The sequence below is a fragment of the Nocardia sp. NPDC059691 genome, assembly GCF_042733915.1.
Taxonomy (GTDB): Bacteria; Actinomycetota; Actinomycetes; order Mycobacteriales; family Mycobacteriaceae; genus Nocardia; species Nocardia sichangensis.
Genome location: NZ_JBHWFB010000013.1, coordinates 164,382 through 253,937 on the forward strand (window position 1 = coordinate 164,382; position 89,556 = coordinate 253,937).

Below are 89,556 nucleotides of genomic sequence, written 5' to 3' on the forward strand. Positions count from 1 at the left end.
CGGCACGGCGGCCATGGCCACGCTGGAGGCCACCACCGCGCCGGAGGTCAAGCAACTGCTCGTGGACACTCCCGGCACGCCCGACTGGGTCGGTGCGGGCACCGCGTCCGGCGGCATGGCCTCGGGCCGCAGCCAGCTGGGCGCCGACATCCACGAGATCGACAACGCCGCTTCGCGCACCGGCCGACTGCTGGACGAGGTCGCGGGCGACGCGGAGGCGGTCGCGGCGCGTCGCGACGAGATCATCGCGGCGCTGAACGCCACCGCCAAGCCGTACTTCGGCGACCTGGCCACCATGACCTACCAGGACTGGCTGGAGCGCTACGTCGAGCTCGCGGTCGGGTTGGACCGGCGCAAGGACTTCGACTGCGGCAGCGACCTGGGCGACGCGATCGCCGAGGCGACGCGTTCGGTGTGGCTGGACATCACCTGGCGGGACCGGTTCGCGGAGATGGTGCGCCGCACCGAATCCCGGCTGCACCCGGCCGACCGCGGCGAGATCCCCACGCTGTTCGCGAGTGACGACGACTTCGAGAACCCGGTCGCGGCGCTGTGCGCCTTGAAGGACGCCTACCCCGCCACGGCGCAGACGCTGCTGCACCCGGCCGACGTCCCGTTCTTCATCGCGTTGTGCAAGACCCCGGGCAAGCCGGTGAACTTCGTGCCCGTCGTGGACGGCGACGTGCGTCGCTGGTGGCGCTCGGATTCGCTGTGGCAGGCGCACGATCCGCGCTACTCGGCCGATCAGGTGTGCGTCATCCCCGGCACGGTCGCGGTCGCGGGCATCACCCGGGTCGACGAGCCGGTCGGCGAACTGCTCGACCGCTTCGAACAGGACACGGCGTACTCCCTGGTGCGCGCGGGCGTGGCGCCAACCCCGGTGGACGCGCGTCGCACGGCGGGCGTCACGAGCGGCCCGATCGACGCCGTGCTGGCCGCCCCGGACGTGCAGTGGGCCGGACGCACCGCGATCAGCCCGGTGCACCGGCTCGGTGACCTGTCCGAGTGGGTCGTCGACGGCAAGGGTGCGGTGCATCCGCCCACCGGCGCGACGCTGGTCGAGACCCCAGGCGCAGAGCCGGAGCACGCCTACGTGGAGCTGACCGTCCCGCTGCTGGCGGGCAACGCGGTGCGCATCCGGATCACCGTGCCGACCTCGGTCTACAACGGCGGCGCCCCGGTCGTCACCGAGGCCGACGCCGACGAGGCCATGGCCGCGCTGCTCGCGGTCGCTGCGGGCCAGGATCTGCCCGAGGTCAAGGGCAAGGTCGCCCACGTGAATCTGGCCTGGACGCCGGATCTCATCGCCGATCACGCCGGGGTCACCGGCTCCGGCCTGCCCGCCACGCTGAGCACGCTCGGCCGTACCGTGCCGGACGTGCTGGTCGGCGCGTGCTGGCCCGCCGTGTTCGCGGTGCTCGGCGCGACCCGCACCGCGAAGGGCGAGAGCGTCATCGAGGGCATGCTCGACCTGGTGCACCTGGACCACCAAGTGCACCTCGCCGGTGCGCTGCCCGCCGAGACCAGTGTGCTGGCGGTGCGCGCGGAGGCCGGTGAGACCGTCGACACCGACCTGGGCCGGGTCGTCGAGGTGCACGTGCGGATCACCGCCATGCTGGACAAGCCCGAGACCGGGATGTCGATGCCGGTGCTGGCCACCCTCACCGAGCGGTTCGCGATCCGCGGGCGCAACGGCGCGGGCGAACTGGCCGATCCGCCGCGCGCGGCTGGCACGGTGTCCGACGCGGCCACCGACACCCCGCGCAGGCGTCGCCGCGACGTCACGATCGTGGCTCCGCGCACCATGCACGCCTTCGCCGCCGTCTCCGGCGACCACAACCCGATCCACACCAGCGATGCCGCGGCGAAGCTCGCCGGGCTCGGCAGCCCGATCGTGCACGGCATGTGGCTGTCGGCGGCCGCGCAGCACGTCGTGTCGGCGGTCGATCCCACGAGTTCGGTACCCGCGCGGACGGTGACCGCGTGGACCACCCGGTTCCTCGGCATGGTCCGTCCCGGGGCGCAGATCGATGTGCGCGTCGAGCGGGTAGCGCTCGACGCGGGCAGCGAGGTCGTCGAGGTCTCCTGCCGCACCGAAGGCGAGCTGGTGATGACCGCGACCGGTCGCACCGTGGCACCGAAGACCGTCTACGCCTTCCCCGGACAGGGCATCCAGCGCAAGGGGATGGGGCTGGACGCCCGCTCGCGGTCGAAGGCGGCCAAGGAGATCTGGGACCGCGCGGACAAGCACACCCGTGCGGCGCTCGGCTTCTCGATTCTCGCCGTGGTGCGCGACAATCCGACCTACCTGAAGGCGCGCGGCGTCGAACACCGCCACCCGGACGGCGTGCTGCACCTGACCCAGTTCACCCAGGTCGCCATGGCGACCCTCGGCGTCGCCCAGGTGGCGGAACTGCGCGAGTCCGGTGCGTTCGTCGAGGGCGCGCTGCTCGCGGGCCACTCGGTGGGCGAGTACAACGCGCTCGCAGCCGTCGCCGGAGTGCTGCCGCTGGAGGCGGTGCTCGAGGTCGTGTTCCAGCGCGGTTCCGCGATGCACGAGCTGGTGCCGCGGGATGCGCAGGGACGCAGCGACTATCGGATGGCTGCGATCCGGCCCTCACAGATCGGATTGCCCGACGCGGAGGTCGTCGGCTTCGTCAAGGAAGTCGGCGATCGGGTCGGGGAATTCCTCGAGGTGGTCAACCTGAACCTGCGCGGTTCGCAGTACGCGATCGCGGGCACGGTCGCCGGGCTGGACGCGCTGGAGCAGGAGATCGACCGTCGTCGCGCCGAATTCGGCGGCAAGCGGGCGTTCATCCTGGTCCCCGGCATCGACGTGCCGTTCCACTCGACGGTGCTGCGCAAGGGCGTTCCGGAGTTCCGGCAGAAGCTCGAGCAGCTGCTGCCGGTGGATCTGCGCCCGGAGACCTTGATCGGCCGCTACATCCCGAACCTGGTGCCGAGGCTGTTCACACTCGAGCGGGCGTTCGTGCAGGAGATCGCGGACCTGGTGCCGTCCGAACCGCTCGCGGAGGTGCTGGCCGACTTCGACAGCTGGGCCGCCCGGCCGACCGAGTTGTGCCGCGTGGTGCTGATCGAGTTGCTCGCGTGGCAGTTCGCCAGCCCGGTGCGCTGGATCGAGACCCAGGACCTGCTGTTCACCGACCCCGCACAGGGCGGCCTCGGTATCGAGCGGTTCATCGAGATCGGTCTCGGCGCGACGCCGACGGTGGCCAACCTGGCCAGCCAGACGTTGAAGCTGCCCGCGTTCGGCGGAGCCAAGGTGGAAGTGCTCAACATCGAGCGCGAGGCGGCGATCGTCTACGCGACCGACACCGATCCCGCCCCGGTCGACGAGCCGGTGGAGGAGTCTGCCGCCGCAGCGGCTCCGGCAGCGGCCGTCGCCGCCGCCCCCGTGGCCGCGCCCGCCCCGAGTTCGGGCGGCCCGCGTCCGGACGACATCGCGTTCACCGCCGCCGACGCCACGCGCGTGCTGATCGCGCTGTGGACCAAGTTGCGGCTGGACCAGATCGGCCCGGTGGACACCATCGAGGGCCTGTGCGACGGCGTTTCCTCCCGGCGTAACCAGCTGCTGGTCGACCTCGGCTCCGAGCTCTCACTCGGCGCGATCGACGGCGCGGCCGACGCCGACATGGGTGCGCTGTCCGCGACGGTGGAGCGGCTCGCCCGTACCTACCGTCCGTTCGGCACGGTGCTCACCGACGCCATCGGCGACCATCTGCGCAAGGTGTTCGGGCCGTCCGGCAAGCGTCCGGCCGCCATCGCGGACCGGGTCAAGAAGGTCTGGGAACTCGGTGACGGGTGGGCCAGCCACGTGACCGCCGAGGTGTCGCTCGGCACCAGGGAAGGCACCAGCGTGCGTGGTGGCGACCTGGGCGGCCTGGTCGCCGGCGCGCTGGGCGACGCCGCCTCGGTCGACGCGGCCATCGATGCCGCCGTGCAGGCCGTCGCGGCCCGTCGCGGTGTCGCGGTGTCGCTGCCCTCGGCGGGCGGCGGTGGCGGTGCGACCGTCGACGCCGCCGCGCTGGGCGAGTTCACCGAGCAGATCACCGGACGCGACGGCGTGCTCGCCACGGCTGCGCGCGTCGTGCTGGAACAGCTCGGACTGTCCGAGCGCGTCTCCGCGCCGGAAGCGACCGACAACTCCCTGGTCGATCTGGTGTCGGCCGAACTGGGTTCGGACTGGCCGCGTCTGGTGGCGCCCGCGTTCGACGCCCGCAAGGCGGTGCTGCTGGACGACCGGTGGGCCACGGCGCGCGAGGACTTGGCCCGGCTGTGGCTCGCCGACGACGCCGGCAGCGCGAACGGACCGGTCACCGGGTTCATCGGTGCGGGAGAAGCCGTTGCGGCGCAGGCGAACTGGTGGCGGCAGCGGGCGATGCACGAAGCGCGCTCGGTGCTGGCCGGCCTGTACGAGCGCATCGCCGAGGCGGCGCTGAGCACGGAGGAGCCCGGGCTGTGGTCCTCCGACATCGCGGTGATCACCGGCGCCAGCAAGGGATCCATCGCCGCGGCGACGACCGGCAGGCTGCTCAGCGGTGGCGCCACGGTCGTGGTCACCACCTCGTCGCTGAACGACGAACGCCTCGCCTTCTACCGGAAGCTCTACCGCGACAACGCCTGTCACGGCGCGGCTCTGTGGGTGGTGCCCGCCAACATGGCGTCCTACCAGGACGTCGACGCCCTGATCGACTGGATCGGCACCGAGCAGGTCGACAGCGCGGGCGGCGCGAAGATCAAGGTCAAGGACGCGATGACGCCCACGCTGCTGCTGCCGTTCGCGGCGCCGCGGGTAGCCGGTGACCTCGCGGACGCGGGCGCGCGCGCCGAAATGGAGATGCGCGTGCTGCTCTGGTCGGTCGAACGGCTGATCGGCGGGCTGTCCAAGCTGGGCGCCGATCACGACGTGGACGCGAAACTGCACGTGGTGCTGCCGGGTTCGCCCAACCGCGGCATGTTCGGCGGCGACGGCGCCTACGGCGAGTCGAAGGCGGCGCTGGACGCGGTGGTCGCCAAGTGGCGGGCCGAGAAGTCGTGGTCGACCCGGGTCACCCTGGTGCACGCGCTGATCGGCTGGGTGCGCGGCACCGGCCTGATGGGCCACAACGACCCGATGGTCGAGGCGGTCGAGAAGGCGGGTGTGCAGACCTGGTCCACCGCGGAGATGGCCGACGAGTTGCTCAAGTGGTGCACCTCGCGGGCCCGCCAGGTGACCGCGACCGGCCCGCAGCAGATCGACCTGACCGGTGGGTTGGCCAGGGCCAAGCTGGACCTGCCCGCGCTGGCCAAGCAGGCCGCGGAGCAGGCGGAGGCGGAGACCCAGGCGGACGCGGGTCGCACGATCGCCGCGCTGCCGGCGCCGCCGACCGTGACCTCCGCGCTGCCGGTGCCCGAGTGGGGCGAGGTGACGGTGGATCCGGCCGACATGGTCGTCATCGTCGGCGCGGGCGAGCTGGGCCCGTACGGCTCGGCGCGCACCCGCTTCGAGATGGAGGTCTCCGACGAGCTGTCGGCGGCGGGCGTGCTGGAACTGGCTTGGACCACCGGCATGGTCACCTGGGAGAACGACCCGAAGCCGGGCTGGTACGACGCCGCGTCCGGTGACTACGTCCCCGAGCACGAGCTGGCCGAGCGTTACCACGACGCCGTGGTCGCCCGTTGCGGTGTGCGCCGCTACGAGGACGACGGCGCCATGACCGACAACTCGGCCCCGCTGATGACCTCGGTCTTCCTCGACCAGGACCTGTCGTTCACGGTGGGCGGCGAGGCCGAGGCGCGTGCCTTCCACGCCGCCGATCCGGAGCACACGGTGATCACACCGGTCGCGGACTCCGGCGACTGGACGGTGACGCGCCGAGCGGGCACGGAGATCCGCGTGCCGCGCCGGGCCAAGCTCTCGCGCACCGTCGGCGGCCAGATCCCGACCGGCTGGGACCCGACCATCTGGGGCATCTCGCCCGATATGGCCGCTTCGGTGGACCGGGTCGCGCTGTGGAACATCGTCTGCACGGTCGACGCGTTCATCGGCTCCGGGTTCAGCCCCGCTGAGCTGATGAGCTGGGTGCACCCCTCGCTGGTCGCCAACACGCAGGGCACCGGCATGGGCGGCATGTCCTCGATGCGCTCGCTGTACATCGACAACCTGCTCGGTGAGTCGCGCCCGAACGACATCCTGCAGGAGGCGCTGCCGAACGTGGCGCTGGCGCACGTGGTGCAGTCCTACGTCGGCAGCTACGGCGCGATGGTGCACCCGGTGGCGGCCTGCGCTACCGCCGCGGTGTCGGTCGAGGAGGGCGTCGACAAGATCCGGCTCGGCAAGGCCGATCTGGTCGTGGCAGGCGGCTACGACGATCTCGGTATCGAGGGCATCGTCGGCTTCGGTGACATGTCGGCCACCGCGGATTCCGCGGCCATGAGCGCCAAGGGCATCAGCGACCGGTACTTCTCCCGCGCCAACGATCGCCGACGCGGCGGGTTCATCGAATCGCAGGGCGGCGGCACGGTCCTGCTGGCGCGCGGCAGCGTCGCGCTGGAGATGGGCCTGCCGGTGCTGGGCGTGGTGGCCTACGCGCAGTCCTTCGCCGACGGCGTGCACACGTCCATCCCGGCTCCGGGTCTGGGCGCGCTGGGCGCCGGTCGTGGCGGGACGGAATCCCGGCTGGCGACCGAACTGCGCAAGCTCGGCGTCACCCCGGACGAGATCGCGGTGGTGTCCAAGCACGACACCTCGACGGCCGCCAACGACCCGAACGAGTCGGAACTGCACGAGCGGCTCGCGACGGCCATCGGGCGCTCGGACGGCGCTCCGCTGTTCGTCGTCTCGCAGAAGACCCTCACCGGGCACGCGAAGGGCGGGGCGGCCGCATTCCAGCTCATCGGCCTGTGCCAGGTGCTGGAGCAGGGCGTCATCCCGCCGAACCGCAGCCTCGACTGCGTCGACGAGAAGATGCTGGCCTTCCCGCACCTGGTGTGGCTGCGCGAACCGCTGCGGCTGGGCGGGCGCCTTCCGCTGAAGGCGGGTCTGGTCACCTCGCTCGGCTTCGGCCACGTGAACGGTCTGCTGGCGATCGTGCACCCGGAGGCGTTCATCCAGGCCATCGAGCCGGGACGGCGCGAGGAGTACCAGCGCACGGCGCAGGAGCGTCAGCTGACCGGCCGCCAGCGGTTCGTGGAGGCGATGTGCGGCGGCGCGCCGCTGTACGAACGTCCCGCGGATCGCAGGCTCGGCGGGGAGGGCACCCCGTCCCAGCGGGCGCGTCAGCTGGAGGCCGACGTGCTGCTCTCGCCGGAGGCGCGCCTGGATCAGGACGGCGCCTACCGCGCGAAGGGCATCGGATGCGCGTAACCGGAAGCGCGGCGGGGCAACTCGCCGCGCCGGGTCCGTGCGCGGGCTCGCCGAGGACGTCGTAGGCTGGCCGCCTATGACGATCCTCGGTATCGGCTTGGACTTGGTGACCATCTCCGAGTTCGCCGAACAGCTCGAACGCGCCGGAACGACGATGCTCCGGGAAAGTTTCACCGCGGGTGAGCGACGCTACTGCCAGAGCAAAGGGACCGATCCGGCGCGCAGCTACGCGGCGCGGTGGGCGGCGAAAGAGGCGGTGCTCAAAGCATGGGCGTCGTCGCGGTTCGCCCGCCGCCCGCAGATCGGGGACAACCCCTATCCGCTGATCGAGGTGGTCAACGACGCGTGGGGCAGGCCGAGCATCAAGCTGCACGGCCTGGCCGCCGAATTCCTGCCCCGGGTAAGGGTTCACCTGTCGCTGACCCACGACGGCGACACCGCCGCCGCGATGGTGGTGCTGGAGGACCCGGGCGAGCTGGCCGACCTCATCGAAGGCCGCGACAGCGCCGGTTGAGTCGCGCGGTTGGTCCCGGTTCCGGCCGGGACCACCACTTATTTTTGGCCGCCGGTCCGCGATTCCTTTTCCGCGACCAGCAGGTAGGCGACCATCAGCCGCTTGAGTTCGGCGACCGCTTCGGCGCTGCTCTGCTCGTCCTGCACGGAGAAGTTGAGCATCGAATAGACCACGTGCACCAGCACTTCGGCCATCATGGTGCGCCGTGCCCGCGGGGTGCGCGGCGTGAGTGGCCGCAGCATCTGCGACACGACCTCGGCGAACTGCTTCTCGTGGATCGCCCCGGTGGCCCGGGTGGACGGCGTGGACTGCATAGCCAGCCACACCTCCCGCCGGGACGGGTCGGTCATCCAGAGGTTGGCCAGGTGGTCGACGAACTGATTCATGTGCCGCAACCAGTCCAGCGAGGGAATCTCGCCGTGGAAGTCGGCCAGCTCCTGGGAAACGGCAACCAGATCTTGGCGATTCAGCTCACAGACGATGACGTACTTGTTGGCGAAGAACTGGTACAGCGTGCCGATCGGCACCTCCGCCCTGGCCGCCACCTCCTCGCAGGTGAACGACTCGAACCCGACCTCGACGAGCAGCTCCCTGGACGCCTGGAGTAAGGCGTCGAACTTTCGTTTGCTGCGTTCCTGCGTCGGCCGGCGTCGCGGCATGAGCTCCTGTGGGTCGTCCTGCAGCTCCAACGCAGGGTCCAGACGGTGCTTCACCCTGGCCTCCGCGCGTACTTCCACGCATCCAGGCTAACGGTAGGGACAAGCGTGCGATACGCGCATCCGCCGTTCGCGTCCAGCTGACTTGATTTCGGCTACCCATCCGTAACCGATGCGGCATCGAACATATACCGAGCGCGCGTGCATCGCGACGTGTGTTCCGAGCAGGGGAATCCATGGGGCTCATGGCTTTCGGCAAGCCCGTGAGCTCGGTCAATGCACAGAGGGGAAGGCGTGATCAGTGGTAGCTGAATCTGTGGTGACTCTCGGCGTTTCGACCGAACGCGGTGCCGTGCACGCGGTAGCGCTCGCCGACGGCAGGAAGCTGGCCGATCGGGTGCTGCTGCGCCGGATCGAGCGAACGGACGGCGACAGCAAGGCGGACGTGGCCGAGGCGGTCGAGACCGCGCTGGACGCCCTGGCCGCCGGGCTGGGCTCGGAGCGGGAAGTCGGTGGCGTGGCCGTCGCCTATCGGGACGCCGCGGAGCGGCGCGCCATCGTGACCCGGCTGGCGGCAGGCCCGTGGCACAGCGCCTCGATGGTCTCGGTGAAATCGGCCCACCTGAGCGTGGCGAGCATGATGACGTGGCTCGACGCCTACGACAACTTGCTGGTGTGCGAGGTGGTGCCCGGGTACCACGCGTTCACCCTGGTCGACCGGGGCCGCCGCCGGGTGCTCGCCGCCGTGGGGCAGGCGGGCCGGGCGACGCCCCGGTCGCTGGGCATCGGCGTCACGGCGGCGTGGGATCAGCTGGACGCGGCCGGCGCGCGGCCGGACGCGGTGGCGCTGATCGGCTCGGCGGGCGCGGGCTCGGCGGTGCTGGCGGCGGTCGAGAAATTCGGGGCTCCGGTGATCCCCTGCACCGTAGGCGCTTTCGCGTCCGCCGCGGGCGCGGCGTTGAGCGCCCGGCTGGAGCAGGACAGCTACGTCGGGCCGGTGAGCGAGTCGAGTCGGGCGCGCGGCGGCGTCGCGGTGTTCGCCGCGGCTGGTGTGCTGGCCAGCGGAATGGTCGTCGGCGGGAGCTATCTGCTGAACGATTCCGCGCAGCCGACGCCGACCGTCGTGGCGGACGCCCGGATCGAGGGCGCAGGCGCGACGCATTCGGTAGAGCCGGTCCGTCCCGCGGACACCGAGGCGGACGAGTCGTTCGACGGGCCGCGGGGCGGCGACGCCACCACGACCGGAGTGTGGCTTCCGGACCAGCGCGGGGGGCTCGCCCCGCGGCATCGTCCGTTGCCGTTGGTCGCCGCAGACGCGACAACCGGGCCGGAGACGGAAACCCCGGAGCCGCTCCTGCCGGGGACCGGGGTCCCGACCGATCGCAAGGTGGGCGCACCCGACGCCGCGTTGCTGTTCCCCGGTGAGGCCCCACCACCCGCCGTGTTCACCCCGGAAGCCGCGGACTGGTGGGACGAGCACCTTCGCCTGATGGCGCAGTGGGCAGCCCAGCAGGTGTGGCAGGTCTGATCCGATCCACCCGACTTCGGCCCGGCGCCCCTGCGGCGCCGGGCTTTTCGTTGCCCGCGCTACACCGACAGATCGCGGCGCAACTTGGCGACGTGGCCGGTGGCGCGGACGTTGTACTGCGCGACGGCGATCTTGCCCGCTTCGTCCACCAGGAAGGTCGAGCGGATGACGCCGACGACCGTCTTGCCGTACATGGTCTTCTCTCCGTACGCGCCCCACGCGGTGAGCACGGCGCGATCGGGATCCGACAGCAGCGGGAAGGTCAGCCGTTCCGCGTCGCGGAATTTGGCCAGCTTGGCGGGCTTGTCCGGTGAGATGCCGACGACGTCGATGCCCGCGCCGTCCAGTTCGGCCAGGTTGTCACGGAAGTCGCAGGCTTGCTTGGTGCAGCCGGGCGTGCTCGCGGCGGGGTAGAAGTACACGATCACCTTGCGACCTCGGTAGTCCGACAGCGAGACGTCCTTGCCGTCGGCGTCGGGAAGCGTGAAGTCGGGGGCGGTGTCGCCCGGGGAGAGTCGTTGGTTGGTGGTCACCTTCTGCACGGTATCCGAAGGTTCCGACCGGAGATCCGCGCGCGGCCGGATAGCGGCGCGTGGCGGCGGATAGACTCGTCCGCGAGCCCCGGGTGCTCCGCGAACGTCCGAGCGTGCGGTGCGATTCGTGCACCGGGTGCGGCAATCGACAACAGGAGGGTGGAACGTGGCAAGGGATACCGAGCGGATCGAGCACGAAATCGAGGCCGCCCGCACTCGGCTGGCGAGCACGCTCGACGAACTCGCGGTACGCGCGGACCCGCATCGGATCGCGGACGACACCAAGCAGATCGTGGTCTCGAAGCTGAACGAGCCGAAGGTGAAATACAGCCTGATCGGCGCCGCCGCGGTCGTCGTCGGGCTGGTGCTGCTCAAGATCTTCCGCTGAGCTGGAAAAACGACGACACCCGGTGTGGCGATGCCCACCGGGTGTCGTCGTTTCGCGGTCGGTTCAGACCGTCGGGCAGGCGAAGCCGTCGCCGTCGGGATCCAGGTGCGGGCCGTAGCCCGGTTCGCCGCGGAACAGCGGCGCGTGTCCCGCGGCGCGGGCGTCGTCGCAGTTGGCGTAGGCGCCACCGGCCGAACCGGTCTGCGACAGACCGGCCGAGCCGGTCGCGGCGGAGCCGGTGTCGACGGCCGAGGAGCCCGTTCCGGCGGATCCGGACGGAGGGGCGGCTAGGGCGGCAGGAGCCGCGAGAAAGGTCAATCCCGCGATGGCCGCGCTGACGGAGAGCCGGCGAACGTTCATGTATTCCTCTATGTATGTGGTTGCTGCGGTGGATGGGCGTCCGACCGGACGCCGCATCCACTGTTGTGACGGGCCGCTCTCTTGTCAACCTCGCGGGGACGGAACTAGGGGATTAGGGGATCGCACCCAGTGCCGTGGCTCAGGAGGTCGTCCCGGTGCCGCGGATGTGTTCCGCTGGGATGTTTCCCATGCGTCCGGCCTGGTAGTCCTCCATCGCTTCGATGATCTCCGCGCGAGTGTTCATCACGAACGGCCCGTACTGCACCACCGGTTCGCGGATCGGCTGTCCGCCGAGCAGTAGGACTTCGAGCGCTCCGGTCCGATTGTCTTGGCGCGCATCGGCTGTCACGCTGATCGCGTCTCCGCGGCCGAAGACCGCGAGCTGCCCCTCGTGCAGCGGCCTGCGCTCCGCGCCCACCGTGCCGCTGCCGGACAGCACGTACGCCATCGCCGTGAACTCTTGCGGCCAAGGCGTTTCGAGGATCCCGCCGGGCGTGATCGACGCGTGGGCGTAGGCGATCGGGGTGTATGTCGAACCGGGGCCGGTGAATCCGCCGACCTCTCCGGCGATGAGCCGCACCAGCGCGCCGCCGTCGTGCGAACTCACCAGCGTCAGTTCGCGAGCGCGCAGGTCCTGGTAGCGCGGCGTGGCGAACTTGAGCGCGCGCGGCAGGTTCACCCACAGCTGGATGCCGTGGAACCAGCCGCCGGAGGCGACCATCTCCTCCGGCGGGACCTCGTCGTGCAGGATGCCGGAGCCCGCGGTCATCCACTGGGTGTCGCCTTCGCCGATGATGCCGCCGCCGCCCTGCGAGTCGTGGTGCACCATGGTGCCGTCGAGCATGTAGGTGACCGTCTCGAAGCCGCGGTGCGGATGCCACGGGGCACCCTTCGCCTCGTGCGGTTCGTAGGCGACCGGACCCATCTGGTCGAGCAGGATGAAGGGATCGGCCGTGCGCAGATCCATGCTGGGGAACGGCCTGCGCACCTCGAATCCCGCGCCTTCGCGCTGTTTGTGCGCGGTGACCACGCTCCGGACCGGCCGTTGGCGCAGGGTCGCGTCCAAGCGGGGGAGGCGTGGCAGGACCATGATGTCGGGAACGGTGACGGCGGGCATGGGGACCTCCTCGGGAGTTGGTGTCCATGTCAACCAACGGTGACTACACTTCATTCCCATGGTCCGGTGGTTGAGTGACGACGAGCAGGCGACGTGGCAGGCCTACGTGCGGCTGCGCCAGCGTTTGGACGGGGCGATTTCCGCCGGGCTGGCCGAGGACGGCCTGTCCCTGGCGGACTACGAACTGATGGTGGCGTTGTCGGCAGCCGCCAACGGGTGTCTGCGCGCCAAAGAGCTGGCTACCGAGGTGTGCTGGGAGAAGAGCCGGCTGTCCAAGCATCTGGCCAGGATGGACGCGCGCGGACTGGTCGAGCGGCGCCCCGCGGAGGAGGATGCCCGCGGCATCATCGTGCAGCTCACGCCGCAAGGGCGGGTGGCGCTGGAGCGGGCCGCGCCCAACCACGTCGATCTGGTCCGTCGCGTCTTCGTCGAGCTGATGACGCCGGGTGAGGCGCGTGCGCTGCGCGCGCTGGCGGACAAGGTGGTCACCGAGGTCGAGCAGGTGACCGAACTCGGCGCCTGATCGCCGTTCCCGCCGCTATCCGGCTTCGGTGTCGTGCCGCCGCCATCGACGCCACCACTGGCGGCGTGGACGCGGCGCGATGCGGCCTGTCTGCGCTCGGGTGGGGCCGGTGGCTTCGAGGCTGGGTTGCGCGCGTTTCGGCCTCGCGACCTCGCGTGCCCGCCTCCATTGCTCGACGATCTCGTCCGCGTTCACCGGAGCGATCGGCACGAACGGTCCTTCCGGCATCCGCAGCCACTCCACGATGCGTTTGTTGAGTTCACTCACGGCCGCTCGCACCTCCCGTTCGCCGGTCGCATCACGCACGGTCTCGGGGAAGTGCTCGATATCGCGTCGCAGCAACAGCGACGGGGGCAGCAGCGCGTCACCGCTGACTCCTTCGCGACGCAGATATGCGCGCAGCCACCAGTCCTCGTCGGGAGCCGTGCCCACTCCGGGAATCGGTTTGCCGGTACCGGGCAGGTTGTCGAATTCGCCGCGCTCGGCCGCCTCGCGGATCTGCTTGTCGATCCACGATTCGAAGGTCTGCTTCGGCGGCTTGCGCTCGGTCATCGTGACGGCTGAGTCGGCGGGTGCATGACGCTAGTCTACGGAAGTCTGTAGTAGAAACAGAAAACGTTGAAGCGCAAAGACTTTCGCGTAACTCAGGACCACGGCGTGATCGGCGGCTTCACCCAGAGCAGTTTCTCGTCGGTGTGTTCGCGCCGGGCAGCGGGATGCCGCGGATGTCGGGCGGCCCAGTCGTCCTTCTCCGTCAGCAGCCGTGCCACTGCGGTCCAGGTCTCGTCGGTGCTCGGCGGATTCGTTCCGGCGGCCCTGGCCAGTTTGCGCCGTACCGGCGCGGGCATCGCGAGCACCTCGGAGCCGGTGATGCCACGGGGCCAGAGGTAACTCGCCAGCCGGCGTGCTTTCTCGGCGCGGCTCTTGGCCGCCGCGTCGTTGTGTGCGTAGTCGGTCACGGCAAGGTCCAGGGGATCGCGGGTATGTGGACCATTATTGCCGGAGCCGCAGATCCGCCTGCCCGACCGCGCGGACACGGCCGGAAAGCGCGCAGCCTCCCCATCCGATGGATGGGGAGGCTGCGTGACGGTGTGGATCAGTACGCGCTGTTGACGTTGTCCATCGAGCCGTAGCGGTGCGCCGCGTAGTTGCAGGCGGCGGCGATGTTGGCGACCGGGTCCCAGATGTCGAAGGGCGTGCCTGCGACGTGGTAGGCGGCGAAGGTGGGGTCGATCACCTGGAGCAGGCCCTTGGACGGGATGCCCATGGCGGCGTTGGAGTCCCACAGGTTGATGGCCTGGGGGTTGCCCGTCGACTCGCGCATGATGTTGCGGTAGATGCCGTTGTAGGTGCCGGGGATGCCGTTCGCCGACATGATGTCGAGCGCCTGGCGGATCCAGCCGTCCAGGTTGTCCGCGTAGACCGGCGGGGCCGGGGCGGGCATCGGGGCCGGGACCGGGGCCGCCTCCGGAGCGGGCGCGGGGGCGGGGGCGGGCGCGGGTGCGGGCATCGGCGCGGGGATCGCCTCGGCCGCCGGTGCGGCGACCGGAGCGGCGGCGGCCTCGGGCTGCTGCTCGGCCACCATGGCGATGCGAGACGGGACGCTGTTGTCGGCAACGGACGCCGCGGAGCAGGCGGCCACGGCGACGACACCCGCGGCGGCGAAGGCGACGGTGACGGTTTCGCGGAGCGAGGGGCGGCGAAGGGTGGAAAGGCGTCTGTCAGGCATTGCGAATCGGTTCCTTGATCGGGGACTTACTCGATCCGGCCGCAGTTGGGCAGCACGGATCCTGCGGCGTACGCTCGTGTGCGTTCGCCGAAACGGCCATGTGCTTTTGTGTGGTTTTGTTGTGGGGGACGCTGATGTCCCCGGAACGCGACGCTTCTGCGTGCGGCACCGGATCGCCCTCGGTGGGCTCGGCCGCTTGTCGCGCGAGACTCCGCATCCTCGATGCGGTGAGACGGGCGGAAGTATGGGATTGCGGGTCCGTTGCCGGATTCCGCTCCGCCGATCACGTGGCGGGCAGGGTGCCTGCGGTGTGATCGTTACCGAATCGGTGTCTACAACTCCTCGGGCTGACCAAACTTCAGGTCGCTTTGTGACCTGATTGCAGAATGGTCACGCATGGTTAACAGACGGTGAACTGATCATGAACGGCAGGCGCTGGCGATCTTGGAAAGGCCAGGACGCGGTTGCCGAATCGTTATCCAAGCTGGGAGTTTGCCGTTAAACCTCTTGTGCCGCAGGTCACAGAAATTTTTGGGCGTACAGGTGGATTTCGCGGCGATCGCGGGCGTATAGCTGTCCGAATTGAGACCACTGGTGCAACTGGGAAAAAGTCCAGGTCACGGTGATGTCACGGAAATCGGGCCATCGTGAAGACGAAAAAAACCGTGCCCTTGCCAGCCGATGACTGGCAAGGGCACGGTTTGCGTGTTGTGCGCCATCAGGGACTCGAACCCCGAACCCGCTGATTAAGAGTCAGCTGCTCTGCCAATTGAGCTAATGGCGCTTGCTCCGTGTTCCGGTGCGGGACAAACCTTAACAGGCCGGGGCCGCAGAAGTGAAATCGTGTCCTGACCGGCGCGGATGTGATGCTCTCCGCCGCCGTAACGCGGGGGTTCGCCGCGGTGATCTAGTGGTGGTAACGCTGCAGTGACGGACTAGGTGTTCACATTGGCCAGGACGTGACGCACTGGCAGAATGTCCGATTGTGGTTTCGACCGCCCGCGTACACGGCGGGGTGAGCGGCGTGGCGGTCGGTATCCGAAGCCCTCGGTGTGTCCTGGAGCGCCGAGACTTTGAAACGGGGTTGAAATGAGTTTTGGTCGAGGTCGGCACGTGCGCAAGCCGACTACGAGGCGGTCGCTACGCACGTTCGCGGGACCGGTGATAGTTGTCGCGGTCGCCGCGCTGGCATTGACCGGATGTTCGGCATCCGACGCCAAGGACGCGGCTCAGGTGGCCATCGACCGCAACCCCATCACGGAACTGATCAAGCCGAAGCTGTTGTCGCCGGTGAAGGATGGCGAGGTAGGGGTTTCGCCGGGCGTCCCGCTGGCGTTCAAGGTGGAAGACGGCAAGTTCACCAACGTGAGTTTGGTCAGCCCGCAGGGCAAGCCGGTGGAGGGCAAGCTGGCCGGGGACGGGCGTTCGTGGGAGACCACCGAGGTGCTCGGCTACGGCAAGACCTACCGACTGAAGGCCGACGCGATCGGGCTCGGCGGGGCGAACTCCGCGACGCTGAGTTTCACCACGAGTTCGCCCGGTAATCAGACCAAGCCCTACCTGGTGCCCGGCGAGGCGGAGGTCGTCGGTATCGGACAGCCGGTGGCCGTCCAGTTCGACGAGAACATCCCCGACCGGAAGGCCGCGCAGGATGCGATCAAGATCACCACGGAGCCGCCGGTGGAGGGCGCGTTCTACTGGGTGAACAACCGCGAGGTGCGCTGGCGGCCGGAGCATTTCTGGGCGCCGGGATCGAAGATCACCGTCGATGTGAACGTCTACGGACGTAATCTCGGCAACGGCCTGTACGGGCAGGACAACATCCACTCTTTCTTCACCATCGGCGACGCGATGGTCTTCACCGCCGACGACAACACCAAGCAGGTCACCGTCGAGTTGAACGGCCAGGTGATCCGCACCATGCCGACCTCGATGGGCAAGGACAGCACCCCCACCGACAACGGGGTCTACATCGTGGCCGACCGCCACGAGAAGATCATCATGGACTCCTCGACCTACGGCGTGGCGGTCAACGCGCCCGACGGGTACAAGACGCCGGTCGACTTCGCGACGCGACTGTCCTACAGCGGCATCTTCTTCCACTCGGCGCCCTGGTCGGTCGGTGCGCAGGGGTACAGCAACACCAGTCACGGCTGCCTGAACCTCAGTCCGGCGAACGCGCAGTGGGTCTTCCAGAACGCCAAGCGCGGTGACATCACGATCGTGAAGAACACCGTGGGCGGCACCCTGTCCGGTGTGGACGGCTTGGGTGACTGGAACATCCCGTGGTCGGTCTGGAAAGCGGGCAACGCCGAAGACAATCGCTGAGCCGAAGCGGAACGCCGAACGGGCCACCGGAGCGAATCCGGTGGCCCGTTCGGCGTTCAGGGGGTCACGGCAGCATGTTGCAACCCAACTGGGCGTCGCCCAGGATCGCGATGGCGCTGCCGGTGGCGGCGCACAGCAGCTTGCTGCCCGCCGATCCGGTGCCGGAGGAGCCGGTGGTGGCCAGGCCGCCCGCCGATCCGCTCGACGCCGAGCCGGAGTCGGGCAGCGGAGGAAGTCCGATTCCCGCGACCGCGGTTCCGCTGGATCCGGTGAGGAGAGTAGCACCGACGAAGGCTGCGATAACCGCGGAACGCATCACGAGGTGTGTCTTTCTGGTCGAACCGGGAAGGCGCCCCAGCGACACCGTCCCACGTGCACCGCAGTCTACGGACGCGTGGCGGATTCTGGAGTGGTTTCGTTTCACATCGCGGCGAGCGCCGGCGGCAAAAGGTCTGGGGCGCAGCGAAAAAGCCCGTGGCTGAGTGTCAGCCGCGCCCGATCGGGCCGACTCAGCTCTTCTCGGTGGGGGACGTGGGCCGGTTTCCTCGATCGGCGGCGCGAAGCGATGCCCGCGACGAACGCGTCAGGACCCGGCCGGTGCGGCGAGGCGGGCGCTCGGCCTCTGCGGAAGATGATTTCCATAGGCGCCGAGACCTTCGGTGGTCGGCCGTGGCATGAGGGCGCGCTCAGGCATGAAACGGCACGCCGCATCGTGACGTATTTCGCATGTGGACCCATTCGAGTGCAGGCGCTTGCCGACGGCTTGGGGCCTTGGGAGATGATCGCCGCCTCGGAGAGATACGGACGGCTATTTCACGTCGCGTCGCCTATGCGGGGAATGAACAGAGTAGAGAAGGCGCCGGCCGTAGTGTGCGAACCGCCTCAGAGGACGGTTCGCACACCGCGACACCTGGGGTGAGCGACGGGACTCGAACCCGCGACAGCCAGGATCACAACCTGGTGCTCTACCAACTGAACTACGCTCACCATCGCCGGTGAAGAACCAGCGGGCTAGATATTAGCGTGTCTACCCGCCCACTCCCTAATCGTTATCTGGCGAGCCGTTGACCTGCGCCGATTCGGTCCGCTGTTCGGCGGTTTCGGAGATCTCGGCGGCGACGGCGGCGATTTCGGTGGTGGAGGGACCGGGCGGCGCGACGAACGCGGTCCGCCGGTAGTACTCCAGTTCCCGGATGGACTCCTGGATGTCGGCCAGTGCGCGATGGCTCAGGCCCTTCTCCGGCTGGCCGAAGTAGATGCGCGGGTACCAGCGGCGGCACAGCTCCTTGATCGAACTCACGTCGACCATCCGGTAGTGCAGGTGGGCATCCAGCAGCGGCATGTCCCTGGCGATGAAACCGCGGTCGGTGGCGATCGAGTTGCCGGCCAGCGGCACGGTGCGCGGGGTGGGGATGTACTGGCGGATGTAGTCGAGCACGCGCTGCTCGGCCTCTTCGAGGGTGACGGTGGAGCGGCGGACCTCGTCGGTCAGCCCGGAGCGCGCGTGCATCTCGGCGACCACGGCAGGCATCGCGGCCAGCGCGTCGTCGTCGGCGTGGATGACGATGTCCACGCCCTCGCCGAGGATGTTGAGATCGCTGTCGGTCACGAGTGCGGCCACCTCGATCAGCTTGTCGCTGTCCAAGCGCAAGCCGGTCATCTCGCAATCCATCCACACCATGTATTTGTCGGACACCCGTGCAACATTAGCCGGGCGAAGGTCCGGTGCCCGCGATACGGCTCGGCAACCCCGAAGCCGCCGATGCGGACAGGAATCCCACCGGTGGCGATACAGTTTCTTCCAGATCGTCACCCGGCGTTTTCGGTGCGGCAGCAAACATTGAGTGAAGCAGCCCGGTCGAGCCAGGACGGAGACGTGCGATGACCACCCCGCAGGAGAAGGCGGCCGCGGCGCGCAAAGCGGCCGACGAGGCGGCGCGGATCGCGGCGGAGGCGTCCGCCGCCGCGGAGGCCGCGGAACGTGAACTGGCCGAGCGGACGGCGGGTGGAGCCGGCGCTGCCGAAGGAAGAGACGAACCGTCCCCGGGCTCGACCGCCGCACAAGAGATCGCCGCGGGCTACGCGTTCGAGGGCGCTGCGCTGGACCTGGGCGCCGTGGTGGTCGACGGGAGGGTGGATTCCGGCGCGCGCGTCCGTATCCCGATGCGGATGATGAACCGGCACGGTCTGGTCGCGGGGGCGACCGGCACGGGGAAGACGAAGACCCTCCAAGGCATCGCGGAGCAACTGTCGAGCGCCGGGGTTCCGGTGGTGCTGGCCGATATCAAAGGCGATCTGTCGGGTTTGGCCGAGCCGGGCCGATCGAGCGAAAGACTCGCCACGCGGATCGCGGAGACCGGCGCCGCGGACTGGGCGGCGACCGGCTTCCCCACCGAGTTCGTGTCGCTGGGCACCACCGGGGCAGGGCTTCCGATCCGCGCCACGATCAGTTCGTTCGGCCCGGTTCTGCTGAGCAAGGTGCTCGGGCTGAACGAGACGCAGGAATCCACCCTCGGACTGATCTTCCACTGGGCCGACCGCAACGGCCTCGCGCTGCTGGACCTGAAGGACCTGCGCGCCGTGATCACTCATCTGACCAGCTCCGAGGGAAAGGATGACCTGAAAGGCATCGGCGGTGTCTCCGCGGCCACCGCGGGCGTGATCCTGCGCGCCTTGGCGAATCTGGAGGCCGACGGCGGCGACACATTCTTCGGCGAGCCGGAACTCGACCCGGCCGACCTGGTGCGGGTGGTGGACGGAAAAGGGGTGATCACACTCTTCGAGCTGGGTGCCGAGGCGGCGCGGCCGGTGATGTTCTCCACATTCCTGATGTGGGTGCTGGCCGACCTGTTCCAGACCCTGCCGGAGGTCGGCGACGTGGAGCGGCCCGAGCTGGTGTTCATCCTCGACGAGGCGCACCTCCTGTTCTCCGACGCCTCGAAGGCGTTCTCGGATCAGGTGGAGCAGACCGTCAAACTCATCAGGTCCAAGGGAGTGGGCGTGTTCTTCTGCACACAGCTGCCCACCGATATCCCGAATCCGGTGTTGTCCCAGCTCGGCGCGCGCATCCAGCACGCGCTGCGCGCGTTCACCCCGGACGACCAGAAGGCGTTGGCCAAGACCGTCCGCACCTACCCCAGGACCGGGGTATACGACCTGGAGCAGGCGCTGACCTCCCTCGGCACCGGCGAGGCGATCGTGACGGTGCTCTCCGAGCAGGGCGCGCCGACGCCGGTGGCCTGGACCAGGATGCGGCCGCCCCGGTCGCTGATGGACACCATCGGCGTGGACGCGATCCGGTCGCGGGCGCTGTCCAGCTCGCTGGCCTCGAAGTACGCCCGGACCATCGACCGGGAATCGGCCTACGAACTGCTGGCCGCCAAGGTGGCCGACGCGGCGCGGGAGCCGGAACCGGCACCCGTCCCCGGCCGTAACGTGAACCGCGTGGAAGAGGAGTCCGCCGCCGAGCGGATCATGCGGAATCCCGCGGTCCGCGGCTTCCTGCGCTCGGCCGCCACCGCGGCGGGACGCGAGATCACCCGCAGCCTGTTCGGCACCCGGCGCCGCTGAGCGCGCCGGTCATCCGACCTCGCGGGCGAGCAGGTCCGCCGTCGTCTCCCTGCGGATCAGTTCGCGGGCGCGGCCGTGTCGAACGGCGATGACCGGCGGCCGCCCGACAGTGTTGTAGGACGAGGCAAGGCTGTGATGGTAGGCGCCGGTGCACGGCATCGCGAGCACCTCGCCGGGGCGCAGGTCGGCAGGCAGCCGGACGTCGGCGGCGAGGATGTCGCCCGCCTCGCAGAAGCGACCGGCGACCGTCGCGGTCATCTGCGGACCGCACGGGTGGCGGCTGGCGACCACGACCTCGTAGCGCGCGCCGTAGAGCGCGACGCGCGGGTTGTCGCTCATCCCGCCGTCCACGGTGACGTAGGTGTGCCCGCCTTCGACGTGCTTGATCGAGAGCACTCGGTACAGCGTCACCCCGGCCCTGGCGACGACGGCGCGGCCGGGTTCCAGCGCGAGGACCGGGCGTGGGAAGTGGTGGCGGGCGCAGGCGGCGTCGAGGGCGTCTTCGAGGATGTCGGCGAGTTCGGCGAGATTCATTTCGGCGTCACCGGCGCGATAGGCCACCGCGTGACCGCCGCCGAGATCCAGTTGGGTCAGCACGACGCCGTGGTCTTGCCGCACCTGCGCCATCGCGGCGACCAAGCGCCGTACCGCCTCGCCGTAGTGATCCGGGTTGTAGATCTGCGAGCCCAGATGGCAGTGGAAGCCGACCAGGGTGAGGTTCGGTTGGCGCAGCACACGGTCGACCGCCTCGGCGGCCGAATCGCTGCCGAGGGGGAAGCCGAACTTCTGGTCGTGCACACCGGTGCGCACCGCGGGATGACCGTGGACATCGATGCCGGGGGACAGGCGCAGCAGCACCTGCTGTGGCTTCGTGGCCAGGGCGGACAGCAGCGTGATCTCGGTGTGCGAGTCGATCACGATCCGGCCGACCCCGCTGCGCACGGCGGTGGCCAGTTCGTCGAACGACTTTCCGTTGCCGTGCAGGACGATGCGCGCGGGGTCCACACCGGCCGCCAGCGCGACGGCCAGTTCGCCCGCCGAGCACACGTCGACCGAAAGGCCTTCTTGGGTGACCCAATCCAGCACCGACCGGCTCATCAGGGCCTTGCCCGCGTAGATGATCTCGGCCTCGGGAAAAGCTTTGCGATAGGCCCGGCAGCGGGACCGTACCTCCTGCTCGTCCAGGACGTAGGTGGGCGTCCCGTACTGATCGGCGACGTCGGCGAGGGCGACGCCGCCGAGGGTGATCCCGCCGTCGCCGTCGTAGTGCGTGTCCCGCGGCCAGACCGCGGCATCCAGGCGCGAAGGTGATCCCGACCGCAATGACGGGAGGATGTCGAGCAGCGTCACGATGTTCTCCTGGGTCGCCCCCGCTTTCTCGAATTGCGGGGCCGATGCCAGGACTACGCCGGGTGCGGGGCCGGTGGGCCGGTCATTTGCGGATCCTTGACCACCGGGCGTCGCTTCTTGACAGCTCGCTGACGCGGCTGGCTCAGCTGCCGAGTTTCTTGTAGAACGCGCCGGCGATGGGAGCGGTGACCGCGCGCGGGCCGTACTGTCCCGCCACACTCATTCCCTTGCTGATCAGGCCGGGGACCACGCGCATCTTGTTGCGGGCGAGCGCGTCGATGGACATCTTCGCGGTGGATTCCGAGGAGACCCACATGAAGTCGGGCACCATCCGGTCGACGATGGAGGCGTCGGCGGGATCCGGGGTCTCGGTGCGGACCGGGCCGGGCGCGAGCAGGGTGACGTGCACCCCGGAGCCTTTCAGCTCGCCGCGCAGCGATTCGGAGAAGGTGTTGGCGAACGCCTTGCTCGCGGCGTAGGTGGCGTTGTTCGGGATCGGCATGTTGCCCGCGGCCGAGCCGCTGATCAGGATGCCGCCGCTGCCGCGGGCGAGCATGCCGGGCAACACGGCCAGCGTCAGGTCGTGCACGGCGACGGCGTTGAGTTCCATCTGCGCGCGCTCGTAGGCCGGGTCGAGTTCGGCGATCGCGCCGAAGGTCGCGATGCCCGCGTTGTTGCACAAGACGGCGATCTCGCGGGTCGCCAGTTCTTTCACCAGTACAGCGCGCTGCTCGCGGTCGGCCAGGTCGACCGCGCGCACCTCGGCGGTGATGCCGTGGGCCAGGGTCAGTCGCTGCGCGAGCTCGGTGAGCAGCTCCTCGCGGCGGGCGACCAGGATCAGCGAGTAGCCGCGGGCGGCGAGTTCGGCGGCGAGCGCGGTGCCGATGCCGGAGGAGGCGCCGGTGACGACCGCGCGGTTCTCGGAAGTGGGGGAGGGCAGGCTCACCCGATGCAGCCTAGGCGACGTGACCCGGTGGTCCGCCGCACGATCCCCGGCGCGGTTCCGTGCCGCGGTCACGGCGGCCGGGCGTCCGGGCCCGGCCGCCGCCCGCTCACAGCCGTGCGGCCAGCCGGGTGCCCTGGTCGATGGCTCGTTTGGCGTCCAGCTCGGCGGCCAGTTCTGCGCCGCCGATGAGGTGCGGGCTCATCCCGGCGGCGCGCAGCGGGGCCTCCAGGTCGCGCACGGATTCCTGGCCCGCGCAGACGATGACGTTGTCGACCGGGATCAATTGGGGCCGTTGTCGCTTATCTCCGAAGCTGATGTGCAGGCCGTTGTCGTCGATGCGCTCATAGTTCACACCGCCGATCTGCTCGACGCCCTTGGCCTTCAGCGCGGCCCGATGCACCCACCCGGAGGTCTTGCCCAGGTCCTTCCCGAACGGAGTGGTCTTGCGTTGCAACAGAACGACTTCGCGCGCCGCCGGAGCCGGCCTGGGCGTGGCGAGCTGTCCGGGGACCTGCTCGTCGTCGGAGGTGACGCCCCACTCCTCCTTCCACTCCTCCAGCTTGAGAGCGGGATGCCCTTCCACGGTGAGGAATTCGCTGACGTCGTAGCCGATGCCGCCCGCGCCGATCACGGCGACGCGCTTGCCGACCGGCTTCTCCTCCCGCACCAGCTCGGCGTAGGACAGCACCATGGGGTGGTCGATACCGGGGATGTCCGGGATCCGCGGCTGTACACCGGTGGCGAGCACGACCTCGTCGTAGCCGCCCGCGATGAGTTCGGCGGCGCCGACCCGCTTGTTCAGGTGCACCGTGACGCCGGTGAGCTCGAGCATCCGGGTGTAGTACCGGATCGACTCACTGAATTCTTCCTTGCCCGGGATGCGGCGGGCGATGTCGAACTGGCCGCCGATCTTGTCGTCGGCCTCGAACAGGTCGACGCGATGGCCGCGTTCGGCGAGGCTCACCGCCGCCGAGAGCCCGGCCGGGCCCGCGCCGACCACGGCGACGCGCTTGCTGCGGCGGGTCGGCAGCAGCTTCAGCTCGGTCTCGTGCCCGGCGCGCGGATTGAGCAGGCAGGACACGGTCTTGTGCTGGAAGGCGTGATCGAGGCACGCCTGGTTGCACGCGATGCAGGTGTTGATCTCGTCGACGCGATCCTGGGCGGCCTTGTTCACCCACTCCGGATCGGTGAGGAAGGGACGGGCCAGCGAAATCAGCTGTGCGTCACCGCGGGTCAAGATCTCCTCGGCCACCTCGGGCATGTTGATCCGGTTCGACGCGCACACCGGGATGGTCACCCGCGCGGTGATCTTCGCGGTGAATTCGACGAAGGCGGCGCGGGGTACCGAGGTGACGATGGTGGGCACCCGCGCTTCGTGCCAGCCGATGTCGGTGTTGAGGACGTTCACCCCGGCGGCTTCGAGTTCCACGGCCAGCGCGACGATCTCGTCGAAGCTCTGTCCCTTCTCCACCAGCTCGGCCATGGACAGCCGGAACACGATGATGAAGTCCGGACCGACCGCGGCGCGGGTGCGGCGCACGATCTCCACCGCGATCCGGCGCCGGTTCTCCGGGGAGCCGCCCCACGCGTCCGTGCGCTTGTTGGTGCGCGGCGCGAGGAACTGGTTGATGAAATATCCTTCACCGCCCATGATCTCGCAGCCGTCGTAGCCCGCGAACTGGGCCAGCTTCGCGCAGCGGGCGTAGTCGTCGATGGTGCGCTCGATGCCTTTGGCCGACAGCGCGCGCGGTCGGAACGGGTTGATGGGCGCCTTGATGGACGACGCCGACACACTGCCCGGCATGTAGGAGTAGCGACCCGCGTGCAGGATCTGGATGGCGATCTTGCCGCCGTGCTCGTGCACCGCTTTGGTGATCGCGCGGTGCCGGTACGCTTCGGTTTTGTTGGTCAGCTTGGCGCCGAAAGGCAGCAGCCAGCCCGCGCGATTCGGCGCGTAGCCGCCGGTGATGATCAGGCCCGCGCCGCCGCGTGCTCGTTCGGCGAAGTAGGCGGCCAGTTTGTTGGTGTCCCAGGCGCGGTCCTCCAGCCCGGTGTGCATCGAACCCATCACCACGCGATTGCGCAGGGTGGTGAAGCCGAGATCGAGCGGCTCGAACAAATGGGGGAAGGAGCTCATGGGGCAGGTCGCCTTTCTCCGTCCGCGTGCGGGGCTGTCGCGCGCGGGTGTAGTGCTTGCAGAACTTCGTCGCACCATTCGACGAATCCGGCCTCCACGCGGATGCCCGCGCGCAGGACGAGGTACTGGTGCAGGGCTGTCCCGGCGAGCCGCTCGGGAGCGGGGAAGTCGTGTTTCTCGATGTGCCGGTACAGCTCGAGCCGCTGGGCGTGCTGGTCGCGGTGGCGGGCCACCCCGGTGCGCAACGCGGTGATGTCGCCGTACGCGGCGGCGCGGATCTTCACGGCGAGTTCGTTGCGCGGAGTGGCGGAATCGCTCGGTTCGGCGATCCAGCGCGCGAGTTCGGCGCGTCCGGTCTCGCTCACCGAGTAGACCTTCTTGTCCGGCCTGCCCTCCTGGATCACCGTCTCGCCGTCGACCCAGCCTGACTCCTCCATGCGCTTGAGGACGCGATAGATCTGCTGGTGGGTCGCGCTCCAGAAGTAGCCGATGGACTTGTCGAAGCGGCGCGCCAGCTCGTACCCCGAGCCGGCGCGCTCGGTCAGCGATACCAGCAACGCGTGCTCGAGTGCCATGCGGTGAGGATAGCCGTGACACTCGGTACTATGCAACTAGGTGCATAAGAATCCTTCGTGGTCGTCGCGGCCGGACCCGATTTCGGCCCGCCTCGTAACCGTCTCGCGCATTAAGCTGCGCGGCATGACCGAGGTGAACGCCCAGGCGACAGTCGGGCAGGCCGCCGGGCGCGGGCAAGTGGTGGCGTGGGGGCTGTGGGATTGGGGATCTTCGGCATTCAACGCCGTGATCCTCACCTTCGTCTTCTCGGTGTATCTCACCGACAAGGTCGGCGACGATCTGCCCGGCGGTGTCTCCGCCAGCGCGTGGCTGGGGTGGGCGCTTGGCATCGCGGGCCTGATCGTGGCGTTGACCGCGCCGGTCAGCGGACAGCGCTTCGACGCGTCCGCGAAACGCAAGGGCTCGCTCGGTGCGCTGACCGCGCTGACCGTCGCGGCGATGACGCTGATGTTCTTCGTGCACGACGACTACCACGACCTGTGGTTCGGCCTGGCGCTGCTGGCGTTCGCGTCGGCCTGCTTCGAACTGGCGGGCGTGCCGTACAACGCGATGCTGCGGCAGGTCTCCACGCCGCAGACCGTCGGCCGGGTCTCCGGATTCGGTTGGGCGATGGGTTATTTCGGCGGCATCTTGCTGCTGCTGATCTGCTATTTCGGCTTCATATCCGGCGAGGGAGACAACCGCGGGCTGCTCGGCGTGCCCACCGATCAGGGACTCAACATCCGGCTGGTCGCCGTGCTGGCCGCCGTCTGGTTCGCCGCCTTCGCGCTGCCGGTGCTGTTCGCGGTCCCCGAACTGCCACGGACGAACGCCGATCCCGGCGCCGCGAGCGCGGGGTTCCTCGGCTCGTACCGGGTGTTGTGGCGTGACCTGCGTGAGCTGTGGCGCGTCGACCGGCGCACGGTCGGCTTCCTGGTGGCCAGCGCCGTCTTCCGGGACGGCCTCGCCGGGGTGTTCACCTTCGGTGCTGTGCTCGCCGTGCGGGTCTACGGGATCGCCGACTCGGATGTGCTGCTGTTCGGCATCGCGGCCAATGTCGTTGCGGCGCTGGGTGCGATCGTCGCGGGGCGCTTCGACGACCGGGCCGGGCCGAAGATCGTCATCGTGGTGTCCCTGGCCGCGATGCTGGTGTGCGGGCTGGCGCTGCTGGTGGTGTCCGGCCCACTGATGTTCTGGATCTTCGGCTTGCTGCTCACCGTCTTCGTCGGCCCGGCACAGGCGGCGGCGCGCTCGTTCCTGACCCGCCTCGCGCCGCCGGGCCGGGAGGGTCAGCTCTTCGGCTTGTATACGACCACCGGGCGCGCGGTGTCCTTCCTCGCCCCGAGCCTGTTCGGCTTGTTCGTCTGGCTGTTCGGTTCGGACCGGGCGGGGATCGCGGGCCTGTTGGTCGTGCTCGCGGCCGGGCTCGCGGTGCTACTGCCGGTGCGATCACCGGATCCGGTCACGGCGCGCGGCGATGTCGAGGAGCCCCGGCCCGCCGAGTGAGTTCGGCGGATTCGGTCGCGGCGCGCGGCGGCGTCGAGGAGCCCCGGCCCGCCGAGTGAGTTCGGCGGATTCGGTCGCGGCGGGCGGCGGCGTCGAGGAGCCCCGGCCCGCCGAGTGAGTTCGGCGGCGGATCAGCGCCGCTTCGGTGGCCGCCAGCCGCCCATGCCGAGTGCGATCAAACGCATCTGCTGGACGGTGCGGTCGATGATCGCCTGCTCGTCGCGCGGCGCGGCCGACACGTAGGCGGCGATCCCGTCGGTCACCGTGCTGACCATCAGGTCGGCGGCGATCTCCAGGTCTCGTGGCGTCCAGGAGTCCAGGGCCCGGATGCGGGAGAGGTCGGCGACGAGCTCTCGGACGATCAGTTGGATCTCCCGGGCGATGGCCGTGCGCAAGGCGGCGGACCCGCCGTGGCGCTCCCTGGTGAGGAAGCCGAACAGCTCACGTTTGGGGCCCACTTGCGCGAACACGAAGCGCACCGTGTCCGACAGGCCCGCGTCGGCATTGCGGCGGACTTCGCGCAGCGCCAGCCGCAGCGCGGTGACGCCGTCGTCGACCAGCGTCGCGCCGAGGTCCTCCAGCGACGCGAAGTGCCGGTAGAACGCCGTCGGCACGATGCCGGCCGACCGGGCGATCTCCCGCAGGCTGAGCGCGGCGAATCCGCGTTCGGCGGCCAGCGCGAGCGTGCCGTCCAGGAGCGCCTGCCTGGTCCGCTCCTTGCGTTCGCCTCGGGTAGCCGCCTGCTCACTCATCTCGGTGAGCATACATCCGTTCACCATTCGACCTATCCCCAGATGTAGTTCGAGTCACATGTTTCGCCGGTTGACACCTAGCCCCGGTCATCGGTCACACTAGTTGAGTGTACAGACGTGCACTGAAATTCCAGCCGCACGTCGTCAGTCCGACAAGAGGTACGGAGAACAAATGGTGGATCTCATCAACTTGGTGCAGACCCTGACCTCGCCGCACCCGCTGGATCGGTACCTCGAGCTGGTCCGCCCCACCCTCACGGTGCGGGACATGCGGGCCGAGATCACTCACGTGCGCCGCTCGGCGCCCGGCTCGGTGACGCTCACGCTGCGCCCCACCCGGCACTGGCAGGGCCATGTTGCCGGACAGTACGTCCAGATCGGCGTGGTGATCGATGGCGTGCGGCACACGCGGTGCTACTCGCCGGTGAACCCGGAAGGCGGTCGGGATCGTCATATCGAGCTGACCGTGAAAGCGCATCCGGACGGTTTGGTGTCGCAGTACCTGTACCGTCACGCCGCCCCCGGTATGGTGGTCGACCTGGCGCCCGCCGACGGCGTGTTCCGGCTGCCCGAGTCGCGGCCGCGGCGCGTCCTGCTGATCAGCGGTGGCAGCGGCATCACGCCGGTGCTGTCCATGCTGCGCACGCTCGCCGCGGAGGACCATTCGGGCGAGGTCGTCTTCCTGCACTACGCCAAGTCGCCCGCTGTGCTGCCGCACCGAGCGGAACTGGACGCGATCGCTGCACGGCATCCGAACTTCCGCATCGAGCTGCGCTATCCGCATCGCATGCCGGATCTGGCGCCGCGGGCGGATTCCGGTGCGCCGTGGGTGGATCTCGCCCGGCCGAAGGGCAGCGGGTACTTCGACTACGACGAGCTGGAGCGCGTCGCGCCTTGGTTCGCCGACGCGCAGACCTTCGTCTGCGGTCCGCCGTCGCTGATGGACGCGGTGCGCACGATCTATCAGGCCGAGCAACTCGAGGACCGGCTGCACTCCGAGGAGTTCACGCTGTCGGTCGCGCCGGTGGACGCCGCCGACGCACACGGCACCGTCAGTTTCTCGGCCAGCGGCGTGAGCGCCGACAACACCGGCGCCACGTTGCTCGAGCAAGCCGAATCCGCCGGTCTCACGCCCGAGTACGGCTGCCGCATGGGGATCTGCTTCTCCTGCACAGCGGTGCGCCGCTCCGGCTGCACGCGCAATCTGCGCACCGGCGAGACCGACACCGACCCCGACCAGCCGATCCAGCTGTGCATCAGCGCGCCGGTCGGCGACGTCGACATCGACATCTGATTCACGAAGGGGAGACAACCATGACCATCCTGACCGAAACCGAGAACGGACCGCTGGTCCTGAGCCCGGACCAGATCGAGGAACTCGGCCGTGAACTCGACGAGCTGCGCGCGGCCATCGTCGCCGACCTCGGCGAGCGCGACCGGGAATACCTGTACTCGATCATCAAGGCGCAGCGGGGATTCGAGATCGCCGGGCGCGGCCTGATGTATCTCGGCTTCCTTCCGCCCTTCTGGCTGGCCGCCGTGGCGGCGCTGAGTGTGTCGAAGATCCTGGACAACATGGAGATCGGCCACAACGTCATGCACGGCCAGTACGACTGGATGCGCGAGCCCGGCCTGAATTCCCGCGTGTTCGAATGGGACACGGTCTGCCCGGCCGACCAGTGGAAGCACTCGCACAACTACCTGCACCACACCTACACCAACATTCACAACAAGGACCGCGACATCGGCTACTCCATCCTGCGCATGGACGAGGCGCAGGAGTGGAACGTGCTCCGGCTCGGCCAGCCGCTGTACGCCTTCGTGCTCATGATGCTGTTCGAGTGGGGTGTGATGGGCCACGACCTCGAGGTCGAGAACATCCTGGCGGGTAAGAAGAAGTGGCCGGAGGTCAAGAACCTGATCCTCGGTCAGTGGCGCAAGGCGGGCAAGCAGGTGCTCAAGGACTACCTGGTGTTCCCCGCGCTGACCGGACCGCTGTTCTTCCACACGCTGGCGGGTAACGCCACCGCCAACCTGGTGCGCAACGTGTGGGCCTTCGCCATCATCTTCTGCGGTCACTTCCCGGCCGGCGTACAGACGTTCACCGAGGAGGAGACCGCGGACGAGACCCGCGGCGAGTGGTACATCCGGCAGATGCTCGGCTCGGCCAACATCACCGGCAGCAAGCTGTTCCACATCATGTCCGGGAATTTGTCGCATCAGATCGAACACCATCTGTTTCCCGATCTGCCCGCGAGCCGTTATCCGGAGATGGCGCCTACGGTCCGCGCATTGTGTGAAAAGTACGGTTTGCCGTACAACACCGGCTCGCTCGGTAAGCAGATCGGCTCGGTGTGGAAGAAGATTTTCAAGCTGGCACTTCCGCCGCGCTGGGTCGAGAGCGAACCGTCCCCCGGTGTTATCGTGATGCGTCAGCGAAAGGCGAGCGAAGCGGGCGTGTGAATGATCGGGAAATTCGAGAGCAACAAGGATCTCATTCAGGAATTGACGTCTTCCGGTGCCAGGCACGTCGGCAATATCGCCAACATCATCACGGGGACGGTGGCCGAGGTCACCAGGGAGATCGGCGAGTGGATCACCGACGCCATCGAGATGAACGAGGCGGCGGCCGCGGCGCGCCGGGACGCGGAGGCACAGCGGGATCTCGATCGTGACCTCGACACCGAGACCGAGGTCACGGTCACGAAACCGCGGGCGGACGCGACGGAGGCGTTCCTCGACGCCGAGGTCGTCGAGCCGGGCGTCGACGAGCCGCGCTGATCACCAGACCGGCAGCCTGCGCCGATGCTCGATGACGTCGGTGATCAGATCCTGATAGCCGTCGACCAGCTCGGCCAGCCTGGACCACTGCAGGTGGGCCTCACCGCCCGCCTGCCCCGGGTGCGGCCCGGTCGTGATCTCGTCGTCCAAAGAGTGTCGGGCCGAAACCCATTTGGCCGCGATTCGGTCGATGACCGCGCCGAGTGTCTCGGTATGCAGCGAGGCGCCCTCTCGGTGCTGCACGTTCTCCGCCACCCATGCGTCGATCCGCCCGATCCATTCCGCGCGGCAGCCGTCGATGTCCTCCACTTGCTGGGTGCAGGCGGCGACGCGGGTGCTGGATGCCTCCGGGGCGTGTGATCGCTCGAGTGTCCGCTGCCGTCGCTCGTGGCAGTCGACGAGCTTCCGCGCGGCGTGCAGCACGCTGTGCCGGTGCTGGTTCTCGCCGGGTTCGCGAATCGCGCGAAGCAGTGCGGCGGGCGGCGGCAGCTCTTGGGCTCCGAAACTGCGCTGAGCGTATTCGGTGGGCATGACATACCTCTGCGACACGACGAATCCTGGATGCGCCAGGGCCGAGGGGGATTTCGGGGAGGGGCGCCCCTCGGCTCCGGCGCAGTCCCGCACCCGGATGCCATCCCGAGTTCCACCAGCACGGCAGAGAAACCGGGAAATCCGCGACGATGCGGGAGAAGACGGTCCGAGAAATCAGGACACTTTCAGGAAAGCGCGGTAACCGAAGCCGCGCAATACTCTGGTCCGTGAATCCGAAAGCTGCCGGGAAATCGTTATATTCCGTTACGGATCGGTCACCCGGACCGGCGCTCGGCGGTGCGTTCTCGAAATTGTCGAGCGTATGAGCAGCAACCGATTCGGTGCGTGCGCTGCGCGCCGCCGCCGCATGGGCTAGCCTCGGTATTCGTGCCCGCCTACGTGTCATCGCCGGAGCTGACATTCGGCTTCATGTTCGCGCTGGAAGACCCTGAGCGAATCGCGGAGGTCGTGCGTGATCTGATCGTCCGCAAGACCGTGTCGGTCTTCCGTCTCGCCCGGCTGTCCGACGACGACGGCCCGCCGGAGCGCTACGTGGTCAACTGGGCGGTCATCCCGCAGATCTCGATCACCACCGCCGCGCCGGACGAGGAGGAGCTGCGCACCACCCGCACCATGCTGGTCAACGCTTTTCTCAGTGAGGGTGGCGAGGTCAGCCTGTATTCGGCGCAGTCGAGCGGACCGGCCTGAGGCGGACCGTCCCGGAGGCGCACATCCAGGACGGTCCGATCGATCACCCAACCGGTAGCGGTGCGTCGAGCCGTCCGGAGCGGGCGAGCGCCAACAGCCCCGCCGCCGCGGCTGCTCCCACGGCGACGAGCGCGGCCCACGCCAGTGCGCTCATCCCGGCCTCGCGCGTGCGGTCCAGCAGCGTTCCGATGCCCAGATTCCCGAGCAGGATGCCGATACCGACGATGGTGTTGTAGAGGCCGTAGTGCGTCGCCACCAGGCGGTTGCCCGACAACGCGACCACGGTGTCCATTTCGAACGGAAAGACCGCTGCCGCACCGATTCCCAGCGCGACCGCGGTCAACAGCAGTGCGCCGATCGCGGGCCACACACCGAAGCCGGTGCCAGGGATCGCCACCAGCGGCACGAACGCCGACGCGAGTATCGCCATGCCGAATGCCAGGCTGTGCGCGCGGCCCCACCGCTGCCCGAACCAGCGGGTGATGCGCAGTTGCCCGGCGATAGCGATCAACCCGGACAGCACGAACACCGCCGTCATCAGCACGGTGGCCGAGTCACCCGCGATCCGTGCGGCGTGCACCGGCAACGCCAGGTAGACCTGGAAGGCCAGGACCGAGGAACTGATCATCGCCGCGGCGAACAGCAGGAACGGGCGGTTGGCCAGCGCCACACGCCAATCGTCCAGCACCGAAGTGGTTTTCGGCTCGGCGCGGTGCTGCGGCAGCGCGCGTAACTGGGCCAGCGTCAGCACGCCGAACACCACCGCGGCGCCCGTGGCGGTCGCGCGGAAGTCGACGGCCATCAGCGCGAGCCCGGCGATCGGGCCGAACAGTATGCCCGCCTGGTAGAAGACGTTGAACACGGCGAACGCCTCCACCCGGCGCTCGCCCGAGTCGACCGCCAGATACGCGCGGACCGCCGGGTTGAACAACGCGCCCGCGAAGCCGGTCGCGGCCGAGGCCACCAGCAGCGCGGGCAGCGTGTCCGCGACCGCGAGCAGCGCGAAACCGCCGGTGCGCAGCAGGCATCCGGTCACGATGAGCGGCTTGTAGCCGAGTCGATCGGCCAGCGTGCCGCCGACGAGGAACATGCCCTGCTGGGAGAAGTTGCGGATACCGAGGACGAGCCCGACCGCCCACGCGGCCAGCCCGAGCGGACCGGCCAGGTAACCGGCCAGGTAGGGCATCAGCATGTAGAAGCCGGTGTTGATGGCGAACTGATTGACCATCAGCATGCGGCTGGGGCGGTTGAAGCCGCGGAAGGTGGCGATCAGGTCGGTCATCGCGTCCGCTCCTTCCTGGCGTCACGGGGATCGACGACCGTCGTGCACCGGGTCCACGAGAGCGCGACGGCGTCGGCCGGATGCGCGATGCGCAGCGGTGCGGTGGGTGGTGCGATGTCGAGCAAGCCGTGCTCGCGGCAATAGTCGTCGTTGTACACCGTGTCGAAGTAGCGCAGCGGTCCGTCGGGAAAGACCGCGGCGATCCGCGTGGCCGGATCGCCGGTGCGGGCGAGCCAGCCCGCGACCAGGGCGACCGCGCCGACGCTCCAGCCGCCGCTGGCGTGATGTGTCGCGGCGAGTCGACGGCACGCCCAGACCGCCTCCGCGGGCGCGACCCAGTGCACCTCCTCGAACGCCGAATAGTCGACGTTGTCCGGATGGATACTCGAACCCAGCCCGCGCATCAGCCGTGGCCCCGCGGGCTGTCCGAAGATCGTGGACGCCACGGTGTCGACGCCGACCAGACGCAGGTGCGGAAAGTACCGGCGCAGCGTGCGCGTGATGCCCGCGGAATGGCCGCCGGTGCCGACCGAGCAGACCAGGACGTCGATCCTGCCCAGCTGGGCGACCAACTCGAGCGCCAGGGTCTCGTAGGCGTCCTGGTTGTCGGGGTTGCGGTACTGGTCCGGGCACCAAGCCCGCGGATCGCGCGCCAGCAGTTCGGCGACGCGGTCGCGCCGCGCCTGCTGCCAGCCGCCGGTGGGGTGCGGCTCGGTGACCAGTTCCACCCGCGCGCCGTAGGCCGCGAGCATGCGGCGCATGAGCGGTTCCAAGTCGGGGTCGGTGACCAGCGTGACCGGGTGGCGATACACCATTCCCGCCAGCGCCAGGCCCAGACCGAGCGTGCCGCTGGTGGATTCGATGATCGGAGCGCCAGGTGCGACCGCACCGCGCGCGATGGCGCGCTCGACCATGTGCAGCGCGGGCCGGTCCTTCATGCCGCCCGGATTGGCGCCCTCGAGTTTGGCCCAGAAGCCGCGGCCGTCCGGTTTCGTTGTGCCGTCGAGCGGTTCGGTGATCCAGAGCACGGGCGTGTTGCCCACCATGGTCGCCGGACGCGGACAGCGCTGGGCCGCCGTGAGCAGACTCGCCGGGCTCGCGAGGGCAGGCTCCGGTTCGCGGGGAGCCGGATCGGGCACAGCCGGGTTCTGCAGCGCAGAAGTCATGAGGAATCGTCGATTCTGTGCGGTCGCTGTGGCAGCGACGGTGTGAGTGCGGACTTCGCACGAACACCGGCCGGGCCCCGGCAGGCTCCGGCCTGACGCTGACCGATCAGTTCCGATCGATGCCGAATCGAGTGAGTCTGTCTCTGCCCGGATACACCGGCAGGGTCGCGACCGGGGGTGCGCGCACGCCGCCCGCGCGGGCGGACGCGGGCGCCGCAAGCAGCACCGACACGGACGCGAGCAGTAGCAACAGCAGCAGCGTGACTGCGCGCGGCAGGGCGGCGAGCACCCCGTCGGCGGGCACGTGCCGGTCCGGTTCGGCGGCGTGCTGATGCCGGTCGGCGAGGATCGCCGGGGAGACGATGGAGGCCACGACGGGGCCGGACGCCTCGATGTGGGCGTGTGCCGCGACGGCGTGGTCGAAGACGTGGCACTGGGGCACCGCCATGGCGACCACCCAGACGGTGTACGCGAGAGCCACGATCACCCGGATCACCGGTAACCGCTGCGCGCCGAACGTCACGCTTTCCGATGGTACAAGCCCGTTCGCACGACGATTCGCGGGTGGGAATCGGTATGGGTGCGCGCTCCGGGTGACTTCGGCTGCGGCGCAACGCTCCTCGTTCGCGGAATGCGACCGTGCACCCCGATTCGTTGGCGTGTCGGTATCGAATGGTGCCGTTCACGGGTGGCCGGATACGCGACAATCAGGACACCTACTGGTTGTGGCATGGATCACAGCAACCGTAAGGAGCGTTGCTCATGGAACTCGAGAAGCCGGCCGCGCCGCCCAGCCCGATTCGGGTACGAGGCGATCTGGACCCCGCACTGTCCCGGTGGCTGTGGCTGGTCAAGTGGCTACTGGCGATTCCGCACTACGTCGTGCTGTTCTTCCTACACATCGCGTACGCCGTGCTCACGGTGGTGGCCTTCTTCGCCATTTTGATCACCGGCAAGTACCCGCGAGGACTGTTCGACTTCAACGTCGGCGTCATGCGCTGGGGATGGCGGGTGACTTTCTACGCGCTCTCGGTACTGGGCACCGACAAGTACCCGCCGTTCAGCCTGCAACCGAACGCGGACTACCCGGCCGACCTGGAGATCGACTATCCGGAGACCTTGCACCGCGGCCTGGTGCTGGTGAAGTGGTGGCTGCTCGCCATTCCGCACTATCTGATCGTCGGCGCGGTGCTCAGTGGCGGCATCGCGATCGCGGGGAGCGACGGTGACGACTGGGGCGGCGGCTCGATCTCTTTGCTGAGCATCCTGCTGATCGTCGCGTTGATCGGGTTGCTGTTCACGGCGCGCTACCCGCAAGGCATCTACGACTTCGTGATGGGCGTCAATCGCTGGATCATCCGCGTGCAGGCCTATGCCGGTTTGATGCGGGACGAGTACCCGCCCTTCCGGCTCGACCAGGGCGCCCGCGAATCCGACTGAACCGGTACCGAATCCGCCCGCCTGTTCAGCGGGCGGATTCGTATATCCGCCGGACGACGTCCTCGATCTCGGGCTCCTCGATCGACAGGTCCCGCACTTCGGCGCGCTCCGATACCGCGGCGAGCAATTGCGCGGCCGTGATCTGCTCGGGATCGAAGGCCAGCCGCTGCCGCATACCGTCGCCTTCGGTGCCGAGCAGCTGGGCGCAGCGTAGATCGTCGAGGTCGGGCGTCGGTTCGGCCAAGTCGACCACCAGTACCCGGCGCGCGCCGACGGTGGCCGCCAATCCGGTGAGCGATCCGTCGTACACCAAGCGGCCGTGGTCGACGACGAGCACACGCTCGCAAAGCCTTTCGATGTCGCCCATGTCGTGGGTGGTGAGCAGCAGGGTCGTGCCGCGCTCGGCGCGCTCGGCTCGGAGGAACTCGCGCAGCCGCTGCTTGGACAGCACGTCGAGGCCGATGGTCGGCTCGTCCAGGATCACCAGTTCGGGCGAATGCAGCAGTGCCGCGGCTACTTCAGCGCGCATGCGCTGGCCCAGCGAGAGCTGGCGCACCGGTGTGTCGAGCGTGTCGGCCATTTCCAGCTGCTCGATCAGCTCGTGCGCGCGCTTGCGCGCGGCGCCCGGCTCCAACCGGTGGATCGCGGCGAGGATCGAGAACGACTCGCGCAGGGGCAGATCCCACCACAGTTGCGAGCGCTGGCCGAACACCACGCCGATCCGCCCGGCCAGTTCGCGCCGCTGCCGCACGGGATCCAGCCCGCAGGTGCGTACGGTGCCCGCGGTGGGGACCAGGATGCCGGTGAGCATTTTGATCGTGGTGGATTTGCCCGCGCCGTTGGCGCCGATATAGCCGACGGCGGCGCCCCGGTCGATCCGGACGGTCATCCCGTCGACGGCGGTGAGCGTCTCGCGGCGCCTGCGCCAGCGGCGGCCGTTTTTGCGATACAGGATGAACTGCCTGGTGAGGCTCTCCATGTCGATGATCGCCTCCGGGCTGCCCGTGCTCATCCGCCGCCTCCCTGGTAATGCCGAGTGCCCGATCGCCACAAACCCAGCGCCAGCAGCCAGACCCACAGCGCCGCCACCGGGGTGAGCCAGGCCAGCCAGGCGGGCAGCAGCGGAGGGCCGGGCAGGCCGAGCAGCGCGAGGGTGGGCAGATAGGCCGTGAACGAGACCGGAATCGCGAACCCGAACAGCAGCCGCATGGGGGTGGGGAACACCGACGCCGGTTGCGTCGCCGCGAACGAGCCGCCGTAAGTGAAACTGTTGGTGAGCTCGGAGCCGTCGATCAGATAGAACTGCAATCCGGCGGCGCAGACGAACACCCCGCCGAACAGCGCGATACCGCCGACCAGCGTGAGTGCGAGCAGCGCGGCCGTGGTCGAACTCCAGGCGATGTCGTTGCGTGCCGCACCGGTCACCAGCGCGACGATCGAGACCGAGGCGCGAGCGAACCGGCGCAGGGAGATGTCGCTGGTGATCAATTGCAGCAGCAGTGGTTGCGGCCGCAGGTGGTAGGCGTCGAGCTGGCCCATCCGGATCAGCACCGGCAGCGTGTCGAGGTGGCCGAAAAGCACCTGGGCCAGCGCGAAACTCGTGTTGCTCAACCCGAACAGAAGCAGAGCGCCGTCCAGGTCGAGGCCGCCGAGGACGCGTGCGGTGCGGAAGATGAGCCACACCTCGGCCAATTCGACCAGGCCCACCAGAAATGCGCTCAGAAGCTCACTGGCGAACGACAACCGGTAGCTGCGTTGCGCCCGGATCCTGGAGCGCAACACGGCCACGTAGGGCGTCGACCACGACTCGGTGCGCGGGGCAACGATGTCACCCACCCTGCACCTCCAGCCTGCGTCGGCCCGCGACGAGCAGCACGCGTCCGGCGATCGCGGTGACCACCACCCAGAACACTTGGATCCCGACGACCGAGAGTGCTTCCGCGCCGGTGATCCGTCCCGAGAGCACGTCGATCGGAGATTGCAGAATCGACGGGAAAGGCGTGGCCGCCGCGATGGCGCCCAGCCACGATGGGAACATGTGCACCGGCACGAACAGTCCGGCCAGGAACGTGCCCGCGGCGTAGTACAGCACCCGGATGCCGCGGGTTTCCACGACCCAGAATCCGATCAGCACCACGAGGAACCGGCACAGGAACGAGATGACCACCGCCAGCAGGACACTCACCGCTCCGAGCAGGTAGGGACCGGGCGTGACCGGCATCGCCAGCCCGAAGGTGAGCGTGCCCACCAGCACGCTCGGCACTCCGCGCGGCAGGAAAGTGCACGCCGCGCGCCCGAGATCGTCGGCGAGATAACCGCATTGGATGTCGACCGGGCGCAGGAAATCGATGGCGATATCGCCGTTCTTGACCCGATCGTCCAGCGGTCCCAGCGGTCCCATGAACTGCACCGCGCCGAGCAGCCCCTGGGAGAGCCACACGTAGGCGCCGACGCTGCCCCGGTCGTACCCGCCGAAGTCGCCCGCGGCGTCCACCGCCGCGGCGAGGACGGCCGCGCGGACGAACCCGAACACGCAGTTGGTGAACAGCCCCGCGAACATGGCCATTTTGTATTGCCACTGTCTGCGGAATCCGGCGCCCACGAGGGATGTGTAGAGGGCGACGGCGCTGCGAAATCGTTCCCTGACGGCACGCTGTCCGCCCCCCTCCGGTCTGCCGCGCACAAGGAGTTGACTCTACTGGCCGCGGCGTGGAGCGGGAAAGGCTTCGGCGCGTTTTGAAGAAAAGGCCACATCCGGGCTGCGTCGATGTTAGAAACACTCTCACTTCAGATTGTGGAGCGCTCGCGCACGACGAGTAAGGAACGCCGATGACCGTCGCCGAGATGACTGTTTTCGAGGCACTCGAATCGAACGTGCGCGGGTACTGTCGCTGCTGGCCCGCCGTCTTCGACACCGCCAGCGGAGCGTGGTTGCGCGACGAGAACGGCAAGGAGTACTTGGATTTCTTCGCGGGCGCGGGCTCGCTCAACTACGGCCACAACAACCCCGTACTCAAGCGGGCGCTGCTCGACTACATCGCCGGAGACGGCATCACCCACGGGCTGGACATGTCCACCGTCGCCAAGCGGCGGTTGCTGGAAGTGCTGCGCGACAACGTCCTCGCCCCGCGCGGGCTGGATTGGAAAGTCCAGTTCCCCGGGCCGACCGGAGCCAACGCGGTCGAGGCCGCGTTGAAGCTCGCGCGCAAGGTGACCGGGCGGCAGACCGTGCTGAGCTTCACCAACGCTTTCCACGGGATGTCGCTGGGCGCGCTGGCGGTGACCGGGAACGCCGCGAAGCGGTCGGGTGCAGGGGTGTCGCTCGGGCACGCGATGCCGATGCCATACGACGGGTATCTCGGTGTCGCCGACGATCTGCTGTGGATGCGTAAGGCGCTGGATGATCCGTCATCGGGGTTGGACAAGCCTGCGGCGGTGATCGTGGAGACGGTGCAGGGCGAAGGCGGCATCAATGTGGCCCGGGCGTCGTGGTTGCGTGGACTGGCCGAATTGTGTTCGGCCCGCGGCATTCTGTTGATCGTCGACGACGTGCAGATGGGTTGCGGCCGTACCGGGCCGTTCTTCTCTTTCGAGGTCGCCGGGATCACGCCCGATATCGTGACGTTGTCGAAGTCGATCGGCGGCTACGGTCTGCCGATGGCGTTGGTGTTGTTCCGGCCGGAGCTCGATCAGTGGGCGCCCGGTGAGCACAATGGCACCTTCCGGGGCAACAACGCGGCGTTCGTGACGGGGCGTGTCGCGCTCGAGCACTATTGGTCGGATTCCGCACTGGAACTCGCGACCGTCGCCAAGGGGGAGCGGATCGCCCGAGCCCTGAGCGAATTCGTCTCGACCTTCCCCGGAGTCTCGACGCGGGGGCGGGGTTTGGTGCACGGCGTCGTGTTCGAGGACACGTCTCTCGCGGAAAAGGTCGGCCGGGCCGCTTTCGATCGTGGCTTGCTCGTGGAGACGTCCGGTTCGATGGACGAGGTGATCAAATTGATGCCGCCCCTGACGATCGCCGACGACGAGATCGACCACGGCATCCGGCTATTGGCGGCAGCGATGGAAGCGGTGTGCGGATGAAGGCCTTCCGTACGTGTTGCAAAACTATCTCAGCGATGCCCGCGTGGCGGTGAGGAGCGAGTAATCGCGGCCCTCGGCGGTCCCATCCCGTACACCGGTGCTCCGATGAAGCAGGTGCACCAGGGCCGGGGTATCACCATGCATCACTTCGGCTTGGTGGCGGGGCATCTGGAGGCGTCGCTCACCGCGGCGGGCGTGCCCGCCGATCTGGTCGCCCAGATCCTGGGCGCCATCGCCCCGCTGGCCGACGACATCGCCTCGTCGACCGCGACGATCTAGCCGCCGGGTCCGGTGGCGTGCCCGCTGCCGGTGGCGGGCACGCGGGCTCGGCGACTGCGGTCCGCGCCGAACGCCGTGGTCGCCGCACTTTTCGGGTCATGGCGGCTGCGCACCGCGGTGTGATTCACGCGCGTTCGAAGGCGTCGACTATGTGGCCGACGAGGCCGGGGAACCGGGCCTCGATATCGTTGCGGCGCAGTGATGTCCAGCGCTTGGTGCCTTCGTCTCGCTGGTGGATCAGGCCGGCTTCGCGTAGGACGCGGAAGTGATGGCTGAGCGTCGAGGGCGCGACATCCACGGGAAAGGTGCCGCAAACCCGCTCCGGCCCGGTCCACAGTGTCCGCACGATCGTCATCCTGGTCCGGTCGGACAGCGCGTGCAGGATGTCGAGGAGGTCCAACTCGGCGACGTCGGGGTGCCGCGGTGGTGCCGTGTTCCGTTGCGATCGGGCCATGTGCGAACTCCTTCCCCCTTGGTGAAACCAGGCTACCGTGCTTATTCTATGTTCGACGAACATCGAACATAGAATAAGAGGTCCTCATGCGGGCAGTGCAGCTGACCGGTCCGGCGCCGGATGCCACCACGACGCGGGTCGTCACGACCGACGAGCCGCGCCCGGGTCCGGGCGAGCTGGCGATCGAGGTCGCCTACGCAGGCATCAACTTCATGGATGTCATGGCGCGACGCGGCGACGCGGGATATGCCTCCGGCTGGCCGTACACGCCCGGGCTGGAGGTGGCGGGCCGGGTGCGCGCGCTCGGCGCGGGGGTCGACCGTTTCGCCGTCGGAGACCGCGTCGCCGCGTTGACCCGCGCGGGCGGGCTGGCCGAGGTCGCACTCGCTTCCGCCGACGTGGTCACCGCGGTACCCGCCGCCGTACCGCTACCGGTCGCGGCCGCCGCGCCGCTGGTGCTGTCGACCGCCACGTTGTTGCTGCGCGACGCCGCCCGGCTGCGGCCCGGCGACTCGGTGCTCATGCACTCGGCCAGCGGGGGAGTCGGCCACGCGGTCGCGCGACTGGCGGCCGCCGAGGGCGCGGGCCCGCGGTTGGGCACGGTGGGCAGGCCGGACAAGATCGCGGACGGGCTCGCGGCGGGGTGGGATGTCGTCACCGCGCGCGGCGAGGATGTCGTCGCCGCGGTGCGGGCCGCGGCCCCGGGCGGGGTGGACGTCATCCTCGATCCGACCGGTACCGCGAATCTCGAGCTCGACCTGGAACTGGCCGCGCCCGGTGCGCGAATCGTGCTGTTCGGCAACGCGACCGGTGGCACGCCGACGCCGTTGCCGCCGTTGGCCCGGCTCATCGGCGGCAACGTCGCCCTGATCGGGTTCAGCATCAGCCGGCTGCGGGACACGGTGCCGCACAGAGTCGCCGCGGCCCTCGCCGACGGTCTGGACAAGGTCGGTGACGGCGGACTGGAACTGCCGGTGACGGTGGTCGACTCGCTGGACCGGGTCGCTGAAATACACGATCTGCTTGCCGCTGGACGAGGTTCCGGCAAGTACGTCGTCGCGATCGGCGGCGAGTGAGGCTTCGGTGGCCTCGGCTCGGGACACGGACCTAGACGAAGTGCTCGATGTGCGGGAACCCGGCCCAGCCGGGATCACCGGTGTGCACGAACGCAGCGCAGGCCTGCTGCACCTTCATGGTCAGTCGCCGCAGGTCGGCCGGGTCCGCGCCGGCCAGCATCGGCGCCGTGCGCCAGGCCTCGAGACGGCCGAACACGAAGGGTAGGTCGATGCAGTGGCAGGCTCGGAACAGGCTGCCCGGCGGAGACCAGTCGAACCGGAAGGCGAAGGCCGATCGGGTCGGCAGGCCGTCGAGGCCGAAGAACCGTTCGGTCAGCTCCGCAGGCCCGTCGGGGAAGAACGCGCGGGCTTCGTCGCGGGTCGTGCCGACCAGCATCGGCAGGTCATGGGGCAGTCCGCCCACCAGGTCGGCGGACACCCCACCCGCGGCGACCAGTTGGAACGGCGGTGTCACGTCCAGCGGTACGGCCCGCCGCCGGGCCAGCTCTCCCTGCGCGGACAGCAATCGGCCGATCGACACGGCCCGTAGCCGATCCGCCTTCTCGGGGTGCAGGCCGAGTACCTCTAGGAATTGCCGCCCGATCCCGGCGGCCGCGGCCGGGGCGTACGGCCGCGTTCCTGTCGGCGTGCTCTGCAGGATGACCTGCCGGAACAGTCCTACGCCGGCCGGGTGGCGGAGCAGTGCGAGCGCCGACAGCGCCCCGGCCGACTGACCTGCCAGCGTGACGCGTCTCGGGTCGCCGCCGAACGCCGCGATGTTCTCCCGCACCCAGCGCAACGCCGCGACCTGGTCCAGCAAGCCCACATTGGGCGGGCCGTATTCCGGCGCCAAGTACAGGTATCCCAATGCGCCGAGCCGGTAGTTGACCGTGACGACCACCATCCGCCCACGCTCGGCCAACAGGGAGCCGTCGTACCAGGCTTCGGCGCCCGAACCGCTGGAGAACCCGCCGCCGTGCAGCCAGACCAGCACCGGCAGCCCGGTGCCGCCCGGTGTCCAGACATTCAGCGACAGGCAGTCCTCGCTTCTGTCGAGAGCACTGCCCGGCCCCATCACCCGTTCCAGCCGCGAGCGTGGCTGCGGAGACGCCGGACCCGGCCGCCGAGCATCGCGTACCCCGGTCCAGGCGGCAGCGGGCCCCGGCGCGGCGAACCGCGCGGCCCGGCCGAACGGGATGCCGCGAAACGCGGTCACCGACCCGCTGGTGACACCGCGCAATGCCCCGGCGGGGGCGTGTACCAGTTCGTTCATCGCTCAGGCCGCCAGGAAGGCGACCGCCCCGCCACGGGCCTCGGCAGCCCCGACAAAGAATCCACCGGGCAGCTCGCGCACGGTGAAACCGTTGCCGACCACCAGTTTCCGCGCGGCGTCGAGATCGGCGACGGCGACGGCCTGGCCCGCGAGGTAGGGCAGTGCGGGCACCGGCTCCCCGGGCAGGACCGCCTCGAAGTCGGAGACCGCGACGATCTCCATCCGGCCCACTGTCAGCGGCAGGACCGTCAGCGGCGGCTCGGCCAGCGGCTGGACGTCGAGGATGCGGGCGTAGCGGTCGACGGTCGCCGCCCGTTCCGTGTCGTCCACGACGAGCAGCACGCTGTGCAAGTGGGTGGCGCCGTTGGCATGGTCCAAGTAGCGGGGCTGATGGATCAGTTCGGGCGTCAGATGCCGGGCGATGTGGATCAGTCCCTCGGGGGTCAGCGCGCGGTCGAGGTGCACCGCCTCGAACCGCGCGGTCGCCGGGCCGTCGGGGGTGTCAACGTCGCGTTGCAGCGGCAGCACCCCGGACGAGGACAGATCGGCCGCGCGCAGCCGGCGCTCGACCGCTTCGGCGTCCGCGCAGCCGAACGAGCAGCCGTGCAGACCCTCGTATTGTGCGATCAGGGGCCGGATCTGCCACGGATCGACCGAACCGTCCCCGAACAGCCCGAGCAGTTCCAGGTAGGTCGAGCCGAACAGCGCGCACCGGTTGCCCGCACCCATCGGTTTGCGCTCACCACCGGGCCGATCCGAGCCCATGTGCATGGACAGCGGCGTGAGGGTGAAGCCGAGCGCCTCGTATGTTCCGGCGGTGGCATCCATGTCGGTGGTGTAGAGGACGGAGTGGTCGATGCGATCGATGTCGGTCATGCTCAAAGGCTGAGCCGCCGTGGCGCACCGGTTCCAGTCACCGTCGGTCGATTGCGGGATTTCGACATATTGCCGTCAGTAATGGTGGAATCGCTCACCCGGCCACGCAACGGCTCCCGCCCAGACCGAGCACTGAATAGGGCGGAAGTATGTGTCGCGCTCAGCGGCGTGTTCGGGTCAGGGCTGCGCCGACTCGCTTGCTGTTACGGATGACCGGGGCGCTTTCCACTCCGCGGATCCCCGGCAGGTTGCCGATGCCCTGTTCGAGAAAGTCGTAGAGGGCGTCCACATCGCGGCAGGCGGCGAACAGGAGCAGGTTGGTGGGTCCGGTGGTGGCGGCGGCGAAGGCGACGTCGGGATGCGTGGCGATCGCCTCGGCGGCCTGCCGCACCCGTGCCGGGTCGACGGTCAGCCACAGGATCGCCAGCGTCTCGAATCCCAGCAGTACCGGATCAATATCCACGTCGAAGAACAACGCACCGCACTCGCGTAACTGGGCAAGGCGGCGTTTGGCGGTCATCTCGGACCACCCGGTCGCCCGGGCGATGTCGGAGTAACCGACGCGACCGTCCTGCGCGAGGATGGCGAACAATTCCTCGTCGCCCTCCGCAGGCACTGTCGACGCCTGTTGAGACGGGGCCAGGGCGGCGATCTGCTCGGCGGTGAGCGAGTCGGCCCGGCCGTGCCAGCCGGCCGGACCGCCCGCGAAGACGCGCAGCAGGCAGTGCGCGGTGACGCCGGTGACCCGCGGCGTCTTCGGCAACTGCCCGAGCAGCAGGGCATCGCTCTCCCGAGAACTGCGGGTGCGGGTGACGCAGACGATCTGCGTGCCGCCCGAGGTGAGGCAGACCCACGAGGTATCCGGCCGCCGGGCCAGCGCATCGGCGACAGCCACCGCCGCGTCGGGGGTCACCTGGACCCGGACGAACCACTCCACCCACCCCAGTCGCCGGGGGTTCGGCAGGCCGACCACCCGCAGTTGCCCGGTGGTGCGCAGCCTGCGGTACCGCCGTGCGACCGTCTGATCGGACACGCCGAGCACCGCTGCGATGCGGCTGAACGGTGCGCGCCCGTCGATGTGCAGCGCGTGCACGATCGCGCGATCGATGTGGTCCAGGACCGGAGAACTCACCGGCGACAGCGTACTGCGGCCCTCCGCGACCGAATCCTCATCATGGGCGTGCTCACCCACGGCGATCTTCCTGGCCACTTTCGGCGTGCTGCCGTACTTCCTGGCCGGCTGCTCCGAAACGGTGCCGCAACTCGGTCGCGAAGTCGTCGACGAACTCGGCCGGATCGTCGGAATCACGCCCCGGGGAGGGAAGCCGACCGGGCAATGTTCTTTGGTGTTTGAGCGTCGCGCTCGGTGGGTAATACCCCTGTGACCCGTTGTATGTACAGGTCACAGGGGCTGTTGCGCCCCCGGCAGGAATCGAACCTGCGACCTAGGGATTAGAAGGCCCTTGCTCTATCCAACTGAGCTACGGAGGCAGCGGGTTCTACGATGGCCGACATTGGCCGTGCTGTCCAGCGAGTCGATTATAGCGAGCGTCCAGGTGGCCGGATTCTTAGCGTTAGCAACGTTTCAGCCATCCCGAACAGTAGGTGACGCGCCGTGGTGATCGGGGCCAAGGATATCGGTACAAACCCGACCGGGCCACGGAATACTCGCCGAACTACGCTCAGTCGTATGTCCTCCGCCCCCACCTCGTCCGCCGCTCCCCGAGCCGAGGCCGCTCGGTCGGGGGCGGCGTTCGGCACGATCACCGCGCTGGCCGGCGCCATCGCGGCCGTCGTCGCGGCGCTGGTGGTGGGGTTGTCGGCGGCGCAGGCACTGAGCCTGCTCGGCATCCCCGACCCGGGCGCGGCGACCACCTACGGACTGCCCGCGGTCCGGGCGCTCGCCGACCTGTCGGCCGCGCTGACAGTCGGCTCGCTGTTGTTCGCGGCCTTCCTGGCGCCGCCGCAGTCGAACGGGCTGCTGGACGTCGGCGGGTATCGCGCGGTGCGCAGGGCGTCGAATTTCGCGGTGGTCTGGGCGTGTTGCGCGGCGCTGCTGGTGCCGCTGACGGTTTCGGACACCACCGGACGGCCGGTGGGGGATGTTCTGCGCCCGCAGGAACTGTGGCAGGCGATCGATCGGGTCGAGTTGGCCGGAGCTTGGCGGACGACCGTCGTTTTCGCCCTGATCGTCGCCGTGGGCTGCCGCCTCGCGTTGCGCTGGGGCTGGACTCCGGTCCTGCTCGGGGCCGCGATCGCCACCATGATGCCGCTGGCGTTGACCGGCCATTCCTCCTCGGGCGGGTCGCACGACGTGGCGACCAACAGCCTGATCCTGCATCTGATCTCGTCCGCCGTCTGGGTCGGCGGCCTGTTCGCCGTGCTCGCGCATGCCCTGCGCGGCGGTGCGTACACCGACGTCGCGGCCCGGCGTTTCTCGTCGACCGCCACGGTCGCCTTCGCCGTGATCGCGGTCAGCGGCGTGATCAACTCCTGGGTCCGCGTGCCGGTGGACGAACTGCTCTCCAGCACCTACGGCAGGCTGGTGCTGGCCAAGGCCGCCGCGCTGGCGGTGCTCGGTGTGTTCGGTTACGTGCAGCGCCGCGCCTCGTTGCCCGCCTTGGCGGCCGATCCCGGCGACCGGTCGGCCCTGGTGCGGTACGCGGGCGTCGAAGTATTGATCTTCGCCGCGACCATCGGCCTCGCGGTCGGGCTCGGCCGTACGCCGCCGCCACCGCCGGATTCCGTTCCGACGCCGGTCGAAGTGGAGCTGGGCTACAACCTGGCCGGGCCGCCCACATTCGCCCGCATGGTGTTCGACTGGCGGTTCGATCTGATCTTCGGAACGCTGTCCATCGTGCTCGCGGTGCTGTACCTGCTCGGCGTGCGGCGGCTGCGAGCGCGAGGTGACGCGTGGCCGGCCGGGCGGACGTTCGCCTGGCTGTCCGGTTGTGTGGTGCTGCTCGTCGCCACCTCTTCCGGCGTCGGCCGGTACTCCCCCGCGATGTTCAGCGTGCATATGGGAGCCCATATGGCGCTGTCCATGCTCGCGCCGATCCTGTTGGCGCTCGGTGGCGCGGTGACGCTGGCGCTGCGCGCGCTGCCCCCGGCCGGCCGCGGTGGCGTGCCGGGGCCGCGGGAATGGCTACTGGCCGCGGTACACAACCCGGTCTCGCGTTTCCTGACTCACCCGATCGTGGCGTCGGCGATCTTCGTCGGCGGCTTCTACGCGCTGTACCTGGGCGGCATCTTCGACGCCTACGCCGACTCACACGCGGCGCACCTGCTGATGAACGTGCACTTCCTGCTCAGCGGTTACCTGTTCTACTGGGTGGTGATCGGCATCGATCCCAAGCCGAGGCAGGTGGAGCCGTTGACCAAGCTCGCCATGGTGTTCGGCTCGCTGCCGTTCCACGCGTTCTTCGGCATCGCGCTGATGAGCATGACCACGGTGCTCGGCGGCTGGTTCTACCACGGCCTCGGTCTCGGCTGGAACGGCGATCTGCTCGGCGACCAGCGCACCGGCGGCAGCCTCGCGTGGGCGAGCGGTGAGGTCCCCCTGGTGGTGGTGATGCTGGCTTTGCTGATCCAATGGTCGCGCAGCGATCAGCGACTCGCGCAGCGCACCGATCGAGCCGCCGAACGCGACAACGACGCCGCACTCGCCGCACACAACGCGATGTTCGCCGAACTGGCCAAGCGAGATGGAGAAGTGCGTAAGTGAGTGAACGCGCCACCACGGTCTCCCCACACAGACCGGCCGGGCGGGTGGAACGGTCGGACGTGCGATCCGCACGCAAGCGGCTGGCGGGGCAGATCCGTAAGACGCCGGTCTTCCACACCTCCATCGCGAGCCCGTCCGGTCCCGTCCCGGTGACGATCAAGCTCGAGCACCTCCAGCACGGCGGGACGTTCAAAGTACGCGGCAGCCTCAACGCGCTGCTCGAGTCGGGCACCGGGGTCGATCAGGTGGTGATCGCCTCCGGCGGCAACGCGGGTATCGCGGCGGCGCTGGCCGCGGCGCGGCTCGGAAAATCCTGCACCGTCGTCGTCCCGGAGACCGCGCCGCACACCAAGGTCGCCGCGATGTGGTCGCACGGCGCGGAGGTGCTCTGGCACGGCACCTGCTACGCCGAGGCCTTGCAGCACGCGACCGAGCTGGCCACCGAACGGGGCGCGCTGCTGCTGCACGGCTACGACCTGCCCGCGGTGGTCGCGGGCATCGGTGTGGTGGGGCTGGAACTCGAGGAGCAGGTACGTGGTCGGCCGCCGGTGCTGGCCGCGGTGGGCGGTGGCGGACTGGTCGCGGGCATCGCGGCCGCGGTCGGGCGGCGTCAGCGGGTGATCGGGGTGGAACCCGACGGCGCCGCGATCCTGCGCGCGGCGTTGGCGGCCGAGCGTCCGGTGGACATTGTCGGGTCCGGGATCACCGTCGACTCGCTGGGGCCGACCCGTATCGGTGACATCGCACTCGACGTCGCCCGCCGCCACGGCGTGCGCTCGGTGCTGGTCAGCGACGACGCGATCAGCGCGGCGCGGGAATATCTGTGGCGCGAGTTCCGCATCCTGGTGGAAGTGTCCGGCGCCACGGCGCTGGCCGCCGTGCACAGCGGCGTCTACGTTCCCGCGCCGGACGAGCGACCGGTGGTGGTCCTCTGCGGCGCCAATACCGACGTGGCGGTGTTCTGACCACGCGGGCGTGAAAGCTCGGTCTTCACATTTCGGGAAGTTGTGCACATTCCTGGATCGGATCGCTCGGGTCCGCGAAATCGGCGCACGCTGGAAGTGCCTCCTGGAGGGGGAGGACATTCCGGGCGGTTCCGGATCCGAATGTGAAGGGGCGTAGCTATGTACGAGGCGAATGCGACCGTGATCGGAACGATCGCCACCCATCCGGTCAAGCGTGATCTGACCAATGGCGAGCAGGTGGTCACCTTCCGGTTGGCGAGCAATTCCCGCCGACTGGACCAGACGTCGGGGCAATGGGTGGACAACGGCACCCTCTATCTCACCGTCAGCTGCTGGCGCAGGCTGGTGGCAGGTGTCGACGCGTCACTGCGGCGCGGCGATCCGATCATCGCCTACGGCCAGCTGCGCTCCCACGAGTACCGGAGCAAGGACGGTGTGGAGCGACGGGATCTGGAGATGCGCGCCACCGCGGTCGGACCGGACCTGTCCCGCTGTGTCGCGCACCTGACGCGGCTGTCCGACCTGCCGCCACGGAATACTTCCGCGATCGCGAACGCTGAAGGTCAGGTGCCGGTGGGCGACGCGCCGGGGGAGAATATCGTTGCCGCCGATTCGGCACCGCCGCGCGGCAGCGCGCCCGAGCCGGTCGACGCTTGATCGCATGGCCGGTTTTCGTCCCGGCGGCAGGTAGCTCTGCTTCGTCCCCCCATCTCTCGCACCGATAGGCTTCACACTTATGGCTGAGTTCATCTACCAAATGAAGAAGGTTCGCAAGGCGCACGGCGACAAAGTCGTGCTCGACGATGTCACCTTGAACTTCCTTCCCGGCGCCAAGATCGGCGTCGTCGGCCCGAACGGCGCGGGTAAATCCAGCGTGCTGAAGATCATGGCCGGACTGGACCAGCCGAACAACGGTGACGCGTTCCTCGCCGCAGGCGCCACCGTCGGGATCCTCCAGCAGGAGCCGCCGCTCAACGAGGAGAAGACCGTCCGCGGCAACGTCGAGGAGGGCATGGGCGAGATCAAGGTGAAGCTGGATCGCTTCAACGAGATCGCCGAGCTGATGGCCACCGACTACTCCGACGAGCTCATGGAGGAGATGGGCAAGCTGCAGGAGGACCTGGATCACGCCGACGCGTGGGACCTGGACTCCCAGCTCGAGCAGGCGATGGACGCGCTGCGCTGCCCGCCGCCGGACGAGCCGGTCACCAACCTCTCCGGTGGTGAGCGCCGCCGCGTGGCGCTGTGCAAGTTGCTGCTGAGCAAGCCCGACCTGCTGCTGCTCGACGAGCCGACCAACCACCTGGACGCCGAGAGCGTGAACTGGCTCGAACAGCACCTGGCGCAGTACCAGGGCGCCGTGCTCGCGGTCACCCACGACCGGTACTTCCTGGACAACGTCGCCCAGTGGATTCTGGAGCTGGACCGCGGCCGCGCCTACCCGTACGAGGGCAACTACTCCACCTACCTCGAGAAGAAGGCCGAGCGACTCGAGGTGCAGGGCAAGAAGGACCAGAAGCTGCAGAAGCGGCTCAAGGAAGAACTCGCCTGGGTCCGTTCCGGCGCCAAGGCCAGGCAGGCCAAGAACAAGGCTCGCCTCGGCCGGTACGAGGAGATGGCGGCCGAGGCCGAGAAGATGCGGAAGCTGGACTTCGAGGAGATCCAGATTCCCGCGGGCCCGCGCCTGGGCAACGTGGTGGTCGAGGTCGAGCACTTGGACAAGGGCTTCGGCGACCGTCAGCTGATCAAGGACCTGTCGTTCACCCTGCCGCGTAACGGCATCGTCGGCGTGATCGGGCCCAACGGCGTCGGTAAGACCACGCTGTTCAAGACCATCGTCGGGCTCGAGTCGCCGGACAGCGGCGAGGTGAAGGTCGGCGAGACGGTCAAGCTGAGCTACGTCGACCAGAATCGCGCGGGCATCGACCCCAAGAAGACGGTTTGGCAGGTGGTCTCCGACGGCCTCGACTACATCGAGGTCGGCCAGCAGGAGATGCCGTCGCGCGCCTACGTGAGCGCGTTCGGCTTCAAGGGCCCCGACCAGCAGAAGCCCGCGGGCGTTCTGTCCGGCGGTGAACGCAACCGGCTGAACCTGGCGATGACGCTCAAACAGGGCGGCAACCTGATCCTGCTGGACGAGCCGACCAACGACCTCGACGTCGAGACCCTCGGCTCGCTGGAGAACGCGCTGGAGAAGTTCCCCGGCTGCGCCGTGGTCATCTCGCACGACCGCTGGTTCCTGGACCGCACCTGTACCCACATCCTCGCGTGGGAGGGCGACTCCGACAACGAGGCCAAGTGGTTCTGGTTCGAGGGCAACTTCGAAGCGTACGAAGCCAACAAGGTCGAGCGGCTCGGCCCGGAAGCGGCCCGCCCGCACCGGGTTACGCACCGCAAACTCACCCGCGGCTGAGTTTGTCGGCGTAGGCGGGTGCACGGTGCGGCCGCACCCGCCCTACGTGCCGCACTGCCTGGATGCTGTGGCCGGGCGAGGACGACACCGTCGCGAAAGCCCGGATTTCGGCGGACCCCACGGTTCGGCTTCGGGCGGCGTAGGACCTCGCCTGTGGAAGGCCCCGGTTGGCGGTGGTTGCTAGGAGCGCTGGGGGCCATAGGGGGCAAGACAGGGACATGGGACGCATATGTTCCCGGGGTGGGTCACTCGGACGCAGTTCGCACTGCGCTGCGTAAACCTTGTTCGGCCTGGCCGGTGAGCGGGGAAGGGCTCCGACTGTTCGATATACGTCCGGGGCACTTTCACCGCCGCTGGATCTGGTGTCGGCGAGGTTTCTCCTTGCCAGGGTGCTCGCCTGCCGGGTACGGGCGCGTGCGCGCTGCCTGGCGTTTGCTGGTGTGCCATGCGGGGGCGGTTGAGCCGGAGTTCGGGTCGAGAGCGGGGGGCGACGGCCGCGGTGGGGTGGCGCGAAAAGTCTTTCCGGGGAACGCGGAACAGGAGTGACACCTACCCGCGCGTAGCTCGCTAGGGTGGGAGTCGTGAATGCGCAGGCGCAGTTCGAGCAATCGGTGGCTTCGACCGCCGACGCGGTGGTCGAGCTGACCCGAGGTACCGGTGCGGCGTCGCTGCCGCCACGGATACGACCTGTCGCGCTCACCTGACGTTCGCGGGTCCGACTTCTGTGCTGTGCCCGAGATTGTCGCGTGTGATCTCGGCACACGAGCGGCGAACTCCGCCGTCGTGGTGAACCACCGGATGTGAAAAGGGAATTCACCCACGCGTCATCGGCGCACAGTTACTCTCGGACCGGCGTCACTTTGTTACGGAACCGATATCCGAGGGAGTTGGCGAAAAATGACCGTCTCGTCCGAATTGTCCAGCGCGGCGTGGGCCGCGGGTTTGCCGCAGTCACTGCGCGGCGAACTCGCGACGCTCGAGGAGGCGTACTTCCGCCACGTCGACGCGGGCGATGTGGACTGTGCGATCACCGGCATCACCCAGATCTTCCGAAGGCACTTGGAGTTGGCGGTGACGCGCCGCCCCGGTCGCGCACTGGTGCGGGTGTACCACCCGGACGACGGCTCCGGAATCGGTGCGGCGGTGCAGATCGTCACCGATGACATGGCGCTGCTGGTCGAGTCGATCAGCTCGTCGCTGAGCCGGATCGGCGTCAGTGTCAGCGAGATCATCCACCCGATCTTCGAGGTCGAGCGGGACGAGGAGGGGCGGCTGACGCACGCCGCCGCGCACGAGGTGGACGGCACCGGCGGGGCGGGACTGCGGGAGTCCTGGATGCACGTGCAATTGCACCCGTCGACCAGTGCGGCGCTGCTGGCCAAGGTCGAATCCGCGGTGCCGGACGTGGTGGACGACGTGCGTCAGGTGATCGGCGACACCGAGGCCATCGAAGACGTGCAGAGCAGACTGGCCGACGATCTCGAATCGGCCGCGCAATCCGGGTCCGCGCCGTTCCAGCCGACCGAACTGACCGACACCGCTCACTTGCTGCGCTGGCTGGCCGGGGGGAACTTCACCCTGCTCGGCTACGCGCGCTACCGACTGAGCACCGACCAGGGCCGCGAGATGTCCACCGTCGTGCCCGACACCTGCCTCGGCGTGCTGCGGCCCGACGTGGGCACCGACTTCCACGTGCCGGTCAACGGCGGTGACCGTCCGCTGCTCACGCTGACCCAGGGGCTGGTCCCCGCCACCGTGCATCGTGCGGTGTATCCCTATTTCGTCGGTGTCGCCGATTTCGACGCCGACGGAACCATCGTCGGTGAACACCTGTTCATCGGCGTCTTCACCGTCACCGCCGTGCACGAGAACGTTCTGGACATCCCGGTGATCGAACGCCGGGTCCGTTCGGCGATCGAGGAGAGCGGATTCGACCTGGACTCGTTCTCCGGTCAGGCCATGCTCGAAGTCATCCAGTCCTTCCCCCGCACCGAGCTGTTCTCCGCCGACAGCGAGACGCTGCGCCGCACCGCCACCGCCGTGCTGAGCGTCGGCCTGCGGCGCCAGGTGCGCCTGTTCCTGCGCGCGGACACCTACGGTCGCTATGTCGCCTGCCTGGTCTACCTGCCGCGGGACCGGTACACCACCAGCGCTCGGCTCGAGATGCAGGAGATCCTGGTCCGCGAACTGGGTGGCGTGTCCATCGACTACTCCGCGCGGGTGGGCGAAAGCGAGTTGGCGCGAGTGTATTTCACCGTGCGCATGCCGGAGGCCGAGCTCGGTGTCCCGCGTCGTACGCCGCCCGGCGCCGATACCTCCGAGCCCACCAGGCTGCGCTTGCAGAACATGCTCGCCGAGGCCACCCGCACCTGGGAGGACCGGCTGAACGACGAGGTGAGCACGTCGACGGTGCTCGATCCCGCGGTGGTGCAGCGATACGCGGAGGCCTTCCCCGAGGGTTACAAACAGGATTTCGCCGCGGCCCGCGCGCTGCGGGACATCGTGCGCCTGGAACATTTGCGAGACGGCGTCATCGATCAATATCTGTACCGGAAGCCGGATTCGGCGCCGGGCTCGTGGCGTTTCACGCTCTACGTCGGTGGTAGCGGCATCTCCTTGAGCCAAGTGCTTCCGCTGTTGCAGAGCCTCGGTGTGGAGGTGGTCGACGAGCGGCCGTACCAGATCGCGTTGGAGGCGGCGGCGGACGGCACCGGCGGTGAGCGGTGGATCTACGACTTCGGCCTGCTGGCCCGCCCCGAGCTGCTGCGCAGTTCGCTCGATCGCGATCTGGACGCCGAACTGCTCGAGTCCTCCAAACGCGCCGACGTGCTGGAGGCGGAGGTGCGCGGGCTGCGGGAACGGTTCGTGGAGGCCTTCGCGGCCATGTGGTACGGCCGCGCGGAGGCGGACGGGATGAACGAGCTCGTGCTGCGTGCCCGGTTGCCGTGGCGGGCCGTGTCGATCCTGCGCACCTACGCGAAGTACTTGCAGCAGGCCGGTTTTCCGTATAGTCAGGCCAACATCTGCCGTGTGCTGCTCACCTATCCGGATATCGCGCGCCTGTTCGTCGACCTGTTCGCCGCGCGCTTCGATCCCGACACCGTCTCCGCCGAGCACGCCGCGGAACTGGAGACCCAGGTGCGCGGGCGGATCGACGAGGTGGTCAGCCTGGACGCGGACCGCATCCTGCGCGCGATCCTCGGCCTGGTCAAAGCGACGCTGCGGACGAACTTCTACGTGACCGACGCGGAAGGCAAACCGCGCGACTTCGTGTCGGTGAAGGTCGAGCCACGGGAGATCGCCGAATTGCCCAAGCCGAAGCCGCAGTTCGAGATCTTCGTGTACTCGCCGCGGGTGGAAGGCGTGCACCTGCGCTTCGGGCCGGTGGCGCGTGGCGGTTTGCGGTGGTCGGACCGTTTGGAGGACTTCCGCACCGAAATCTTGGGCCTGGTGAAGGCGCAGGCGGTGAAGAACGCGGTCATCGTGCCGGTCGGCGCGAAGGGTGGCTTCGTGGTCAAGCAACCGCCCGCGGCCACCGGCGATCCGGTAGCGGACCGGCAGGCGCTGGGCGCCGAGGGCGTGGCTTGCTATCGCACGTTCATCTCGGGCCTGCTGGATGTCACCGACAACGTGGATCGCGCGAGCGGGGAGGTGCTTCCGCCCGCTCGGGTCGTGCGGCGTGACGGTGACGATACCTATCTGGTCGTTGCGGCTGATAAGGGCACCGCGACGTTCTCCGATATCGCCAACGACGTGGCTCAGAGCTACGGCTTTTGGTTGGGTGATGCGTTCGCTTCCGGTGGTTCGGCGGGTTATGACCACAAGGCGATGGGCATCACCGCCAAGGGTGCGTGGGAGAGTGTGAAGCGGCATTTCCGTGAGATGGAGATCGATACCCAGACCCAGGATTTCACGGTGGTCGGTGTCGGTGACATGAGTGGTGATGTGTTCGGCAATGGCATGTTGTTGTCCGAGCACATTCGTCTGGTGGCCGCGTTCGACCACCGCCACATCTTCCTCGACCCCGACCCGGACGCGGCGCGTTCGTACCGGGAGCGGCAGCGGATGTTCGCACTGCCGAGGTCGTCGTGGGCGGATTACGACACGTCGCTGATCAGTCCCGGTGGCGGTGTGTGGGATCGCACCGTGAAGGCCGTGCCGATCAGCCCGCAGGCCAGGGCGGCTCTCGGCCTGGGCGACGACGTCGTATCGCTGTCGCCGCCGGATCTGGTTCGCGCGATCCTGCTCGCTCCGGTGGATCTGTTGTGGAACGGCGGTATCGGCACCTACATCAAGGCGAGCACCGAGACCAACGCCGAGGTGGGCGACAAGTCCAACGACGCGGTCCGGGTCAACGGGGATCAGTTGCGGGTCAAGGTGATCGGCGAGGGCGGCAATCTCGGCGCCACGGCCCTCGGCCGCATCGAGTTCAACCGCAACGGCGGCAAGATCAACACCGACGCGCTGGACAACTCGGCGGGCGTGGACTGCTCCGACCACGAGGTCAACATCAAGATCCTGCTCGACGCCGTGGTCTCCGGCGGTCAGCTGCCGCCGGACGAGCGCAACCCGCTACTGGCCTCCATGACCGACGAGGTCGCCCAGATGGTTCTGCAGGACAATGTGGCGCAGAACTTCCTCATGGGCATCTCGCGCACCGAGGCGCCGCAGATGCTCAGCGTGCAGACGCGGCTCATCGAGGAACTCGAACAGCGTCGCGGCCTGGACCGCGAACTCGAGGCGCTGCCCTCGGACCAGGAGATGAAGCACAGGCTGGAGGAGAACGCCGCACTGGCCTCGCCCGAGCTGGCCAATCTCATGGCGCACGTGAAGCTCTCGCTCAAGGCCGATCTGCTCGATTCCGACCTGCCCGACAGTCAATACTTCGCCGCGCGGCTGCCGGAGTACTTCCCCACGCCGCTGCGCGACCGGTTCGGAGCGGCGATCAAACGCCACCGGCTGCGCCGGGAGATCGTCACCACCATGATCGTCAACGAGATGGTGGACTACGGCGGCATCACCTACGCGCACCGGTTGAACGAAGAGGTCGGCGCCACCACCACCGACGCGGTGCGCGCCTTCGCCGCGGCGAGCGGAATCTTCGACCTGGACGAACGATGGGCGCGAATCCGCGCCTGTGACGCGCCGACCCCGGTGCGCGACCTGCTCGAACTGGAGACGAAGCGGACCCTCGACCGGGCGTCCCGGTGGCTGCTGAGCAATCGCCCGCAGCCGATCGCGGTGGGCTCCGAGATCAGCCGGTACCGGGCCGACGTGCGGGAACTCGCCCCCAAGGTGCCGGGATGGCTGCGCGGGCACCACGTGTTCTCGCTCACCGACCGGTCCGCCGAGTTGATCGCTCGCGGTGCGCCGACCGACCTCGCCACCGAGGTGTTCGGTCTGCTCCACCTCTTCCCGCTGCTGGACATCGTGGACATCGCCGACATCACCGACCGGGACGGTGACGAGGTCGGGTCGCTGTACTACGCGCTCAACGACCATCTCAAGATCGACTGGCTGCTGCAGGCGGTCAGCCACCTCGAACGCGGCGACCGCTGGCACGCGCTGGCGCGGCTCGCGCTGCGCGACGACATGTACGGGTCGCTGCGCTCGCTCACACTCGACGTGCTCTCCGGCGGCGACCCCGAGGAGACGGCGGACGAGAAGATTGCATACTGGGAGTCGAAGAATCAGTCCCGCCTCGGCAGAGCCAGGGCGGCGCTGTCGGAATTGTTCGAGTCCGGAACCCACGATCTCGCCACGTTGTCGGTTGCAGCGCGGCAAGTGCGGAGCATGGTGAGCGGGGTGGGCGCTCAATCGGAGGTACCACGTTGACGAGTTCGGTGAGCGGCAGCGGGAAGGCCGCGGGCAGCCTGGTGCTGCCCAAGCGGTTCCACGCCAAGGTGGATGTCAGGTGGTCGGACATGGACGTGTTCCAGCACGTCAACCATGCCCGGATGGTGACGCTGCTGGAAGAGGCGCGCATTCCGTGGCTGTTCGAGGACGGCCGCCCGACCGCACCGCTGCGCGAGGGGTGCGTCCTCGCCGATCTGCGTGTCCGCTATCGCGGTCAATTGCGGCACGAGGACACGCCGCTGGACATCGCCATGTGGATCGAGCAGCTGCGCGCGGTCGACTTCACCATCGGCTACGAGGTGCGGGCGGCGGGCGCGCTGCCCGACTCGCCCGCGGCCGTGGTGGCGTCCACGCAGATCGCGGCGTTCGACATGCGGGCGCAGCGGTTGCGCAGGCTCACCGACGCCGAGCGTGATTACCTGTCCGAATGGATGGACTGAGCGACCGCGACTGTGGTGGCGGAGTGCTGACGGCGGAGCGGCCGTGATGGCGGAACAACGAGTGCTGCATGTGCCCGATCCGGCGGAGCGGGAGAATCTCGCGACGTTTCTGACCAGGGCCGTGCGGCTGGACCCCGGGGCGGTGGTGCGCCTGCGCCGCCGCGGGGAGAAATACGTTTCGGCCTGGGTGGCGACGGGTTTCGAAGCGCTGGCGATGCGCACCGTGGTCGCCGAACTCGGCGTCGACGACGTGACGGTCGGCGCCGATCTCGTGCTGGCCGGTTCGGCCGGTGGCGGTCCGATCGACCTCGGATATTCGATGGACTCCGCGTGGCGCGGCGCGCTGCCACCCATCGACGGTTTCGTACACGTCGACGACGTGCCCGCACGCACCCTGGTCGAGCTCGCCGAGCAGGGTGCGCAGCTGGCGAAGGAACACGGCAGCGGCCACGGTCCGCCCGCCTCGTTGCTGGATCAGGCGGTGCTGACCGTGTCCGGCGCGGGCACCCGGGTGCAGGTGCCGATGCGTGTCGTCTTCGCGCTCACGGCGATGGATTTCATCCCGCACTCGGGGGAGAAGGCCGACCCACGCCGTATCCCAGCCGCCGAGATCGTCCGTGTCCGCGCGACCAGAACCTGGCTGAGGCTCGACGCTCGCTACGGCTCGGTCGCGCGTCGGCTCGGCGGTGGAATTCCTCTGCTACCGCGTTGATCGCGTCGTTCGATGGTCGTCGCCGGGTGACGATGACGGCCTACCGGGGGGCGGCATCGAAAATACGCACATCTCTAGTTCTTTCGCTGCCGCTGGATCGATGCCAACGCGGGCTGCGGACTGTAAACCCGAGTAGCACAGGACCGCTCGGATGCGATCGATGGGACAGGCGGCGCCGTCGGCAGGAGGGGACGGCGCCGCCTCCTGCTGCGGGCACGGTGCCGCTCAAGAGACGCCGATGTAGCGGAGGACTGCCGTTGTCGCGGCTGCGGCGAGAATGACCAGCAGAATGGGGCGTCGGAACCACGCGACCAGTCCACCCGCGAAAACGCCTGCGGGCACGGCGAATCCGAGGTCTGCGGTGCCCAGCGGCAAGGTGGTGACGGCCACGAGCGCGGTGAGCAATACGACGGCGCCGATCTCCAGCAGCCACACCACACGTTCGGGAAGGCGCACTCGGTCGCGGAGTGCGGGTCCGGCCCAGCGGAACGCGTAGGTGCCCGCGGCGAGAGCGACGACTCCGGCGGCCAGCATCACGCCGCTCCCCGCGCGGTCGCTGATAGAGGCTTTTGCCGCGCCGCGACCAGCACCCCGGACAGGGCGAGCAGCACCGGCAGCCCCGTGGGCAGGAAAGGGGCGCTGACCAGGGCGATCGCGGTGCCGACACCCACCGCGGCGAGGGTGGTCCGGTCACGCAGCGCGGGCAACACCAGCGCTAGCAGGACCGCGGGGAATACCGCATCGAGTCCGAGCGCCGAGGTGTCGGTGACCACCGATCCGATCAGCGCTCCGACGGCGGCGCCGCCGGGCCAGGCGAGCAGCACCCCAGCGCCGGTGATCCAGTAGGCCGCCCGTCTGCGTGGCGCGTCGGGCTGCGCGATGGTCATCGCGACGGACTCGTCGTTCATCAGATGAACGCCGAGCGAGCGGCGCCAGCCCGTGCCGACCGCGTCGGGAACCGACAGCCCGTACGGAACATGCCGCGCGTTCACCAGCAGTCCCGCCAGCACCGCCGCGATCGGGTTGCCGCCGGCGGCAACGATCCCGAGAAACAGGAACTCCGAGCTCCCCGCCAGCACCACGCACCCGAGTAGCACCGGCAGCCAGACCGGAAAGCCCGCCGCGACCGCGGTCGCCCCGTAGGAAATCCCGATCACACCGACGGCGAGGCACACCGCACCGATCCCGAGCAGCGCATTCCGATCGAGTGTTCGCCATATCGAACGCATGTAGTTTATAGTGAACATGACGCCGCACTTCGTCAACATGGTTTCCCGGCGAGAGCTCCGAAGGACACGCGCTGCGAACATGTCCGCACCGCAACCATCCAGCACTCCAGCGCAACCACAGCACCACGACCCCACGGCATAATCGCGGCACACGCGGCGCCGAAGGCGCTGCAAAACAAGCAGAGGTGGGAATGACGCAGCAGGACGCGACGACAACACCACAGGCGGTGATCGCCGCCGCGCTGCGCCGCGAGCGCACCAGGGCCGGACTCTCGCTGAGCGAGGTCGCCGGCCGGGCGGGTATCGCGAAATCCACTCTGTCGCAATTGGAATCGGGAACCGGGAATCCGAGCCTGGAGACTTTGTGGGCGTTGTGCGTCGCCCTGGACATGCCGTTCTCCCGATTGCTCGACCCGCCGCGCCCGAACGTGCACGTCATTCGCGCCGGTGAGGGGCCGGTGGTGGCGGCCGAGCAGTCGGAGTACCGGGCGACGCTGCTGGCGGCCGGGCCGGCCAATTCCCGCCGCGACCTGTTCCGCATCACCGCGGAACCGGGGCATGCGCGGCGATCGGATCCGCATAGCGTCGGTGTGGTCGAGCACGTCCTGCTCGCCGAAGGGCGCGCACTGGTCGGCCCCGTCGACGCGCCCGTCGAACTACACCCGGGCGACTACATCGCGTACCCGGGTGACCAACCGCACGTGTTCGAGGCACTGGCGTCGCCGACCTGGGCGACGCTGGTGGTGGAGTACACCTGATCGGTCAGGCGGCGCCTTCGTCGAGATACTGCAACCACACGGGGTCGAGTTCGGCGGTAGTGGACAGCAGGCGCCAGTGCGGGCCCTTCGGGGAGACCAGCGGGGCACGCAGCGTCCAGCCCAGCTCGCTGAGCAGTTTGTCGGCTTTGCGATGGTTGCACGGCGCGCAGCTGGCGACGCAGTTCTCCCAGGAATGTTCCCCGCCGCGGCTGCGCGGGATGACGTGGTCGATGGTCTCGGCCTTGCCGCCGCAGTAGCCGCAGCGGTAGCGATCCCGGTGCATGAGCGCGGCGCGGGTCATCGGCACCCTGGCGCGATACGGAACGTGCACGTAGGTGCGCAGGCGGATCACCGAGGGAATCGCCACCGACGTATCGGCGGAGTGCACTACCGGCCCTTCGTCGTTGTGGTGAACGGCGTCGGCCTTATCGCAGATGAGGAGGACGATCGCGCGGCGCGCGGACAATGCGGTGAGCGGCTCGTAGGTGGCGTTCAACAGCAACACCCTGGTCTTGAGCCAGTTCGTGCCCTCGGCGGGCGGGGCGGTCGGGCGGGGGCCGTGGTCGTGATGGCCACGATGTCCACCCGGATATCGTTCGGACAAGATGTGCAGCGGAGTAGCCCCCGACCCACAATTGTGGACGTCGGCGGGCTGGAGTTGTCGGTGCGCTCGCGCCTCATGTGATCGGGCGCCGTGCCGCTGCTTCATCTCGACCTCGATTTCATGATTGGCAGGATCATGTGGTATCTGCAAAGCAGAGACTGTCCCCCAGTTGACCATGGAATGTCGGGCATTGCACGGTGATTTTCAACAATGTCCGGTTAACTGTGGCTGAAGTGCCATTCCGGCGCGATGTTCCGGTTGCCGATCGGCGGCGCAAGGGCGGTACGGCGGCGGTGCCCGGGCGCGGGCACAATGGACAGCGGCGCATCCGGTGAAGCGAGAGGGTCTATGACTTCGGGCGAGCAAACGGCGACGTCGTTCTACGAGGCGGTCGGTGGGGCGGAGACGTTCCGGCGGCTCGTCGCGACGTTCTATCGCGAGGTGGCCGCCGACGAGGTGCTGCGCCCGCTGTATCCGGAGGAGGATCTCGGTCCGGCGGAGCGTCGTTTGCGGATGTTCCTGGAGCAGTATTGGGGCGGTCCGCGCACTTACTCCGACGAGCGCGGCCATCCTCGCTTGCGCATGCGGCACATGCCGTTCACCATCGGACCGATCGAGCGGGACGCGTGGCTGCGGTGCATGCGTATCGCGGTCGCCGAGATCGAGCCGGAAACGCTCGACGACGAGCACCGTAAGGCGCTGCTCGACTACCTGGAAATGGCTGCCAACTCGTTGGTGAACGCCCCGTTCTGACCACGGCGCAGCACCGCGGCGTTGGTGTGTTTTCTACCGCGTTGTGGTGGCGAAACATTCGCTGGTGAACAGCGGGTGACGTGACGGTTGCGCGCGAGAGGCGGAGCGGAGCAGCCTTTTTCGCCTGTGCGGGTGGCAGTGCTGGGTATTTGCCCGCCATTCGAAACTGTGTGCCGGGAGAAGGCTTTCGCCTCGAAACTTTGGCACTATTGCGGATGTGAGTGATGCACCAGCCTTAACGGCGCCGGTGGATCGCACCACGCAGTCGTGGTGGCGGTCGGCCGTGTTCTACCAGGTTTATCCGAGATCTTTCGCGGACTCGAGCGGAGACGGGGTCGGCGATCTCGGGGGAGTCCGGGACAAACTGGGCTACCTCGAACTGCTCGGCGTCGACGCGCTGTGGATCTGCCCCGTGATGCGTTCGCCGATGGCCGATGGTGGCTACGACGTTGCCGATCCCCGCGACATCGATCAGCTCTTCGGCGGTCTCGCCGCGATGGACGCGCTGATCGCCGAGGCGCATGCCCGCCGGATCAAGGTCACCATGGATTTGGTGCCCAATCACACCAGCGACCAGCATCCGTGGTTCCGCGCGGCGCTGGCGGCGGCTCCCGGCAGCCCGGAGCGCGATCGATACATCTTCCGCGACGGCCGCGGCCCCGGCGGCGCCGAGCCGCCGAACAACTGGCCGAGCATCTTCGGCGGCCCCGCTTGGACCAGGATCACCGAACCCGACGGCACCCCCGGCCAGTGGTACCTGCACATCTTCGCCCGTGAGCAGCCCGACCTGAATTGGGCCGACCCCGAGGTCGCCGCCGATTTCGAGCAGACGCTGCGGTTCTGGCTCGACCGCGGGGTGGACGGATTCCGGATCGACGTCGCACACGGCATGGCCAAACCCGACGGTCTGCCCGACATGCCCGAGCTGTCCGTCTCGGCCCTGCTCGCGCACGACGACAGCGACCCGCGGTTCAACAATCCCGCCGTGCACGACATCCACCGCCGGATCCGCAAGGTGGTCGACGAGTACCCGGACGCGGTCACCATCGGTGAAGTGTGGGTGAACGACAACACCCGCTTCGGCGAGTACGTGCGTGCCGACGAACTGCACCTGGCGTTCAACTTCCGCCTCGCGGAATCGGCGTTCGACGCCGACGCGGTGCGTGACGCGATCGACAACTCGCTGTCCGCCGTCGCACCGGTCTTCGCCGTGCCCACCTGGACGTTGTCGAACCACGACATCGAGCGCGAGGTCACCCGCTACGGCGGCGGTGCGCTCGGCGTCGCGCGGGCGCGGGCGATGATCCTGCTGGAACTGGCGCTGCCGGGCGCGGTGTTCATCTACAACGGCGCCGAGCTGGGGCTGCCCAACGTCGACGACCTGCCGGACGACGTCTTGCAGGATCCGGTGTGGGAGCGCTCCGGCCACACCCAGCGCGGCCGCGACGGCTGCCGAGTGCCGCTGCCCTGGGAGGGTGCCGCGCCGCCGTACGGGTTCACCACCGGGACACCGTGGCTGCCGATTCCGGGCGACTGGGCGTCGCTGACCGTCGAAGCGCAACTCGAGGAGTTGGGGTCGACTTTGTCGCTGTATCGCCTGGCACTCGAACTGCGCGCGCTGCGGCCGGAGTTCGCCGGGGATCGGATCGAGTGGTACGGCAGCCCGGCGGGTTGTCTCGCCTTCCGCCGGCCGGGGGGACTGGTCTGCGTGCTCAACGCCTCGGACGCGCCCATCCAGCTACCGCCGGGAGACGTGCTGCTGGCCAGCGCGCCGACCGACGGAGGCCAGCTGGCGCCGAACGCGACCGCCTGGTTGGTCTGAGGCGCGTCGGAAAGTCCCAGCTCGGAGCCGATGCAATCGACACGGAGGGCGATCCGGCTCGACCGGACGGAGAACTACTACAGAGGATCGTCTACCTTTGATCCGTGAGCATTCTCGAGACAGTGCTGATCTTCGCCGGCATACCGCTGGTGATCTACGGCATCATCGCCGGATTGTCGTTCCTCGGTAAGCCGCTGCCTGGCGAGAAGCCGGTCCACTTCGCCCTCGGCCAGAAGTGGACCGCGTCGCCGGTGCTGTGGAGTGCCACCGAAGAGGTGATCGGCTCGGGTCACCATTTCGCGGAAACGCCGCATGAGCAGCATGCGGCCATCGAGTCCACCGCGGTGGAGCTGATCGGAGGACGGGCAAGTGGCAGGTTCTAAGTGGCCCGCGGTGGTCGAAGCCGATTTGCCGCACGGATACGCGATCACCAGCAGCGGACGCGTCTCCGGCGTGCACGAGGCAGGCGACGTGTTCAAGGAGGCGCCGTTCAACGACGTAGAGCGGCTCACCATGGACAACGTGCTCACCGAGGCGACCCGCGCGACGAAGGTGCGCTTCAACGTCTACATCGGCGATCTGGGCGAGGACCCGGCCGCGTCCGCGGACGCGATCTTCCCTGGCACGCCCGAGGCGGCGCACTCGGTGCTCATCGCCGTCTCGCCCAACGAGAAGGCGATCGAGGTGCGCTCGGGCCGGGCGGTCGCCGACCGTGCGAACGATCGCGTCTGCCAGCTCGGCGTCACCGCCGCGTTGAGCTCGTTCCGGCAGGGCCAGTTGATCGACGGCGTGGTCTCCGCCGTCCGCGTGATGGCCGCCGCCATCGGCAGGTAGCTGTCACATTTGCAGCGCCTGCGGCGCCGCGAACGGCACATGCTCGGTCTCGCTCCGCTCGAAAGACGGGGTGTGCCGCAGTGGTTGCGATAAGTCCGGCGCGTCCACCCGACCAAGGGTGGACGCGCCGGTTTCGTCTACGGCTGTGCGTCGAAGGCGCGGGCCCGCAGCGAGCGTTCGATCCCCGCCTTGCCCTCGCTGACCAGCCGGCGCAGCGCCGGGGGATGATCGCCGGCCAGGAACTTGTCGGCGACGGCCACCGCGTCCTCGCTGATCGCCCAGTGCGGGTAGAGGCCGACCACCACGGTCTGGGCGACCTCGCTGGAACGACGCTCCCAGACGCCGGGCACCTCGGCGAAATACCGCTCCACGTAGGAGGCGAGCAGCTCACCCTGCCCGGCGGGCGCGAAGCCGCCGACGATCGAGCGGGCGGTGATGTTGGGTACCGAATCGTCGCCCATCACCGTCGCCCACGCCTGCTCCTTCACCTCGGCGATCGGACGCGCCGTCGCTGCGGCGGCCGCCTGCCGCTTGCCCGCGGCTGTGGGGTCGTTGGCCAGCTCCTCATCGATGACCGGAGTGTGCAGCCCCTCGGCGTCGATCTCGCCCGCCGCCGCGAGCGCCGACACGATCCGCCAGCGCAGGTCGGTATCGACCACCAGGCCGGGCAATCCGACCTTCGCCGGGTCGCCGTCGCGCAGCTCGCTCAGCACCTCGGTGTGCCAGGCCGACAACTTCGCGCCGGTCAGCGCGTTGACGAAGGCCAGCTGGTGGTCGGAGCCGGGTTCTGCTTCGCGCGCCAGCTCCAGCAGCCTGTTCGCGTATTCCGGCCAGCCGGTGGTCGCGGCCCATTCCGGCTCGGCGTAGCTGCCCAGCGCGGTGTTGGCCTGCATCAACAGCCGTTGCACCACACCGATCTCGCTCTCGGCGCCGACTCCACGCTCGACCAGCGCGACGAAATCACGGGCGCGGAACTCGGCCTGGCGCGTCATCTCCCAGGCCGCCGACCAGGCGAGCGTGCGCGGCAGCGGCTCCGCGATGTCGGCGATGCGGTTGACCAGCACGTCGAGCGAACCGGCGTCGAGGCGGATCGAGCAGTAGGTGAGGTCGTCGTCGTTGACCAGCACGAACTGGCCGCGCGGCACGCCGGCCAGCTCGGGTACCTCGGTGCGTTCGGCGGCGTCGAGGTCGAGCTCGACGCGCTTGGTGCGCACCAGTTTTCCGTTCTGGTCGTCGTAGACGCCGACCGCGAGACGGTGCACGCGCCGCTCGCCCGCGCCCGGCTGCGCCCCCTCCTGCACGACCGCGAACGAGGTGAACCTACCCTCGGCGTCCACCTCGAAGTCGGGGCGCAGGATGTTCAATCCGGTGGTCTTGAGCCACTGCGCACCCCAGGTGGACAGGTCGCGGCCGGACGACTTCTCCAGCGCCGACAGCAGATCGTCGAAGGTGGCGTTGCCGTAGGCGTGGTCGGCGAAGTACGCGCGCAGGCCCGCCAGGAACGGCTCCAGCCCGACATACGCGACGAGCTGCTTGAGGACGCTGGCGCCCTTGGCGTAGGTGATGCCGTCGAAGTTGACCTCGACCGCGGCGAGATCGGGGATGTCGGCGGCGATCGGGTGGGTGGAGGGCAGCTGGTCCTGCCGGTAGGCCCAGGACTTCTCCACGTTCGCGAAGGTGGTCCAGGCGTTGGTGTACTCGGTGGCCTCGGACTGGCACAGCACCGACGCGAACGTGGCGAACGACTCGTTCAACCACAGGTCGTCCCACCATTTCATGGTGACCAGGTCGCCGAACCACATGTGCGCCATCTCGTGCAGCACGGTCTCGGCGCGACGCTCGTAGGACGCCCGGGTGACCTTGGACCGGAAGACGTAGTCCTCCAGGAAGGTCACCGCGCCCGCGTTCTCCATCGCGCCCGCGTTGAATTCGGGGACGAACAGCTGGTCGTACTTGCCGAACGCGTACGGCACGCCGAAGTTGCGGTGGTAGAAGCCGAAACCTTGCTTGGTCTCGGTGAACAGCCGCTCGGCGTCCATGTGCTCGGCGAGCGAGGCGCGGCAGTAGATGCCGAGGGGGATATCGCCGTGGTCGTCGGTGTAGACGTCGGTCCACTGCGCGTACGGGCCCGCGATGAGCGCGACCAGGTAGGTGCTCATCTTCGGGGTGGTGCGGAAGACGTGCTTGCCCGGCTCCGCCACGAGCGTCTGCACCACGGCCGCGTTGGAGACGACCTGCCAGTCCTCCGGTGCGGTGACGGCGATATCGAAGGTGGCTTTCAGATCCGGCTGATCGAAGCAGGCGAACATCCGCTTGGCGTCGGCGGTTTCGAACTGCGAGTACAGGTAGACGGCGTCGTCGGCGGGGTCGACGAACCGGTGCAGACCCTCGCCGGTGTGCGAGTACTCGCAGTCGGCCTCGACCACCAGCTCGTTGTGCTCGGCCAGGTCGGTCAGCGTGATCCCGGTCGACTCGTCGTAACCGGAGACGTCCAGCGCGGTCCCGTTGAGCACCGCCGAGCGCACGCCGCGCGCCACGATGTCGACGAATGTGCTCGCGCCCGGTGTCGCGCCGAAGGTCACGGTGCTGCGGGAGAAGAAGGTCTGCTCGCCCGGTTTGCCCGCGCCGTCGGTCAGATCCAGCTCGACGCGGTAGTTCTCGACCGACACCGTCGCGGCGCGTTCGATCGCCTGGTCGCGAGTGAGGTTGGGTGCGGACATAAGGCTCCTTCGTGGTCGAAGAACTGGCACGGGCAAAACCCACAATGCCACCTCGGGGTGGCAGGCCGCGCGGGACTTTCCCGATCAACCCTAATGTTCGCGGCACTTACGCACCGGTCCGCTGTGTGCGGCGGACGGCGCGGCGGCGGTGCTCGGGGGCGGCGGTATTGTGCCTGGTACAGCGCAGGTTCACCCCAGGGATTCGGAGGCTCGACGTTGAAGCATGTGCACGCCGGGAAGGTGCGTGACCTGTACGAGGACGGCGACACGCTGGTGCTGGTCGCGTCCGACCGGGTTTCGGTGTACGACGTGGTGCTGCCGACGCCGATCCCGGACAAGGGCGCCCTGCTCACGCAGTTGTCCAACTGGTGGTTCGAGTACTTCACCGATGTGCCCAACCATGTGGTCTCGGCCACCGACGTGCCCGCCGAGTTCGCCGGTCGCGGCATTCGGGTGAAGCCGCTGAAGATGGTGCAGGTGGAATGCATCGCGCGCGGTTACCTGACCGGGTCCGGGCTGGTGGAATACCGGCAGACGGGCTCGGTGTGCGGGATCGCGCTGCCGCCCGGTCTGCGCGAGGGCGACAAGCTGCCGGAGCCGATCTTCACACCGACCACCAAGGCGTCCGAGGGGCACGACGAGGCGATCACCTTCGCGGACGTGGTGAACCAGGAGGGACGCGAGGTCGCCGAGCGGCTGCGCGAACTCACCTTGCACATCTACGCCAGGGGCGCCGCGCACGCCGCCGAACGCGGTGTCATCGTCGCGGACACCAAGGTCGAATTCGGCTGGGACGGCGATGTGCTCACCCTCGGCGACGAAGTGCTCACCTCCGATTCGTCGCGTTTCTGGCCCGCCGACGAGTGGGAGCCGGGCCGCGCGCAGCGCTCGTTCGACAAGCAGTTCGTCCGCGACTGGTCCACCTCCACGGGCTGGAACAAGGAGGCGCCCGGCCCGGAGATCCCGGCCGATGTCGTCGCGGCGACCCGCCAGAAGTACGTGGAGGCCTACGAACTCATCACCGGCCGGACCTGGGCGGGCGTGCCGCGATAGCGGTCAGTCCGCGAGCAGCTCGGTCAGCCGGTCCAGGCAGGGCCGCTGCCCCGCGACGAGCTTGTCTCGCGCGGTGGGTGCGTCGAACCAGTCCGCGCGGTCGATCTCGGGGAACTCCGCGAGGCGGCCGGAGCGCGGCGGCCACTCCAGCTGGAAGGTTCCCGGTACCACGGCGGCGGGATCGAGGTCGCCTTCGACGGCCCAGACGGTGAGCACCTTCTTGCCGCTGCTGTAACGCACCTCGCCCAACGGCAGCCACGTGCCGTCCGGGACCGGCAGCCCGAGTTCCTCGGCGAACTCCCGGCTCGCCGCGACCTCGGCGTCCTCCGTCTCCGGCTCGTACTCGCCCTTCGGAATCGACCACGCGCCCAGGTCTTTTCGCGCCCAGAACGGCCCGCCCATGTGTCCGAGCAATACTTCGACGGCGCCGCCGGGGTTCCGGCGGAAGAGAAGGACTCCCGCACTGTGTTTGCCTGCCACACCGGGTAGTCTGCCCCGTCGCGATCGGCCGAGTGCCCTCGCATGCCGGTGCCCGGCGCGTCGCCGGAGCGACCGCTTTCGGCCGCCACGCCCGCCGCTCGAAGTCCCACGCAATGCGAAGGGCTCCACTCGCCGGGTCCGGTGTGGTGCGGCGGCGCCACCCGGCATCCCGAGCGGCCGTGCCGGGTCGAACCACGATCACGTCCGGCGATCCCGGCTGTCGGCGGACGTGCTCGCATTCGCCGATCCGGCGCTGCCACCGCGACCATTCGTGCACCCGCTCAGTCGGGGAGGTTCACTCGTGCCCCGTGGCGCAGCTGTGCCGCACGGATGGTCAGATAGTCGCGCTCGGGGACGCTCGTCGTGCGGGCGGCGGCCTTGGTGTAGCAGGCGATGGCCGCGTCGATCGCACCGGCCATCTCGTGCAGATGGCCGCGCACGGCGTCGAGCCGGTGGGAACCCGACAGGTGTTCGTCGAGGGTCTCGGCCAGCGCGAGACCGGCTTCGGGCCCCGCCACCATCGCCTTCGCCACCGCCCGGTTCAGCGTCACCATCGGATTGTCCGAGAGCCGTTCGAGCCGGTCGTACAGCGCGAGGATCTTGGTCCACTCGGTGTCCTCGGCAGGCGGAGCCTGCGCGTGCAGGACCGCGATGGCCGCCTGGATCTGATAGGGCCCGCGCAAGCCGCCGGAGAGCGTGCCGGTGACCAAGGTCGTCCCTTCGGTGATCAGCGCACGATCCCACAGCGCGCGATCCTGTTCGGCCAGTGGGACGAGTTCGCCGTGCGCGCCGGTGCGTGCGGCCCGGCGGGCGTCGGTGAGCAGCATCAACGCGAGCAACCCGGTGACCTCGTTGTCGCCGGGCAGCAGCCGGTGCACCGCCCTGGTGAGCCGGATCGCCTCATCGGACAGGTCCGTTCGCTGCAACGTGTGACCTGAACTGCTGGTGTGACCTTCGTTGAAGATGAGGTACAACACGTGCAGTACCGCGCCCAGCCGCTCGCGCCACCGCTGATCGCCCGGCTGCGCGAAGGGCCGCTCGACGGTGGCCAGCTTCTTCTTCGCTCGTGTGATCCGTTGCGCCATGGTCGCTTCCGGTAACAGGAAGGCGCGGGCGATCTGTTCGGTGCCGAGTCCGCCCACCGCGCGCAGCGTCAGTGCGATGGCGGCGGCGGGCGTCAGCGCCGGGTGGCAGCACAGGAACAGCATGGTCAGCGTGTCGTCGTGGTCCACGGGGACGGCGTCGGGCACCTCGCGGTCGAAAGCCGTGGTCTCCCTGCGCCGCCGGGCCACCTCCGCGCGCACGGCGTCGGCCATGCGGCGCTGCGCGACCTGGATCAGCCAAGCCCGCGGATTGTCCGGCAGGCCCTCCGTCGGCCACTGGGTCGCGGCCGCGAGCAGCGCTTCCTGCAGCGCGTCCTCTGCGGTGTCGAAATCACCGAAGCGGCGGACGAGCGTTCCGAGGACCTGCGGCGCCAGTGCGCGCAGCAGGTCCTCGGTGCTCGCCGGGAGCGGTGTGTCGTCGGGCACCGCACTCCGGTCGCTCATTGCTCGGTGGCGGGGGCGCCCATCACCGCGCGAACTTCGATGTACTCGCCGATCGGTTTGCCGCCGGGGCCGGGGGCGGCGGAGGCCTGCGCCGCGATCTCGTAGGCCCGCTCGGGGCTGTCCACGTCGACGATCCAGTACCCCGCCAAGAACTCTTTGGTCTCCGGGAAAGGCCCGTCCGTGACCACCGGCGCCGACCGGCCGTCCGAACTGACGATCCGCGCCTCCTCCGGCCCGGCCAATCCCTGCGCGTCCACCAACTCGCCCGCCTCGGCCAGTTGCGCACCCAGCGCGCGCTGGAAGTCTATGTGCGCTCGGATCTCTTCCGGGGACCATTCGTTGATCGGTGTGTCGCAGTACTTGGTGGGTGCGTAGGTCTTCAGCAGCATGTATTTCACGGTCGATTTCCTCTCCGGCGTTCGGTCGCTGGGAGCGCTCCGGTGGCGCCCGAGAGGAGGTCGGAGCACGCCGCGTGCGTTCGACACATCTGTGCAGTGATCCACATCACAGCTCGGCCGAGGTGTCGGCCAGTCGATCCGGATCGACCGGTTCGCCCGCCAGGATCAGTTCCTTGATCCGGTCGGTCACGTCCCAGACGTTCACGTTCATCCCGGCGAGCACGCGGTTGTCCCCGTCCAGCCAGAACGCCACGAACTCGCGTGCCGCCGTGTCGCCGCGCACGACGACCCTGGCGTGTTCGCCCGGCGCGGCGTACCCGGTGTACTCCATGCCCAGGTCGTACTGGTCGGTGAAGAAATAGGGCAGCCGGTCGTAGGAAGCCTGCTTGCCGAGCATGGTCGCGGCGGCGACCGCGGGTTGGTTGAGCGCGTTGGCCCAGTGCTCCACCCGGACCCGCCTGCCGAGCACAGGGTGCTGCTGGGCGGCGATGTCACCGACCGCGACGATGTCCGGATCGCTGGTGGCCAGGCGTTCGTCGACCAGCACGCCGTCGTCCACGGCGAGACCGGCGTCGGCGGCCAGTTCCACGTTCGGGCGCGCGCCGACGGCGACCAGCACCGCGTCGGCTTCGATCGTGCTGCCGTCGGCGAGCCGGACGCCGTTGGCGACCGCGGTCGCGATCGCGTCCTCGGTGGTGATCGCCTCGACCTGCGCGCCGAACCGGAAGTCGACGCCGTTGGCCCGGTGCAGATCGGCGAACACCTCTCCCATCTCCGGTCCGAGCACCGCGAGCAGCGGCAGGTCGGCGCGTTCGACGATGGTCACCTCGACGCCCGCCGCCCTGGCCGCGGCGGCGACCTCGAGGCCGATCCAGCCGGCGCCGATGATGACGAGGCGCCGCGTCGCGCTGCCGAACAGCTCGATCAACGTGTCGGAGTCCTCGATGGTGCGCAACGTGTACACGTTCGGCGCGTCGGCGCCGGGAACGGGCAATGTCCGCGGCGTGGAGCCGGTGGCGAGCGCGAGCTTGTCGTAGGACAGTGTGGAACCGTCGGGCAGGGTGACCGTCTTGGCCGCGGGGTCCAGCCCGGTGACGGTGGTGCCGAGGCGGATGTCGATGTGGTGGTCGCGATACCACTGCGCGGGATCGACGATGAATTCCGGCAGCGCCTTCTTCCCGAGCAGATGCTCCTTCGACAGCGGCGGCCGGTCGTAGGGCAGGTGCTCCTCGGCGCCGATCAGTGTCACGCTTCCCTCGAAGTCCTTCTCGCGCAGAGCTTCTGCTGTCTTGGCCGCGCCCAGTCCGCCGCCGACTATGACGAAATGCTGGTCAGAACTCATCGCGGACTCCTTCTCCGAAGGGAACCAAGCACCTGCCGGTCAACCCTACTGGCAGCCGTGCGCGCCGCTCGGGAAAACGGATGCCGCGAGTGGGAACGAATCGCGCGCCGGCGTGGTTGCTCGGTAGGGCGGCGCAGTGCGCGGCCGCCCGTCCGCTTGCGATCGAGAGGAAGCCGCCCGTGACCGACGAAGCCACCAAGGACGTCGCCGATTTCTGGTTCGACCCGCTGTGCCCGTGGTGTTGGATCACGTCCCGCTGGATCCTCGAGGTCGAGCAGGTGCGCGACATCGAAGCCCGGTTCCACGTGATGAGCCTGTCGGTGCTGAACGAGGGCAGAGATGTGCCGCCGCAGTACAAGGAACTGCTCGACACGGGGTGGGGCCCGGTCCGCGTCGCGATCGCCGCGGCGCAGGAGCACGGCGACAAGGTGCTGTCGCCGCTGTACACCGCGATGGGCACGCGCATCCACAACCGGCGGGCCGAGTACGAACGCGAGAGCCGCAAGGAAACCCTCGCCGCGGTGATCGCCGACGCGCTGGCGGAGGTCGGTCTGCCCGCCGAGCTGGCCGCGGCCGCCGAGAGCGCCGACTACGACGAGGCGCTGCGCGAGAGCCACCACGCGGGCATGGACAAGGTGGGACCGGACGTCGGCACCCCGACCATCCACATCAACGGGACCGCGTTCTTCGGTCCGGTGCTGTCCCGTATTCCCCGCGGCGAGGAAGCGGGCAAGGTCTGGGACGGCGCGGTGGCACTGGCGTCCTACCCGCACTTCTTCGAGCTGAAGCGCACGCGGACCGAAGATCCGTCGTTCGACTGAGCACCCGCGCCCGGGTGCCGTCGCGCGGCACCCGGCGCGGTCAGAACGCGGACTTCGGCGGGCTCGCGGGCACCTGGCCGTAGGAACTCGCGTACCCGCCCTCGGGCACACCGGCGCCCGCGGGCGGGGCAGGGCGCAGGAACAGCTTCCCGTGCCTGCTGCGATCGCGCAGCGCCCACATCCGCCAGGTGAGCACGGGGTGGCTGGACAGAGCGTTCACCATCCAGACGAAGAAGCCCTTCTCGACGGCCGCCCGGTCGGCCATCTCGTCGAAGCCGACCAGCCGGTTCATGTACTTGCCCGCGGCCAGGGTGCCCATGGCGGCGGACGCGCCGGTGTGCCGATTGCAGAAGCCGTGGTTGTCGGCGGTGTACTCCTGCGCGCGGATCAAGCTGTTGCCGACGACCGGCAGGAACGGCACCAGGAACATGCCCAGCTGCCGCCAGTACGACGTGTGCCCCGCCGCGATGTGACCGACCTCGTGGCCGATGATGAACGCCAGCGCGTCGGGTTCGCGTGCGGCGCCGCCGATCTCGAACAGATCGCTGTAGACCACTACGTAGCGCCGGAACCCGTGCCCGCTGGCGAACGCGTTGATCTGGCCGTTGCCGAGCACCACGTACGCGTCCGGCACCTTCGCCATGCCGAAGCGAGCGGCGGCGTCCACCACCATCTGATAGCCCTCGGGGAACTGGGTCGGCGACATCTTCACGCCGTTCACCCGCTGGCCCGCGTAGTTGATGCCGCGACCGAACCACAGCAGCAGCGGGGCAGCCGCGAACGCGAGGACGTACTGGTCGAAGTTCCCGGTGGCGAGCAGCACCAGCGCGATCAGATACGCGAACACGGTGAACACCACCACGACGACGAGCATCGGTATCTCCCAGCTGTGCCGTGCGGGCATGCCGAACGGCGACAGACCGCGGGGCTGCCGCTGCGGCGGAGCTCCGGGGGGCACCGGGGCGCCGGGGTAGGAGCCATAGGGCGCCGGATACGCAGCCGGGGGCGCGGACGGATAGGAGCCCGAGGTGTACTGCTGGCCGTACGACGCGGCAGGCGTGCTCCGATCCGAGACCCACCCGCCCTGCTGGGCGTACGGGTCGGCCTGTCGGCCCGCCTGGTCGGACGGCTGGGGTTCGAACGGCTGCATGGAATGAACTCTATTCAGTTGCCGGGAACGGGGTCGGCGCGTCGGCCGTGTCATCGGGCACTGTGGCCGCGAACACAACTGGCGCATCAGTCGATTCGCGCGGGCCCGCCGCGGTGTTAATCGCGGGGCAAGCCCTCTCGCCGCCGCGCGGCGGCCACCTGACACAATGCCTGCCATGCGCGTTTACCTGGGTGCCGACCATGCCGGTTTCGAACTGAAGAATCACGTCAAGGCCCATCTGGAGCAGGCGGGCCACGAGGTCGTCGACTGCGGCGCGCTCGAGTACGACGCGCTGGACGACTACCCCGCCTTCTGCATCGAGGCGGCCCGCCGGACCGTCGCCGACCCCGGCAGCCTCGGCCTGGTGTTCGGCGGCAGCGGCAACGGCGAACAGATCGCCGCGAACAAGGTGCCCGGCGCCCGGTGCGCGCTGGCCTGGAGCGTGGAGACCGCGAAGCTGGCACGCGAGCACAACAACGCGCAGCTGATCGGCATCGGCGGCCGCATGCACTCGACCGAGGAGGCGCTGGCCATCGTGGACGCGTTCGTCTCCACCCCCTGGTCGGGCGAGGAGCGCCACCAGCGTCGCATCGACATCCTGGCCGAGTACGAGAAGACCGGCATCGCGCCGGCGGTTCCCGCGTACTGAGCGCACCGAGGTCGTAATCGGCTGTGCCGGAAGGACATACGCTGCACCGCCTGGCGCGGCTGCATCAGCGTCGGCTCGCGGGCGGTGTGGTGCGCGTATCGAGCCCGCAAGGCAAGTTCGCCGCGGGCGCTGCCCGGGTGGACGGGCAGGTGCTGACGAAATCCGAGGCGTGGGGCAAACACCTGCTGCACCACTACGACTCGGGACTGGTGGTGCACGTGCATCTCGGCCTGTACGGCACGTTCACCGAATCCGCGCTGCCGATGGGGGAGCCGGTCGGGCAGGTCCGGATGCGCTTGTCCGGGGAGCCGGACGGGCAGCCGGGCTTCGGCACCGACCTGCGCGGGCCTGCCGCGTGCGAGATCCTGCTGCCGCCGGAGGTGACGGCGCTCACCGATCGGCTCGGTCCTGATCCGCTGCGGCGCGGCGCCGATCCGGACCGGGCGTGGCAGCGCATCCATCGTTCCCGCAGGCCGATCGGCGCGCTGCTGATGGACCAGCAGGTGGTCGCGGGGGTCGGCAACGTCTATCGCGCGGAATTGCTTTTCCGCCATGGGATCTCCCCGCATCGTCCGGGTACGGAGCTGTCCGCGGGCGAATGGGCGGACATGTGGTCCGATCTGGTCGCGCTCATGCGGGTAGGGGTGCGCGTCGGGAAGATGGTCGTGGTGCGGCCCGAACATGATCACGGCGAGCCCTCGTATGCCCCGGATCGCCCGCGCACCTATGTCTACCGCCGCCAAGGCGCCCCGTGCCGTCTGTGCGAGACGCCGATCGCCCATCAGGTGATGCAGGCGCGGAATCTCTTCTGGTGCCCCACCTGTCAACCCGGCTGACCCGGATCGGCCGGGTCAGCCGGCGACGGCGGTGTCGATGTCCGGCTCGTCCGCGAGGGCGAAGCGGCGCCCACCGGCCGTCTTCGCGGAGTACATCGCGCGATCGGCGCGGCGCAGCAGATCGGTGAAATCGAGCGGGCTGCCCGGCGGGTTGTAGGCGGTGCCCACGCTGGCCGACACCGGAACGGGCCCGGCCGACGACCAGACCGGGTCACGCAGCGCGGCCACGATCCGATGCGCGAGGTCACCGAGGTTGTTGTGGCGGGGGTTGGTCGCGAGCACGAACTCGTCACCGCCGTACCGGCAGATCACCGTGTCCGGCGGGCACGCTTCGCGCAGTCTGCCGGCCAGTTCGACCAGCACTTCGTCACCGATCGCATGCCCGTACCCGTCGTTGATCTGCTTGAACCGGTCCAGGTCGATCAGCAGCAACCCGACGCCGCGCGTCGGGTCGGTGGCCATCAGGCGCACCTTGTCCTGCAGCAGCGTCCGGTTGGCCAGATCGGTCAGCGCGTCGTGGGTGGCCTCGTGGCGCAACCGGTGCTGCAGCGCGGCGATCTCCTGCACGCGCAGCGACACCTTGGCCGACAGGTTCTGTTCCTGTTGCGCGAGAGCGCGCTCCTGAAGCGCCTGGGCGTAACTGTCGATGGCCTGACTGGCGATGAACGGCCAGCGTGTGGCCACCAGGGAGCCGGGCGTGCCGGACGGGAAGCCGAGCAGCCAGCGCGTGGCCTGCGCCAGCATCCGGATCCGGTCGAACGGCGCGTCGGCGAGCCGGGCCCCGAGCATGCGTGCTTCCGGAACCGGGAACGGCTCGCAGCGCGCGAGTGTGAGCAGGCGCTCGACGATCTCGATCAGCACCGGTTCCAACTGCTGGGGCGCCGCGCCCGAACCGGGCTCGGCGCAGACCGCACGGGCCCATGCTCGGGCCATAGCGGCTACCGGGGGCTCGATGTCGGTCGACATCGGACTCACCCGGTGTGGGCGACGTCGGTACCCAGGTGCCCTGTAGTCACACAGGCGCCGGCGTCACCCTGATCGTTCCCACTGCTACGCGGTTGCGTCCACCTGGTTCGGCGCACGTTCACCGCCCCCTTTCCAGATACCCCCGTCCGGCAAAAAGGATCCTAGCAAGCCACTCGGCATCGAAAAGCGGCGATTTGCAACGTGTTCTCGACGCCTGGCGAATGGCGATCGGGTATGTGATCGTTCCCGTCGCGTTGGTGTTACACCGGATTCCCGTTCGCTGCAAAATCGCGGCGCGACGCGCTGGCGACACGCTGTACGAGGTGTGCGGAGAGTGGTGCGTGAGCCACGGGGGCGGTCCGGACCGTCCACGCGCCGCTTGCTTCACGAGAATCGGTTCTCGCACGCGACGTCCTCGTCTTCCCTGTCGAGTTGCGAATGGTTGTTCCTGGCGTGCTGGAGGTGGGCGCCTGCTCGCGGTCCTCGGGCCGAACCGGCTCGGGTGCCGCTCGCCGCCCAGTGGCGCGATGTCGGTGTCATCCCGCTCTCCCGGCCAGCGGGTTGCCGTGCGATCGGCCGAGGGTTCGCCGGAAAGACTTCTCGGCGCAGAGCGCCCGGAACCCTGCTCGGTATCGTGGCCGTGGCTGCGCGACACGCCGCGCGCGGCGGTTGTGACAGCGAGTCGTGCGGTCCTCATCGGAATTCCCTCGAGCGAAGTTCCTGGCGTGACATCTGTGTCATCTGAGTTTCGCCCACCGGAATCCGACACGCCAGAGTTTCAATGAAAAATCACCTTTAAAAATTTCCGACGCGCGCTGCCGCGTGCCCGCGCGCCCGACGTGCGACACTGGATGCGGCAACCCTGGAGCGCTTCGGCGGGCAACCTGCGAGATCGCGCTGCGCGGGGGGCTGATTGGCGTTTCGGAAGCCTGGTTCGGTACAGTCGGATCGCACACGACATCGTGGCGATCCCATCGGTGTCGTATGCCTGCGGGTGTAGTTCAATGGTAGAACCTCAGCCTTCCAAGCTGATGGTGCGGGTTCGATTCCCGTCACCCGCTCCACGGAGCATTCATCCTCGTCGGCGGCCGCCGCGTCGCCGCGAGGGCCACGGGGTGTAGCGCAGCTTGGTAGCGCATCCGCTTTGGGAGCGGAGGGTCGCAGGTTCAAATCCTGTCACCCCGACCATCGTTCGGGGGTGAGGTTCGTGCTCGGATCTCGATCTGCAGGCGGTGCCGCCGCCGCGCCGCCTTCGATCATCGGATCGGTATACCTACGTATCCCAGCGGGTTTCGCCCATGTGCGACGGCGGCCATGGGGAAGGCGCGGAGACTTCCGTCTGCGGCTGCGGTCGCCGGACACCCCGTGGCAACCCTTCGGCACCGGTCCTGAGTAGCCGAGTTCGACGATTCGCCGGCCGTCGGGTTCGACGCGCGAGATCGGGATACGAGACATTCGGGTCGCCGTCACCGGCGCAGCGCTCGAAAGGCTCGAACGGATTTGTCTACTTAAGTATTCGACAGCGCCGGATGGAAATAAGAGAACGGTCGGTTCGCGGCCCGCGCCGTCACTGTTCGGCTTGCCCCTGCGGGCTGGTGGCCACCGGCGGCAACTCGGAGTGCCGGGCGAACGCCTGATCGATCAGTTCCGACGTGGCGCGGGTGACGATCAACCGGGCGATCGCCAGATCGGTCTCCAGTTTCGTGCGATCCCGCGGGGTTCGTGCGGATTCCTCGTAGGTCTGCCCGGCCAGCCGGTAGAACAACTCGGTGGCGAAGCGGTCGGCGATGCGATCGCAGTCCGCGCGCAGACGTTCGACCAATTGGAACGTGTCCTGCGTAGGCAGCCCGGTGTCGTGCAGCCGGGTGGCCAGATCGCAGCACCGTGGATTCGTCACCCGGTACGCCTCGAGCGGGTCCTCGCTGGAGGCCAGCGCCTGCTTCGCGTAGTCCGGCAACTCCGCGTAGCTGTCCTGTGGCTCGGTGGTGGCTTCCGGGTCTGCTTCGGCTGCGTTCTGACTCTTCACTCCGAGTACATCGGCGAGTCCGTCGCCACGGTCCCAGGCTTCGAGCAGTTCCCTGATCCCGTTCAGCTTCATGCCCCGCCCCAGCAAGCGGCTGATCGTTTGCAGCCGGTTGAGGTGGTCCGACCCGTAGTACCCGATCCGCCCGCGCACCTCCGGCGAGGGCAGCAGACCTCGCTCGTGGTACACGCGGACGCTGCGCACGGTGGTGTCGGCTGCCCGTGCCAGTTCGTCGATCGTGAATTCAGAGTCTGCAGCCATGTTTAAAAGGAAACCATAGTCGGGCCCCCGTGGAAAACGGTCCGTTTCATAACGTGCCGTTAAAGACGGTAGCTGGGTGTTGCTTGAAGGTCAACGAGCCGTTACATAGCGGTACAAAAGGTTGTGTGCTGGGCAACAGTGGGCTACCGTGCGTAGACCAGCTTATCGCGGCTGGGTTCCGGGGACTGTTGAGCAGCCCTGATGACGTCCGATCCATGGGCCACGCACCTGCCAGAGGTGTGTGCTCGGCATCCCCGGAGATGGCTATGAGCATTACGCGAACCCTTCCGATGGACACGGGATCCATTGCGTCAGCAAAGATCTCGTCGATTCCGGCAAAGTCGAACCAGCGGCCCCCGTGCGCCGACGTCCCGGACAACTGGGACATGGACAGCGGGAATCCGGATGCCTGGCGAGCGGCGGTGCGCACCTGCCAGAGTTGCCCGCTGCTCACGCAGTGCCGCCAATTGGCGCAGACGCTGACCACCCGGGGTGACGGTCCCCGCGCGATGATCTGGGCCGGCGTCGCCTATGACAACTCCGGCAGCGTCATCGAGAACCTGGACCGGCACCGCGCCGCGCCGATCGACCACAAGCGCCCTATGCGCATCATTCGCAACGGCCCGCGTCCGCTGCGCACCATATCCACTCTTCCCGCACCCCGTCGGCACATCGTGCTCGGGCAGCCCCTGAAGCCGACCGGCACCGACGGTCTGTGACTATGCTGCGTGCAGCTTTTCGCGTCGAGTCCTTCGGTGGTGCGTAACTCATGACAGTGCTGGCATTGGAGATCGGGCCGTCGCGGTTCGCGGCGACGCGCGTCGCCGACGATGTCGGCACCGAAGATATCCGGCAGATCCCGATCCCCGCCTCCGGTGCGTGGGATCGGTGTCGGGAAATCTTGCTCGACGCCGCGGAAGGTTCGACGGTCACCGCGCTCGGTATCGCCTCGGCGGGGCCCATCGACATGGTCGCGGGAGTAGTAGCGCCGATGGAAGTCGCAGAGTGGCGAACGGGCTTCGCCATCGTGGAAGCGGCACAAAAACTGTTTCCTGAGGCATCCATCCACCTCGCACTGGATGGTGTGTGCCTCGGGCTCGCCGAACGAAACTTCGGAGCCCTGAGCAACGTTGCGGACGGATTGGCCATCACCGTGTCGGAGCGGATTGCGGGTGGTGTCGTCGTGGGCGGCTTCACCGTGGTCGGACGCACCGGCAACGGGGGGCATGTGGGTCATGTTCTGGTCTCCGGCTTCGACGATCGCTGTGTGTGCGGCGGTCGCGGCTGCTTGGAAGCCGTGGCGGGTGGTGCGTCGGCGGTGCGCTGGGCGCGTGCGCAAGGCTGGGAAGGCGCCTCGGTAACCGAACTGGTGAAAGCTGCCCAGGTGGGCGAGAGCGTTCCCGCCGCCGCGCTGGATCGAGCCGGAACGGCGCTCGGCCGGGCTGTCGCGTCGGTGGCGGCGCTGCTCGACCTCGACGTCGTAGTCCTCGGCGGTTCGATCGCCGAAGCGGGTCCGGTCCTGTGGAAACCCCTGGGAGAGGCTGTCGCCACCCACGCCCGGCTGAGCTTCTTGCCGGGACTGCGTGTCGTTCCATCGCAGCTCGGAGATTTCGGGTTGCTCGCAGGCGCTGGGGTTCTGGCGGTGGCCGCCCGCGCATGAGTGTCTTCCTCGCTTGATCCCGAGCACGGGACAGAAAGAGTCGTCCTCGGTCGTGCGCATTTGCTACGAAGAAGCCAGGGCAGCAAGGTGAGTCGGTGCTGCTCGGTTTGCGCCCGACGTGCCGCTGGCTTGTCCGGCTCCCTCCTGACGGCTCCGTCGGAACGAAGCGTGAACAAAATGAACTCGCAACCGTGGGTTCGATGAACGTGGTGCACACTTCTGAAGAACAAGCCGAAGGTGTCACCGGTTGATTGAGCCGCTAAATAACGGTACATTGCCTGAGTCACAATATGTCTCATCCGGGTAGGCGGACCCGGAGGAACGGCTGGTCGGGCAAGTGCGAAGCGAAGTGGCGCAGTGATTCCATGGGTGACGATCGAGACGTTGACGCCGGACGGCATGTCCGTGGCGTCGGTGGGAGATGCACCGCGTGAGTTCGCGAGCTGGCAGCGGGTGCTGCAGCGAACCCTGTCCAAAACACCGGCGCTGTACGACAAACTCACGACGGCAGGGCTGACGGAGGCGATCCAGACCGCGCACGATCAGGCGCAGGACGTCGACCTCGCCATTCAGACGCGAGCGGGGCGGCACCAACTGCTCATCCGCCCGATCTTCGGTCCGGCGGGCGACGTGCACGCGGTGCGACTGTGGCTGGGCCCCGCGTCCGAGCGGGTGCCTCCGTTGCGCCCGGCGGTGGGCGCCATCTGGGACCTGAGCAGTCAGACCATTCAGCAACCGAGCGGCATCACGCGGCTGTCCGGCAGTACCGCCGAAGAGTACGTCCCTAGGATGTCGATCGCGGAACTGTTCCACCGAGTATCGAGTTTCGACCGGCACGCCGAGATGCTCGATCTGCTCTACGACCCCAAGCCCGGTGAGCGAATGCAATTCGACACCACCGTGATACACGGATTCGGGCGCCCGGCCCAATGGCGGATCACCATTCGTGCCCGCGATGACGACCGCACGCGCGGCGCTTGGTGGCTGATCGAGGACGTGACCTCGGAGAACGCGCCTGCGGCGTGGCCGACCTTGGAACGAATCGGATTGCGGGAGGCGCATCGCCGGGCGGGTACGCATCTGGCCGTGGTCCAGCTCGAGCACACCAGCATCTCGCACTGGCTCACCGATCCCGCGCCGTGGGTGCGGTGGGACTATCTCTTCCGTCCGGTCGACGTCTTCCATCCGGACGACCGTCCCCGGCTGGCGGAACTCGGCGAACGGCTGCGGTCGGGCGACAGCTGCGGTGTGACGTTGCGGGTACTCAACTACGGCGGCGGTTACACGCCCACGTCGCTGCTCCTCTACCCCTATCCCGGGTACTCCAGCAGACAGCTGGCGATCGCCCAGCTGGTCCGTGTCGCCGACGACGTTCCGTTGCTGGAAACCCATCGCCAGGTGCTGGAACCGCGGCAGCGCAACGCGCCGATCGGATACGACGAACAATTGCGGCATTGGCTGGCGGGCAGGATGAAAAGCAACCCTGCCTGCTGACAGTTTTAGTTCCCATGAGTGGGAACTACTGGCCGGTTAAGAACCCGTGTGCTCTCTACCATTTCGGGAGTGAGGACAGGTGTTCGTGAGTCGGCGGATTCGGGTGAGGCACTGCTTCGCCGGATGGCGGCTCGCCGTCGCCGCGACAACATCGTGGTCGCGGTGCTCGCCGTTCTCGCCGTACTCGGCGGTGGTCACGCGATTCTCAGTGTCTTCGACTCCGGCCCGCCCGCGCCGTCGGATGACTCGACGACGGCAATCGTCGGGCATGCGCAATTAGCCGGCTCTTATGCCGAGCAGTTCGTCGTCGCCTACCTAACTGCCGTTGCGGGACAGCAGGATCGGATCGGCGAATATGTCGGCTCCAATCAGCAGATCACATTGCCTTCGTCCGCGCGCCAAGTCTCCGACCCCGCTGTCGTTTACGTATCCCGCGCGCTCGCTACGGGCGGGCTGGAGGTGTGGTCGGTGACGGTGTCGGTCCGGGTCGGCAAAGCCGGTGCCGCGGCAGCGCCGGACCAGCGGCAGTTCTACCGCGTCGCGGTGTCGGTGTCCGATGGACGGCTACGTGCGCTGTCGACGCCTGCCTTGGTCCAAGCACCCTCGAAGGGTGTGGATCTCAAGCTGGCCTACGGCGCGCCCTGCGCACCAGATACCGTGCTGGGGCAAGTCGCGGCCGGCTTCCTGAGCGCCATGCTGGCCGGAAACGGTGACGTGGCACGCTACACCACACCGGATGCGGGGCTGGCCGCCCTGAAACCGCCCCCCTTCACCGCCGTTGAGCTGACCTCGCTCACCACAGACGATTCGAGTTGCGGCTCCGGCGGCGCAAAGGCCCAGGTGCTGGCCACCGTCAACCCCAAAGCCGATACGGGAGCGACCGTGACGCTGGCCTACCCGCTCACCATGATCCGCAATGCGGGCCAGTGGCAGGTGGTGTCCATAGACCCGATTCCCGCCTTGTCGACTCCGCTGGCGGTGGTCGTCGGTCAGGATTCGCGCGGCGGAACGCCGCCCACCTCGTCCTCGTCCCCTTCGACGTCGGTGACGATTCCGCCGGCGACACAGAACTGATCCGAGAGGCAGCCCGATGGGTAATTTGAGCAACATCCTCTATGGCATCCTGATCTTTGTCCGATGGGGCGGAATGATCATCATCGCCATCGTCACGATCGGTGTGGTGATTTCCGAGGCGGCGAAATCGAGGCTGTCACCGGCGCGGATCATCGTCGTCTTCGGCTCGGGGTTGATGGCCGGGGTGGTGATCTGGATTCTGCCTACGACCATCAACTACGCGCGCACGGACGCCAACCTGATCGTCCCCGATCATCCCATCGGTGGCTATCGATGAGCCAAGTCATCAAGGTGTTCACGCCGATCAAACGTGTCCCCACGATGATCGGCAAGGCGCAGAACGGGCAGAAGCTCCCGTTCGGTCCCTACACCCTGCCGCAGGTTGCCGCCGGTGTGGCGATGATGTCGGTGGCTTCGGTCGGCGCCATGACCCTCCCGGTCAATCCGGCCGTCACTTTCATCACGGGTCTGGCGCTGACCGTCCTGGCGGTCTTCGTGCTCGGGCTCGTGCCGTACACGGGCGTCCGGATGACCTCGCGCGCCCTGTGGCTCGGCAGGCTCGTCGTCTACCGCAAGCCGGTGTCCGCCTCGGGCATGCCGATCGGCAGCGACTCGGTGCGCCACACCGTATTCGTCGAGAAGAGCGTGGTCCTCTTGCTGCCCGACCACGCTGATGCGGCAGTGGCCACCGAGCCGAAGTCCGGCGTCCGGATGCTCGAAGTGATAGGTGGCAGAAAAGTCACCGACCTGTGGCTGCGACTCAATGGCGACGACGAAGACAACGATAACGGCAGCGGCCCGCCCCCCGGAGGACGCCCCTGATGGCACTCGGACGAGATCTACAGCCGACCGCGGCAATTCGCGGCAATCTCCAGTTCACCCATTCCGGTCTGGTCACCGCGACGTATTTCATCAATCCGCTGGGCTACGGCTTGCGCAAAGCCGGTGACAAGTACGACGTCAAGATGGCGCATCATGCGCTGGTCACCAACTTGCCGAGCGGATCGCTGCTGCTCGGGATCCAGGCGCGGCTGAACACGATCGACGTGCTCACCAAGATGGTGGAGGGCGTCGACCTGGACGAGTGTGAGGACTACGCAGACGAGGTGGTGGCCTCCTACGAGCGCGTGCACGCCATCATGCCGCAGACCCGAATCTTCCTGCTGTCGATTCCGGTCGGGGCCAGCAATTCCAGTATCTCCGCGCTGTCGCGCCTGTGGCGCGGCAGCACTCCCACCATCGACGCGACCGCGATCTCCCGCGCCGACCTGGATCAATACGACGAGAAGGCGAACGAGATCCTGTCCAGGATCGGCGGCGACTTCGATCCGGTGCCGGTGCCCGCCGCCCTGTTCCAATGGCTGTGGGAGCACTATCTCTCGCGCGGTGCGGCGGGGGATCCGGTGGCGCCCACGCGGGCCGGTGCGCTGGACGACGCGACGGCGGCGGTGTTCCGTTCCGCCGCGCTCGACGAGGGCGCCCAAACCGAGAGCAACCGGCGTATCCGGCCGTCGTTCGTCCCCGTGATCAAGGTGGTGCAGCCCGATTTCGATTACCGCCCGTCATACCAGGCGATGCTGACGCCGCACTCGTTCCCGTACGCGGGCATGACATTTCCCGGCGGCAGCGAGTTCCTCAACGTGCTGGAGGGCCTGGGCGACGTCACCGTGGACTGGGGCATGCGGATCTCCACCAAACCCGCCGACGAGGTGCTCAAGAACAACGAGCTCAGCCTGCGCAGGCTCGGCGAGCAGATGGACCAGCGCGACCAGGAGATCTCGTTCGCACAGAACACGCTGGCGTCGAAGGCACAGATGCTCGGTGAATACAACCAGCACTTCGAAGTCAACGGCGGTGAATCGGAGGTTTCGTTCACCACGGTCATCGCCATCGGCGGGCCGACCAGGGACGCCACGATGGACGCGGTCAACACGCTCAAGCGGCGCTACAAGCGGTTCCAGGTCGACGTGACCGCTCCGGTCGGCGCGCAGGTCGACCTGTGGTCGATGTTGGTGCCCGGCAGCCCGCCGCGTCGTGCCTTCGACGATTTCGCCCATATCGTCCCCTCGGACATGTGGGCCGGTTTCGTACCGTTCACCACCAGCGAGATCGGTGACGACAGCGGTCCGGTGATCGGGGTCAATCTGTTGTCGGGTCATTTCGAACCGATCCACTTCGGCATCATGGAGGCCGCGCTGCACGACCTGTCCGCCTCGTTCGCGGTGACCGGCGAACTCGGTTCGGGCAAGTCGTATTTCCTCAAGCTGATGGCGGTGCTCGTGCACGACATGGGCGGCCAGTTCCTCGCGATCGACCGAAGTCAAGTGGGGGAATGGGAGCATTTCGCACGGTCGATCGATGACGCGGTCGTCATCGATCTCGCCAACCCCACGGTGTCGCTGGATCCGTTGCGGTTGTTCAACGCGCGGATCGCTGGTGAACGTGCGCTGGACTCGATCCTCCCGCTGCTGGATCTGTCACCGACTTCCGGCGCAGGCGCTGCGGCGAGCAATCTGCTGTCACCGCGAGGCATGGCCGAGCACAAGATCAAAAGTCTGCTCGATTTGTTCCATGTCGTTCGCCGCCTACGCGAGCACCCTGAGCGAGGCGAGGAGTACGCCGACCTCGCGGCGCGGCTGGGTACCGTGGTGGAGCGGGTGCCGGTGCTGTTCGACCCCAAGTTGCGACCACTGCGCCTCGACGCCGCCGCGACCGTCGTCCGCAGTCACAACCTGCAACTGCCGAGCGCGGAGGAATTGACCACTCCCCATCTGTACAACCGGTTGCCGCTGACGAAGCGGCTCGGCACGGCGCTCTACGAACTGGTCGGCGTCGCGGCGCGGGAGGCGTTCCTCTCCGACAACGGCAGGTTCGGCCTGCTGGTCGGCGACGAGGCGCACCACTTCACTCAGACGCAGGTCGGTTCGGCGGTCACCTCGGATTTCAGCCGCGACGGCCGTAAGCACCTGGCCGCGATCGGGCTCGCTTCGCACGACCCGGCCACCGACTTCCAGGGCGCGGCACACAATCTCATTCCGAACCGGTTCGTCTTCCGCCAGCGCGACGAGACGTTGGCGCGCAACAGTTTGGAATGGCTCGGCGTAGATCTGGAGGAAGCGCCCTTCTTGTTGCAGATCCTGCGTGAAGAGACCTCGCCTCCGGTCGGGCCCGGTCGTAAGATTCCCGAGGAGCGCCGCGGCGAGATGTTCATGCGTGACGCGCTGAACCGCATCGGGCGCGGCAAGGTGCTCGGTCCGGCGCGCCCGGACCGGGCCGCGGCCATCACCAGTACGCCGACCAGCGCTAATGGTGCGCGTTCGGCCTTGCCGGAGTGGTCTGTCTGATGAGATCTCTATTCGGCTCCGGCGCTCGCGCGCATCAGTCCTCCTTCGGGATGCCTTGGGAACCGCAGTTCTGGGACGCGGAACGTTGGCGCCCGCAAATGGTGTTCCGGCGCTTCCGGGCCTGGATCGCCGCGTCGCGCCGTCGCCGCCGGATCGCCTGGATACTCCTCGCGCTCTTCGTGCTGTTCGTCTGCCCAGGTCTCGTTCACGCGATATCCATCGCGCAGCCAGGTACGGTGGCCCCGGGAGCCGCGCCGAACAGCGCGACCAGCTGGATGGACGTCAAAGACTCCTCCGGAGTGAATGTCTCCAGTTACAGGTTGGTGATCGACAAAGGCGGAGTCCTCAACCTGGCGAATTTCGCGCTGTGGATCCTCCTCATGCCGCTGTTCGCGGTATGGCTGCTCTTTTCGACAACAGGAGTCTGGCTACCCGGTGAGGCAATGAGCTTCAGGTGGCTGAACCTGATCAGCGCGCCGTTGCGTGCGATGGCTCTGCACTTCACGGGGCAGATCGCGACACCCGTGCTCGCAGGGACAGCGGCGACGATCGGCGCGATCTTCGTGGGATATTTCATCGTGCGCGCGATGATCGCCAAGGCTGTGATGCAGGTCGTGGTCATGATCGCAGTCGCGATCGCGGGCGTGCCCATTCTGGCTGATCCATTGTCCGAGGCGCTGTCCGCCCAGGGTTTCCTGGTGCAAGGGCGTGACCTGGGACTCTCGGTCGCGGCGGGCTTGAACGGGAGCAACAACCCGAATCCGGAGCAGCTGGTCAGCACGTTGCAAACGACCATGGCGGATAATTTTGTACGACTTCCGCTGCAGGTATGGAACTTCGGGCACATCGTGGACAGCAATCCGTCCTGCAGGGCGGCGTGGTCGTCCGGCATGACGACAGGTAGCGACGACCGAGTGAAGAACGGAATGAGGGCTTGCGGCGACAGCGCGGCGTATTCCGCGGTGGACAATCCGAGTGTCGGTCAAATCGGAGCCGGATTGCTGCTATTGCTGTGCGCGGTCATTCTTCTGGCATTCGCCGCGTACTTGTCCATCAAGATCATGTGGGCCGTGCTCGACCTCATCTACTACGGGTTCGCGTCGGTCTTCGGATTCGCCGCGGGGGGGTACATCTACGGGCCGACGCAGACGTTCACCGTTCGCTGCGTGGTCCACGGCTTCATCGCCGCCGGGAAGATGGCCTTCTTCGTCATCGCTCTCGGCATCTACGAGCTCTTGTTGGGTAGCCTGTTCCGAGCGGCGAACGGCCAGATCATGGTGGTGTTCGTCATCGGGGCGGGCGTCGAGATCGTCGCCATCGTCCAGGTGCGGCGTCTGAGCCGGAATATCGATGAGGCCAACGACTGGGTGACCAACCGTATCGGGGTGGCGATACAAAGCGGTGGATCGTCGGGAAGCGGGGGTGGCGGAGGTGGCTCCGCGCTGGGTATGGGCATGGGTATGGGCAATTCGAACGCGGCCGGCTCGATGACTCCGCTCGCGATGGTCGGCGCGATAAGCACCATCAACAGCTCGCCGCTCACCGCATGGCTTGCCGGTGGCCGCCTCAACCCGTTGAATCCGTTTTCTCGCGTGGACCACGTCGACAAGCAGCTGAAGAAGAAGGGCCTGAAGACCAAAGACCTGCGCGAGGCGGCTCACGGTGGACTGTACGACCGTGTGGCCGCGGCGAACGCGGCCCGGCGTGGTCTGAGACGCTCGGGCAACAGCAGACGCAGTGAGCGAGGCAGCGCCTTCGCCATGGAGAATGTCACGCACCTGACCGGTAGTGGCGGCCCGCAGACCGGTGCGTATCACGCCCTTCTGATGGCGGGGGTTCCCGAGCACATGGCGCAACGGGCAATCGAGGCACGGACGGACATCATTCGACATGCCGACGCCGAGCCGCTCGCCTCGAAGCACCTCGCGAACGTCCTTGCCGCGCACAAGCATCTCGAGAACCACTTCCACACGAATGATCGGCAAATGTACATGGCCAGGTACCACGCATTGGAGGCCAGCGTCGATCGGTACCGAGGGGATTACCAGGGCGGTGTGCACATTTCGGAAGATCTGGCCCGGCTCGGCAGGGGTTACATCGCGAACCCCAGCAAGGATTTCATGGACAGTCTGCAGGCGCACGCGAACGGCACGGCTCCGACAACCCCAGCTTTGCAGATCGGTGGTCGGGACCTGACCACGAACGAAGCGGACAGGTTGCGGAGCTGGATCTCCAACGAGCATGCACTGCGGATCCAGGCGACTACCAACTGGGTAGGAGAAAATCCTCGCGACTTCGATCGGATCCGAGTACTGCGTTCCGAAATCGACAAAGCTGCCCAGACGGACCAGTGGCAGGCGGGCCGGAGTATTACGGGTGCTGTCTCGCTCCCGCAACCGGACTCGGGCGCAAATGCGCTGCCCCGCATTCCCCCTACGATCCTCGATCCTCTCAGAAACCCGCGCGGCCGCTGATCAGCCCTCGACAAGGGCTAGACGGTGAGACGGATATCGCAGAAAGGTAGTCGATGATCGGTCGTCTCCTGACGTTCGTACTGATGCCGCTCTGGGTTTGGGTGGTGCTGGGTGGCGTGAGCGTCGTGTCCCTGATCCTGATGGTCCTGGTGCTGGTCATCGGCGGTGCGACGTCATCGGTCGCCGCGGACCTGCATTACCAGTGCGACAGTGCGGTGGGGCCCGACCCCTCCTTGACGGTGACCGCGAGTCGCGCCTCGACGGTGGCGCGGCCGACGGCGCAGAGCGCGCCGACGGGTGGGTTGACCACCACTCCCACCACCAACCCGTACGCGGAGCTGACCATCGCGCCGGACGACACCGGCGCGTCCGACTGGCAGCGCGCCTGTGCCACGGCGTTGAAAGACGCGCCGTATCAGAGTGCTCCCTTGCTGAACGGCAGTTCGGGTGTCGGCGCGGAGTGCGCCCGCCAGCTCGCCCTGGCCCAGGTGATGGCGAGCGGCCCGCAGAACGGCTCCGGTAGCCGCGGGGGCGCCGCGGAGTTCACCAGATCGGTGATCTACCAGGCCTCGGTCGCGCAATCGACGGGGCGATGCGCGGCTACCGCGGAGCAGTCATCCGCTACCGACGGCGCCGGACAAACGAGCGGCTCGGCGCGGCGGGCATGTGGGCAGGCCGATGGGGCAGCAGTGGTCGTGCTGCCGAATACGGTTGCGGCACAGGGTGCTTGCGGCCAGCGGGTGGATCCCTCCGCGGTATCGGCGGGTGACTTGGTTTTCTGGAATTATCGAAGCAATGCGCCGACTCAGGTCGGCATCGCGGTCAGCGAGACACGGCTCGTCACCACCGATGTGACGACCGGTGAATTGGTCGAACTGGTCATCCCGAGCACGAACGACGTGCGGGTGAAGCGAGTGCTCGGCAGTGGAATGTGATGAGTAAGCGATGCCGCCAACAGAAGTAGAGCCCCAGATTGAAACCGGCGAGGACCCCGAGGCGACGCCGGGGCCGGTGACGCCGTGGTCGAACCGGCCGGATCAGCAGCGGCAACGGCCGGGTGGGGTGCCGGGGCAGCCTGGCAGCCCGTCCCCTGGACCGGGGCAGTCCGGCGCTCCAGGGCCGGGCCAGTCGGGGCCTGGTCAGCTGAATGGAGCAGGCGATCCCGGTCACGCGGGTCCTGCGCAGGCGAGCCCGGGTTCGTCTGGTCCGCCTGTGCCGGGTCATGCTGTGCCTGGTCAGCAGGGTGGTCCGCCGGTTCAGCAGCCGGGTCAGTCGGTTGAGGGTGCGCCGGGTGGTGTGGTGGCTCCGCGGGTGGAGGCGGCGCCGCCGGGTGGGGGTGTGGGTCGGGAGCCTGAGCCGGAGCCG

Annotated in this window: 77 protein-coding genes, 5 tRNA genes and 1 pseudogene (1 of these 83 cut by a window edge); 44 read left to right on the top strand and 39 right to left on the bottom strand. The window is 68.3% G+C overall.

The genetic code is table 11. The features are described 5' to 3' along the window. Together ACFV2O_RS27435 and ACFV2O_RS27440 are read left to right on the top strand one after the other, a co-directional pair. Positions 1 to 7,366, top strand: the 3' portion of a protein-coding gene (locus tag ACFV2O_RS27435; RefSeq protein WP_379254226.1) for a fatty acid synthase subunit beta domain-containing protein. Its footprint begins 1,952 nt before the window's first position; 7,366 of the gene's 9,318 nt are visible here — the last part of the coding sequence; its start codon lies off the left edge, out of view; it ends in the stop codon at positions 7,364 to 7,366. Between the two features lie 76 nt (positions 7,367 to 7,442). Next, on the top strand, positions 7,443 to 7,880 hold the full coding sequence (locus ACFV2O_RS27440; protein WP_043721202.1) for a holo-ACP synthase: 438 nt from the start codon (positions 7,443 to 7,445) through the stop codon (positions 7,878 to 7,880). Positions 7,881 to 7,918: 38 nt separating this feature from the next. Here ACFV2O_RS27440 and ACFV2O_RS27445 read toward each other — a convergent pair whose 3' ends face one another. Beyond that, positions 7,919 to 8,539, bottom strand: coding sequence for a TetR/AcrR family transcriptional regulator (locus tag ACFV2O_RS27445; protein WP_355075985.1), 621 nt, complete (start codon positions 8,537 to 8,539; stop codon positions 7,919 to 7,921). A 298-nt stretch (positions 8,540 to 8,837) separates the two neighbouring features. Here ACFV2O_RS27445 and ACFV2O_RS27450 point away from each other — a divergent pair, with 298 nt between their 5' ends. Continuing rightward, positions 8,838 to 10,064: a hypothetical protein gene (locus ACFV2O_RS27450; RefSeq protein ID WP_379254227.1), complete on the top strand. Its 1,227-nt coding sequence runs from the start codon at positions 8,838 to 8,840 to the stop codon at positions 10,062 to 10,064. A 59-nt stretch (positions 10,065 to 10,123) separates the two neighbouring features. Here the strand turns inward: ACFV2O_RS27450 and bcp are convergent, their stop codons facing one another. Next, positions 10,124 to 10,597: a thioredoxin-dependent thiol peroxidase gene (gene bcp / locus ACFV2O_RS27455; RefSeq protein WP_379254229.1), complete on the bottom strand. Its 474-nt coding sequence runs from the start codon at positions 10,595 to 10,597 to the stop codon at positions 10,124 to 10,126. Between the two features lie 166 nt (positions 10,598 to 10,763). Between bcp and ACFV2O_RS27460 the strand changes: the two genes are divergently transcribed. Further along, a complete protein-coding gene (locus ACFV2O_RS27460; RefSeq protein WP_379254230.1) occupies positions 10,764 to 10,985 on the top strand; it encodes a DUF3618 domain-containing protein in 222 nt (73 codons plus the stop codon). Between the two features lie 63 nt (positions 10,986 to 11,048). Here the strand turns inward: ACFV2O_RS27460 and ACFV2O_RS27465 are convergent, their stop codons facing one another. Both ACFV2O_RS27465 and ACFV2O_RS27470 read right to left on the bottom strand, forming a co-directional pair. Beyond that, a complete protein-coding gene (locus ACFV2O_RS27465) occupies positions 11,049 to 11,345 on the bottom strand; it encodes an excalibur calcium-binding domain-containing protein (protein WP_355075846.1) in 297 nt (98 codons plus the stop codon). 139 nt (positions 11,346 to 11,484) lie between these two features. Next, positions 11,485 to 12,462 (bottom strand): pirin family protein, encoded by a 978-nt coding sequence (locus tag ACFV2O_RS27470; protein ID WP_379254231.1) that lies wholly within the window; start codon positions 12,460 to 12,462, stop codon positions 11,485 to 11,487. 70 nt (positions 12,463 to 12,532) lie between these two features. Between ACFV2O_RS27470 and ACFV2O_RS27475 the strand changes: the two genes are divergently transcribed. Further along, the gene (locus ACFV2O_RS27475) at positions 12,533 to 12,985 is read left to right on the top strand and encodes a MarR family winged helix-turn-helix transcriptional regulator (RefSeq protein WP_355075850.1); all 453 of its coding nucleotides are present in this window, start codon (positions 12,533 to 12,535) and stop codon (positions 12,983 to 12,985) included. 15 nt (positions 12,986 to 13,000) lie between these two features. Here ACFV2O_RS27475 and ACFV2O_RS27480 read toward each other — a convergent pair whose 3' ends face one another. The 4 genes from ACFV2O_RS27480 to ACFV2O_RS27495 form a co-directional block, all read right to left on the bottom strand. Continuing rightward, positions 13,001 to 13,537 (bottom strand): DUF1992 domain-containing protein, encoded by a 537-nt coding sequence (locus tag ACFV2O_RS27480; RefSeq protein ID WP_379254232.1) that lies wholly within the window; start codon positions 13,535 to 13,537, stop codon positions 13,001 to 13,003. A 92-nt stretch (positions 13,538 to 13,629) separates the two neighbouring features. Then, the gene (locus tag ACFV2O_RS27485; protein WP_356968314.1) at positions 13,630 to 13,944 is read right to left on the bottom strand and encodes a hypothetical protein; all 315 of its coding nucleotides are present in this window, start codon (positions 13,942 to 13,944) and stop codon (positions 13,630 to 13,632) included. A gap of 137 nt (positions 13,945 to 14,081) precedes the next feature. Beyond that, a complete protein-coding gene (locus ACFV2O_RS27490; protein WP_356968312.1) occupies positions 14,082 to 14,714 on the bottom strand; it encodes a transglycosylase SLT domain-containing protein in 633 nt (210 codons plus the stop codon). 711 nt (positions 14,715 to 15,425) lie between these two features. Continuing rightward, positions 15,426 to 15,498, bottom strand: a tRNA-Lys gene (locus ACFV2O_RS27495). A 305-nt stretch (positions 15,499 to 15,803) separates the two neighbouring features. Here ACFV2O_RS27495 and ACFV2O_RS27500 point away from each other — a divergent pair. Continuing rightward, positions 15,804 to 17,042 (top strand): Ig-like domain-containing protein, encoded by a 1,239-nt coding sequence (locus ACFV2O_RS27500; RefSeq protein WP_379254233.1) that lies wholly within the window; start codon positions 15,804 to 15,806, stop codon positions 17,040 to 17,042. A gap of 64 nt (positions 17,043 to 17,106) precedes the next feature. Here the strand turns inward: ACFV2O_RS27500 and ACFV2O_RS27505 are convergent, their stop codons facing one another. The 3 genes from ACFV2O_RS27505 to orn form a co-directional block, all read right to left on the bottom strand. Beyond that, the gene (locus ACFV2O_RS27505; protein WP_355075858.1) at positions 17,107 to 17,358 is read right to left on the bottom strand and encodes a hypothetical protein; all 252 of its coding nucleotides are present in this window, start codon (positions 17,356 to 17,358) and stop codon (positions 17,107 to 17,109) included. A 595-nt stretch (positions 17,359 to 17,953) separates the two neighbouring features. Next, positions 17,954 to 18,029 (bottom strand) — tRNA-His (locus ACFV2O_RS27510). A 55-nt stretch (positions 18,030 to 18,084) separates the two neighbouring features. Beyond that, positions 18,085 to 18,723 (bottom strand): oligoribonuclease, encoded by a 639-nt coding sequence (gene orn / locus ACFV2O_RS27515; protein WP_379254320.1) that lies wholly within the window; start codon positions 18,721 to 18,723, stop codon positions 18,085 to 18,087. Between the two features lie 200 nt (positions 18,724 to 18,923). Here orn and ACFV2O_RS27520 point away from each other — a divergent pair, with 200 nt between their 5' ends. After that, positions 18,924 to 20,612 (top strand): helicase HerA-like domain-containing protein, encoded by a 1,689-nt coding sequence (locus ACFV2O_RS27520; protein ID WP_379254234.1) that lies wholly within the window; start codon positions 18,924 to 18,926, stop codon positions 20,610 to 20,612. 9 nt (positions 20,613 to 20,621) lie between these two features. On the opposite strand, the gene lysA is transcribed toward ACFV2O_RS27520, so the two are convergent. The 4 genes from lysA to ACFV2O_RS27540 form a co-directional block, all read right to left on the bottom strand. Further along, positions 20,622 to 21,962 (bottom strand): diaminopimelate decarboxylase, encoded by a 1,341-nt coding sequence (gene lysA / locus ACFV2O_RS27525; RefSeq protein ID WP_379254236.1) that lies wholly within the window; start codon positions 21,960 to 21,962, stop codon positions 20,622 to 20,624. Between the two features lie 142 nt (positions 21,963 to 22,104). Then, the gene (gene cmrA, locus ACFV2O_RS27530) at positions 22,105 to 22,908 is read right to left on the bottom strand and encodes a mycolate reductase (protein WP_379254238.1); all 804 of its coding nucleotides are present in this window, start codon (positions 22,906 to 22,908) and stop codon (positions 22,105 to 22,107) included. Between the two features lie 106 nt (positions 22,909 to 23,014). Continuing rightward, the gene (locus tag ACFV2O_RS27535) at positions 23,015 to 25,045 is read right to left on the bottom strand and encodes an FAD-dependent oxidoreductase (RefSeq protein ID WP_379254240.1); all 2,031 of its coding nucleotides are present in this window, start codon (positions 25,043 to 25,045) and stop codon (positions 23,015 to 23,017) included. After that, complete coding sequence (locus ACFV2O_RS27540) at positions 25,042 to 25,620, bottom strand: PadR family transcriptional regulator (RefSeq protein WP_379254242.1); 579 nt, start codon at positions 25,618 to 25,620, stop codon at positions 25,042 to 25,044. The genes ACFV2O_RS27535 and ACFV2O_RS27540 overlap by 4 nt, the downstream gene beginning before the upstream one ends. Positions 25,621 to 25,744: 124 nt before the next feature. On the opposite strand from ACFV2O_RS27540, the gene ACFV2O_RS27545 reads away from it, so the two are divergent. Further along, positions 25,745 to 27,106, top strand: coding sequence for an MFS transporter (locus ACFV2O_RS27545; protein WP_379254243.1), 1,362 nt, complete (start codon positions 25,745 to 25,747; stop codon positions 27,104 to 27,106). A gap of 131 nt (positions 27,107 to 27,237) precedes the next feature. Here ACFV2O_RS27545 and ACFV2O_RS27550 read toward each other — a convergent pair whose 3' ends face one another. Further along, positions 27,238 to 27,858, bottom strand: coding sequence for a TetR family transcriptional regulator (locus ACFV2O_RS27550; protein WP_355075873.1), 621 nt, complete (start codon positions 27,856 to 27,858; stop codon positions 27,238 to 27,240). A gap of 172 nt (positions 27,859 to 28,030) precedes the next feature. On the opposite strand from ACFV2O_RS27550, the gene ACFV2O_RS27555 reads away from it, so the two are divergent. The 3 genes from ACFV2O_RS27555 to ACFV2O_RS27565 are packed head-to-tail and all read left to right on the top strand — an operon-like array spanning position 28,031 to position 30,639. Beyond that, on the top strand, positions 28,031 to 29,152 hold the full coding sequence (locus ACFV2O_RS27555; RefSeq protein WP_379254244.1) for a ferredoxin reductase: 1,122 nt from the start codon (positions 28,031 to 28,033) through the stop codon (positions 29,150 to 29,152). A gap of 20 nt (positions 29,153 to 29,172) precedes the next feature. Continuing rightward, complete coding sequence (locus tag ACFV2O_RS27560) at positions 29,173 to 30,321, top strand: fatty acid desaturase family protein (RefSeq protein WP_379254246.1); 1,149 nt, start codon at positions 29,173 to 29,175, stop codon at positions 30,319 to 30,321. Continuing rightward, the gene (locus ACFV2O_RS27565; RefSeq protein WP_379254247.1) at positions 30,322 to 30,639 is read left to right on the top strand and encodes a hypothetical protein; all 318 of its coding nucleotides are present in this window, start codon (positions 30,322 to 30,324) and stop codon (positions 30,637 to 30,639) included. Here ACFV2O_RS27565 and ACFV2O_RS27570 read toward each other — a convergent pair whose 3' ends face one another. Further along, positions 30,640 to 31,170: a DUF4254 domain-containing protein gene (locus ACFV2O_RS27570; RefSeq protein WP_379254248.1), complete on the bottom strand. Its 531-nt coding sequence runs from the start codon at positions 31,168 to 31,170 to the stop codon at positions 30,640 to 30,642. 387 nt (positions 31,171 to 31,557) lie between these two features. Here ACFV2O_RS27570 and ACFV2O_RS27575 point away from each other — a divergent pair, with 387 nt between their 5' ends. After that, positions 31,558 to 31,878 carry a hypothetical protein gene (locus tag ACFV2O_RS27575; protein ID WP_355075883.1) on the top strand — a complete coding sequence of 107 codons (321 nt, stop codon included), beginning with the start codon at positions 31,558 to 31,560 and terminating at the stop codon, positions 31,876 to 31,878. A 43-nt stretch (positions 31,879 to 31,921) separates the two neighbouring features. Here ACFV2O_RS27575 and ACFV2O_RS27580 read toward each other — a convergent pair whose 3' ends face one another. From ACFV2O_RS27580 to ACFV2O_RS27590, 3 genes are all read right to left on the bottom strand, one after another. Next, a complete protein-coding gene (locus ACFV2O_RS27580; RefSeq protein WP_379254249.1) occupies positions 31,922 to 33,160 on the bottom strand; it encodes an MFS transporter in 1,239 nt (412 codons plus the stop codon). Beyond that, on the bottom strand, positions 33,157 to 34,206 hold the full coding sequence (locus ACFV2O_RS27585; RefSeq protein ID WP_379254322.1) for a PLP-dependent cysteine synthase family protein: 1,050 nt from the start codon (positions 34,204 to 34,206) through the stop codon (positions 33,157 to 33,159). Before ACFV2O_RS27585 ends, ACFV2O_RS27580 begins: the two co-directional genes overlap by 4 nt. 226 nt (positions 34,207 to 34,432) lie before the next feature. Further along, positions 34,433 to 34,849, bottom strand: coding sequence for a hypothetical protein (locus ACFV2O_RS27590; protein WP_379254250.1), 417 nt, complete (start codon positions 34,847 to 34,849; stop codon positions 34,433 to 34,435). A 239-nt stretch (positions 34,850 to 35,088) separates the two neighbouring features. Here ACFV2O_RS27590 and ACFV2O_RS27595 point away from each other — a divergent pair, with 239 nt between their 5' ends. Further along, positions 35,089 to 35,766: a DUF4389 domain-containing protein gene (locus ACFV2O_RS27595; protein ID WP_379254251.1), complete on the top strand. Its 678-nt coding sequence runs from the start codon at positions 35,089 to 35,091 to the stop codon at positions 35,764 to 35,766. 25 nt (positions 35,767 to 35,791) lie between these two features. Here the strand turns inward: ACFV2O_RS27595 and ACFV2O_RS27600 are convergent, their stop codons facing one another. From ACFV2O_RS27600 to ACFV2O_RS27610, 3 genes are read right to left on the bottom strand one after another with little or no spacing between them, the layout of a single operon-like run. Next, on the bottom strand, positions 35,792 to 36,778 hold the full coding sequence (locus tag ACFV2O_RS27600) for an ATP-binding cassette domain-containing protein (RefSeq protein ID WP_379254253.1): 987 nt from the start codon (positions 36,776 to 36,778) through the stop codon (positions 35,792 to 35,794). Continuing rightward, positions 36,775 to 37,602, bottom strand: a complete 828-nt coding sequence (locus tag ACFV2O_RS27605) for an ABC transporter permease (protein WP_379254254.1) — start codon at positions 37,600 to 37,602, stop codon at positions 36,775 to 36,777. Before ACFV2O_RS27605 ends, ACFV2O_RS27600 begins: the two co-directional genes overlap by 4 nt. Beyond that, a complete protein-coding gene (locus ACFV2O_RS27610; RefSeq protein ID WP_355075897.1) occupies positions 37,595 to 38,368 on the bottom strand; it encodes an ABC-2 family transporter protein in 774 nt (257 codons plus the stop codon). Before ACFV2O_RS27610 ends, ACFV2O_RS27605 begins: the two co-directional genes overlap by 8 nt. A 227-nt stretch (positions 38,369 to 38,595) precedes the next feature. Here ACFV2O_RS27610 and ectB point away from each other — a divergent pair, with 227 nt between their 5' ends. Next, entirely contained in the window at positions 38,596 to 39,852 is a 1,257-nt protein-coding gene (gene ectB, locus ACFV2O_RS27615; RefSeq protein WP_379254255.1) for a diaminobutyrate--2-oxoglutarate transaminase, read from the top strand. 66 nt (positions 39,853 to 39,918) lie between these two features. Continuing rightward, a pseudogene (locus tag ACFV2O_RS27620) lies at positions 39,919 to 40,131 on the top strand (group 1 truncated hemoglobin); the annotation flags it as partial. 124 nt (positions 40,132 to 40,255) lie between these two features. Here ACFV2O_RS27620 and ACFV2O_RS27625 read toward each other — a convergent pair. Beyond that, entirely contained in the window at positions 40,256 to 40,585 is a 330-nt protein-coding gene (locus tag ACFV2O_RS27625) for a metalloregulator ArsR/SmtB family transcription factor (RefSeq protein ID WP_356968276.1), read from the bottom strand. An 86-nt stretch (positions 40,586 to 40,671) separates the two neighbouring features. Here ACFV2O_RS27625 and ACFV2O_RS27630 point away from each other — a divergent pair, with 86 nt between their 5' ends. Beyond that, on the top strand, positions 40,672 to 41,661 hold the full coding sequence (locus ACFV2O_RS27630; protein WP_379254257.1) for a zinc-binding alcohol dehydrogenase family protein: 990 nt from the start codon (positions 40,672 to 40,674) through the stop codon (positions 41,659 to 41,661). Between the two features lie 31 nt (positions 41,662 to 41,692). Here the strand turns inward: ACFV2O_RS27630 and ACFV2O_RS27635 are convergent, their stop codons facing one another. From ACFV2O_RS27635 to ACFV2O_RS27650, 4 genes are all read right to left on the bottom strand, one after another. Then, a complete protein-coding gene (locus tag ACFV2O_RS27635; protein WP_379254259.1) occupies positions 41,693 to 42,913 on the bottom strand; it encodes a carboxylesterase family protein in 1,221 nt (406 codons plus the stop codon). Positions 42,914 to 42,916: 3 nt separating this feature from the next. Then, a complete protein-coding gene (locus ACFV2O_RS27640) occupies positions 42,917 to 43,789 on the bottom strand; it encodes a VOC family protein (RefSeq protein WP_379254261.1) in 873 nt (290 codons plus the stop codon). A 160-nt stretch (positions 43,790 to 43,949) separates the two neighbouring features. After that, complete coding sequence (locus ACFV2O_RS27645; RefSeq protein ID WP_379254263.1) at positions 43,950 to 44,921, bottom strand: Lrp/AsnC family transcriptional regulator; 972 nt, start codon at positions 44,919 to 44,921, stop codon at positions 43,950 to 43,952. A gap of 285 nt (positions 44,922 to 45,206) precedes the next feature. After that, positions 45,207 to 45,280: transfer RNA gene (locus tag ACFV2O_RS27650), tRNA-Arg, on the bottom strand. A gap of 199 nt (positions 45,281 to 45,479) precedes the next feature. On the opposite strand from ACFV2O_RS27650, the gene ACFV2O_RS27655 reads away from it, so the two are divergent. The 8 genes from ACFV2O_RS27655 to ACFV2O_RS27690 all read left to right on the top strand — a co-directional run bounded on the left by ACFV2O_RS27655 (position 45,480) and on the right by ACFV2O_RS27690 (position 57,899). Next, a complete protein-coding gene (locus ACFV2O_RS27655) occupies positions 45,480 to 47,513 on the top strand; it encodes a cytochrome c oxidase assembly protein (RefSeq protein ID WP_379254265.1) in 2,034 nt (677 codons plus the stop codon). Beyond that, a complete protein-coding gene (locus ACFV2O_RS27660; protein ID WP_379254267.1) occupies positions 47,510 to 48,478 on the top strand; it encodes a serine/threonine dehydratase in 969 nt (322 codons plus the stop codon). The genes ACFV2O_RS27655 and ACFV2O_RS27660 overlap by 4 nt, the downstream gene beginning before the upstream one ends. 159 nt (positions 48,479 to 48,637) lie before the next feature. Beyond that, positions 48,638 to 49,135, top strand: a complete 498-nt coding sequence (locus ACFV2O_RS27665) for a single-stranded DNA-binding protein (RefSeq protein ID WP_379254269.1) — start codon at positions 48,638 to 48,640, stop codon at positions 49,133 to 49,135. A gap of 79 nt (positions 49,136 to 49,214) precedes the next feature. Further along, the gene (gene ettA, locus ACFV2O_RS27670; RefSeq protein WP_039796561.1) at positions 49,215 to 50,891 is read left to right on the top strand and encodes an energy-dependent translational throttle protein EttA; all 1,677 of its coding nucleotides are present in this window, start codon (positions 49,215 to 49,217) and stop codon (positions 50,889 to 50,891) included. Between the two features lie 581 nt (positions 50,892 to 51,472). Then, the gene (locus ACFV2O_RS27675) at positions 51,473 to 51,595 is read left to right on the top strand and encodes a hypothetical protein (RefSeq protein WP_379254271.1); all 123 of its coding nucleotides are present in this window, start codon (positions 51,473 to 51,475) and stop codon (positions 51,593 to 51,595) included. Positions 51,596 to 51,788: 193 nt separating this feature from the next. Continuing rightward, positions 51,789 to 56,726 (top strand): NAD-glutamate dehydrogenase, encoded by a 4,938-nt coding sequence (locus ACFV2O_RS27680; protein WP_379254273.1) that lies wholly within the window; start codon positions 51,789 to 51,791, stop codon positions 56,724 to 56,726. A gap of 89 nt (positions 56,727 to 56,815) precedes the next feature. Then, the gene (locus ACFV2O_RS27685; RefSeq protein WP_379254323.1) at positions 56,816 to 57,187 is read left to right on the top strand and encodes an acyl-CoA thioesterase; all 372 of its coding nucleotides are present in this window, start codon (positions 56,816 to 56,818) and stop codon (positions 57,185 to 57,187) included. Between the two features lie 46 nt (positions 57,188 to 57,233). Then, positions 57,234 to 57,899 carry a hypothetical protein gene (locus tag ACFV2O_RS27690; protein WP_379254275.1) on the top strand — a complete coding sequence of 222 codons (666 nt, stop codon included), beginning with the start codon at positions 57,234 to 57,236 and terminating at the stop codon, positions 57,897 to 57,899. A 225-nt stretch (positions 57,900 to 58,124) separates the two neighbouring features. Here the strand turns inward: ACFV2O_RS27690 and ACFV2O_RS27695 are convergent, their stop codons facing one another. Both ACFV2O_RS27695 and ACFV2O_RS27700 read right to left on the bottom strand, forming a co-directional pair. Beyond that, complete coding sequence (locus ACFV2O_RS27695; RefSeq protein ID WP_355075921.1) at positions 58,125 to 58,433, bottom strand: AzlD domain-containing protein; 309 nt, start codon at positions 58,431 to 58,433, stop codon at positions 58,125 to 58,127. Beyond that, complete coding sequence (locus ACFV2O_RS27700) at positions 58,433 to 59,128, bottom strand: AzlC family ABC transporter permease (RefSeq protein WP_379254277.1); 696 nt, start codon at positions 59,126 to 59,128, stop codon at positions 58,433 to 58,435. Before ACFV2O_RS27700 ends, ACFV2O_RS27695 begins: the two co-directional genes overlap by 1 nt. Positions 59,129 to 59,319: 191 nt before the next feature. Between ACFV2O_RS27700 and ACFV2O_RS27705 the strand changes: the two genes are divergently transcribed. Further along, the gene (locus ACFV2O_RS27705; RefSeq protein ID WP_379254279.1) at positions 59,320 to 59,886 is read left to right on the top strand and encodes a helix-turn-helix domain-containing protein; all 567 of its coding nucleotides are present in this window, start codon (positions 59,320 to 59,322) and stop codon (positions 59,884 to 59,886) included. A 4-nt stretch (positions 59,887 to 59,890) separates the two neighbouring features. Here ACFV2O_RS27705 and ACFV2O_RS27710 read toward each other — a convergent pair whose 3' ends face one another. Then, a complete protein-coding gene (locus ACFV2O_RS27710; RefSeq protein ID WP_355075927.1) occupies positions 59,891 to 60,595 on the bottom strand; it encodes an HNH endonuclease in 705 nt (234 codons plus the stop codon). A gap of 243 nt (positions 60,596 to 60,838) precedes the next feature. Between ACFV2O_RS27710 and ACFV2O_RS27715 the strand changes: the two genes are divergently transcribed. The 4 genes from ACFV2O_RS27715 to ACFV2O_RS27730 all read left to right on the top strand — a co-directional run bounded on the left by ACFV2O_RS27715 (position 60,839) and on the right by ACFV2O_RS27730 (position 63,899). Then, positions 60,839 to 61,243, top strand: a complete 405-nt coding sequence (locus tag ACFV2O_RS27715; protein ID WP_195043276.1) for a globin — start codon at positions 60,839 to 60,841, stop codon at positions 61,241 to 61,243. Between the two features lie 217 nt (positions 61,244 to 61,460). Further along, positions 61,461 to 63,065, top strand: coding sequence for an alpha-amylase family glycosyl hydrolase (locus ACFV2O_RS27720; RefSeq protein ID WP_379254282.1), 1,605 nt, complete (start codon positions 61,461 to 61,463; stop codon positions 63,063 to 63,065). Between the two features lie 104 nt (positions 63,066 to 63,169). Next, positions 63,170 to 63,448 carry a hypothetical protein gene (locus tag ACFV2O_RS27725; RefSeq protein WP_355075930.1) on the top strand — a complete coding sequence of 93 codons (279 nt, stop codon included), beginning with the start codon at positions 63,170 to 63,172 and terminating at the stop codon, positions 63,446 to 63,448. Then, positions 63,435 to 63,899: a DUF5130 domain-containing protein gene (locus ACFV2O_RS27730; RefSeq protein ID WP_355075932.1), complete on the top strand. Its 465-nt coding sequence runs from the start codon at positions 63,435 to 63,437 to the stop codon at positions 63,897 to 63,899. The genes ACFV2O_RS27725 and ACFV2O_RS27730 overlap by 14 nt, the downstream gene beginning before the upstream one ends. Positions 63,900 to 64,036: 137 nt before the next feature. Here the strand turns inward: ACFV2O_RS27730 and pepN are convergent, their stop codons facing one another. Further along, entirely contained in the window at positions 64,037 to 66,619 is a 2,583-nt protein-coding gene (gene pepN / locus ACFV2O_RS27735) for an aminopeptidase N (RefSeq protein ID WP_379254284.1), read from the bottom strand. Positions 66,620 to 66,835: 216 nt separating this feature from the next. Here pepN and ACFV2O_RS27740 point away from each other — a divergent pair, with 216 nt between their 5' ends. Further along, a complete protein-coding gene (locus ACFV2O_RS27740; RefSeq protein WP_355075936.1) occupies positions 66,836 to 67,672 on the top strand; it encodes a phosphoribosylaminoimidazolesuccinocarboxamide synthase in 837 nt (278 codons plus the stop codon). Between the two features lie 3 nt (positions 67,673 to 67,675). On the opposite strand, the gene ACFV2O_RS27745 is transcribed toward ACFV2O_RS27740, so the two are convergent. The 4 genes from ACFV2O_RS27745 to ACFV2O_RS27760 form a co-directional block, all read right to left on the bottom strand. Beyond that, the gene (locus ACFV2O_RS27745; protein WP_379254286.1) at positions 67,676 to 68,152 is read right to left on the bottom strand and encodes an NUDIX domain-containing protein; all 477 of its coding nucleotides are present in this window, start codon (positions 68,150 to 68,152) and stop codon (positions 67,676 to 67,678) included. A gap of 281 nt (positions 68,153 to 68,433) precedes the next feature. After that, on the bottom strand, positions 68,434 to 69,699 hold the full coding sequence (locus ACFV2O_RS27750) for an RNA polymerase sigma factor (RefSeq protein WP_379254287.1): 1,266 nt from the start codon (positions 69,697 to 69,699) through the stop codon (positions 68,434 to 68,436). Continuing rightward, entirely contained in the window at positions 69,696 to 70,097 is a 402-nt protein-coding gene (locus ACFV2O_RS27755) for a YciI family protein (protein WP_379254288.1), read from the bottom strand. Before ACFV2O_RS27755 ends, ACFV2O_RS27750 begins: the two co-directional genes overlap by 4 nt. 106 nt (positions 70,098 to 70,203) lie before the next feature. Continuing rightward, positions 70,204 to 71,439 (bottom strand): NAD(P)/FAD-dependent oxidoreductase, encoded by a 1,236-nt coding sequence (locus tag ACFV2O_RS27760; protein ID WP_379254290.1) that lies wholly within the window; start codon positions 71,437 to 71,439, stop codon positions 70,204 to 70,206. A gap of 179 nt (positions 71,440 to 71,618) precedes the next feature. Here ACFV2O_RS27760 and ACFV2O_RS27765 point away from each other — a divergent pair, with 179 nt between their 5' ends. Then, the gene (locus tag ACFV2O_RS27765) at positions 71,619 to 72,260 is read left to right on the top strand and encodes a disulfide bond formation protein DsbA (RefSeq protein ID WP_379254292.1); all 642 of its coding nucleotides are present in this window, start codon (positions 71,619 to 71,621) and stop codon (positions 72,258 to 72,260) included. Between the two features lie 40 nt (positions 72,261 to 72,300). Here ACFV2O_RS27765 and ACFV2O_RS27770 read toward each other — a convergent pair whose 3' ends face one another. Further along, positions 72,301 to 73,410 carry a M48 family metallopeptidase gene (locus ACFV2O_RS27770; RefSeq protein ID WP_379254294.1) on the bottom strand — a complete coding sequence of 370 codons (1,110 nt, stop codon included), beginning with the start codon at positions 73,408 to 73,410 and terminating at the stop codon, positions 72,301 to 72,303. A 175-nt stretch (positions 73,411 to 73,585) separates the two neighbouring features. On the opposite strand from ACFV2O_RS27770, the gene ACFV2O_RS27775 reads away from it, so the two are divergent. Further along, entirely contained in the window at positions 73,586 to 74,059 is a 474-nt protein-coding gene (locus ACFV2O_RS27775; RefSeq protein WP_355075948.1) for a ribose-5-phosphate isomerase, read from the top strand. 23 nt (positions 74,060 to 74,082) lie between these two features. Further along, positions 74,083 to 74,895 (top strand): DNA-formamidopyrimidine glycosylase family protein, encoded by an 813-nt coding sequence (locus ACFV2O_RS27780; protein ID WP_364429671.1) that lies wholly within the window; start codon positions 74,083 to 74,085, stop codon positions 74,893 to 74,895. Between the two features lie 15 nt (positions 74,896 to 74,910). On the opposite strand, the gene ACFV2O_RS27785 is transcribed toward ACFV2O_RS27780, so the two are convergent. After that, entirely contained in the window at positions 74,911 to 75,861 is a 951-nt protein-coding gene (locus ACFV2O_RS27785; protein WP_379254297.1) for a diguanylate cyclase domain-containing protein, read from the bottom strand. A gap of 990 nt (positions 75,862 to 76,851) precedes the next feature. Between ACFV2O_RS27785 and ACFV2O_RS27790 the strand changes: the two genes are divergently transcribed. Beyond that, positions 76,852 to 76,925: transfer RNA gene (locus ACFV2O_RS27790), tRNA-Gly, on the top strand. A 47-nt stretch (positions 76,926 to 76,972) separates the two neighbouring features. Continuing rightward, positions 76,973 to 77,049 (top strand) — tRNA-Pro (locus ACFV2O_RS27795). Positions 77,050 to 77,428: 379 nt separating this feature from the next. Here ACFV2O_RS27795 and ACFV2O_RS27800 read toward each other — a convergent pair. After that, on the bottom strand, positions 77,429 to 78,145 hold the full coding sequence (locus ACFV2O_RS27800; protein ID WP_379254299.1) for a MerR family transcriptional regulator: 717 nt from the start codon (positions 78,143 to 78,145) through the stop codon (positions 77,429 to 77,431). Positions 78,146 to 78,411: 266 nt separating this feature from the next. On the opposite strand from ACFV2O_RS27800, the gene ACFV2O_RS27805 reads away from it, so the two are divergent. The 9 genes from ACFV2O_RS27805 to ACFV2O_RS27845 all read left to right on the top strand — a co-directional run bounded on the left by ACFV2O_RS27805 (position 78,412) and on the right by ACFV2O_RS27845 (position 89,126). Continuing rightward, complete coding sequence (locus tag ACFV2O_RS27805; RefSeq protein ID WP_379254301.1) at positions 78,412 to 78,864, top strand: hypothetical protein; 453 nt, start codon at positions 78,412 to 78,414, stop codon at positions 78,862 to 78,864. A gap of 50 nt (positions 78,865 to 78,914) precedes the next feature. Continuing rightward, positions 78,915 to 79,805, top strand: a complete 891-nt coding sequence (locus ACFV2O_RS27810; RefSeq protein ID WP_379254303.1) for an ROK family protein — start codon at positions 78,915 to 78,917, stop codon at positions 79,803 to 79,805. Positions 79,806 to 80,174: 369 nt separating this feature from the next. Then, on the top strand, positions 80,175 to 81,299 hold the full coding sequence (locus ACFV2O_RS27815) for a GAF domain-containing protein (protein ID WP_364429660.1): 1,125 nt from the start codon (positions 80,175 to 80,177) through the stop codon (positions 81,297 to 81,299). Between the two features lie 162 nt (positions 81,300 to 81,461). Further along, positions 81,462 to 82,373, top strand: a complete 912-nt coding sequence (locus tag ACFV2O_RS27820; protein WP_379254305.1) for a conjugal transfer protein — start codon at positions 81,462 to 81,464, stop codon at positions 82,371 to 82,373. A gap of 16 nt (positions 82,374 to 82,389) precedes the next feature. Further along, complete coding sequence (locus tag ACFV2O_RS27825) at positions 82,390 to 82,650, top strand: hypothetical protein (RefSeq protein WP_039796594.1); 261 nt, start codon at positions 82,390 to 82,392, stop codon at positions 82,648 to 82,650. Beyond that, positions 82,647 to 83,195, top strand: a complete 549-nt coding sequence (locus ACFV2O_RS27830) for a hypothetical protein (RefSeq protein WP_379254307.1) — start codon at positions 82,647 to 82,649, stop codon at positions 83,193 to 83,195. Before ACFV2O_RS27825 ends, ACFV2O_RS27830 begins: the two co-directional genes overlap by 4 nt. Continuing rightward, the gene (locus ACFV2O_RS27835) at positions 83,195 to 85,717 is read left to right on the top strand and encodes an ATP-binding protein (RefSeq protein ID WP_379254309.1); all 2,523 of its coding nucleotides are present in this window, start codon (positions 83,195 to 83,197) and stop codon (positions 85,715 to 85,717) included. The genes ACFV2O_RS27830 and ACFV2O_RS27835 overlap by 1 nt, the downstream gene beginning before the upstream one ends. Further along, positions 85,717 to 88,191: a hypothetical protein gene (locus tag ACFV2O_RS27840; RefSeq protein WP_379254311.1), complete on the top strand. Its 2,475-nt coding sequence runs from the start codon at positions 85,717 to 85,719 to the stop codon at positions 88,189 to 88,191. The genes ACFV2O_RS27835 and ACFV2O_RS27840 overlap by 1 nt, the downstream gene beginning before the upstream one ends. A gap of 53 nt (positions 88,192 to 88,244) precedes the next feature. Next, positions 88,245 to 89,126, top strand: coding sequence for a hypothetical protein (locus ACFV2O_RS27845; protein WP_379254313.1), 882 nt, complete (start codon positions 88,245 to 88,247; stop codon positions 89,124 to 89,126). The last annotated feature ends 430 nt before the right edge of the window (positions 89,127 to 89,556 follow it).

What these genes read in the sequence shown, in the direction of transcription:
- ACFV2O_RS27440 (WP_043721202.1), top strand. Translation starts at nt 7,443, where the DNA reads ATGACGATCCTCGGTATCGGCTTGGACTTGGTGACCATCTCCGAGTTC.
- ACFV2O_RS27445 (WP_355075985.1), bottom strand. Translation starts at nt 8,539, where the DNA reads ATGCCGCGACGCCGGCCGACGCAGGAACGCAGCAAACGAAAGTTCGAC.
- ACFV2O_RS27465 (WP_355075846.1), bottom strand. Translation starts at nt 11,345, where the DNA reads ATGAACGTTCGCCGGCTCTCCGTCAGCGCGGCCATCGCGGGATTGACC.
- ACFV2O_RS27470 (WP_379254231.1), bottom strand. Translation starts at nt 12,462, where the DNA reads ATGCCCGCCGTCACCGTTCCCGACATCATGGTCCTGCCACGCCTCCCC.
- ACFV2O_RS27480 (WP_379254232.1), bottom strand. Translation starts at nt 13,537, where the DNA reads ATGACCGAGCGCAAGCCGCCGAAGCAGACCTTCGAATCGTGGATCGAC.
- ACFV2O_RS27490 (WP_356968312.1), bottom strand. Translation starts at nt 14,714, where the DNA reads ATGCCTGACAGACGCCTTTCCACCCTTCGCCGCCCCTCGCTCCGCGAA.
- ACFV2O_RS27500 (WP_379254233.1), top strand. Translation starts at nt 15,804, where the DNA reads ATGAGTTTTGGTCGAGGTCGGCACGTGCGCAAGCCGACTACGAGGCGG.
- ACFV2O_RS27505 (WP_355075858.1), bottom strand. Translation starts at nt 17,358, where the DNA reads ATGCGTTCCGCGGTTATCGCAGCCTTCGTCGGTGCTACTCTCCTCACC.
- orn (WP_379254320.1), bottom strand. Translation starts at nt 18,723, where the DNA reads ATGGTGTGGATGGATTGCGAGATGACCGGCTTGCGCTTGGACAGCGAC.
- ACFV2O_RS27520 (WP_379254234.1), top strand. Translation starts at nt 18,924, where the DNA reads ATGACCACCCCGCAGGAGAAGGCGGCCGCGGCGCGCAAAGCGGCCGAC.
- ACFV2O_RS27535 (WP_379254240.1), bottom strand. Translation starts at nt 25,045, where the DNA reads ATGAGCTCCTTCCCCCATTTGTTCGAGCCGCTCGATCTCGGCTTCACC.
- ACFV2O_RS27540 (WP_379254242.1), bottom strand. Translation starts at nt 25,620, where the DNA reads ATGGCACTCGAGCACGCGTTGCTGGTATCGCTGACCGAGCGCGCCGGC.
- ACFV2O_RS27545 (WP_379254243.1), top strand. Translation starts at nt 25,745, where the DNA reads ATGACCGAGGTGAACGCCCAGGCGACAGTCGGGCAGGCCGCCGGGCGC.
- ACFV2O_RS27550 (WP_355075873.1), bottom strand. Translation starts at nt 27,858, where the DNA reads ATGAGTGAGCAGGCGGCTACCCGAGGCGAACGCAAGGAGCGGACCAGG.
- ACFV2O_RS27555 (WP_379254244.1), top strand. Translation starts at nt 28,031, where the DNA reads ATGGTGGATCTCATCAACTTGGTGCAGACCCTGACCTCGCCGCACCCG.
- ACFV2O_RS27560 (WP_379254246.1), top strand. Translation starts at nt 29,173, where the DNA reads ATGACCATCCTGACCGAAACCGAGAACGGACCGCTGGTCCTGAGCCCG.
- ACFV2O_RS27565 (WP_379254247.1), top strand. Translation starts at nt 30,322, where the DNA reads ATGATCGGGAAATTCGAGAGCAACAAGGATCTCATTCAGGAATTGACG.
- ACFV2O_RS27570 (WP_379254248.1), bottom strand. Translation starts at nt 31,170, where the DNA reads ATGCCCACCGAATACGCTCAGCGCAGTTTCGGAGCCCAAGAGCTGCCG.
- ACFV2O_RS27580 (WP_379254249.1), bottom strand. Translation starts at nt 33,160, where the DNA reads ATGACCGACCTGATCGCCACCTTCCGCGGCTTCAACCGCCCCAGCCGC.
- ACFV2O_RS27585 (WP_379254322.1), bottom strand. Translation starts at nt 34,206, where the DNA reads ATGGTGGGCAACACGCCCGTGCTCTGGATCACCGAACCGCTCGACGGC.
- ACFV2O_RS27595 (WP_379254251.1), top strand. Translation starts at nt 35,089, where the DNA reads ATGGAACTCGAGAAGCCGGCCGCGCCGCCCAGCCCGATTCGGGTACGA.
- ACFV2O_RS27600 (WP_379254253.1), bottom strand. Translation starts at nt 36,778, where the DNA reads ATGAGCACGGGCAGCCCGGAGGCGATCATCGACATGGAGAGCCTCACC.
- ectB (WP_379254255.1), top strand. Translation starts at nt 38,596, where the DNA reads ATGACCGTCGCCGAGATGACTGTTTTCGAGGCACTCGAATCGAACGTG.
- ACFV2O_RS27625 (WP_356968276.1), bottom strand. Translation starts at nt 40,585, where the DNA reads ATGGCCCGATCGCAACGGAACACGGCACCACCGCGGCACCCCGACGTC.
- ACFV2O_RS27630 (WP_379254257.1), top strand. Translation starts at nt 40,672, where the DNA reads ATGCGGGCAGTGCAGCTGACCGGTCCGGCGCCGGATGCCACCACGACG.
- ACFV2O_RS27635 (WP_379254259.1), bottom strand. Translation starts at nt 42,913, where the DNA reads ATGAACGAACTGGTACACGCCCCCGCCGGGGCATTGCGCGGTGTCACC.
- ACFV2O_RS27640 (WP_379254261.1), bottom strand. Translation starts at nt 43,789, where the DNA reads ATGACCGACATCGATCGCATCGACCACTCCGTCCTCTACACCACCGAC.
- ACFV2O_RS27655 (WP_379254265.1), top strand. Translation starts at nt 45,480, where the DNA reads ATGTCCTCCGCCCCCACCTCGTCCGCCGCTCCCCGAGCCGAGGCCGCT.
- ACFV2O_RS27665 (WP_379254269.1), top strand. Translation starts at nt 48,638, where the DNA reads ATGTACGAGGCGAATGCGACCGTGATCGGAACGATCGCCACCCATCCG.
- ettA (WP_039796561.1), top strand. Translation starts at nt 49,215, where the DNA reads ATGGCTGAGTTCATCTACCAAATGAAGAAGGTTCGCAAGGCGCACGGC.
- ACFV2O_RS27680 (WP_379254273.1), top strand. Translation starts at nt 51,789, where the DNA reads ATGACCGTCTCGTCCGAATTGTCCAGCGCGGCGTGGGCCGCGGGTTTG.
- ACFV2O_RS27685 (WP_379254323.1), top strand. Translation starts at nt 56,816, where the DNA reads ATGGACGTGTTCCAGCACGTCAACCATGCCCGGATGGTGACGCTGCTG.
- ACFV2O_RS27690 (WP_379254275.1), top strand. Translation starts at nt 57,234, where the DNA reads ATGGCGGAACAACGAGTGCTGCATGTGCCCGATCCGGCGGAGCGGGAG.
- ACFV2O_RS27695 (WP_355075921.1), bottom strand. Translation starts at nt 58,433, where the DNA reads ATGCTGGCCGCCGGAGTCGTCGCTCTCGCCGCGGGCACCTACGCGTTC.
- ACFV2O_RS27700 (WP_379254277.1), bottom strand. Translation starts at nt 59,128, where the DNA reads ATGCGTTCGATATGGCGAACACTCGATCGGAATGCGCTGCTCGGGATC.
- ACFV2O_RS27705 (WP_379254279.1), top strand. Translation starts at nt 59,320, where the DNA reads ATGACGCAGCAGGACGCGACGACAACACCACAGGCGGTGATCGCCGCC.
- ACFV2O_RS27710 (WP_355075927.1), bottom strand. Translation starts at nt 60,595, where the DNA reads ATGAAGCAGCGGCACGGCGCCCGATCACATGAGGCGCGAGCGCACCGA.
- ACFV2O_RS27715 (WP_195043276.1), top strand. Translation starts at nt 60,839, where the DNA reads ATGACTTCGGGCGAGCAAACGGCGACGTCGTTCTACGAGGCGGTCGGT.
- pepN (WP_379254284.1), bottom strand. Translation starts at nt 66,619, where the DNA reads ATGTCCGCACCCAACCTCACTCGCGACCAGGCGATCGAACGCGCCGCG.
- ACFV2O_RS27750 (WP_379254287.1), bottom strand. Translation starts at nt 69,699, where the DNA reads ATGAGCGACCGGAGTGCGGTGCCCGACGACACACCGCTCCCGGCGAGC.
- ACFV2O_RS27760 (WP_379254290.1), bottom strand. Translation starts at nt 71,439, where the DNA reads ATGAGTTCTGACCAGCATTTCGTCATAGTCGGCGGCGGACTGGGCGCG.
- ACFV2O_RS27770 (WP_379254294.1), bottom strand. Translation starts at nt 73,410, where the DNA reads ATGCAGCCGTTCGAACCCCAGCCGTCCGACCAGGCGGGCCGACAGGCC.
- ACFV2O_RS27775 (WP_355075948.1), top strand. Translation starts at nt 73,586, where the DNA reads ATGCGCGTTTACCTGGGTGCCGACCATGCCGGTTTCGAACTGAAGAAT.
- ACFV2O_RS27785 (WP_379254297.1), bottom strand. Translation starts at nt 75,861, where the DNA reads ATGTCGACCGACATCGAGCCCCCGGTAGCCGCTATGGCCCGAGCATGG.
- ACFV2O_RS27800 (WP_379254299.1), bottom strand. Translation starts at nt 78,145, where the DNA reads ATGGCTGCAGACTCTGAATTCACGATCGACGAACTGGCACGGGCAGCC.
- ACFV2O_RS27805 (WP_379254301.1), top strand. Translation starts at nt 78,412, where the DNA reads ATGAGCATTACGCGAACCCTTCCGATGGACACGGGATCCATTGCGTCA.
- ACFV2O_RS27810 (WP_379254303.1), top strand. Translation starts at nt 78,915, where the DNA reads ATGACAGTGCTGGCATTGGAGATCGGGCCGTCGCGGTTCGCGGCGACG.
- ACFV2O_RS27825 (WP_039796594.1), top strand. Translation starts at nt 82,390, where the DNA reads ATGGGTAATTTGAGCAACATCCTCTATGGCATCCTGATCTTTGTCCGA.
- ACFV2O_RS27830 (WP_379254307.1), top strand. Translation starts at nt 82,647, where the DNA reads ATGAGCCAAGTCATCAAGGTGTTCACGCCGATCAAACGTGTCCCCACG.
- ACFV2O_RS27835 (WP_379254309.1), top strand. Translation starts at nt 83,195, where the DNA reads ATGGCACTCGGACGAGATCTACAGCCGACCGCGGCAATTCGCGGCAAT.
- ACFV2O_RS27840 (WP_379254311.1), top strand. Translation starts at nt 85,717, where the DNA reads ATGAGATCTCTATTCGGCTCCGGCGCTCGCGCGCATCAGTCCTCCTTC.
- ACFV2O_RS27845 (WP_379254313.1), top strand. Translation starts at nt 88,245, where the DNA reads ATGATCGGTCGTCTCCTGACGTTCGTACTGATGCCGCTCTGGGTTTGG.